This window comes from Opitutia bacterium ISCC 52 (assembly GCA_014529675.2).
Classification (GTDB): Bacteria; Verrucomicrobiota; Verrucomicrobiia; order Opitutales; family UBA2995; genus UBA2995.
In genome coordinates this window covers 3171932-3287274 of sequence record CP076040.1, presented here as the reverse complement: position 1 = coordinate 3287274, position 115343 = coordinate 3171932, and the positions used below count along the sequence as shown (strand labels likewise).

Below are 115343 nucleotides of genomic sequence, written 5' to 3'. Positions count from 1 at the left end.
ACTGCTTCAACTTTACTTGATAACCTGGCCAAAGCAGCTCCCATTTTGATCGGCAAGTCCGACCGATTAGGTCCCTTGCTTCCGATGCGTCCACTGGGCAAAACCGGTGAGCAGCTCACCATTTTTGGAATTGGAGGTGCTCACATTGGACGGATGGAGGATGCCGCTGCTCAACGGCAGATTGAGTATGCCCTCGAACAGGGCGTTCGATTTTTCGATAACGCCTACATATACTCTCGGGGAAAAGCGGAAGCGTATTATGGTAAATACCTGTGCCCGAAATACCGCGAAGATGTCTTCGTAATGACCAAGACCAATGGAAAAACTGCGGAGGAGGCCACAGATCAGATTACCACTTCGTTGAAGCGTCTGAATACGGATTATATCGACCTGCTGTACGTTCATATGGTTGCCGATATCGAGGATGTTGATACCCGTCATCAAAATGGTGTATTCGATGTGGTTCGACGATTCCAGGCCGAAGGAAAGGTCCGCCATCTCGGAGTTTCCTGTCATACCAATGTGAAGGCGGCTTTGCACTTTCTTGAGCTGACCAAAGACGATGATTTCGTTTGCTGTATGCAATCACCTATCAATGCGGTGGATGCTTCCGACCCCGAAAACAGTTTTACCCGCCAAGTGCTCCCAATTAATGTAGAGCGGGGTCATTCACACATTGCCATGAAGACTTTGGGTGGCGGTGGATTAGTTGGTGGAACGATGTCAGGCAACCGACCCATTCCTAAAAAACTGACCATTCAGGATCGGATCTCCTTGGAGGAAAACTTCCATTTTGTCCTCTCTCAACCCATTACATCCTGGGTGAGCGGAACAGACAATCTGGATCAGTTGAAGGAAAACCTCGCTATCTGCAATCGATTCAAATCTCTCTCCGCAGCGGATAAAAAAGCGATCGTGAAAAAAGTAGTGGGTATCCATACCGATAAGGCAGTGGAGAATTATAAGACCTTGTCTTAAATCTCTTCGGATTTCGGAGATTTTCGGCATCAAGTGTGATTCTTGAATTGTTTCAAGGAATACCTTGATGAAAGTGCTCGCGCAGTGTTCGAGGTGTGAGAAGAATAGAAACCACCTCAAATTTAAGGACCCATTTACCGATGACCCGTATATCCCTATTCATAATCTTCTTTCTTCTTCCTTTAATAGCCTCCGCTGCGGATCGGCCCAATGTGATTCTGATCCTGACTGATGATCAGGGATTTGGAGATGTAGGGTTTCATGGGAATTCGGAACTGCATACGCCGTACCTAGATCAGCTAGCCGAGGAAAGCACGGAGCTCACCAATTTCTACGTGCAGCCGCTTTGCACACCCACCCGGGCGGCATTGTTGACGGGACGATATCCTGAAAGAACGGGTGCGGTAGAGGTAAACTTCGGTCGGAGTATCATTCGTGAGGAGGAAGTAACGATTGCTGAGGAGCTCAAGGCCGCAGGATACCGAACAGGGATTTTTGGGAAGTGGCATTTGGGAGATAATTATCCGGTGCGTCCATCTGACATGGGTTTTGAAGAATGCCTTCATCACACGGCGGGTGGGGTCGGTCAGGCGGGCGATCCCCCAGGAAACACCTACTTCGATCCCATCCTGCAACACAACAACGTGCCCAAGAAATACGAAGGCTACTGCAACGACATCTTTTTTCAGGAGGCGATGGATTATGCGGAGAGCCATAAGGACGAGCCGTTCTTTATCTTTCTAGCGACTAACCTTCCGCACTTACCACTTCAGGTGGATGAGAAGTATGTGAAGCCGTACCGCAAATACGGAGTCAATGAGATCAATGCGAAGACCTACGGTATGATCGCCAATATCGACGAGAACGTAGGCTACGTCATGAAGCGGTTGAAGGAGCTCGAGTTGGAAGATGACACCATCGTGATTTTTCTTTCTGACAATGGTCCCCGGACATCGCGTCAAAAGAACGACCTTTATCCCGATCGCTATAACGCAGGTCTGCGCGGGACGAAGTCGAGTATGTATGAAGGCGGGATCCGCGTTCCTTTCCTTATTCGTTGGCCCAACAAAATTAAAGCGGGTGCAAAGCTCCCCGAGATAGCAGCGCACATCGATTTGCTGCCGACCTTGTTGGATGCTTGCGGAGCATTGATTTCCGATGAAGACCGAGCCATTGATGGACAAAGTCTGATCCCTCTTCTTACCAATCCTAAAAACGATTGGCCTGATCGCATGCTCTTTTTTCAGCACAACGCGAATCATGAGCCTCTTATGTATAGCCATTTTGCTGCACGGTCACAGCGCTACAAAATCGTTCAACCGCTACCCAATCCACGCGACACCGTCTTGGACATCGGTGAGTATGATATCAATGCGCAGCTTAAGAGCTTGGAGCTGTACGACATCGAAAATGATCCGAGCGAAATTACCAACATAGCCAATGTTCACCCGGAGCTAGTCGAGTCTATGATGGGGGCTTATGAGAACTGGTATCGCGATGTAACGGCCGAGCTGGACTATTGGGATCCGCAACGAATCTATCTGGGCGCACCCGAAGAAAACCCTGCTCAGCTCAGCACTTTCGACCTTCAAAAAATGACCCGACTCCCATTTTGGAGTGCACGGGTCACGCAGGCTGGAACCTATCGCTTTACGCTAAAATTCAATCGCGTCACTGAAGACTGTACCGCCTATGTGCGTTTCGGGACCGTGCAAGTGTCTCAACCGATTTCGGCTGGATCCACGAGCTGTGTCTTTGAGTCGGTGAACTTACCTAAGGGAGATGGGCGACTTGAGGCTTGGCTGAAAAAGGGACTGGAATCAAAGACCGTGCAGTTCTTGGTGGCTGAGCACTACTGAGGTTTTCTCAGGGTACACGCTAAGATAACATGTGATTATAGGCGTGTTCTAAGTTTCGAATGAGTTGAAATGGCATTGAAGCAGCCGTTTTGTAACCTGGATTTGAACTGTTTCAGATGATTTTGCCTTTTTAAAGAAAGGTGATTTGGCACTATGGGTTACGACTACGTTCTCCCCTGAGAATAGAACAAACTCCTAATCCGGCATTGCCGGTTTATACTCAACAAAAGAACAATGAAATCATTAAGAACCTATCTTATTCTATTATCCCTTGGATTGTTGATCCCGCCTCTGTTTGCGCAGCAGAAGGATGAAGAACCCGTCTACGACCTCAGTCCATTTACGATCTCTGAGGAAGAGACCATTGGTTACCAAGCTACCACCACCTTTAGTTTTTAAACGTTTGTAGTTCTATAAGTTAAAAGGGCACCCGCAAGTAGTCGTGGGTGCCCTTTTTGTTTGAGTGATTCACGTCACTCTATGGAAATGGGACTACTTGAAAGCAGCCGCTAAACCATCCAGCTTTTCATCGCTCATGTAAGCGTAGCGATTGATCCAAAGGTGTTCGTTGGAGGCCTTAAATACCGCTCTAGCTCTCTTCTCAACATCTTCAATGGGACCATACGCATGACCTAATGCCCAGACCGGCGTATCCCCGACCTGGCTATCGACCCACTGTTGTTTGCTGGCCAGTGAATCCAAGTCGACAGGATGGTTTTCCTCCGGTTGTGGATAATCAATAGCGTCCGAGGAGGTGGGGATCGGCGAATAGGCATCGAACCCTTTAGCCAGACATTCAGCCAATAGGGCTTTGTTGAGTGGCTGGTTCTTCTCGGTAAGAGAGTCGGCGTAGTTGCGTAGCATCATCGGCCAATGCATGGTGTAGTATTTGCAACTGATGGCATCCACGATCTCGCTCGCCTGGCTGAAGTTAAATCCACTCAGTCGATTCCATGGGGGTGGAAAGGAACTGGGGAATAGCTTATGGTTATCTCCAATAGCGGATTTGTAGCGTCTAAGAAGGTTGGATACGAGGGTGCTTTTGAAATCGAGCCACTCCGAGCAACCTGACCATCTGTCAAAAAATGATTCCGGAGAATCCAGGTATTCTTGGAGATCCTGATTCGTTAACTCTTCGGTAAGGTGCCTGTAAAGGGCCAATACCTTTCGTCGCATGTTTTCAAAATCTATTCCCAAACCTTCTGCGAAACTACGCGCAGGCTCTCCAAAATCGAGAAAGACCGTTTCCAGAAAGTAGGGTGGGTATTCCGGCCAATCGATCCGAATGCCATCAATGGTCGGGTAGCGGGCAGTAAGGTCTTTAATGAGTGCTTCGCCGTAACCCAGGATTTCTTCGCTGGCGAGGGATCCGTTTTTATCAAGCTTTCGGGTGGTAATCGATCCGTCTGGCAGACGAGGCATATCTTCCTCAATCGGTCCCCCAAATTGTACCCGGTAACCTGGAGGTATGGCTGACTGGACTTGAAGGTAAACCCCAATATTGCGCTCGCGACACGCCTCAATGAATCGATCAATGACTGGGCCTTCTCGTTGGGTCAGGTCAGTGGTCTCCTGTGGTTGGTATCGAAGTCCTTGATACAGGTCCAAATTGGGCTCGAAGCTTGGTGTGGCACTGACCCAAACTTCATTTTTTCCCCAGAGTGGTCTTTCGAGAAGTCGTGCTAGACCTTTGTCACCATCGGCTGGTGGCTCTCGTTCGCCTCCTTTTTCAGGGGGACATTCCTCCATAACATAGGGAGAAGTAGAAACGGCTGTGAGTGGTAGCTTCTCAAGCAAACGATCCAACAAGGCTTCGGGGCCTTCACTTTGGATGTATTCGGGAAAAATGGTGATTCCTAGCATGGTTAGAGAACTAAATTATAAATTTTGGAACAGAAGGTAACCAAGGAAACAAAGATTCTTGGGTTCCGTCTTCGTTTTCTTCGTTGGCTTCTGTTAAATTCATCGAATTTGGAGTGTGCCTTGCAGCTAAAGCAGTTCCTACACTGTGAGTGACATGTTTCATGTATTAGCCGATGAACTTGAAATAGAATCCCAGCAGTCCGGCAAAGAGAAGGAAGCAGCCAGATAGTATGAGTGGGAAAAAGAGGAGGGGTTTCATCCGATAGGAATGAGGCAAATTTCTACGGTCTGCCCACGCGACTCCCAGGCACCAGACTCCACACCCGGTCGTGCCTCCAAGGAGTGCCGGAACTGCTACAATGGTGATTGGGTTGGATAAAGTTTCAGAGATCAGGCCTAACCAGATTACACTGATGCCGATAATGGAGGTACTAAGAATAATCCATTTTTTTAACTGGGCGTTGGAGATTGGGTTTTCCTTTTTCTGAAATGGTAGAATGCCTTCGTAGATGCTTTTGGTCCACACATCGAAGGAAGCAAACAAGGTTCCACCGATGGCCGCGATAATACCTATGCGGTAGAGGATAAGGAGGGAACGGCTCAGAGCGGTGAGGAATTTTTCCTGGTGAGTGAGCAGTTCGAATTTGTCAGGGATTAGCTGTGCTTGGTGAAGAATGACGGCCCCCAAAACCATGAAAGCAGAAGAAAAGATAAAGATGGCCAGGAATGATCCACCTACATCGATTTTGATGGCTCTCAGCCAATTGCGGCAGTTCCGCTTATTGTCATCGGAAGCATCGATTTCCGGGAAACCTTCTGCAGTCGAGTGATTATAGATCTCTTGTTTTGCGAACAGACCCCATTGTTTATCTCTCAAGAAACCAAAGTAGCCAATATAGGCGGGGAGTCCTCCTCCAATGATTCCCATGTAAGTGACCAGCTCGATCCATTCAGCTTGTTTTGCGATGTTCGGATACGATTGGTGAATCCATTCTTTGTAGCTTGGAATGGCTGGAACCAGCATCCCTTTTATGAGTGCTCCCAGGTCAGGTTGACAGGCAATAGCGGCCACCAGGATACATGCCAGTAGGATGCCCACGACGAACATTTGTGTGGTCTCCAGGCGTTTGTAGGTCTGGCCCCAGCTTACCACCGCTGCTGCGATCACCAATCCGGTGGCCCAGAGTCTTACAGACAAGTCCGACATTTCTCCTGAACCGAGTGCCCAGGAGATGATAGATCCCACTGATATCGATAGGGCGGCGAGCAGAAAGGGAAGGCAAACGCCAGTCATCAGGAGCAGCGCAATCGGCATCCAGCCACGGGGCCCCGGTAGCATGATCCAGCTTTGCATGGGATGCTCACCCGATATCATCATATAGCGCGAAGAGGCGTAGATCTGGATCGCCTTCAGAATCAGTCCAATCGTGAAACACCAAAGTATGGCGTAACCAAAAATCGCTCCCCCTCGTGAGGCAAAAATCGTCTCACCGGTGCCAATGGAGATCGAGGCAATGATAATTCCGGGTCCTAGAAAACCGATCGATTTCCACCAACCCTTGCCCTTCAATTGCTCGGGAGGTTCGGGATATTTGATGGAAGACATAGATTTTGGGATAACTGGCGCTTTGCGAGGTATTTGGTCTGAGCGAAACGAAACGATTAAAACGGGAAAGAACTCAATTAAAATATGGGATATACCTCAATAATAGCGGGATTAAAGAGTATATATGTTCTATTTTTTTCTATCAGTTGTAAGACGCGACGGAATATTATTTGAAACAGTTCAAAAAACGGTTCATAAACCACCCTTTTAATCCCGTGTTTCCCCTGCTTCATGTCCTTCCATCCCCGAGTTCGTTTAAAAGACATTGCTGAGAAAGCCCATTTGAGTGTTTCCGCGGTTTCGATGGCCATGAAAAATGATCCCACCATCGCTCGAGCCACAGTGGAACGCGTGAAGCGTATTGCCGATGAGTTGGGCTACAGTCCGGATCCGGCTCTCTCTGCTTTGTCGGCTTATCGAAGCAAGCTTCGTGTCCAAAATCAGTTTTCAGTCATAGGCCTGGTGACCAATTGGAGCACTCGGAATGCCTGTTCAGGGAATCCGCTTCAAAAAGAAGTTATCCAGGGTGCCAAGGAAAGAGCCCTGAGGCTTGGGTATTCACTCCAGGAATTTTGGGCGCAGGATGAAGGCGTGAGTCCAAAGCGATTCAGTCACATTCTCCAATCGAGGGGGATACGAGGTTTGATACTTGCCCCTTTTGAGAACAACGATGACTTGCTCGATCTGGACTGGAAGCAATTCTCCGCAGTGACGATTAGCCGGCCCTCCAACTACACTCTGTTTCATCATGTTGTGCAGAATCATTACATGGATATGATGCTTTGTTGGGACAAACTAATGGAACGTGGATACAGCCGTGTTGGCCTGGTGGTTCAAAACGAGTTGGATGTGCGATGGAGTTACCAATGGGACGGCGCACATATTTTTTCGCAAACTCAACGGGTTAGCCCGGAAGACCATATACCTGTTTTGCGAGTGGAGGGAGAAAATGATCATGGAACCATCCGTAGTTGGTTAAGAGAACACCGACCTCAAGTCGTGATCAGCCGACCAGCATTGATTGTAATGAAGGCAGGTCTTTCTTCTTTGATAGGATCTACTCTAATACTTAGTAGCGTTTGATCCCTGTTCTCCTACTTACCTTGTTATCAAAGTCAGCCTGCCCGTTTATTATTCTTCTACAATTTCTAGAATTCCCCGCATGATCATCCAGTGTCACCGGATCGTGAATACGTGCTGACTGGCAAAGAACGCCATACTGTGGCTCAAATAGATCATATGGGGGGGACTCCCATGCGCGCTATTCGCACCGATAGTTTTTTATATATCCACAGTTTCAATCCTGAAAGATGGCCGGCCGGTCACCCCGACGGAAGTATTTATGGGCCGGCTTATTCGGAAGTCAACGAGGCCCCCACGAAGAGTTACATCCTTGAGCATAAGGACGAGCCGGATATGGAAATCTATTGGCAGCTATCCTTTGGACTTCGACCGGCGGATGAACTTTACGACCTTCGTCTGGATCCTTATCAGATGCATAATGTCGCCGACCGTACCGAATATGTAGATACCTTGAAGCGCTTGAAAGAAAAACTTTTTTACGAACTGGAGAAATACGAGGATCCGCGAATCATCGGTGGCGCGGATGCGTTTGATGAGTATGAGTATCTCGGGCGCTTGGAACACCGGCCTTGATTTATAAGTGCTCGAAGAGTAACCGAGGTATCCCCGATTCCTGCCAAAAACGGTGCAGAAATATGCAGTTCAGTGCATGGCTTGGACGAGATTGAAATTCGCTATCTCGCCACCTCGCCCGGTGTTTTTATATGAAAGTTGCCTCATGAATGACAGGTAGCGTATGGATAAAGAATGGGAGACTTCGATAAGGAATTCTTACTTAAAAACGGATCTTAGGTAATCGGCGTTATTCTGGTAGGCTCTCCTCACTTCCATGCCCTTGGGCACAGCGGATTCGATGACGAGCCAGCCTTTGTATTCGATCTGCTTCAGAATGCCTCGCACGCGTTCGAATGCGATGCGGCCACGTCCGAGTAGAAAGCCGTTTTCTTTGCAGTGAATCTCACAGATGTTCTCACTGCCCAGGCTTTTGATTTCTTTGTAGATATCGTAGCCCATCTTGTTGGCGTTGGCTGTGTCGTAGTAAACTTTCACGGCCGGGGAGTCGGCCTTATCCAGAATGTAGCGGTGGTCTGCTTCGTTGAGCCAGGTTTCGAGTCCGAGCGTAATGCCGTGCTTCTCGGCTTTGGGCGCGACCCGTTTCAATTTTTCGACGGTGGCATCAAGTAGGTGCTGATGTCCATCGATGTCACCTTGTCCAAAGAAGGCCAGAAGGACCAGATTGGGCGCAACCTTTTGCGCTAGATTCTGGTCGTCGAGCTGGGCAGCTTCCTTTTTTAATGTAGCCATGGTTTGGATACACTGATGAACCAGCTGTTCGCCTTCCTCGGTCTGGGCAAACGAGACCCTGTTGAGAAGACCGATTGCCAAGGAGGAGATACCAACTCCAGTTTCTTTGACAATCTTTCGAATGTCCTCGCGATTTTCTTTCGTTCGAAGGTCCCAGCCACGACCACGGGCGTCGAAGGAGTATTGGATACCATCCAGCCCAATTTCTTTACCTAAGCGAAATGCTTCCGGCTCAAGCATGCGTTTGATCGACCAATCGCAGGCTCCAATTTTAAAACTGTGTTGGTGGTTATCGGAAAAGAGTCTGGGTGATGCGAGTGTGCCGGCAGATAATAGTGCGCCAGTCTTGATGGCTTCGCGTCGGTTCATGCGGTCAACTCCAGATCGAGTTTCATGGACTTCTTTGACTTGAGAAGTTTCTTCCAAGTCACCGTCTTACCTGAGTAGGCAGCTTCACGTCCTAGAATGGTGACTAGATTGCTTTGCACGCTGGGGGCCACGGTGTCGTTGTTGGCATCGCCTGCTTTGATAGCCTTGTGGAAATCGACTATGTTGTTCACGGCTCCACTTTCGTAGAGACCGGATGAGTCGCCACCTCGGTAGAAGCTACCTTTGATGCCGCGTAGAAGCACAGGACCGGAGTATTGTGTTTCGAGGGTTCCGTTTTCTCCGAACATGCGGTTACGAATGCCATCGGGTTTAGTGCCGTGAGCCGCAAACTGTCGTGAAGTGAAACTGACGTCTACTCCATTCCCGTAATCGTAAATCACTGAGAAGTGATCGCTGCAGTTTCCCCAAGGGCGAACCTTTTGGTTAAACGTACCGGTGGCTTTGATCGGATCTTTGTTCATGATCCAACTCATCACGTCCAAGGTATGGATGTTTTGCTCGGTAATGATGTCGCCAGAGAGAACGCGATCCACGCCCCATACACGCAGGCGTGCCTCCGGGTTACTTGGATCTGGTCCCAAGACATCCGCAGCGGCCTTGAAAGGATCATTCGCATGATAGGAAGACTCACCAAAACTGAGAGTTCCGAGTGCGCCATCGTGAACGCGTTTAACAGCTTCTTTGAAAAATTCATTGGCCCGGGTCTGGAAATCCACCAGATAGGTCAGTCCCTTCTTGGTTGCCAGGGCTCCGTTCTCCTCAATGGATAAGGTTCCGGGCACATCGACTGCAATCGGTTTTGCCAGATAAACATGTTTGCCAGCTTTGACCGCAGCTTCCGCCTGTTCCGGATGAAAGTAGGGGGGCGTGATTATGGCGACCGCATCGACACCACCACTTTCGATCAGCTTCTTATATCCATTTAATCCGGAAAAGCATTTATCCTTTGCCACATTGAGCGTGGCCGAAAACGCATCCAGTTTGTCTTGGAAGTAATCCGCTCCGGCAACGACCTCGTACCCGCCGTGCTTAGCAAACAGTTTGGCGATCCATTGGCCGCGACCGCCTGTGCCGATGATGCCGAGTTTGATTTTCTTACCGTGATGGGCTGCGGATGTCATCGATGGTAACACGATTGGAGCGGCTCCTGCAGCGAGCATCGTCTTTAGAAATGTGCGACGCGTTTTGGAATCTAAGGTTTGACCTTGGGGTAGGGTGTTCATGGTGAAATGGGTAAATGTTATTGATGTTAGAATTTAATGCCAGGCACTCGTTTCTGTCCATCTTGTTTGATGGGCAATGCGCGGGCCGGTGTTTCCTTAAGGATGAATAGTCCTTGCGGGATATTTTACCTTTGTGAAGAATTGCCTTCATGAATGTGCAGCAGTTACGTGAAGAGGCTCACAAGTTAACAGCAACCGATAAATTCGAGCTGATATCTGGGGTATTGGATGATTTAGGCCGGTCAAATTACGACGTTAGTGATGATGGGGTTGTTCAAAGAGTTGAGGAAACGAGGTCCGGTACTATTGAGGATATCTCATTGGATAATCTTAAATCTGGTTTAAAATATCGCAAGTAGTGTGAAACCTCTCCGTTTTCATCATGCGGTTCATAGGGATATCAATGAGGCAATGGAGTTGGGTTTAAGGAGGTGTAACCTTAAGATTTATCCCTTTAATATACTATTCGAGAATCTCCCAGATCGTGTTCGGGTTCAAGTCGTTCGCCACAAATCACGAAGACCTGAATTCGGTATTAAGCGAAAGAAGAGTTAGTACTTGCCGAGCTGGGGCTCAGCGTTCCCAGGCGATCAATACTGTCCCTCGCTTACTGTCCATCCTCCATCGACAGTGAGCACTTGACCGGTAGTGAATTTGGAGCCGTCGCCGAGAAAGTAGAGGGCCGCTTGATCAAGATCGGAAGGGATGCTGATGCGGCCGCCGTCGAGCGGTTGTTTGGTTTTGATGAAGTTCTGGATGGTGTCGTCTTCTGCGGCTCGCTGAGCCATGGGAGTTTCAACCAGCGCTGGGGCGAGGACATTGAAACGGATATTTTTTTCCGCGTAGTAAGCGGCCACGGACTTTGTGAAGCCGATGATGGCTGCTTTGGTGGTGGCGTAGGCGTGGGTGGAGAAATATTTCGGGGAAGGGGAATAGCCGAGCACGGAGCCGAGGTTGAGCACACTGCCGCCATGACCCAGTTCAAGAAAGCGCTTGGCTGCGGCGCGATTGGATTGGAATAGAGAAGTGAGGTTCCAGTTCAGCGTCTTTTCCCAACCCTCGTCGGTGATTTCGTGGAGCGGTCCATCGCCAAATTTGCGACCGCTGCCTCCAGCGACGTGGTAGAGTCCGTGGAAACCGCCAAAGGATTCTAATGCAAGGTCGATGGCTTGGTCGGCGGTATCAATATGTGTGGCGTCCGCGGCCAGGGCCTTACCACTCGTTCCTAATTTTTCTGTGATCAGGTCACAACTTTCCTGCGAACGGCCCACTACGATGACCTTGGCGCCCGCCTTCACGCAAGCTTCGGCTGCGCTCCCACCTATACCGGTAGTTCCGCCAATGATAACGATGACTTTTCCTTTAAGTTCGATAGCCATCATGGTGAAAGACCTCGTGAGCAAAGCAAGAGTTAAGGGAACGGTTGACAGACAAACTGATATGTTAACGGTGGCTTTATGGCGCGTCCCCGTTCACAAAAAGTTTTAGAGCTTAAAGAAAAGCTCATACGCCGAATTGAGCATGGCTACTATCAGCCAGGTAGCCGGTTTCTATCGAACCGAGCCTTGGGTCAGCGCTTTGAAATTAGCTACCAAACCGCCGATACCTTGCTTCGTGAACTGGTCGCTGAAGGTTACTTGTTTCGGAAGCCGGGCAGTGGAACTTTTTTGCGTGGAGAAGCACCCCAATGGCAAGGTGTAGATTTAGTGCTCAACGAACGAGCCAAGCGGAAAGGCAGCTTCGGCGCGTTGCTTCGGGATCGATTGTTGGAGGAATTTTCCAAAGTGGGAATTGCCGTGCGAACGCGTTGGGATAGTCCTTCGCTTCGGTTCAGTGTGGGAAGCCTCCCTGTCTTTTGGGAGTGTGATCAATTGCCGCAGGTTTTGTTGGATGAAGGTCGTTACTGTATGTTGATCAATAAAACGCCTCCCAAGGGACTATCTGCGGCCTTTGTGGATGCAGTAAGCGTAGATGATCATTCTGGAGGCGTTGCAGCCGGAGAATTGGTAAAAGCGAGGACTCGAGCCAAACAGATTGTGATCTTGGGTGGTCCTCAAAGTGATCAACGCTGTGTCGATCGTGTGAGGGGTTTTCAGGAAGTGGTTCCGGAATCCAAAGCGGTGTTTGCTGACAGTTGGTTCTATGAGGATGGCATCAAAGCTGTGGAGTCCATTTTGGAGAAAAAGCCTCAAGTTGTATTTTGTGCGAATGACCGATTGGCTCAGGCGTTACTCGATACGGTGAAAAGGGAATGGGTATCACCACCCCGAGTAATTGGGTTTGATGATGCGCCGATCGCTGAGCAGATGAATTTGACCACGATTGCCATGCCTTGGCAGGAGATTGCGGACAATGTGGTCGAGGTGGTGCAGAAACGCATGAGTGGAGATACCTCGACTGCAATCACCCGGATTTTGGCACCCAGGCCTGTTCTCAGGGCGACGTTGTAGTCAGTGCTTTGGCTGACAACGATCGTCGAGCTGTCGGTGATCACCTGGTTTTACGGATTGGCCGGTGTCAGCTGATTTGATGATAGCGAAAACGGTTTCAAGTGTCTTGAGATTGTTTCGGGCCGAATTGAAAGGATCGCGGTCCTCGTCAATAGCGCAGAGTAACTCGCCCATGGTCCCCCGGAATCCATCATTGAACCACTCGCCTTCAAGTTGGGCGGTTGCAACGCCTTCTTTGGTTTCGAGCGTCACTTCGGTACCTTTGAGGAGAGGGCCTATGGCGTTGAGGACACCCTTCGATCCTGTAATGGTAAAACGTTCGAGGGAGCCCTGCTTGCTGTGGCCATCGAATCCCAGGTTCGCAAAACCGTTGGTAAACTGGATGGTGGCACCACCCATCATCGGTGGGGTTATAGCTTGCTCGGCTGCCTTACGAACAGAAGCGGTGGCCAGTTCAGGTTCCTGGCCTTGGAAATAATTCACTGCCATATCGATCCAGTGGACCGCGAAGTCGTAGAGGATGATATGGTGGATGGATTCGAATGCAGTTCCTTTAATCCAGGTGTGGTCCCAGTTGACAAACATATTGATCGTGTGAACATCACCGATGAGTCCTTCGTTAATGGCTTGTTGAATGTATCGCACGTAAGGTGCCCAACGGCCGTTCTGATTTACTGCCAGCTTGAGGTCTTTTTCGTCAGCCAGGTCAGCCAGTCGGGTTGCCACATCGATATCAAGGGCAAAAGGCTTTTGACTCAGCACATGTTTGCCAGCGTTCAACGCAGCTTCGATGGCATCTGCCCGTGGTGCCGGGTGTAGTGCAATATCCACTACTTCGATATTCTCATCGGCTAAGAGTTCGTTGTAATCGGTGTAGCAGGTGGCCTCTGGGTAAAAATCTTTGCGTCGTTCCTCGGTTGCCTCTTCGTTGAGGTCACACAAGCCGATGACATTAAATCCGTCTTCTTTGTAAGCGGTGAGGTGATTGACAGTGATACCGCCGCAGCCAATCAGTCCGATTCCCGGGCTGTAGTTTTCGGGGAAGCGTGGTTTGTATTCGAGGTTGGGGGCGGGGAGTTTTTTTGTAGAGACCTCTGCCTCTAGGCCGTAGTTGGTGTCGTCTGACATTTTTTAGAAGTTGAAGGATACTTTTTTAGCGGTAGGGCGATTGTTATTGTCGCTGCACTCGGGACGCCGAAACCGCCGATTTCAGAACGGCTCGCTCGGCGATCGAGCCCTACCATTTTGCAAGATTTATAATTTCACCGTTGATTTTGTCTCAGCGCTTTTGAAGGCGGCATCGACGACCAGTTGTCCAATACGGGAGGTTTCGGGGCTGAGTGGGCCGTCGATGGGAAGATTATTTTCCAGGCAGTGGAGGACATAGGGGATGGGGGCGTGGAATGGATGTTGAAGATCGTCGGTGGGAATTTCTTCTCCTTCAGGTTTGTCCCGTGTCTGAATCCGGATGGTTGGTTCCATGTCATAGGAAGCGATGGTGCCTTCGGAGCCAACGATATTGAACCCGCACTTCGGTTGTGGCTGGTGGGTCCAGGGATCCGAGAAGGTGCCCCATTTGGTTTCGAATTTGGAAAGGGTGCCATCTGCGTAGCGGCAAATGGTGATGCTGTGTTCGTCGACTTCCAGGCTGGGATCTCCGCCTGTGATGGTTGTGACTTCGTTGGGCACCATTCCACCGTTGTACCAAGCTGCAAGCGTCGTCCCATAGCCTAGGTAGTCGAGTAGGGATCCACCGCCTTCGCTTTTCTTATAGAACCAGCTTTCAGCTTTTCGTTCGGCAGTAACTTCGAGCTCAGTTTTATCGGCCCCGTGAGCCAGAGGACCGCGGTTGCCATCGTAGAAATGAACTTCTCGCACGGTTCCGATTTCCCCCTCGTTCACCAAACGGAAGGCGGTTGCGTGCGATGTATACCAACGAAGTGGCCAATTGATTATGAGCTGCTGTCCCTCCTGAATGGCAGCGAGCATGCGGTCCGCATTCTCTAGACTATCGGCGAAGGGTTTTTCGACAAAAAGATGTTTCCTATACGGAGCCAGCTTCTCGACATACTCAGCGTGCCTTGCCGTGGAGGCACAGATAATGACGAGATCTGGGTCCGCTGCTTTCATGCACTCGTCGATATCCGTGAAGACTCGCTCGGATGGGATAGAGAAATTTTCAATGGCTTCTTCCATGCGAGGCGGATCATCGTCGCAGACGCCGACAATTTCGGCGTTGGGATGGTCGAAGGTCTGCCGAAGCAGATCCCCGATGTGAAAGTGGTCAAAATTAATTCCGGTGATTTTCCAATGCTTGCTCATATCTTACTTTCCTAATTCAGAATAGTACTGGGCGATCAAACGTCCATGCTCATCGTAAGCGGACTGGAATAATTCGTTGGCGCGCTCCGATCCGATAACGGCTCCCGCGGTGAGGACTTTGGGCGGGTGTCCGGCATCCGTGAGGCGCTTGGCGACTTCTGCTTTGATCGAGTTGACCAGCAGACAACCGGCGACCGTTGAACCGGGAGAAACGGGTGTGTCTAGTCCGTCAATCTTGACCATGGCATCACCGACGGGTACGCCCGAGTCGAGGACTAGATCAGCGAAGTCAGACAGCTTTTTACCGCGGTCGTCCTTTGTGGAGGAAGCGGCTGAATGTTGCTTGCTGAGGATGGCGACTACTTTGATACCGGCTTTTTGAAAGCCTTCGGCTATTTCAATCGGTACGCGATTGCAGCCACTCGAGGATACGACGAGTGCGCTGTCATGTTCACTCAGATCGAAATTGCGCAGGATCTGTTCCGCCAGCCCGGAGACGTTTTCCAGATACATGGCCTGGCGTTGTCCATTAGCACCGACCACCAGGTTGTGGAATGTGAGGGACAATTCGACGATGGGATTGAACCCAGGGAACGAACCGTATCGCGGCCACATTTCTTCGGGCATGATGCGGCTGTGACCGGAGCCAAAGAGATGGACCATGCGACCGGCCAAGATGGTTTCGGCAAACCAATCAGCTGCTGTGCCGATGGCGTCTTCCTGGGCGGCAATGGTGTCAATGAGGCCGCGGGATTTTTCTAAGTAGTCTTGAGTTGGAGTCATGGTGAACGGGACGTGTGGCGAGGGGCGGGGGACGAGTGGTTTGTTGAAAGGCTGAAGGTGGAAGGATGAAGGCTGAATTTATTTAATGAGGGTGGCGCGTTCGCCGTTGCGGAGAATTTGGCAGGTGACGTTATGCTGAGCGCAGGCTGTGCCGAAGTCGATGGGGTCGGCAGTGTTAAATTCGAACAGGTCGTAGTGGTGGGGGATGCTGGTTCGTATATTACAGTCTGCGGCTAATTGAGCGGCCTCTTCGGAGTTCAGGTTGCCGGCCACTCGACGTTCAGGTTTGTAACCGTTAATGGGGAGGAAGGCTAGATCGATGCTGTGTTGGTTTAAGCGGTCTACGAGTCCTTCATAGAGTCGTGTATCTCCGCTATGATAAATCGTCCAAGGGCCGAGTTGAATTACAAACGCCATGAAGTGGTGTTCACCTTTGTCGTTGGTTTTTAGTTCGTCATGAGCTGAAGCCAGACCATGGAATGATACGTCATCTATCTCCATGGAGATGCCATCGTTCATGCCTATCGGCCAATCGGGATCGCATCCCATTCGGGTCGCAACAAAATCGCGATTGGCTTCCGGGATGATAAACTGAGTGTCAGGATTTGCCTCAAATAAAGCGGCCAGTGTTTCTTGGTCGAGATGATCAGTATGGTTGTGGCTCGAGGTGATAAAATCGATTCCTCTTAGTTGGAAAGGATCAACTACGAGTTCGGTGATGCGTGTGTGAGGCTTATCAGCCTCGGCATACTTTCTGGTAAGTGAGTCGGATAGGTAGGGATCGAAAAGCACGGTTTTGCCACCGCACATGACAAGGAAACCGCTTTGCCCAAGCCACCAGGTGTAGAGTGTATCGGAATTGTCTTTACGCGCCGCATCAATGTCCTCAAGCAGCGCTTCGTCTTTTTGAAAAGCTGGTTTCATCAAGCGTTGGGTAGGCCCAATTCTTTGCGAACTAACTTAGCACCTGCTGCCATGTTTTGTAGCTTTTGTTTGGCTGCCCAGCGGGCGGTTTGAGAAAGCCCACAATCCGGTGCAAATACGAGGCGCTCGGGTGGAGCGAATTCTAGGCAGCGTTTAATGATGGCTGCTACGTCTTCAGGAGTTTCGATGTAGTAACTCTTTACATCAATAATGCCGACCGCGGCATCGATCTTCTTGCTGATGGCTTCGATCAAATCGAGGAAGACAAAATTGGTGGTGCAGGTTTCGATGTGCATCTCGTCCACATGCATATCGAGGAAGGCCGGAAACATAGCTCGTGGTGTCCGTTTTCCTACTCCACGTGCTTTGTAATTCCCGAAACAGAGATGGGAGCATACGCGAATTTTTCCTGCAGCCGGTTCCACCGTGCGATTGAACAAATCTACGAACACCTCAGGATCCGCTTTGTAAGCATAGCAGCTCATGGAAGGTTCATCGACGCAGATCTCTTCACACCCAGCTTCAACCAATGCCTCGATTTCTTTTTGGACGATGGGAAGCAAAGCTTCGGTGATCTCGTAACGATTGGTGTACTGATCGTTAGGGAGTAGGCGACCGCTGAGTGTAAAAGGGCCTGGTATACTTGCTTTTAATGCCTGCCCCTCAGGTGCCAATCGTTTGAGCCGTTCAAATTCTTCTACCGCACCCAGACCATTGGGAGCTGCCAACTCACCCGATATGGCGTGCTTACCTCGCTGGTCGTGAGCAGGAGGACCGTAGATGCGTGGAGAGGCGCTCTCTAATTCGATCCCTTCCAGGTAACCATAGAAGGATAGATTAAAATCGAAACGCGTTTGTTCGCCATCGGTAATTACATCGAGCCCAGCTGTGGTCTGGTCGTGGATAGCTGCAATGACAGCATCGTCTTGCATTTCCTTGATGTCGTTTTCTCCAAACTGAGTGAGGTTCTGTGAGGCAAATTCTAACCATCCTGGGAATGGGTAGCTGCCGATTACCGAAGTGCGTAAAGGTGTGCTTTCCATGAGTCTCTGAATGATTTCAGAGTCAATGGATGAATCAAGGAGTTAAAGAACGGTTGTGGTATAAAGTGATATGGTAATGAAATCCTTCATCGTTTGCCCGATGTATTAGAGGAATGAAGTAGACAGGCATCGTGGGAGACACCTAGGCTTAAGTTTTCCTTAATATTCAAAAATGACCCCCGAATCTATTGCTGCAGAATTTGATGTGCACGGACAGGTAGTGACTGTGCTCAATATTGACACTGGAAATGTCAACGACACGTATCGAGTCATCACTAGAACGAGTTTCTCTGAGACACAATTTGTTCTCCAGCGTATTAATCACCATGTGTTTCCAAAGCCCGACCTGGTGATGTCGAATATGCGTGCCATTACTGATTATGCGCATAAGCGATTGGACGAGCAGGCCAGTAAGTCTAATCGAATTTGGCAATTGCCTCTCGTGATGAAGACCAAGGATGGAAAGGACTTCTTTGTCGATGCTGAGGGGAATTATTGGCGTGCTTTGTCGATGATTTCTTCAGCAACATCCCACGAACAAGTGCTTAATGTGGAACATGCGCATGAGGCAGGCTATGTGCTTGGACATTTTCAGAAGACCATTGCCGATTTTCCGGTGGATGAACTGGGCGATACCTTACCTGGGTTCCACATAACGCCCAGCTACCTGGCCTACCATGACGAGGTTGTTCAAACCGAGTATGCTCAGGATCGATTAAAGGGATCATCTGAAGCCCGACGTGTAGAGGCTTACATTCAGGAGAGACGCGAATTCGCTTCTGTTTTGGAAGATGCTCGTGAACGAGGTGAGTTGAAGGTCCGAGCGATTCATGGTGATCCCAAGATTACCAATATCATGATCGACGATATTACGGGGAAGGGAACGGCGATTATTGATCTGGATACGGTGAAGCCAGGATTGATTCACTACGATATAGGCGACAGTGTGCGTTCGTCCTGCAATCCTGCTGGAGAAGAAGAGAAAGACCTGAGTAAAGTATTTATCGATTTGGATTCGTTTGAAGCCTTGATGAAAGGCTACCAAAAGCAGGCTGGGGAATTTCTTACGGATGCAGATCAGCACTACATGTATGATTCCATACGGTTACTGACCTTTGAATTGGTGATTCGATTCTTCAGCGATTATCTGGCCGGAGATGTATATTTCAAAACCGATTATGAATCGCATAACCTCAATCGTGCACGGGTGCAGATGAAGTTGTGTGAAAGTATTGAGGCCCGCGAGTCTATGATTCGCAGGATTTTGGACAAAGTGTGAGGTATTCGCAATTGTTTCAAATGAATCAGCCCTGGTAGAAACTTATGGTCTTTGTTGAGGTCAAGACTCGCAGAGCATGCAATTGAATGACTGGTGAAGGGTTGGATTTGCTTAGTTACAGCTTGCCAACCAGTGAGGCGAATCCTCAGTAATGTAGACCGTGGAAATTATAGAAAATGTGCAGTTCGCTTTGGAAGCGAGCGAGATTCAGAAGTCTTTTCCTAATGGGACTGAAAAAGTAGAAGTTCTAAAGGGAGTAAACTTGCAGCTGCGCAGGGGAGAGACGGTTGCTATCCAAGGGGCATCTGGCAGTGGGAAAACAACCTTGCTAAATATTATTTCCGGACTCGAAGCCTTAGACACGGGAGAACTATATTGGAACGGTATCCGTATCCATGGCCAGTCGGGAGCTACTTTGGCTGCGCTGCGAGCAGAGCAAGTTGGTATGGTGTTTCAGGCTTACTATTTGTTGCCAGAACTCAATGTATTGGATAATGTGATACTTGCAGCTCGGTTGATGGGGAAAGCTACCCAGGATGATCAAGATCGTGCACATGATTTGCTGGTGCGCGTGGGATTGGAAGATCGTTTGCATTACTCTGTGGAAAAGTTGTCAGGGGGAGAGCGCCAACGGGTAGCTATTGCTCGTGCATTGCTGAATAGGCCAAAATTAATTTTGGCCGATGAGCCGACAGGAAATTTAGATGAAGAAACGGGTGACTCTGTAATCGAACTGTTGCTGGAAGTTGCTCGGGAAGCGGGCACTAGCCTGATTCTGGTCACTCACAACTCAGCCCATGCGAAGAAAACAGATGTTCGCTATCGGCTTCATTTTGGAAAACTTGAAATTGTAGAAGATGAATCCTGAGAAGCCCATTCGATGTGGTGTGGTAGGTGTTGGATATTTAGGTCAGCACCACGCGCGAATCTATTCTGAACTCGAACAGTGTGAGCTAGTAGGCATTTTTGAAGTCGATCCTGAGCGTGGTAAGGAGATCGGTGATAAATTTAACTGTCCTGTATTTACTGATCTGGATGCTTTGGCCGAAGCCTGCGATGCGATCAGTGTGGTGGTTCCTACAGACAAGCATTGTCAGGTTGCAGTGCCGTTGCTCGATAAGGGCTGCCACTTGCTCATTGAGAAGCCTCTCTGTGTAAGCAGTGCGGAGGCAGAAATAATATTGGAAGCCGCTAAACGAAAAAACTGCTTGATTCAGGTGGGGCACATTGAGCAATACAATCCCGTAACCAGTTACTTGGAGCAGGTAGTGGATCAGCCTTTATTTATCACTGCAGATCGTCTGGCTCCATTTACACCTAGAGGAACTGAGGTGGGAGTCGTATTGGACCTGATGATTCATGATTTGGGTGTGATCTTGCAACTCGTTGGAGCGCCGGTTGAGAAAGTTGAATCGGTGGGTGTAAACGTCCTTTCACCGACAGAAGACATTGCCAATTGCCGGATCACCTTTGCGAATGGTGCCGTAGCGAATGTGAACACCAGTCGCGTGAGTGAGAAAAAGGTGCGTGAGATTCGGGTTTTTCAAAATAACGCCTACCTGTCTTTAGACTTCATGAAGCAGGAGGGGCATTTCGTGAAACGGGAGGGCTTCGAACTTCAGAAAGAGGAAATCCCGATTGAAAAGGGTGAGCCTTTGAAAATCGAGTTAGCTTCCTTTCTCGATTGTGTTACTAATATGTCGAACCCGAAAGTGGATGCGACCTTAGGTAAACAGGCTTTGGAATTGGCGCTTAGGATTACAGAGCAGATCCACCAAAAAACGGCTCAATGAGTTATGTCCCTGTATTGCCCGATGAGCTGGCCTCACCGGCTCAAGGGACGGTTGATATTCTGGTCATAGCAGGGGAACACTCTGGGGATGAGCATGCAGCGGTAGTCATCCATAAGCTTTTGCAGGAACAGCCTGACTTAAAAATTGCGGCTGTAGGCGGTGAGCTCATGAAGGATGCCGGGGCGCAACTGCTATTTGACCTGACCCATCTTTCGGTCGTAGGATTTTTTGAAGTCCTCAAGCATTACAAGTATTTCAAACAGCTATTTGGCAAAGTGATTGATTGGGTGGATCAAAACCGGCCACGTGCCGTTCTTTTTGTCGACTATCCTGGATTCAATTTGCGTCTGGCAAAGGCGCTTTTTGAGAAGGGTATTGCTGCCAAGGCGGGTGGAGACACCAAGCTATTATATTACATCGGTCCCCAGATTTGGGCTTGGAAGGCCAAGCGTCGTTTTGAGATGGACCGGCTCTTGGATGGATTGTCCGTGATCTTTCCTTTTGAGGTCGAGTGTTATGCCGACACCCAGTTGGAAACGACCTTTGTGGGACATCCGTTTCTCCAGAGTAAGCAGGACTGTGATTTGGTTTATAATGCGGAGGGTAATTTACTGCTGCTGGCTGGTAGCCGAGTCAGTAATGTGAGGCGCGTGCTTCCAGTGCTACTGGAGGCTTATGAGCGGTTTCTTGCAAACTACGAAGGAAGGGATGCGACTCTCGTTTACCCCAGTGAAACTATCCTGAGTGAGATTGAGCAAGTGCTTGAGTCGTTTCCAAAAGCGAAGGAGCGAATCAGCCTGGTTAGAAATGAAGGGCGAATCGAAGCAGGTGCTGTCCTAACGACTTCCGGGACGATGTCCCTACGCTGTGGGTTGGCTGGTATCCCGGGACGTATTGTTCACCGCATTCAGGGATTATCCTACGTCCTGGGGCGGATGCTTGTGAGTATTCCCTATATTGGCATTGCGAACCTGCTTTTGGAAAAACCTTACTATCCGGAATATATTCAAGGGGATGCTAAGCCGTCTGTCTTGGCCAAAGAGATAGATCGATGCCTTACTGATCAGGAAGTCATTCAGCAGACCCAAGACGATTGCAAAGAATTACACCAGCGCTTGAAGCAAGAGAACGATGAGACGCCTTGGAACTGGCTGATTCGCTATCTCTAAAAATACTAGCTTCTTTATCCCTTAGGTAGGTTGAATGCCTCGCGACTCTCTTTCTTGTGAGTGACTTGAGGTATTCCCGTGAAGAATGTGTTGGATCTTCTTTTCGATGTAAGCGTGACACTTTCCTAACTCTTCTTTTCGTGCCTGAAGATTCGTTTCGGCGATTTCCGCTAAATCATCCAAGTTATACAAGAAGACATTCTGAGATCGGTCGATGCCAGGGTCGATGTCTCGGGGTAGAGCCAGATCAAGCAAGCACAGAGGGCGAATAGCCCGCTTCTTCAGAAAGTGATTCATGCGAGGTTCGGTCAGTATGAAATCTTTTGAAGAGGTGGAGCAAATGACTACGTCCGCTTTGGCTAGAAAACTATCTAAACTTTCGAAGGGTAGGGCGAGGCCGCCCGTAGATTCTGCGAGATCCTTCGCTTTCTCAAACGTACGGTTGGAAATAGCAAAATTGTTAGCTCCTCTACTTTTCAAAGCGGCTATGGTTTTCTCGGCAATATCGCCTGCGCCTATAATCAGCGTTTTGCAGTTTCGTAGATTTCCAAATACTTTTTGAGCCAAGTCTACGGCAACGGTGGCGACGTTAATTTGTCCTTTTCCAATGTTTGTATTGGAGCGAATCCACTTGGTGGTCTGAAAGCTCTTCTGAAAGGCTTTATTCAATATTTTGCCTACCGTGCGTTGGTTCCCTGCAGCGAGGAATGCCTGCTTTACCTGGCCTGTGATTTCAACTTCTCCCACTATTTGAGAATCCAAACTGGCTGTTACGGAGAAAAGATGCATCATGGCCTCCTTGTCTTTCCATAACCCGGATTTCTCGTTCAGCTCACCTTGGTCTACCTCGATGACTTTGGAGACCACGGAAGCAATTTTCTGGGAATGGGCCTCATACCCGGCTCCATAGATTTCGAGTCGATTACAGGTGCTTAGTACCGTGAGCTCGCTGATCCACTCTTCGGCGTTCAACAGTTCGTAAATTGAATCTAATTGCGACGGATCAGGACTTATTTGTTCCCGATACTCAATGGGGGCCGTGTGATGGCTGACACCCCAGCAAAAGAATGTACGCGAATCTTGGCTCATTCAGTCGGTAATTCTATGGAGGCGTTGGAGACGGTCTTAGTCTGGCGACTCGCATCGACCGGCCAGATGGAGAGGAGCGCGAATAGAAAAAGAACGATGCTGGTCCAGGCTAGCTTCTTGCCATAGAGCCGATTGGTCAGGCGGAGGAAGAGGACCACCAGATAGGCAAGCCATACGGCAACGGTCGCAGCTAATTTTGCGGTATCTATCTCGGCTGTGTTTTGAATAAAGTAGGAATAGCCAACGAGCAGGGAAACGGTGAGTACTCCGGATCCTGCGGCCAGCATGCGAAGGGTCATAGTTTCTGAATCTACCAGGGATGGAAGGAACTCATACATGCCTTTCCAGCGATGATGCTTCAGTGAGAAGTTCTGAAGAATATATAGAATAGAACTAACGGCCAGTAGGCCGAAAATGCCATAGGAGAATACCGCAAGCGAAGCATGGAACTCGATGGCCGGACTTATTTTATCGATGTTCAGTGGGTAGCTTGTGTCCCAGTTTTTGAAAATGAAGCTAAGGATGGATAGCATTACTGCTATGCCTGCAGTGAAGAATCCAAACAGGCTGAGGCGAAACGCGGGTCCAAGAACCAGAAAGCAAAAGGTGAGCGACCAGATGACAAACTGAACGATCTCAAAGGTATTCCCAATCGGGCACCCGCGGACTTCCATTCCTCGCAGATATAGACCATAGCTGTGAATGGCATAACCACCGGCAATGATCATATAGAGCAGCCATCGCGGATGATGTTTAGCCCGTATCAGGTAGAAGATCGCGGTGACAAAGCCCAGTGTGTAGAGCAGATTGCCAAGGCCGATCCAAAGTATGTCAGCACTCGAGCCCATGTCAGTAGAGGTAGATTAATCTTCGGATGTGTCCCAGTCCCGAATGCGATTGCTTAGCATCGTTATCCAGGCTGGATGTTCGTTTAAGCAAGGGATCATTTTGAAGGACTCTCCTCCTGCTGCAAGAAACTCTTCACGACCTTCCATCTCGATCTCTTCGAGTGTTTCCAGGCAATCGGTCACAAAAGAGGGGCAGATAACAGCAATGCGTTTGACGCCTTGTTCTGGGAATGCTTCCAAGACGTGATCGGTAAAAGGCCTTAGCCATGGCTCTTTGGTGAGCCGTGATTGAAAGGAAACAGCATGTTTGCCCAGAGGCAGGCCGAGTTTATGGATCATAGCCTTCGTGGTTTCAAAACATTGGTGCCGATAGCACGTGCTTTGAGCCGGATGGCAAACACTGCAACAATCTGGGGTGATCATGCAGTGGGCGTTGGATGTGTCTGCCTTGCGCATGTGGCGCTCAGGCACTCCGTGGTAGCTGAAAAGAATCTTATCCAGGTCGTCTGTGATGTAAGGTCGGGCGCTTTCGACCAGAGCATTGATATAATCCTTATCTTTATAGAAAGGTTGAAGCACGGTCCAAGTCACCTCAGGTGCTTGTATCTTAAGCTCTTCCTGCACACGCACGAGTACCGTCTCATAACTCGACATGGCGTAGTGCGGATACATGGGCATAATGAAAAGCTTTTCAATATTCTGGGCCTTCAACCTGGCAATAGCCTCGGGTATGGAAGGGGAGCCATAGCGCATGGCCAGTTCTACGGGCATATCGACCTGCTCTTGAACCTTTTCTTGGACATTCTTGCTAGTGAGAACCAAGGGACTTCCGTCTTCAGTCCAAACTTTCTTATAGGCCGCCGCAGTTTTTTTCGGGCGAGTAGGGAGGATAATGCCACGGACGAGCAGATTCCTTGCTACGGGGTTTGCGTCAATCACCCGCTCATCCAGGAGGAATTCCTTCAGATACTTGCGTACGTCAGCAGTGGAAGTGGAGTCGGGAGAACCCAGATTTAAGATTAGAACAGCTTTACGAGCCATGCGTATAAGCTTGGTAATGCAGGCAACCTGTCAATCTCTGGTGTTAGAAATGCGAAGATTCCTTGGGCAGTCTCAATTTTGAATCATTCTAATTCTAAAGAAAATGAGACTCGATATCAATAAAAGAGTTGACGCGGCTTAGTTGAGACTCAGTTTCATTAGCCATTCTTTTAATACCATAGCTGCTAATGAAATTTTTGAAGTTAAAACGATTTCTCTCCCTGATCACTACCTTGGGAATCGCCAACAGTGCATCAGCCCAAAATGTTGAGGGTTCTTTCATAGATATGGAGGAGTTTGAAGTCATCGGATCCAAGGAATCTGTCTTCGAGATTCCAGGTTCTGGATTCTATCTCTTTAAGGAAGAGATAAACAACTTCCAGTACGCCAACATTGACCAGATTCTTCGGCAAGTTCCTGGTGTCTATTTTCGGGGAGAAGATGGCTACGGATTGTTTCCCAACATCAGCCTTCGTGGAGTGGATTCCAATCGGAGTGGCAAGGTTACCATGATGGAGGACGGTGTCCTGACCGCGCCTGCACCTTATGCTGCTCCTTCGGCTTACTATTCGCCAACAGCGGGGCGTATGTCTTCACTTGAGGTCCTGAAAGGATCGAGCCAACTTCAGTATGGGCCACACACAACCGGAGGAGTTATCAATTACATATCCACCCCGATTCCGCATGAGAAGTCGTCGTATGTGAAATTACAATACGGTGAGAATGAGGATGCGAGGATTCATGTGTGGGCAGGGGGGAAGCAGGAGTCTGATGCCGGGACCTTTGGATATCTGGCCGAAGTCTACGCGCGGACTGCTGGCGGTTTTAAGACCATCCACAGTACCGCTGCTTATGAGGGATCCGACGACACGGGATTCGATAAAACGGACACGATGGTGAAGTTTGGATGGCAACCAGACACAAACCAGTTTCATTCCTTTGAGTTTAAGTTGGGTTACACAGATTTCCATGCCGATGAAACATACTTAGGGTTATCGACCCAGGACTTTCGGGGTGATCATTATAGACGTTATGCGGCGTCACGTTTTGATGAAATCAATACCCACCACACACGCACCTATCTCCGGCACCAAACGCGATGGGACAATGGCAATACGCTCTCAACCACGGCGTCTTACAATGACTTTCACAGGAACTGGTATAAGTTGAATAAGGTTGATGGGCAGGATCTGGCTACAGCCTTATTTAATGGGACTGAACTCTATGAAGTTTTAACCGGAACACGAGCGGGTGAACTTCGGGTGAAGGCCAACAATCGGAATTACTTCCTGGGTGGAATTCAGTCGGAGTTCAATGGAGCTTTTTATGCAGGTGAAGTGCTCCATGAAATTACAGCTGGATTGCGTTTACACCGTGATCAGATCCGTCGCTTTCAATGGGAAGATATCTACAATATGAATGACCAGGGAGGTGTGGACGAGTTTATCCTCTATGGAAAGTCCGAGCCTGGAGGATCAGCGGGAAACCGTCGTCAGCGTGTGGATAGTACTTCGCTTTATATCTCAGATCGGATCTCATCCGGCTCCTTTGCGATTACACCTGGTGTGCGTTACGAGGACATTGATTGGGAGTACTTTCGCGCAGATGGCCGTGAGGTGCCCAATGATGACACTGGAAGTTACGATGTATTTGCACCTGGAATTACCGCTGAGTATAGTTTGGATGAAAAGACTCGTCTATTCGCTGGCTTGAATCGCGGAATATCGCTTGTGAGTCCGGGCTCTGCAAGAAGCGGTCTTGAACCTGAGGAAACCGATAGCTTCGAAACCGGAGTCAAGGCCCAGGCAGGTCACTGGTATGGCGAGGCCGTTTACTTCAATACCAAGTTTAAGAACTTGATTGCTCGTGAAAGTGACGGGGGTGGTAATCCGGTTGGTGGAGATAAGAATATTGGCGAAATTTCCTCACAAGGCCTAGAGCTTCTGCTGTCCACCACACTCCACGAGGAAGTCGATTATAGGATTCCACTCACCCTGGCATTTACCTATACGGATGCTGAATTCCGGGATGGAACGGCCGGTGGCAATGCAGATTCGACGATCTTTGCCGGTGCGATTCCTGATAATGAACTTCCCTATATTCCGGAGGTGCAATGGAATGTAACCACTGGGGTGGAAACTGAGAAATGGAGCTTTCATGTGGGTGCCTCATACGTGGATGGGAGTCATGGAGATGCTACTAATTTTGGCTTAGAGCAAAATACCGGAGGTAGTGCTGATGCACGTTTCGGAAACGTGGACTCCTATTTTCTGATTGATTTGAATTATCGTTACGAATTGTCCGAGACCACCTCATTCTTCGTCAGCATGCAGAACGCATTTGATGAATCATGGTTGGCGTCGCGCATTCCACATGGGCCTCGGCCAGGTGCTCCGAGACAAAGTTCTTTCGGAGTTGATTGGACCTTCTAGAAGCCATTTAGTTTATACGGATGTAAGAGGGCGGGGCTTGGAGAGGTTCCGCCCTTTTGCTTTCCCATTGACGAGCAAGCTGGGAAAGTCAGTTTGTTAGCTTTCTAAGAAATCCATGGACCGTATCGCAGCAGAATTTGAAACGGCTAAGGCCGAAAATCGTAAAAGCTTCATTGCCTATGTATGTGCTGGAGATCCGAACTTGAGCACGTCAATAGAAGCCTGCAAGACACTCTTGGATTCCGGTGTCCACATCCTTGAATTGGGTGTTCCGTTTTCGGATCCTCTTGCGGATGGTTGGACTAATCAATGTGCCGCCAAACGGGCTTTGGATAACGAGTTTAGTAAGAAGGATTTGTTTAATTTGGTGCGTGAGATCCGGAAGGTAAACGATACGGTCCCGATCGTCTTCTACGTTTACTACAATCAGATTTTTTCTCAAGGAGTTGAAAATTACCTGCAAGAAGCATTGGATGCCGGAGTAGATGCCATGCTTACTTTGGATCTGCCTCCTTCGGAAGCAGATCAGTATCTTGCTATTTGTGACGGAGTAGGAATGAAGACGGTGTTCATCATTGCACCAACAACTCCCGAAAATCGGATAGACGAGATTGCAGGAGCCTCCACTGGGTTTGTTTATTATGTTTCTCGAGAAGGAGTAACGGGTGTTCGAGACTCACTCGATGCCAGTCTCCCGAGGAAATTGGAAATCATCAAGGGAGGGACTGATAAACCAGTGGTTGTTGGTTTCGGTATTTCCAAACAATCTCAAGTGCGTGAAGTTGCTGAGATCGCCGATGGAGTGGTTGTCGGGAGTGCCATCGTCAACGTAATCGCTGACCATTTGGATGACGAGGAAGCAATGTTATCGGGGCTGAAGAATTTCGTTAAGGAACTTTCAGCAGGCGTTCTTCTGTAAGAAGCGTTTCTGGTAGCTCCATTTTTTTGAATTCTGGATCTTCCTCAAGAGGAAGGATTATAGATTCAGAGTTTTCCTTCGCTGCTTCTTCCAGCTCTTTGAGGAATGTCGGGTAGTCAATGAGTTTCAATTCCCCCTCCTTGGTTTCGACAATCGCGGTCATCGATTCCACCCAATCTCCGGAATTCAAGTAATGAATGTCGTCGAGCATCTTGTCTTCCGCAGTGTGAATATGGCCGCAGATGACCCCGTCGCATTGATAGTGGCGGGCTAATCGGACCAGTGCGGTTTCAAACTTTGAGATGAAGTTCACGGCTTTCTTAACCCGAGCCTTCACCTGCTTACTGATAGAATAGTATTCTTTACCCCTCCAGGTTCGGTAGCGGTTGTAGAATCGATTAACTGCCAGGAGCAGATTGTAGCCGATATCTCCCAGATGGGCGATGATGGCGTAATTGGAGGTTATAGTGTCGAAAACGTCTCCATGAACGACCAGGTACTCTCGGCCGTTCATTTTCAGAACGTGATCCTCTACGATTTGAAATCCTTCGAAATGAATAGGCATGAACTTTCGAAGGATATCATCATGATTACCGCGAAGGTAGATGACCTGGGTCTTTTTATACTCAATTTTCTTCAAAACCATGCGGATGAAGCGTGAACAGTGCTTGTTCCAGGTGCCTTTTCGGCGTTTAAGACTCCAGGCGTCAATGATGTCGCCATTTAAAATGAGAGTTTTGCAGTGGGTATGCTTTAAGAAGTGAGAAACTTCCTTCGCTTTGCTGTCTCTCATGCCTAGGTGAATATCCGAAAGGATAATGGTTTTATACTCTAGCGCTATTTTTGACATGGCATTGTGAATAACTTGGTAACAAGCCTAAATTGCGCGTGTTTATGCGGCTTATCAACTCCAATGTACATTGGAAAAAGGCCTTTTAACCTCTCCGTAACATTTGAAATGCCGCTGTAACAAAAGAGGCCCTGATTTCGCCCTGTATGGGGATTTCTGTTACAAATAGGGGATCTAAGTGGAAGTTTTTAGATCAGGGATTCTCTCTGGCTTTACAGTACAATTCCTGCTTTTTGGGACCAGAAATAGGACTTGTGAATAAAACTCCCAAAATGAGTAGAAAAAAGAACTGAGTGCGGTATCAGTCCTTTTTGCCTTTGCCAAGAAGAAGTTATTCATAACGTGATTTTGCCTCTTCAACGTCTTCAAGGTAGCTTTCCAGGATGGCGTCCCAGCTAAGGCCTTCTGCTGTTTTTCGGGCCTCTTTTCTGGCTTCTGGCCACTGATCTCGATTGGAAAATATGAGCTCAGATTGCTCTAAAAAGGCTTCTGAGTCGTCAAAATTTGCCAGCCAGCCATTTTGTCCGTGAGAAATGTATTTTCCGGGTGCTGCGTAGTTGTAGCCCAATACAGCAAGGCCACTGGCTAGTGCTTCCGTGACGACATTCCCAAAGGTTTCAGTTGTACTTGGGAACAAGAACGCGTCTCCCGATGCGTAATATCTGGCAAGGTCCTCTCCGCGCTGCATTCCGGCAAAGATCAGCTCAGGGTGGGCTTTCTCAATCTTTGCTCTTTCAGGACCATCGCCCACGAGGACAAATTTCATATCCGGGCAAATAGGCAAAACTCTTTCGTAGGCCTTTACGGCAAGAGGGATATTCTTTTCCCCAGCCAAACGGCCTACATAAATCAAAACGGGTTGATCATTATTCACTCCCCAGGATTTGCGGAGTTCCTGATCGCGTCGAGCAGGGCTGAATAATTCCGTATCAACGCCGCGTCCCATGATCTTGAGGTTTTTAAATCCAGCCTTTTTGAGGTCTCCGCCTAAGTCTTCACTGGGTACGAGCGTCAGTCGTGTTTTGTTATGAAAAAAGCCGAGACCAGCGAGACCGATATTGGCAAGCCAACCCAAGCGGTAGTGTTTTCCGTAGGAGTGAAAATTGGTGTGGAAACTGGAAATAATAGGGATGCCGTTGCGCCTTGCGGAAAAAAGAGCCTGCCAGCCCAGGGGCCCTTCCGTTGCGATGTGGACCACATCGGGTTGGAACGCTTTCCACTGCCGCTTAAGCGAGTTGAAGCCGGCCACACCCATTTTGAGTATATCGTAGCCGGGGATGGGGATTCCGGTAACTAGTGATTCGGTATAACCTTCAGGTGTTTGGTCACCATCGCCCTTAAATTGTCGAGGGCGAATAACGTGAACCTGATGACCTTTTTTGCTCAGACCATTGACTAGTCTGTTTAAGGTCATGGAGACGCCATTTATCTCTGGCGGGAAGGTTTCAGTAACCAGGCAGATTTTCACGATGATAGGATGAAAAGAAAGAAGACTCCCAAGACATAGGGTAACCTTCCCCGATATCAAAGGGTTTTTTACTAAATGTTTGGTTAAGGAGTCGAAGGATTGACGATCGGGGGTGGGCTAGGAAGGATTCCTCACCGTGGATTCGACGCTTTACATCATAACTGGATACACGGCTGTCGGGAAAACTCGATTGTCGCTGGATTGGGCCAAGGCTCATAACGCGGAGATTATTTCGTGTGATTCTCTGCTCTTTTATCGAGGCATGGATGTTGGAACTGCGAAACCGTCGGCTGAAGAGATGGCAGAAGTTCCTCACCATCTGATAGATGTTGTATCGCCGTCTCTCCAGTATTCGATCCATGAATACTTGGGGGCTGTGAAAGCCGTTGTGGCTGGTATTCATGCTCGAGGTAAAAGAGTGTTAGTTGTTGGAGGGAGTGGGTTTTACCTTAATGCGTATTTTGCTCCTGTTGTGGATCATTTAAAGTTAGATCCAGCTCTGGAGGCTGAAATTGTTGACCGGTTCAACAGTCAATCTCTTGAGGACTCGGTGAAAGCGCTCGAATTGCTGAACCCCAACGGTCTTGGGAATTTGGATACTCAGAATCCACGTCGAGTATTGAAAGCGTGGTTACGTTGTCTTGCTGCAGGAAAACCCTTGGCCGAGGTCCTTCAAGATTTCAAAAAGCTACCTGGAGAATTTGATCATTTTGATAGAGAGCTCATTGTACTGTCCCGTCCTAAGGAGGATCTTGAAGCGCGCGTAGAGCTGCGAATTGATCAAATGATTTCGGATGGATTAGTGGAGGAAGTTGAGGGCTTGCTGGATGAGGGGATCAGGAATAATCCAAGTGCTGCCGGATCCATTGGCTATCGAGAAACTATCGCCTATTTAGCAGGGGAACTCCCCGAGGCAGAGCTTGCAGGGACGATTGCTCAGAATACCAGACGGCTACTCAAGAAGCAGCGGACATGGTTTAAGAAATTCCTACCACAGGAAGCTGTGAAAGATGTTTCGACCCTCGATTCTCTCCCCACTAACTGGCACCGAATCGGTGCACGTTGAGGACACTTAGATTTCGGCGTTCTCTTGTGCGAATTGAGTGCCTGAAAGCGCCTCAGCCATCATCTCCTGCATGATAAACTGCACGTTTGATGTACTCGCTTTCTGTCTTTCCAGGTAGGCTATCACTTCTTCAGATTCAGATGTAAGTTCCTGAACTGACTTTTTGACAGCAAATACAAGGACGCCTTCGGTTGCGGTGGAAACCCAATCGGAGACATCACTTTCATTCAGATTCTCCAGTTGCGGAACTAAGTCTGCACCAAAGCCAGTTGGAGGAGTGGCGTTTTTCTTGAACGCTTCAAAGGCCTGATGTGTCAAGTTCTGTGCTTTGGCTGCGTCTGCAAAGGATTGTCCATCTGCTAAGGCTTTTTGGACAGCCTCTTTAATAGTGGCTCCGTTTTCTGTGAATTTTGCCCGTTTTTGTTCCTCGATAAAATCGCTGGTTACCTTCGCCAAGATCTCTGGAAGTTCCGGTGTGTAAGCAGGTTCTTCACCTTGGTAGATAAGGATTACATACTCATTCCCATTTTGAATGGGATCTGAGAAATAGCGGCTATCATTTAAATTGAATACTTGTCCTAGCGTCTGATTGGTTAACCCGTCCTGCATGATTACAGCGGATTGTGGGTAGGGTACCAATTCCTTGAGCGCGAGGCTGGCTTCTGAGATTGCGGCATCGAACGCTTCGCTACCATTTTCAATCTCACTGTCGAATAGCTTATAAGCGAACGCTTCGGCCACTTCTTGTGCTTTCTTATTAGCTCGGTCATTTCGGATCTCTTCAATGACCTGATCCTCTACATCGGTTAAAGTAACTTCAGGAGCTTTTGGTGTTTCTGTGGTTCCGTCTTCCTTTTCAATTGGGGCTGGAGCCGGAATCGCTGCCTGATAGCGCGCTTTATTGGTGAAAAAGTGAATGCTCTTTTCACCTGCTTCGGGGATATACTCATTGTCGACATAGTCGGCTGGATCGAATTTCAGGTAGCTGGCCTTGGCTCGAGTATCGACCGCGTAACGGAAACTGTTGTTGGTGTAGAAGCTTTCGAGCTCTTCCTGGGTGGGTTCGATCTCTACCTGGAATTCGTTGTAGGCGAGCCTTGCTGTTTCCAAAGTCCACTCAGTGTTTTCGTCTTGAGTGGCGTGTATTGCTTCAACTGGAAGTATGTAGCCAGGGCCACCCAGTAGCTCCTGCAATTTCTGAACTCGATAGTCGTCCTTCAAGACACTGGTCAAATAAGCCTCTGTTAGTCCGGTAGTTTCTAAAGAAGAGACAAAGGCGGAGAACCGTGTTTGATCAAAGGCTTGAGTGCTAAAATCCATAAAGCCATTCAGGCTTTGGATGTGCTCCTTGAGCTGATCCTTGGTAGGACCGGGGAGGCCTATTTGATCTGCCATGTGCAGGAAACCCGCTCTTGAAAGTGAATAATCCACAACCATGGACTCGCTTGGGGGGCCGAAAAAAGACGGGTAAATCAGCGTGAGGCTGAGCTGGCCGCGTCCGAAGACTGCTTCGCTGCCCTGAGCGGTGGAAAGGTCATGGCTGAGGAACGGTTGGCTTCTAACCGTGGGGCCATTATTGCCCCAAGGACTAAAATTCCCGATCGTGAAGACGAAAGCGACGATCATTACGCCAAGAAGTAGCACCATAAACCATTTATAGTGCTTAATTAAAGAGGTCTGAATCCAGTTGAACATAGGTTTTTACGAAATCGCTCACGCTAGATAAGGCGAATACGTTGTCAATAGACTAAAGACGACTTCTGTGGTTCTCTTTTACCGTCCTGAATTACGAAATTTTGGAAGGAATGACCCTCCGTCCTCCTATTGGGATTGGAGTGCTTTTTCCATCCAAAGAACGTCCCAGTATTCTCCGTATTTTTGTCCAGCCTGGGAAAAGATGCCAATTTCAGTGAATCCAAACTTTTTATGGATGGCGACCGATCCTTCGTTTGGAAGGGTAATTCCTGCGAATGCGCGATTGAGGTCTTCTTTCTTCAGCCGATTAAAAAGCTCGCTGTATAGTTGTGATCCCAGGCCTTGTTGGCGTATTTCTGGCCGTAAATAGATCGTTGTGGCAACCGAGGTTTGATAGGCGCACCGTTCGTGAAATTCTGTTGAGCAAGCGTATCCCAGAACTGTTTCTCCTTCTACCCCCACGATCAGTTGATGGCGTCCGGTTTCTGAAAAGCCTTTCATCCACTCCAATCGCTCCTGAGTGTTGAGGACTTCTAGCTTAAAATTAGCGGGTGTGTGCTGAATGTAATAGTTGCCGACCTCATTGATCCCATCGACATCGATTGCTTGAGCTGAACGAATTTCCACAATTCTCAGTTTTGACCAGTTTCCAGTAATTTATCAAGTGAATGATGCTGCCAATCTTTCTGGAAATTGGATTCCGCTTTTTGGCTGAATTCACTTATCCAGGGATCCACTGAAAGTAACAATTCTTTGCCCTCAGAGTTCCCGTAGTTGTCGAGTGATTGTTTGAATTGAAACAAATCAATGTTGCCAAGCGGCTTCGCTGGCTGGAATCGTTTTGTTACTCCAGATTTTTAAGATTCGCTTGTAGTGAGCGTTATGAATCTCATCTCAATGAGTTTTGAAAGTGATTCGTTAAGAATCTGTCCTGGCACACGAAGGTGCCTGCTAAGCTCGGTCGCCGAATAGGCTGGATGGCAGTTTTTGAAGCGACGGGCAATGAGGATCAGCGCTGCTAAACTGAGAATTTCGCGAGTCGAATGACTGGTGTTTTGCCAGGCTTTCTGGTTGGCCAAGAAGTTTGCATTCTGAATCGCGTAGGTGATTTGACCACCTACAATAATGAATACCCAAAATATATAGAGGGCCAGCATCATGATTGGTACGATGCCTAGAGAGCCGTAAAGGCTTTGCTGGTTCACCACATAGGTTACGTAGAAGACGGAGAGTTTTTTATCGAGTAACAGTAATACGGATACGGTAAAGGCACCGCTCAGCGCTGGATAAAAGTAAACTTGGGTGTTGGGGATATATTGGTAGAACCACGCCAAGAGGCCGATCATTAAAAAGAATGAGAGTAGGGGAGCTAGCCACCTAACTAACTCGAGAATATGTTCTCCCAGTGGCAGGCCCTCTACTATTTGGACGTATTGACCAGCGGAGTAAAATGCCAAAATGGCTACCGCGATAACTCCACCTATGACGATAAAAAAGGAGTAAGAGCTGAATCGCTGTAACCAACTGCGTCCGCGACGAACACCCCAGATATCGTTAAATGCTTTTTCAACGGCCATGAATAGTTGGATCGCGATGAACGCTAAAAGCAGTATTCCCAAGATTCCAAATGCTCCAGATTTCGCGCTCTCAATAAATCCATTGAGGCTTGTCAGAAGGTTTTCGTTTACTAGGGAGTTATTGCCCTGGGCATCGAAATACTCTTTCAGGGGCGGAGCCAGAAAGATGATGAAATTGTTTATTAACTCCAAGACCTTTGCCTGATCTACAGATTCTATAATGAATCCTGCCGCGAGTAATAGTATGGCTGCGAGCGGGCCCAATGCTAAAAGCGAGCTGTAGCAGAGAGCAGCCGACCGTACGAATACGTTGTTTCGGGTTTTACCCTCTTAGCCTCGCTGAGAGATTGCAATTGCTCTAAATTATAGGGGCCTTTGGCCTCCTCTGAGTCAGGATAGCGAATGAAATATTCCGACATGATAGTGAGATAGCTTTGTTTGAGCTGTTTGGGTTGATAGTGAGTTTTGAGCCTAGTTTAAAAGAGGCGAGGGGCTCTGCGACAACCCGGGAATATTTTTTTACAATCTATTCAAGCCCTGAGGGCTTTAGATCCTTTCTTCCGTCGATTTTCTAGGGAAATTACTCTATTATCCCAATTCGATAGGAAGATCTAACCGTTATTCTTATGGCTTCCGCTCCACTTCAACTTTGTTCGCACGACTTCAAAGTGATTGAAATCGCTTTGGTGTATGATGGATAGCGATTTGGGGGAAAGTTCTAGCTCCAGTTGTTCTCCTGGTTCGATAGTCAGCCTGTTGGCTCCGTCCAGAATGACCTGAAGCCTCTTTGAATTTGAGGCATCTTTGACGGTGAGCTTTTCACTGCTATCAAAAATGATAGATCGGTTGCTCAAGGTGTGTGGGCAAATGGGGGTCATTGCTAACACCTTTGTGTCTGGACCAATCAGTGGTCCTCCGGCTGACAAATTGTAGGCTGTCGATCCTGTTGGAGTCGTGAAAATGATACCATCGCAAAGGTAGTCTGTGATAGTTCCTTTGGCGTTGGCGACATTCAGGTTAAGAATTGCACCAGACTTTAGTTCCTTTATTACCGCATCGTTCAAGGCAGTCGCTTGATCGCCTTTAGAAGATTTCGCCAATAGCATGCTACGTTCTGTTACGCAGTATTCTCCTTTTAGCACTCTAGGAAAGAGGTCTACGGCTTCTTCTGCAGAAAAAGTTGTTAGGAAGCCCAGTCCACCCCGGTTGACTCCTATTACTGGTACTGACTGGCGTGCGCATTCTTCGGCTACTCCCAGTAGAGTTCCATCCCCGCCTATAACGCAGCAAGCACTTACGTCTTTCAAGAAGTCTGGGTCGATGGGGAAGTTCGATGTGACTCTATGGGATTTGCACTCGCGCTCTGCAATTTTGATAAGTTCATCCGCCAACTCCGGAGCACCGGATTTAGTTTCGTTGATGAAGAAAACGATTGAATTCAGAGGCTGCATAAAGGCGATATTTGAAGAGGGAGCACTCTTGTTGGCAATGATGCTTTTCGCTGAAACAAAATATAGGGTACTATTAGCTGCGTTTGATGAGCCCCATGAGGTATTCACGGTTTCCATCCCCTCCGGAAATGGGTGACTCAATGGTGCCTTCAAGTTCAGCGGCCTCTAACTCATCCAGAGACCAGGAGAGAATATCGTCTAAGATCTTTTGGCGGACAGCATCATCTCTTATTACGCCACGTCCTTTATCGACCAGTTGTTTGTCTGCCTCAAACTGAGGTTTAATCAGAGAAATGAGCTTACCTCCGGATTTTAGTATTGGCCAAATGGCGGGCAATACCTTCTTAAGAGATATGAAAGACAGGTCCATGACTACCAAATCATAATCAGGGTAGGGTAATTGATCTGGAGTAAGGTACCGTGCGTTCAGTTTTTCGATATTAGTAACCCTCTGGTCTTGTCCTAACTTGTTGTGGAGTTGTGCTCGCCCCACGTCGATGCAAACGGCTGTTTCAATTCCCCTCTGCAGTAGACAGTCCGTAAATCCACCCGTCGAAGCTCCAACGTCTAAAGATCTTAATCCAGCTGTCTTGGTGGGAAACGCCTCCAGGTAAGCTTCGAGCTTCTCGCCACCTCGTCCTACAAATCGGGGAGGCTGGATCAGGGAGATCTCGGTATCTGGCGCATAGGTTTTTCCCGGTTTATCCAGGATTTCGGTCCCTCGACGGACTTTTCCAGCCAGAATGAGAGCCTTCGCTCGTGATCTTGAATCACAGAGGCCCCGCTCCACTAAAAGCTCGTCCAGTCGCCAGTTTTTATTCTCCACGTCGGCTAGTCACGGAAAACCCCAGTTAAAGGGCAAAAAAAATCTAAAAAGGGGACTGAATTCTTGACATGTGTCGCAAAGTGTCGCGAAATGTCATCTTATCCCGCGAGTAGACCGGTAAATGCTCTCTTCTAAGCACAGAAAATTTGCAGGGGGATATCTTCATTCCCTTGACTCCAAAAATCGTGTAACCGTCCCAAAAAAGTGGCGGTTCGACGGCGACGATGGAGATTCTGCGTACCTCGCGATCCCCCAGCCAGTCGGCTATATTTGGCTCTGTCCCCCTAATAAGGTGGAGCAATTGGAGGAGACCATGGAGTCCATCCTCCCTTCAGACTTAGAAGGCCAAAACTTCATCATGTATGTCATGGAGAAGTCCGAGATGGTCACCTGCGACAAAAGCGGTCGAGTGGTTTTGACCCCGGAATTGATCGAGCATGCTGGTTTGGATAAGCAAGCCCAGCTTATCGGAATGTTTGGTTCCTGGGCCATTTGGAACCCAGAGCGATATGCACAATTTAGAGAAGACCCATACTCCTTAAATATTGGAGCCAAGGGCCGTCGCCTCCTCGCCGTTATGGAGAAGATTTGGAAAACCGGAATAATGTAATCCCTAAAAGAGCAGCAAAAATAATGAGACTATCACAATCACTATATTCATCTGGCGTTTTAAATAACGGCAAGGTCCTCCATTGCAACGAATGGGACATTGGTGATTACAGGTCTACAGATAGTTCAGCTGCGCGTTGGGTGCGAAATGCACAAATCCGAAGAGACCCCCATTTAGAAACTACACTGAAAGAAGAACCCTCCCGCTGGAGGATACTCAAAAATGTTTTGCGGATCGGATAGCCCTGTCAGTGGGGACACTGGCAAAGGACACCTCCCGGTATTACTCCGGGAGGTGCTTGGGCTTTTTGCAGCCGGTGAAAATAAGACCTACTTGGACGCCACCTTTGGTGGAGGTGGGCATACCCGTGCACTGCTGGAATCAGGTTCAACTGTTTCTGTCGTAGCTATTGACTGCGATCCAGAAGCCGCTGAGAGAGCTCGCGCCATCAGTGATGCATTTCCCGGCCGATTTCGGTTTTACGATCTTAATTTCTCTCAAATGGATCGAGTAGAAGAAGAAGCCTTTGACGGTGTGCTGTTTGATTATGGCGTTTCTTCCTTCCATTTTGATCAAGCTGATCGAGGATTTTCCTTCAAAGCAGATGCGGATGCGGACATGCGGCTCAACCCGCGTGAAGGTCAAACCGCTGCCGAATTTTTAGAGACCGCCAGTCGCCATGAACTCATCCAGGCCATCAAGGTATATGGAGAGGAGCCTTCTTGGCGACGCATCGTAGAGGCTATTCTCAATGCTCGCGGTACCCAAGTTCTTCAAAATACGAAGAGCATTGCTTCACTTATTTCCACTACAATCCCAGCTCCCGTCCGGAGGCGCAGTAAATTGAATCCTGCTACCAAAACTTTCCAGGGTGTGCGGATCGCGGTCAACCGCGAACTCGATGTTATCGAGACTGCATTACCTAAGGCTTTTGATTTACTTGCTCCGGACGGGGTCCTTGCTGCCATAAGCTTCCACTCGTTGGAAGACCGGATAGTAAAACGTTATTTTCGTCAGCTCTGTGGGCAGCCAGTGGATCGATTAGATTCCACGCCTCAGCAGTTACGAACGGTCGTTGCGGAAGCGCTTACACGTAAACCCATTACGGCGACCCAGGAAGAGATGGCCCAAAACCCCAGGTCGCGATCCGCCAAGCTGCGGGCCGTCCGTAAGCTTGTAGGACTCACCTGAGGAATGAAATACGGATTTGTCTATACTCGTTGGTTACTGACCCTGACATTTTTCTGTCTCATGGGGCTACTCGCTGTAGGTATGCTCACGGTGCATTCCAAGAGGACTCTGCGTGCATTGGCTGTTGATATAAATAGAAGTGAAACCGTATTGGAGGAGCTTAGCCGTCGTCAGGACATTCTGGATACGGACTTGGCGAGTTCTTTGAATCCTGTTTATCTTAAGCAACTGGTTTCAATGTCTGGCCTTGAATTAGGTCCACCTCGGGAGGATCGAATTATCGTAGTGCCTCCCCCAAGCTCTGAGGTCTCTCGGCCCCTAAGAAATGAAGTAGTTGGTCAATCGCCGGTTTATAGAACTCGATTTCAGATCGCCAATAACCATCCAGGGGAAAGCGAATAGGCATGGCGCGAGGTGGCATTCGATTAACACGACTCCTTTGGGTCTTTGTGGTGTTTGTCCTTGGTTTTTCAGCCGTTCTTTATCGCTTGGTTGATCTCCAGGTCTTACATCCGGATGCGCTTGTCGAGGAAAGCGAACGCATTCGCATAAGGATTGAAGAGCAAGAAGCGCGTCGTGGTGATATCTATGACCGCAATCACAATTTATTGGCGACTACTCGAACGGTCCGACAGGTGGGGGTTGATCCGGAATCTCTGGATCCCGAAGACAAGGCGAATTGGCACAAGCTAGCGAAGCTACTAAATATCAGTTACACGGATATTTATAAGAAGATGAAGAGTGGAACCCGTCTGGTTGACGGCGAGGCTCGGAAGATTCGGTTCAAGGTGCTTGCGGATGCAGTTGAGGAAAAAACTTACCGTGAGATCTTAAAATTGGAGATTGATGGTGTTTATGGAAACCGCTACTTCAAGCGTGTCTATCCCAACAACACGCTCGCGGCTCACGTTCTTGGTTATGTAAATAAAGAAGACAAGGCTGTCACTGGTATCGAAAAGGAAATGAATTTCTACCTCGAAGGTCAGACGGGTTGGCTGGAGACCGAGTACGATGGCCGTCGAAGGGAAATGGCTCAATTCCGCAAACGGCAAGTGGATGCCAAAGATGGATTCCATGTCTCATTGACCATCGATATGATGGTGCAGCATGTGATCGAGTTGGAGTTGAAAGAGCTCACCAAGTTGAATCCCGATGGAGCTACTATCATTGTAAGCGATCCTTCTACTGGGAACATTCTAGGTATGGCCAATTGGCCAACTTACGACCCGAACGAATTTAATAACACTGAAAAGTACCAAGTAGCCTACCAGCGCAATTTGGCTGTGACGGATATTTACGAGCCGGGATCGACTTTTAAAATCGTACCGATTGGTGCCGCTCTCTCAGAAGAGATCATTAATCCGGCCATGACTTTCAATTGTTCACTCGATCGAGTTCCTTACAGAGGCCGCATCGTGAGACTTCCGCGAGATCATGGTAAAGATTATGGAGTCTTGAATGTGGAAGATGTTATTGCATATTCCAGTAACCGGGGTGCGGCACAGGTGGGCATCATGCTTGGAGAGCAACGACTCTACAATTATGCGAAAGCGTTTGGGTTTGGAACAGATACAGGGTTCTTGTTAGGCCCGGAGCGAGACGGCATTTTGCATGAACCAAAGAATTGGGATGGATTAACCATCTCTCGTTTACCCATGGGACATGCGATTGCGGTGACTCCGCTTCAGGCGCATTTCGCCATGTCGGTATTGGCAAATGACGGTGTGCTGATGAAGCCACAGATTATTAGTCGAGTGGAGGATCCAGACGGCAACTTGATTGATAGCTTTGAACCCAAAGCCATCCGGCGTGTTATTTCAGCATCAGCGTCCCGAACGTTATCTCGTATGCTGGTCAAGACGGTCAGTCCAGAAGGCACTGCACCGCAGGCTCAGATCCCAGGAATGGAAGTGGCCGGTAAAACAGGTACAGCACAAAGACTGAAAGAAACGGGCGGATATTCTGACACCGAAGTGGATGTTTCTTTCATCGGATATTTTCCGGCCAGCGACCCACGCTTGGTCATTACAGTAGTCATTTATAACCCACAGGAAGGAATCCGTTACGGCGGTCAGCTCGCTGGTCCGGTCTTCAAGCGGGTTGCTGAACAATTAATCCATTTACAAGGCATTTCGCCCAAAGCAGCCATCCGTGGTTTTTTAGCCATGGACGCCCCAGAGGAGTAACCCATTTATGATAGGATTTGCGGATCTTGAAGCACATACATTCAGTACTTTTTACCGGACTCACAGACGCTGGGGAACAGCCGAGCACGGATCCCAGTCTCAACCAAAGCGAATGCAACCAACCCTCCAGAAACTCTTTCCAGAATCACTGCGCGTAAAGCATGTTGGAAACTTGAATCGACCTGTATCGGCTCTGGTGACTGATAGCCGTCGCGTTATACCTGGAGCTGTTTTTTTTGCCATCCCAGGTCTGCGTACCAGCGGAACCTATTTCGTAGAGGAAGCTATCGATCGTGGGGCTGTAGCTGTTGTTTCAGAAAGTGATCGCCTTTATCCTCAGACGACAACCATTCAGGTTGACAATATACGCGAAGTAGTTGCGCGCGTTGCGCGTCACTTTTATGGCACTCCCGATAAAAAATTGGACCTGATTGGGATAACTGGAACGAATGGAAAGACCACGGTTTCGTATTTGGTGCAGAGTTTATTGAATAGCGCCTCCAAGACCCAAAAGACAGGATTGATCGGTACGGTCCAATATGATCTTGGAGAGCGCACCATCCCTTCCTTCAAAACAACACCTGAAGCGATTGATACGTTTGCTTTGCTTAAGCAAATAGCTGACGGGGGATGTCAACGAGGTGTGATGGAAGTGAGTAGTCATGGCATCGATCAACAACGTATTTTTGGGGCTGAATTCGACGTCGCCGTTTTTCTCAATCTAACTCGTGATCACCTCGACTATCACAAGGATTTTGAGACCTACTTTCAGGTCAAGCGTCGGCTTTTTACAGGCGAAGTAGGAAAGATCCCGAAGGTATCTGTTGTAAACCTCGACGATGAGTTTGGCAGACGACTGGTTACTGATCTTCCCGAAGATACGAAGGTGATTACCTTTTCGCTTAATAATTCGGATGCAGATATCTACTTAGGGGAATACACCTGTTATCACGAAGGATCGATGTTCACGCTTCATTGGAATGGGGAGAGCAAGAGCCTTTCAACGCCACTAGCTGGTCATTATAACTTAAGTAACATTCTGGCCGCATTGGCAGTTTGCCAGGGAGTTGGCTTGGACTTGCACAGTGTGTTTCCTGCGTTGAAAAAATTTGCCGGAGTGCCGGGGCGAATGGAACGTATCGAAGGTGCCGAAGGATTTGATGTGTTCGTCGACTATGCTCACACCGATGATGCTTTAGACAAAGCATTGGGCATGCTTCGTGAAATTACGCGAGGTAGGCTGATCGTAACCTTTGGTTGCGGTGGTAATCGTGACCGGGACAAGCGGAAATCTATGATGGAAGTGGCGCAAAAGCACGCAGATTTTGTGTGTGCAACTTCTGATAATCCACGTGGTGAATCCGTGGAGTCTATTTTGTCCGACATGCGAGAAGGGGTCACCAAACCGGACGAAGTAGAGTATATTGCAGATCGTCGTTCGGCCATTAGTCGAGCTTTGGACATGGCTGAACCCGGCGATACCGTGCTCATTGCAGGAAAAGGGCATGAGACCATGCAGGAATTTAAAGATCGAATTGTACCGTTCGATGATCGGGTGGTTGCACGCGATTTGCTTGAAATGAAACAACTGGTTAAGGGCAGAAAAAAGTGACGCCCCTGAGTACGCAGCATTTTTCAGATTGGACGGGAGGTCATTGGCTAGGTACTCCGCCAGAATCGGTGGATGATCTCATGATCGATACGCGGAAACTCCAGTCGGGTCAGATGTTTGTGGCTATCACATCAGACGCTCGAGACGGTCACGATTTTGTGGAACAAGCCAAAGAAAGGGGTGCGTCAGCAGCGCTTGTTTCGAAGGCCCAAGCGCATATCGATCTGCCTCAACTCATTGTTGCCGATGTTGAGAAGGCATTACAGGATTTGGCGATCCAACAGCGTATCGAATTTTCCGGAACGGCTATAGGTATTACGGGTAGTTGTGGTAAGACGTCGACCAAGGAGATGTTGGCCTTGCTGCTCGGTGAAGATACCCTAAAGACCTTTGCCAATTTCAATAACCACTTGGGAGTTCCTTTGACCTTACTTCGTCTGCGCCCGAACTACAAGCAGGCCGTTGTGGAGGTGGGAATGAATGCAACCGGTGAGATTGCATCCCTGTCGCGTATTCTCCAGCCGGATTATTCGATTATTACCACGGTCGCGCCGGTTCATCTTGAAGGGGTTCATTCGCTGCAAGGTGTGGCCGAAGAGAAAGCAGAATTAGTAAAGGCAACCAAAAAGCTATCTGTGCTTCCGGTTCAATGTTTCAGGTTTCCTGCTTTTGCATCCATAACTACACCCTGCCTAATCGTTGGAAAACCTGAACCGGGAAGAGAATATCCGAAGGCTTCCACTTTCATCGATTTCAGCCTGGACCAGCAGTTGGACAAAACAGACATCGTATTGCGTCCCAAGGGTGGAGCGGTACTGAGCTTCACAGTAGGTCGGACGAGTGATGGCATGGCTCGCAATATTGTACTTTCCCTCGCACTGGCTTTAGAACTCGGTCTGGACACATATACCCTGCAAAACCATTTGGAAAATTGGCAGCCGACTGACATGAGATGTGAGCGGGACCAATTGGGTGAATTGGATTTCTTTATCGATTGCTACAACGCCAATCCGGCGAGCATGCGTGATTCCATTGAGTTCTTTAATTCCACCACGCCTGAGGAGACGCCGCGTTATTATGTGATTGGTGGGATGAAGGAACTGGGTGAGTACACGGAGGAATATCATCGAGAGCTTGGACGGTCCTTTAAACTTCGTTCTGTTGACCGTCTTTATCTGACGGGGGATGAGGTGGATGGATTCCTTTCTGGATTCCGTGCCGCTGGTCGAGACGAAGAGCATGTGAAAGTATTTAAAGATCCGGCGGAAGTCGTTAAGGAGCTCCGTCACCTTGAAGGAGCTGTTTTCTTAAAAGGGAGTCGCAGCTATGCTTTGGAAACCATCTATCATAAACTGAAGGAAATTTTCCGGCCTGTTGAATCGACATGTTAAGCTATCTGGCAGATTTTGAGCAATACTGGGGCCCGCTACGGTTGTTTCGCTATATTACATTCCGTGCGCTTTTCGGTTCTGCCACCGCGTTGGTGTTGGGATTCATTATTGCTGGTCCGCTGTTTGAGCACTTGGGACGGTTTAAGTTGCATCAATCGCTTCGTGATAAATCAGAAGTGGGAAATCTTGCAGAATTGCATGCAGGTAAAAAAGGCACTCCAACCATGGGTGGATTGATGATCTACCTTTCGGTGACTTTTAGTACCTTCCTTTGGGCTGAGCCCAATGTGTATGTTCTGACTGCTTTGGTCGTGTATACCGGGCTTACCGTGTTAGGCTTTCTAGATGACCATGCAAAGGTAACGAAAAAGAATAGTGCGGGTCTTAGTAAGAAGCAGAAAATTATCTGGCAGACGCTCATTACGGTAGCTGCTTTGAGCATGCTGCTTATTCACCCTGACAGTGCGACTAAGGTAAAAGAATTGTGGGTTCCGTTCTTTAAAGACCCACTGGTCCTGGCCTTACCCCTTCCGTTCCTTTTTGTCTTCCTCTTTTTCATATTAGTTGGATCGTCCAATGCTATCAATCTAACCGATGGAATTGATGGTTTGGCGATTGGGTGCACTATCTCAGTGGCATTGGTTTATGCCATTATGGCTTATTCCACAGGTAATCTGATAATTGCTGATTATTTATTTATTAGTTACGTGCCTGGAGTAGGGGAGTTAAGTATTATCTGTGGGTGCCTGGTAGGATCAGGATTGGCATTTTTGTGGTACAACTCACATCCTGCAGAAGTCTTTATGGGAGATACGGGATCCTTAGCCTTGGGTGGTTTGATTGGAGTCATTGCATTCATGGTTCACCAGCCACTTACCTTGGTTATTGTTGGGGGAATTTTCGTGATGGAGGCCCTATCGGTGATCATTCAGGTATTCTCTTACAAAACCCGGAAAAAACGTGTTTTTAAAATGGCACCTATTCATCATCATTTTGAATTAAAAGGTTGGCCTGAGTCCAAAGTCGTAATACGTTTCTGGATACTTTCACTTGCATTTGCTCTTGCAGGCCTAGGGACGCTGAAATTGCGCTAAATTACCATGGAGATTTCTAAAGACATCCAAGCTTGGCTGAAGAAGCCCGTTGCCATTCTCGGCGCCGGAGTGAGTGGCAAAGCTGTGGTTGATTTAGTGGATCATCTGGGTGGTTCCAGTGTTGTATTCGATGAGCAGAATTCCGACTTCCCTGATTCATTTACAAAAACTCAAGCTTCTAAACATCACCTTGTGATTGTGAGTCCAGGCTTTGAGTTGGAGCATCCATGGTTGGTAGCTGCCGAAGCTGCCGGTTGTGAAATTATGGGAGAGTTAGACCTCGCCTCTATGCTTTGGCACGGTCGGGTGCTCGCTATCACCGGAACCAATGGAAAAACAACTCTGGTTGAGTTTATTACGCATTCCCTGAATTACGCAGGCCATAATGCTTTTGCGGTAGGGAATACTGGGTATCCATTTGCGAAGTTACTCACTAAGACAAACGATCCCGATGCTTGGGCCGTCGTTGAAGTCAGTTCTTTTCAGGCGGAGCTTATGAAACGCTTTCGAGCTGATTCGGTTGTCTGGTCGAATTTTTCTGAAGATCACTTGGATCGCTATGGGGATATGGAAAGTTACTTCCTGGCCAAGGCGAAGCTTCTGAATGTTGCCAAGGCCAAGTCGGTCTACATGGGCAAGGAAGTGCTGTCTGCTTACTGCGATTTTGGACATTCCCTACCTCGTGATACTTACGTGGTCGATAGTCCCTATATTCGAGTTCCAAAGCATTCCATTTTTAATCTTAAACCTCAGCGCGAAAATTTCCAGTTAGCGGCTGTTCTCTTTCGAGCTTGGGGATACGATCCTGAGATGTTGCACGATTCGGTTCGATCGTTCCGTCAAAGCCCACACCGCCTGGCCCCGGTCTCTGAGATTAATGGCATCGAATTTTGGAACGACTCAAAGGCAACCAATTTTTCATCGGCTGAAGCCGCATTAAAACACTTTCATCAACCTGTTTATTGGATCGGAGGAGGTCGGCATAAAGGGGGCCGCATCGATGCTTTCGCCCAACGAATCGGTCACCGCATTAAAAAAGCCTTTCTCTCAGGTGAAACTGCAGAGGAAGTCGCCAAGGTTTTTAAGGGCCTTGGAGTCCCGTGCGACACCTTCGAATCTTTAGAGAATTCGATCAAAGGAGCTTACGGTGAAGCTTCATCGGGAGGCGTCGTTCTGTTCAGTCCGGGATTCGCCAGCCAAAAACCTTTTCGACATTACAAAGAAAGAGGGAAATGTTTTGAGAAAGTGGTGTCCGAGCTTAAGGTCAACTTACAATTAACCCTCTAATATTTACTATGAAAGCCCACGTATTTATCTCCGTTCTCGCGTTTCACGTCGTTGTCATCGCCGGATTGTATTTATTATCCGCCTGTTCAAGCAGCGGACCATCAGCAGGCGATACCAGCCCGAGTTCCACCGGAGGCTCCATTTACGACAGCTATGCGCAACCGAATCGCCCAGTTGAGGACGACAACCTAGTGGTGACCGAGGTCAATACACCTGAGCAAAGCACCCCGCTCGATCCAGCCTTTAACACCGGTTCAGAGGCCTATAACGTTCCCAGCCCCAATCGTGGAGGTGAGCGTTCTGCACCGCGCCGTCCCAGCGACAGTGGGTATGCTAATCAAGCTACGCCTGAAATTAATCCAATGCTTAATGAGGAAATACTGACTCCGTTGGTCGATCCCACAGTGACTTCCCCTGCGATTGAGTATGTCGTGGCCAAAGGAGATAGTCTCTGGAAGATCTCTCGCGACTTTGGTGTTTCTCTCAACGACCTGCTTCAGGCGAATGGACTCATCCAAAACTCCACGATCAATGCGGGGCAGTCTTTGGTGATTCCTTCCGATACCGGTGGAGCTACCTCTGTTGCAGCGCCTACCTATTCGGCTGCGCCCACTACTACTTCCGAAAGCTACACGGTCGTGAAAGGAGATTCGCTCTCTAAAATTGCCAGAAATTTTAATACGACTGTGAGCGCTATCAAATCTGCGAATGGTCTCCGGTCTGATGTGATCCAACTCAATCAGAGTCTGACAATTCCAGTGAATAGTCGTTCTTCAACTGCGACGAGTTCTACGCCGCAGCCGACCGTTACGCCAACGACTACTTATTCGGCGCCAACACCTCAGCCGGCCGCCAGTGATTTTGATGGAATCTTTCATGTGGTCGCCGCAGGAGAAAATCCCAGCATTATCGCTCGGAAGTATGGCATAACGACTTCGCAACTGATGAAGGACAATGGCATCAGTGATGCACGCAAGATTCGCGTCGGCCAAAAACTGAAAATTTTCTTGGGTGTTGCTCAACCGGCCTCTACCCCAACGACACCTCCTCCATCTTCACAGCCTGCATCCCGACCCGTTTCCACCCCAACCTTGTTCGATGATTCCGTATTCAATAGCTTGGAGGACATTCCGGAAGTGGAGGTCGTCCCGCAAGATTGATACTGTTATAGCTCCCAACCATTCTGAATGAGCAAAGCTACCAAAGAAACTGCTAACACTGGTCATTCATTCTACCAACGCCTAGTCATTGTAATCAGCGTCTCTACGCTGGTTCTGATTGGTCTTATCTCTATCTTCAGCGCTACCCAATCGCTGGATGCAGATTCCTATCGATTCCTTGAGCGGCAAATCATGTGGCTCGGCATAGCTGTCGTAGCCGGTGTGGCTGCCTCTATGATCGATCTAGAACGACCCAAGAAACTTATACCTATTGGGGCAGTCCTTGGAATTGTCTTTTTAATAGCGGTACTCATCCCCGCCATTGCTGAACCGATTAATGGAAGTCGTCGCTGGATCACCATTGGGTCTATAGGTTTTCAACCCTCAGAATTTGCCAAGATACCCTTTGTTTTCCTCATGGCCTATTACTTGAGTGCAAACCAACGCTTTCTTAAAACCTTGATGAGAGGATTCATCATACCGTTGGCGATTATCGGGGTGTTTTGTATTCTCATCATTTTGGAGCCCGATTTCGGGACCTGCGCCTTGTATGGTGCCGTTGGCTTGATGCTACTCTATTTGGCTGGGGCCAGATTGACCTATTTGATTCCTACGGTGATTAGTTCTGGGACACTGTTCCTATATCTGATTTTTCAGAATCCAGTGCGTCTTCGCCGTTTGTTATCCTTCCTCGATGTGGAGGGAAATAAAGACGACGCAACCTATCAGCTCCACCAAGGGCAAATGGCTTTTGGTAATGGTGGGTTCAGTGGATTGGGAGCCGGCAATGGCCGATCTCAAAACAGTTTTCTTCCAGAGGCCCACACCGATTTCATCTTCTCCATTATTGGGGAAGAGTTTGGGTTCATGGTTACCTGTTTGGTGGTGGTGCTTTTCCTGGTCATATTCACCACGGTTATTTTATCCATGCGGAGGGCGCCCTCGATGTTTCAGGCGCTACTGGTGTTGGGGTCTCTTTTGATGATCATGCTACAGGCCCTAATCAACATGGGGGTGGTGACCGGGTTGTTGCCGACTAAGGGGATGTCCCTGCCTTTCATCAGTTACGGTGGATCCAATTTAGTAGTGATGTGTGTCTTTACGGGCGTACTCATCAATTGTCTTCGAAGTTGGGAAAGTCTTCCCATGCGAAGTGAACGAAGGAAACTAGTCGAAATAACGGGCTGATGGCAAAAGTGCTAATAGTTTGCGGCGGAACAGGGGGTCACCTGACGCCAGGTATCGCTATTGCTGAAGAGCTGCTCGAACGCGGTCACCATTGCTCTTTGGTAGTTTCGCGGAAGAAGGTCGATGCTCGATTGATTCAAAACTATCCGACTTTGGAGTTCGTCGATGCTCCTGGTGCTCCCTTTGCCTGGCATCCTGTAAAACTACTTAAGTTTATCTGGGTGCAGTTGACCGCATTTTTCTTTGCGCTGCGCTTGTTATCTAGAATCAAGCCGGACCTGATTTTAGGCTTTGGTGGATTCGTGACTGCGGGGATTGCGCTACCCGGGTATGTTAAGGGCATTCCATTCGCACTGCATGAAGCGAATCGTATTGTGGGAAGGTCTAACCGGTTCCTGAGTCGATTTGCGAAGCGGGTATTTCTTCCGGATGAAGTGACGATCCCAGGAACCGATTCCAGTAAAATTCAATTCGCTGGATTACCTCTGCGAAAAGAATTCGTATCGATGAGCCGGGATGATGCGAGGAAAACGCTAAATATCCAACCAGCCGAGAGACTCTTAGTGGTATTCGGAGGTAGCCAAGGAGCCTCTGCACTCAATAACTGGGCCAAGGAGTCCATGGACGACTTAGCCCAAAAAGGTGTGTCCCTGTATTGTTTGACAGGCATGCGGAGTGAACTTCCTGGTGAACAGGAAATCAAAACCACGACTCACGGCACGGTGCGTTCAAGGTTTGTTCCGTTTTCTGATTCGATGCCTGCTGTCTTGTCTGCGGCAGATGTGGTTGTGTCACGAGCCGGTGCTGGAAGTATCGGTGAAATCATCCGCTGTGGTGTACCGGCGATTCTGATACCCTATCCATTTGCGCGTGATGATCATCAAACGGCTAATGCTGAGTTTGTCGTGCAAAAGGATGCGGCTCGAATCGTGCAGGAAACTCAGCTGACTACCTTGATGGATGAGGTGAACGCACTCCTCTGGAATGACTCTAACAGCGATACTATGAGAAAGCAGTTGAAGTCGCTGGATCGGCCTGATGAAGCAAAGCGTATTGCAGAATCATTGGAAGAGATGATTTCTCATAGTTTAAATGGCCAAGCTCTGCCCATTCCGCACACGCAAGGATGATTACTCGCGAATCAGATTTTTCCAAAATACATTTCCACATGCTGGGTGTGGGGGGAATGGGAATGGCACCTCTGGCTATGTTCTTAAAACAGGCTGGCTGCAAAATCACGGGAGAGGATGATAACTTTCATCCGCGGGTTCACCAGATGCTTATCGATGCAGGTGTTGCACTTAGTAAGAAGTCTGACCTCGAGTCGGTAGACGGTATTATTTACTCCAATGCCATTGGTCCCGCTCATCCCGCCTTGAAATCAGCAGGTAAGGTGGGTGCACCTATCATGCGAAGGGGAGAATTTCTCGGAACGCTCAGTAAACGTTTTAAAACCATTGCGGTTGCGGGCTCTCATGGGAAAACGACGACTTGTGGATTGATGATCTATGCGTTAGGTCAAGCGGGCTTCCCCTGTAACTTTATTTTAGGAGGATTGTTCTCCGACGATTCTATTTTGCCCGGTCACTTCGAGGGGGATAGCCCCTGGCTGATTATCGAAGTCGATGAGAGTGACGGAAGTATTCATTCTTTCGAACCCTCCATTAGCCTCATTGTAAATGTCGATTGGGATCATGCCGACTTCTATAAGACAAAACGGAAGTGTGTGCATACCTTTCAGGGCTTAATTGATCGTACCCAGGAACAGGTTTTCATTAATGCTTCCTGCGAAATCTCCAAGGAGTTGCACTTGGAAGGACTCAAAGCGGATGTTCATACCTTTGGGGAGAGTGGGGATGCTCGAATCATTCATTTCGACAATCATACCTTACGCTTTGGAGGTCGGTTGCCAGATTGTTCTCTGCCCGTTCCTTTTGATGAGCTCTTTAACGCTCATAATGCATTGGCCGCCCTTACTGTGGTGAACGATTTTGCAGAAATTACTCCATCGATGTTCAAAGAGTTTCCAGGGCTTTGGCGTCGGCAGGAAGTTATCTATGAAACGGACGGGTTTTGCGTCATCGAAGACTATGGGCACCACCCGACTGAAATTCGCAGATTGTTTGAAGCGCTTAGTCGGCGTGCAGGTCCTCTTATTGTGGTTTTTCAACCTCACCGATACTCGCGCACGCTCCAGTTTAAACATGAGTTCGCTGAAGTGTTATCCAAAGCTCATCAGCTTATCGTGATGGAGGTCTATGGAGCAGGAGAGGAACCCATTCTCGGCGGATACGGGACTCATTTGTTTGAAACTTGTTCTGAGATGGCCCCTCACCGTGAATCCTTTTTCTGTCCGGATGAATCAGCTGTATTGGAGCGACTAGAGATTATCACACCTAAAAAAGGAGTCCTCTTATTTCTCGGGGCCGGTAACATTCAAGATGTGGCGGCAAAGTACGTAAACCAACTGGAAATTGCCAATCCGTTGCTACCCTTTGATTTTGCGACCGCAGCGCGCGAGGGTTTATCTGCTGAATCCGTTTTTAAGCAGGATGAGCCTTTGGCAAACAAAACGACATTGCGAGTGGGAGGAAATGCGGATTTCTACGCCGAACCAGCGAGTGAAACAGATCTACAACTACTTTTGCGGTATGCTTCCAAGGCATCCTTGCCTGTGTCGATATTAGGACGTGGATCCAACTTAATTGTACCGGATTCTGGAGTAAGGGGATTAGTCATACGTTTGACGCAGCCATTTTTTCAGCAAACCGAAGTTTTAGAGGATGGTCGTATTCGTGCCCGGGCCGGAGTTCGCTTGAAAGAGCTTTGTGGCTTCATGAGGAAGCACGAGCGCGCAGGATTTGAATTTCTGGAAGGTGTACCTGGCAATGTAGGCGGTGCACTGCGTATGAATGCAGGAGCGATGGGCGGATGGATTTCCGATGTCATCTCTGAAGTCGTGCTCATGGATTTCCATGGTAAGGTGTATTCCGTTCCGTTTGAGCAACTCCATTTTGGTTACCGGCATTGTCGAGAGCTTCATGATTCCATCGGATTAGCGGTTATTTTCAAAGCGGGAGATGCTTCGAGTCTCGAATCCATTCAGCATACCATGGATACCTACCAGAGTTCTCGAAAAGAATCCCAGCCTCGTCAGCCCAGTGCAGGTTGTACTTTTAAGAACCCCGAAGGTTCAGCTGCGGGTAAGCTTGTGGATGAAGCGGGATTAAAAGGTTTTGGCGTTGGAGCAGCTGAAGTGTCAGATATTCATGCCAATTTCGTAATCAACAAAGGCAACGCTACCGCCTCGGATGTCATTTCTTTAATCAATCAATTGCGCCAAAAAGTATACCGTGCAACAGGCTATCAACTTGAGCCTGAGGTTATTCTATTTGGAGACGATTGGAAGAACTACCTGGATGCTTTACCTGAAGATTCTTGTACCACGGAACCTGTATCGTCGGGGTAACATTATTTGCTCAACTGCTACCATCTCATGCCTAAAAAGAAAAAACCAACTCGTCCTAAAACCTCCTGGAAAAAAATACCCCAGCGTGCGGGTAAACAGGCGATTACTCGTGAATCTCAAATCGTACGTATGCGAAAACTGTTTCACTTTGCTACGATCAGCTTGGGAACTGGATGTGCTGTATTGGCATTGTCCTTACTCGGTTACTATATTGTGAACACTCCCAAGGCACCGACCATACATGCGGCTGCTGCTTCCTTTATAAACCTGGATATCGAGACAGATGGAGTTCTTCCCAAAGCCTGGATCGAATTTCGCATGGGTTTGGAGCAAAATTTGGGACTCATGCAAGTGGATATGAGTGATTTGAAAAAGTCCGTTGAGCGATTTCCTCAAATCAAAGACGTATCCATAGAGCGGAGATTTCCGAATACCCTGTGTGTTAAAGTGCACGAACGATTTCCTGTCTTTCGGATAAAGGCTAAGCAACCCAATGGAGTCTCCGAAATACTATTGGTTGATGATGAAGGCTTTGTTTTTAGAAACATTAAATTTCCGAACAGTGTAGTAGGTCGGTTGCCTTTCCTGGCTGGTGTAAATCTTCATAAGAGTGATATTGGATATCATTCCATCGATTCGGTTCCTTTTCTTTCAGAGCTATTGCAAGTTGCACGAACTGAATACCCAGATTTATCTCGTGGATGGGAGGTCATATTTGCCGATCAGCTGATCATGGCAGAGACCTTTACCGAGGGATACATTCGAGTGCGATCTACCGGCGTAAATGAGATTTTATTCAGTCCAGAAAACTTCCCTGAGCAGTTGGAAAAACTTGAATACATCCTCGACAGTGAAGGGGGGCCTACTGTATCGTCCGTTTTTCGTGTGAACCTCTCCCTCTTGGACCAACCAACGGTGGAGTTTGCTAACAACTCTTTTCCTAACTCCTTTTATTAATCCTACCTTATCCTTCCTATCGTGAACTCCAAAATCATCGGAGCTGTCGAGATCGGTACTAGTAAAGTCGTCGTCCTTGTTGGCGAGATTGTTAACGAAAAAACGCTGAATATTGTTGGCATGGGAGTCTCTTCCAGTCGCGGTGTTAAGAAAGGCGAAATTATCGATTTCAATGCGGCTAGTGACTGTACTCACGCAGCCATAATGGCAGCAGAAGAAAGCGCTGGTGTGCGGGTGGAGGCGGTTTACCTCGCCCAATCCGGAATGCACCTCGAGACCTTCTACAACGACGCGGAGGTTACCGTTAAATCCTCCGACAATTTAGTCCAACGAGCTGATATTCGGCGATTACTCACAGAAGCTAAGAGTAAGCAACTTCCTGAAGACCGGGCAATTATTCACCACATTCGAGCTGGATTCTTGCTCGATGGCGAATTGGTGGACGATCCCGAGCATTTGGAAGGCCACAAGTTAGGGGTGGGTTACTGGAATATTCACGGTTCGGTGAAGAAAATGAGTGATTCCATTCACATCATCAACGGATTTGGCCTCCAGGTGGAAGACCTGATTGTGAGTAGTCTTGCTTCGGGTAAAATGGTTACGACCGATGAGGAACGCCAAAGTGGTGTATTAGTAATCGATATCGGAAGCGGGAGCACTGATTACGTGTTATTTAAAAATGGATACGTGGTCCATACCGGGGTTATTGCCGTCGGGGGGGATCATATTACCAACGATTTAAGCATCGGCCTACGGACGAACGCAAAATTGGCCGAGATGCTGAAAGTCAAGAACGGCAAAGCCACTCTCGAGCCCAGATCGAAGAATGACAAGGTGATGCTTATAGGTGATTTGACTATCGGCGACCGTTCCATTTCTCGCGGCGGGGTCTGTCAGATCATTAATGCGCGGGTGGATGAGCTGTTTAAGCTAATCCGAGCTGACAAGCATGTTGCTGAGTATTGCTCCAGCCGCGAAATCTCGTCGGTTGTTTTGACGGGTGGAACCTCAAAACTAAAGGATATCGAAAAACTTGGCGAAAAGGTGTTCGGCCTTCCTGTGACTCAGGGGGAGAATCCTTCATGGGTCGCATCTGATCTTGCAGGACCGGATTTCAGCACGGCGCTCGGCCTCCTTTACTTTGGATTCAGTTACAAGGATGATTCGCGCTTCTCCGAGAAGAGTCGGAGTACGCGATTGATCAAAGGCTTTAAACAACTCTTAGGATTTGGCGCGTAATGGACTCTCAAAATCTATTTGAAAGCAGTATCCGGATAAAAGTTATCGGGGCCGGCGGTGCTGGTAACAATGCGGTTGATCGTATCCGGATGGATATGGAGAACCTGGAAGGTCTGAGCTTGGCTTGTGTTAATACGGACCTGAAAACCCTTTCTGATTCCCCGGTTGGAGAAACGCACTTGATTGGAAGAAACCTGACTCGGGGACTTGGCACAGGCGGTGATTCTGAGTTGGGCCGTAAGGCTGCCGACTCGGATCTTGAAATCATCACACGTATGGTCGATGGTTTTGAGCTCATCTTTATCGTCGCAAGTCTTGGTGGTGGAACAGGGGCCGGTATTTCTCCAGTCATCGCCGAAGTAGCCAAGGAACGAGGTGCATTGGTAATCGCTTTCGTAAACATGCCATTCACCTTCGAAGGAGAGCGTCGTTTTAAATCTGCTGAAAATGCTTTAAAAGAATTACGTGCAACCGCCGACGCGGTTATTCCGTTGCCCAATGATATGCTCTTACAGGAGGAGTCGGCTCAGGATTCAGTTCTGGGAGCCTTTTCGAAAGCGGATGAGTGGATTACCCGAGGAGTGAAGTCTATTTGGGCCATCTTGCTGAAGTCTGGCCTCATCAATGTAGATATTTCTTCCCTGCGTGAAGTCTTCAGCATTCGAGGTGCGAAGACCTTGTTTGGGTTTGGAGTCGGGCAGGGCCCCAACTTTATTCAGGATGCGCTCGACGACCTGGTCATTTGCCCCTTGTTACACGTTCCAGATTTCTCAAAACGGGCGGATAATCTGCTGGTGAATATCGTAGGGGGGACCGACCTCTCGATGTCTCAAGTGAATGAGATTATGAATTTTGTGACCGAGAAGTTTGGCAGTCGGGAAAATACCGTTCTTGGCGCAGTGATTGACGAAGGAAAAACCAACACGGTCGAAATCTGCGTCATGGGAACCACCGACATGGGTGGGAATTTTCGGGGAGTTCAACCAGCGGCTCACAAGGCGCCTGCTCCGCGGGAAAAGCCAGAGCCCGTTAGAAAGCCGGTTACGACTTCACGATCTCTCAGGAATCCAGTTTCAGCGGGGGATGCGCGGAAGAAGGGCCAATTGGAACTTATTCCAAATATCCAACAGGAGCTCATTTTCGAAGGCATGGAAGAGCACCGTGGTTTTTTCGAAGAGACGGGTCGTAATGAGCATGAGGGGTTCGACCTGGATGTGCCGACCTACCTGAGGCGGGGAATACGTGTGGTTTTGAACTAGTTCTGCTGCAGCCAAAATTTGCGATTTCTTCGCTTTGAGGGTTGCATTGGAAATGAAAGCCGCTACTTATCGGAATCTTAATAGTTGACCAGATGACTTAGCTTTTATGACTCCATTTCTAATGTACCTCGGGTTTGTGCTGGCTGCATATTCCGTTGTTGCAAATGATGTGATCCAGACTCTGGGCACATTCCTGACTTCCAACAGTAAAAGGAAGTGGTGGGTTTTGTGGATTTTTGCGGGGTCAATTATGGCTGTCTCCCTGATTTACGGATGGGTAATCAATGATGGGGATGTGTCTTACGCGCGTCTGATTGGAGATGCTGAAGATGGTTTTGGATTTGATAATCCGAAGTATCCTGTGGCGGATCCTTTTGAATGGTGGTATATTTTACCGCCGGTAGTGCTATTGGTCATTACCCGCTTGGGCATACCTGTCAGCACTACCTTCCTGATCCTTACTTTTTTTGCTCCCAGTAATTTGGGAGATATGCTGATCAAATCGCTTTCCGGATATGGAGTCGCGTTTGTTACGGCGCTGGTCTTCTACTTTATAGTCGCCAAAGCAATCGAGAAACGGTTTCTCAACAACAGCCTCGACGATTATCCCGATTCCAGGAAGTGGTGGACTTTGGCTCAGTGGTGCTCTACAGGATTTCTGTGGTCGCAATGGTTGGCTCAGGATTTTGCTAACATCTATGTTTACCTGCCACGAAAAATCTCGGCCTTGGAGCTCGGCGTTTCCCTTGTGGTCCTGTTAGGATTACTGGCCTACATCTTTTACCAGCGTGGTGGAAAAATCCAACACATCGTTCGTGCTAAAAGAAACACATCCGATATTCGTTCGGCCACGATCATTGACCTTATCTTCGGGATCGTTCTCTACTACTTTAAAGAAGTTAACAGTATTCCTATGAGTACTACCTGGGTATTTATTGGAATGCTGGCGGGCCGAGAGTATGCGCTGAACATTCGTCTCGACAGCAAAAAGCTGTCCAAAAAGCTCAACAAGATGGTCGTGATGGATCTGGGGAAAGTGACGATTGGTTTGGTGGCCAGTATCGCGCTTGTAGCGCTGATCCACTTTATTAAATCACTCTAATCCCGCTTAACCTCTTCGAGGTGACGAACGTCCCTTCCTGTCAGGTAGAAGATGACTTCCATGGTGATATTGACGGCATGGTCTCCCACGTGTTCCAGCGACTTTGCAATAAACATGAGGTCAATCAAAGCCGGAGCGTCTTTGGGATCCAGCGTCCCATCTGAGATCTTTTTACTGATCTGTTGGTCTATACGCTTGTATAACTTGTCCACCTCTCGATCCTTGGCCTTTAAACCCATGGCGATCTCGAGATCTGCTTTGAGAAAGCAACCCATGGCTTCGTTAATCAAGTTGCTGGCTTGGGTGCATAGGACGGGGATTTCAAACAAGTCTCCCGAATAACCAGTACGAATAATTTTAAGAGCGCGTTTGGCGATCGTTGTGGCTTCATCACCGGTACGTTCCAAATCGCGGGAACCTTTGATAGTTGTATAAAGCATTCTCACATCGGATGCCACCGGTGAGCAGAGGGAGATGTGTTCGACGACGTGATGATCAACCCACTTGTTCAATTCATCGATTTCTTCGTCGGCCTGAATTGTCTGTTGTGCCAACACCGTGTCGCGATCGATCAATGCTTGAACCGCCGTGTTTACGTTTGCATAAGCAAGCTCCGCCATGCGGTTCAAATTGACCCGCAAATCGTCTAGGTTCTTCTCAAAAAAACGTTCCATCTAGTAGGAGATGCACCTATCCAAAGCGACCGGTGACATACGCCTCAGTCTGCTCATTCTTTGGATTCAGAAAAATTTCCTTAGTATCATCCAATTCAATCAACTTTCCTTCAAAAAAGAAAGCTGTTTTGTCTGAAACTCGTGCTGCTTGTTGCATATTGTGCGTCACAATTACGATCGTGTACTTCGCTTTTAGAATGTTGATGAGTTCCTCTACTTTTGCCGTCGCGATGGGATCGAGCGCGGAGCAAGGTTCATCCATGAGGATAACTTCAGGTTCATTAGCTATTGCCCGCGCAATACAGAGTCTTTGCATCTGACCGCCTGACAAATTGAGCGCACTTTCACCCAGTCGATTTTTCACTTCACTCCACAAGGCTGCTGCTCTCAAACTGCGTTCGGCAACTTCGTCCAGGAGAGATTTCTTGTTCTTTCCGGCAACACGCAAGCTGTAGACCACATTCTCGTAGATCGATTTCGGAAACGGGTTGGATTGCTGAAACACCATGCCTATTCGTTTTCTCAGAGAGATGACTTCTACCAGTGGATCAAAAATGCTGTGACCATCGATGGTGATATCCCCTTTATGATGCGATTCCTTAACCAAATCGTTCATACGATTGAATGAACGAAGGAGAGTCGATTTCCCGCAACCTGAGGGGCCAATGAAGGCGGTGACCTTATTTTGCGGCATGGCGAAATTCAGGTTGTGCAGGACCTTATTCTTACCGTACCAGAAGTTGTATTTCTTCAGTGAAATATAGTCGGCCTGGATCGTTTGATTTTCCGCAGGCTTCTGAGAGGTTGATTTCGGTGAATCTGTTGTGGTTTGTGGTTCCATCAAGGCAAGGATCAGAAAGTCGAGGTCTTGTACTTTCTTCTTAAGCGATTCCTAAGAAGAATGGCTGCAAAGTTCAGGAAGACAATCAGAACAATTAGTAAAAGGGTGGTGGCAAATACCATGGGCAAGGCAGCTTCAGAATCGGGAGACTGGAACCCCAGGTCATAGATGTGAAAACCGAGGTGCATGAACTTTCGCTCCAGATGCACGAAAGGAAATTGGCCATCAATAGGCAGGCTCGGCGCCACCTTGACTACTCCGACCATCATTAAGGGGGCTACTTCTCCAGCTCCTCGAGCCATAGCCAGTATCATACCTGTCAGTATACCCGGTGCACTGGCCGGGAGAATGATACGCTGAATCGTTTGCCACTTGGATGCTCCGCAGGCTTGGGAGCTTTCGCGGACGCCTTGCGACACAGAAGAGAGCGCCTCTTCTGTAGCAACGATAACTACGGGGACCGTCATGATGGCCAGGGTCAATGAGGCCCAGAAAATTCCTCCTGTTCCGAAGGTTGGCGTCGGAAGTCGAAGAGAATAGAAAAGTTGATCGATGCTACCACCGACGAAGTAGACAAAGAAACCCAGGCCAAATACGCCAAATACGATGGATGGCACACCAGCCAGATTATTAATAGCAATCCTGACTGATCGCACAAAGAAACCATCACTTGCATACTCGCGTAGATAAATGGCTGCCAGAACACCGAATGGGACGACCGCCAAGCTCATAATTAGCGTCATTACAAAGGTTCCGAAAATAGCAGGAAAGACGCCGCCCTCCGTATTCGCTTCTCTGGGTTCGGTTGTGAGAAACTCCCGTATCTGTACAAAGAAGATCGAGCATTGGCCAAAGAAACCCAGGCGATTAGGAAAGTAGAGATGGAATATGTCTCCTCCGGAAATTTCACCTTCCTCACCTGAGGCCAGTCGGTATTTCAATCGGGACTTGTCCTGAATTGCACGTAGAGCCCGAGCTTCTCTTGCGATCACTTGAAATGAAGACTGCAGGGTCGCTCGCTCTTCTTTGATGTTGTCAAGAGCCCTTGAATCGCGTTCATCCATCTTTGATTTTAGGGTAATCTTGAGTTCCGATAAACGAAGCGCTTCCAGCTTGCGATTAATAGCGCCAATTTCGACTTGTTCCAGGTGCCTTATGTCGAGGCGCCGTTGCTTACATATCTCTACCACTTCCAAAAGCTTTTCATCGAACGCTTCCGCGTCCACTTCGATGGTTTCACCTTCCTCGGTCGTTATATGTTCGGGGTATACGATTGCATTGCCGTACTCCGACCTTTCCAGTACTGCGACATGTTCCGGATAGCTAACTGAATGTATTTCTGACCGATTAAAGAATTTGTATGAGAATCCGAATACATCTTTGTTTCCCAGAAAGAGCTGCCACTCTTCTCGCGGAGCGATGGCGGTATCCAGCGAGCGATCATTGGTCACTACTTGTTTGGATACGATGATACCCGCCGCTTTTTCTCGACCGGAAAAGTCCTCGACACTTTCGGACGATAGCTGAATTTCCGCCACGCGCTTCGGCCAGAATACAGTGATGCCGTTGTAAGCGATAACTGAAAGTAGCCCCAAAATCATTACAAGACCCAGGCAGAGACCAAGAGAAGAAAACCAGACGGCAATCTCGTCCGGGAAGCTTGATTTCTCTTTTTTTGCGAAGGTGTTCATGCCAGTGGTTGAGAGCGTTATTCGCCGGTTTTGTAGCGATCCTTGAGTTGATCGCGCAGCACTTCCGCTACGGTATTTACCACAAAGGTCATGACGAACAGGACTAGAGCGCCCAGGAAGAGTGTTCGGTAGAGGGTTCCGTGGTATGGGGCTTCGGGTAGTTCGACAGCAATGTTGGCAGATAGGGTGCGCATACCACTGAAAATATTAAAATCTTTCAGCGGAGTATTTCCCGTCGCCATTACAACGATCATTGTTTCTCCAACGGCTCGGCCGAAGCCGATCATGACAGAGGAAAAGATTCCCGGAGAAGCCGTCGGCAGCACGATGTTAATGGCCGTTTGCCAGCGACTCGCTCCCAAGGCAAGAGAACCGGATCGTATGGCTGGTGGCACGTTGCTCATCGCGTCTTCCGCGATCGTGAAAATAATAGGAATGACGGCAAAACCGATCATGAATCCCACGATCAGCGAATTGCGTTGCGTATAGGTGGCGCCAGTGAATTCAGGCCACCAGAGCCGGAAATCTGCGACCCGTTCTCCGGTGGTCGGATTGGTCACGATAAAGAAAATACGTTCGAAAACGGGCCCAAGATTCCAGCAGAAATAGCAGACTATCAGAAGGATCGGCGTGAGTATGATGAATTCCAGGCCAGATGGTATGCGGAGTCGAAACTGCTTTGGGAGCTTTGACCAAAACCAAGCAAATATAAGCGTCGCAGTTGGCACAACCAGGACGATAAGCATGAGCGACGGTATGCGAGTATCCACCAACGGAGCTAACCAAAGCGCCGCGACAAACCCAAGCACGACCGAAGGAAGCGACGCCATGATTTCCATCGTGGGTTTGACGAAGTCGCGTAATTTAGGGTCAAGGAATTGGGAGGTATAGAGTGCCGCCAGCAGAGCGATCGGTATCGCGAAAAGCATGGCGTAAAAGGTGCCTTTTAAAGTACCAATGATCAGGGGGATCAGTGAGAGCTTCGGTTCAAAGTCATCAGTGCCGCCCGTGGATTGCCATACATAGTCGGCCTGTGCCTGACCTTCGTAATGGATCTTTCCAAAGAAGGCGTTGAAACCGGCCTGAGGATGGGGGTCATCCAGTAGAAAAACATGAAGCATTCCAGCTGTGTCCAGCAGTGCGATACGATCGTATTTTTCGCCAATGATTCCTTCCGTTATTTCAAAATCAAAGTCCTCTTTCCAGCGGATGTCTTCTGTCGTGCTGTATCGGAGGGATGCATGGTGCTGGGTGGTCAGTAAAAAACTTTTGTTTCTGACACCAGGGTAGTAGTGGATTACCTCACCTGGAAGCGGTTTCATTTCCTTGGTCTTTGAAAACACCCGTTTGCCTAATCCTGAATCGAGTGAGAGGCTGTGAATCACATTTTCACCGTTGCTTCCCACGATACTCAGGGACGTGTCCCCGAGTAAGAATTCCGCTTTTGCTAGAGTGGTATCTTGGCCAGCTGAAAATGGGTGGAAACGCTGCCGCTGCTCAAGGCCACCATCTTCATAAACAAATAAAATCAATTCTCCGTCGTTGGCCGTTATTAAGAGGAGATCTCCATTGGGACTTACATCAATGGACTTTACCTCCGCTTGAATAGCTTCAGATAGCTCGAAAGTAAGGCCGATTGATATTTCTCCCCCTCCTCCAAAGAGTGACCTTCGTTGGTTGAGCGTGGCTACTCGTATCCGTTTGTTCCCCGATTCGTCTTCACAAATTGCTGCTGCCATTTTATTGGAATCCCCATCGCCGTAATCGATGGCCTGGATCGATTCCCCGTCAGCGGCCAACGGATACCAATCGGAGGCTTCAATTACGGGATGAATGGTTCGGTTGCCCTGCTCATCAAACTCTGATCGGTAGCCCAGGTTTGCAAATGCGAATTGGCCTGAATCGTTGGATGCGACCAGGATGCGTTTGAGGCTGTTGTAGCTAAGTGCAGCTATCGTTTGGTTTTCACCAAACACAGCTGCGTATTCGATGGTGCCCCGGTCACCGCTGATATCGACGTAGCGTAGGGTTCCATCCTTGTGAATGACGACCGGCAATTCAGCCCATTCGTCCATATCGAATGCGTGCAGGTCTTCAGTCTTCTCAGTCACTTTGTATTCTGCCAATGGACGGAGGTTGGCGCCCCGAAACAAAGGGAGGATCTGCATGAAGATAAAGACGAATATGCCCAATACCGCCGCAATGACGGCGGCTCCGCCTACTACAATGAAGTAGTTCATGAAGTGGTCGAACCAAAGCGTTTTGCTTTGTACGCGAAAGCGTTTTGGGACTTTGAAGGCTTGGTACTTATGTTTCATCCTGGTTTCCGGGAGGACTCAGGTCGTAGCTCACAGATACTGATAAAAAGATACAACTTGATTTTGACGGGCTGCTTAGACGAGCCTTAAATATTGGGAAGCTTCTAAGCTCAAATCCAGAAACCATGCTGATTTCTGGTTTTGAATTACTCTTCTACGATCGAAATCATATCATCCACAATTTCAGGTGGAAGAGGGAAGTAGCCGTCTTTTACCACGACTGTTTGTCCTTCTTTGGAGAGTATGAATTTGAGGAACTCTCGTGTCAGCATATCGACCGATTGATTCGGCTTTTTGTTAATGTAAATATACAGTAGGCGGGCGAGGGGATAGTCACCGCTGATACAGTTTTCAAAGGTAGGTTCAAACATCGAGAGTTCGGAGACTCCGAGTCTCAGAGGCTTTACTCCTGATGTGTGGTATCCAATTCCAGAATACCCGAGGCCATAAACGTCGGCCGATATACCCTGAACCACGGCCGAAGATCCCGGCTGCTCTTTTACGCTTTCCCGGTAGTCGCCTTTCCTGAGTGCCACCTGTTTGAAATAACCGTATGTTCCGGAAGCGCTATTTCTTCCATAAAGACTAACCGAGCGGTCATACCAATCTCCTTTCAGACCGACGTCTCCCCAGGTCCAGATGGGTGATCCTCCTGTCTTGAAGGTGTTGGAGAATATGCTGTCCACCTGTCTCATCGTCAGTCCATCGATGGGGTTGTCCTTGTGCACGAAAATTGCTAGTGCATCGATCGCTACACCGATCTTGGTGGGTTTGTACCCGTACTCCTTTTCGAATGCGTCGATTTCCCCCGACTTCATTGCCCGACTCATGGGCCCAAATTGAGCGGTGCCCTCAATTAATGCTGGCGGAACGGTAGAGGAGCCTTTGCCCTCTACCTGAATATTAACATTGGGGTAGTAGGCCCGAAAGGACTCTGCCCACAACGTCATCAAGTTGTTCAAGGTGTCAGAGCCCACCGTGGTCAGGTTGCCGGAAATACCTGAAATGGGTTCGTAGCTTTTGAGGGATGACTTTGGGGATGGCGCAGCGAAGGCACCCGTAGTTATTCCCACGAGTCCAAGTAGCACACCATATTTTTTTAATCTACGCACCGCACCTAAGATCACACTGCTGACCCTTTCTTTCCCTAATATGTTTCCTTCAGGGTGGGAGCCCTAAAACACCTTGAAGCGATCAATAAGAACACACAGCTTGTGCATTGTATAGTCATCTATCGTCAAATGTTTGTGTAGGGAGTGTTACGAATGTGTTACGGAAAACGGTGGCCACTCGTTCGATCAGTCGATCGCTTGGGCCCGTCTGAATGATTCTACATGGTAGTCGTAGAGGATGGGGGAGAGCAGTTCGATGAACTTCTTCCGGTTGTGGGCCAAGCCCTCCAGTTCCCAATACGTGTGATCTACACCCGCGTCTAGTAGTGCCTGATGAAAGTCCCGAATCGTGACGATGTGCGTGTCATCCTGCGTGCCACAAGCGATGAGAATACGTACTTGCTTTATTGCTTTGAGGTTCTTCTCCAGTAACAGGAAAGCATCGTTTTCAATGTAGGCCCGCTTTTCGGGTCCGAGGTAATACCTGGGGTAGGCGTCGGCTGTACTTTCGTGGTACCAATCGGCCAGGCGAGGAACGTTCCCAGCCTGGCAAAATAGCGAGCAGAACATCTCGGGGTACTTCATCACCAGCCGGGTAGAGCCTCTTCCTCCCATGGAAAACCCCTCGATGGCTCGACCTCCGCGGCGTGCAATCGTTCTGTAGGTCGAATCAATGTGGGGAATTAATTCTTTGATGAACATCGTCTCGATGGGGAGTTCGCCATCGTAAGAATCTTTATAGAAGGTCGTTTTGCCTCCGTTGGGAAAGACCATGATCATTGGCGGCCATTTCCCCGAAAGAATACCTTCGTGAAGTACGGTGCATTCCTGTCCGCGGTTCCATTCACTTCCGCCGTTACCATGAAGGTTGTATATGACGGGGTACTGTTTACCGGTGTTTGCGTCATAGTCGGGAGGCAGGTAAATGCAGTATCCAACTTCCTGACCAGCCGCTTTCGATTGGAAGGTCTTGTGAAGGTAGTAGTCCGGGACAGGCAGATCACGGTCTCTTGGCTCTTCGTGATTCCATTGGATAAATGAGCTCTCCCGACCGGATTGCGCGTGCGTGGAAGATAATAGAACGGTGGATGCGAACAGAAGAAGAAGGGCGTTTTTCATGGGGTAGCTGTGGTGTGGGGAAAGTGATTAAGATTATCGCAAGCCTTTGAGGTAGGCTTGGCGATCCTTTTCCGGGTATTTTTCGATCGCGTAACGAAGCATGGTCCGGGGCATTGTTTTGTAATGTTGATCCAGGAATGCAGTTTCTGCGGCGGGATGTCGTTTTCCCATTTCACGAAGCATCCAACCCACGGCCTTGTGCATCAGGTCGTGTTCGTCGTTCAGGTATATTTCGGCCAGCTTCAGGACATCCTCGGTCTCATCTTCCCGGATAAAGATCCAGGTCGTGATCATGGATATGCGGCGATCCCAGAGCAGGGAGGACTTGGCCAGTTTATAGAGCGGCTTTCGGCTCCGGTGGAGTAAGTACCGGCCTACGATGTAGTGTGCGGAACAATCAACCAGATCCCAGTTATTTACATATTGGGTGTTCGCCAAGTAGTGGTCGTAGATGACTTTGTGTTCTGCCGAATCGGGGGCTTTCTTGCATCGGTTGCCCATCATGATCAAGGCAAGCAGACGTTCCTCGTGATACATAGATTCGAGTAATTTGAAGACAACCTGGAGTTCAGCTTGAGCGAACTGCTTGGCGATTTGGCGAATGACAGGCACCCGAACGCCCAGACAAAGATCTCCTTCTGCGTATTCTCCGGGCCCGGATTTGAAGAAACGTGCCGAATGCTCGGCAATGGTTGGGTTGGCCAGTTCGCGAATGTAGGACTGAATGTCTTTAAGGGAGTTGTTCATTGTAAGTTTGTTGATTGAAACAAAATATTTCGGCACTGCGAGGACCAACCGCCGCCAGGAGGCTGTGGCAAGGCACGCGCAGTTGCCCTACCATATTATAGTCGAAAGGTAGGGCAAGAGCGTCCCCGCTCTGCCGTTCCACACGCCTCCACAAAAGGCGTGGAAGGGATGCCATCGGCCTAACCTAATAGCGCTCGTACGCTGCTTGACTGCACCCGTAAACTGCTCTCCATTAGGCCGCCATGTTTATAGATGAGGTAGAGGTAACCCTGATTGCTGGTGATGGTGGCCATGGCTGCATCAGTTTCCGAAGGGAAAAATATATTCCCCACGGAGGACCCAATGGGGGAGATGGCGGCAATGGTGGCCATGTTATTTTGCAGGCCGACGAAAACGTAGGTGACCTGACAGCTTATCGCTATACCCATACCTATAAAGGTAAATCCGGAGAGCCGGGTAGGGGATCCGACCAACATGGTAAAACGGGGGAGAATCGCTTATTGAAAGTTCCCTTGGGCACGATCGTTATCGACAAAAGCACAGGGCGGCCTGTCAAAGAGCTCCTCACCCACGAAGAAGAATTTATTATCTGTAAGGGCGGTTCAGGTGGCTGGGGAAATACCCACTTTAAAAGCTCGGTTAACCAAACGCCTCGCCGCGCTAATCCAGGAACCGAAGGAGAGCGGGGAGATTTTAAACTGGTCCTCAAAATCATTGCTGAAATCGGACTCGTGGGATTTCCCAACGCAGGGAAATCATCCCTGACCAATGAGATCACTCGTGCTCACCCCACGATCGCAGATTATCCCTTTACTACTCTGAATCCGCATATCGGTATCATTGAGTATCCCGACGATTACCGCCGTTTGATTCTAGCGGATATTCCTGGGCTCATCAAAGGGGCCAGTGAAAACCGTGGATTAGGCCACCGTTTTCTCCGTCACATCGAGCGCTGCAAACTCTTGTGCATCATTATCGACATGGCTGGGATGGAAGGCCGGGATCCGGCGGAGGACTACACGGATTTGTTAGCCGAGCTGGACAACTATGATGCGGGCTTGCTTCAAAAACCCATTCTGGTGGTTGCCAACAAAATGGATGAAGAAACGGCTCAGGAGAACTTAAAGGCCTTCAAGGAAAAACACGACGTCGCAATCTCTCCCATCTCCTGTTTGAGCGACGAAGGCATTCCAGAATTGTTGCGACGCTTCCTTGATGAGGTAACCAAAATTGAAGTGGCTGAAAAACAAGCGGCTGAAGCAGCAGGGGAGTAGCCTGACTGGAATGGGTAGGGCGACCTCGCCGAGGGCACCCTACGACATTGCAAACGGACGGTGGGTGATGTCGGCTTCGCCTCGGTACGGCGATCCGTCCCTACCAATCTGGGTCGCGAACTACCGAGGCGAACGCCGACAGCGAAGCGTAAACTACCGTTGAGGCTTCGATCGTTTAATTCTCTTTCGTAGGGCTCGATGCTTGCATCGATGCCAAATAGGTGTCGCGTCCAAGAGGCCGAGTTGCAAGCAACTGGCCCTACATTGAATTCACCGCAGTTGTGATACCGAGGATACCCTATCTTTACCCGACAATCTGACCGTCTTCAAAAACGGTCTTTCCAGCGACGATAGTTGCCACGGTCTTACTGGTTAGTTCATCACCCCACCAAGGTGAATTCTGCGACTTACTGAAAATGGTTTCTTCATTCACCGTCCAGGTTCCTTCCGGATCCAGGATTGCCACATCGGCTGGTGCTCCCGGGGTGAGTGTCCCCGCTGGAAGTTTCACGAGTTCAGCTGGTTTGTAGGTGAGCCAGGCGATGACCTCATTCAAAGGGATGCCCGCTTCTCCGCACAAGATTTGCTGGGAAACCGCAAAACAGGTTTCTGAACCCAGAATGCCAAAGGGTGCATAATCAAATTCCTTGTCCTTCTCGTAATTGGTATGAGGGGCATGGTCAGTGGCCAGGATATCCAAGGTGCCATCCCTGAGTCCCTCTATGAGCGCTTGTCGGTCTGCCTCTGTACGAAGCGGGGGATTCATTTTACAATTGGTATCGTAATCTTTGATACAGGCATCCGTCAGCGCGAGGTGATGGGGAGTTGCTTCCGCGGTCACATTGACATTGCGAAGCTTGGCGCGACGCATGACTTCCACGGCACCGGCAGAACTGATGTGTTGCATGTGCACATGTGCTCCGGTCATTTCCGAAAGTAAAGCATTTCGTGCGACAATAATGTCTTCCGCTGCTGCCGGCCAACCTTTGAGACCAAGCCGGATTGACCACTCGCCCTCATTCATGACGGCGTTTTCAGTGAGAGACATGTCCTGGCAATGGTCCATGATCGGCAGGTCGAACATCTTACAATATTCGAGGGCACGGCGCATGATCTCGTTGTTTTGTACGCAATCTCCATCGTCGGTAATCGCTACCACGCCCGCTTTTTTGAGACTGCCAATGGGAGCTAGCTTTTCGCCCAAACGGCCTTGGGTGATACACCCAGTTGGGTAGACATGCACGACGGCATCACGCTTTGCAGCATCGTTGATGTACTGAATCGTGCCTGCAGTGTCTGCAGCCGGATTTGTGTTCGGCATGCAAACGATCGTTGTAAATCCTCCCGCCGCTGCCGCCCAGGAACCGGTTTGAATGGTTTCCTTGTGGGTCTGTCCTGGCTCGCGCAAATGAACGTGTACGTCAACCAATCCGGGGCAGACGACTAAGCCTTTTGCGTCTGTGGTCTCAGCATTTTGAATCTCTTCATCGCTGAGTGATTCGGCAATCTTGCCGTCTTTGATGTATAGATCGGCGACTTCGTCTCGATCATTTTTCGGATCGATGATCCGACCATTTTTGATGATGCGTAGGCTGCTCATTCTGCAGAGTTCTCCAAAGCGGATATGGATCCGCCTGTGCAAAGGTAAAGGACTGCCATGCGAGTGGCGATTCCGTTGGTGACTTGTTCCAGGATGACTGAGCGATCTGAGTCAGCCAGCTCGGAGTCGATTTCCACGCCTCGGTTGATTGGCCCCGGGTGCATGATTAAGGCGTCTGGCTTGAGCCATTGGGCACGTTCCTTATTGATGCCGAACATACTCGTGTATTCACCGAGTGACGGAAAGTGGGTTGAGGACTGACGCTCGTGTTGTATCCGTAGCAACATGACCACATCTGCGTCTGCGAGTGCGGTCTTTAAGTCGTGAATGACTTTTACGCCCATCGATTCAAACGTTTTAGGAACCAGGGTGGCTGGTCCGGCGACGGTGACTTCGGAGCCCAACTTGGTAAGGGAAAAAATATTTGAGCGAGCTACTCTGCTAAAAAGAATGTCTCCCAAGATGGTGACCTTCTTGCCCTCTAGTGAGTCTAGATGCTCAAGCATCGTAAAGTTATCTAACAAAGCCTGAGTGGGGTGCTCGTGTGAACCATCCCCTGCATTGATCACGGGAACATCCACAATCTCGCTCAGGTATTTTGCTGACCCAGGAGCAGAATGGCGGAGCACAATCATGTCCGCATTCAACGCACAGATATTTCGTGCAGTATCCTTGAGTGTCTCACCTTTTACGAAGCTGCTGGCGTCGGCATTGACCGTGATCACATCTGCGCTGAGTCTGGATGCGGCCATTTCGAATGCGAGCTTGGTTCGGGTGCTCGGTTCCAGGAAGAGATTGACGATGGTCTTTCCCCTCAAGGCCGGGACCTTTTTTACTGAGCGCCCAAGGATGCGTTTAAATCCAGATGCGACGGTGAATATGGCTTCGAGTTCCTCCCGTGAGAGAGGTTCGATTCCGATGAGATCTTTGCGGGTCCATTCCATAGCAGCAGTTAGGTTTCAATCGAAATTGTATCGGGGGTGTCTGACTGATCACTGATGCTCACTTCTACTCGATGGCCATCTTCCACATCGAGGGATAGGCCTACGAAATCCGGTTGTATCGGTAGGCTCCGTCCTCCTCTATCGACCAGCACTGCGAGTTTGACAGAGTTGGGTCTCCCTTGGTCAAAGACTTCATTCAAGGCTGCTCGTACGGAACGGCCTGAGAAGACAACGTCATCGATTAGTACTACGTGTTTTCCTTCAACATTGAAGGGGAGGTTGGCAAAAGATTGAATGTTGGGAACGGGATTCGATGAAATGTCATCTCTATGGAATGAGATATCGACGACCCCATACGGAATGTCCCGGCTCAATTTCTCGGCCAATGCTTTCTGGATGCGTTTTCCTAATTCAACTCCTCCACGGGCGATACCAATGAGGGTCAATTTTGAGGGATCGGGATAAGCTTCAGATAATTCAACAGTCAACCGCTTGATCGCTTCAGCGATGTCCTCGTGGGATGGTGGTTGGGATGTCTGCATATTGTCCCTTAGAAAGAAGAGGATTTTTCCCAGGGGGCAATGACTTTTTGGGCGTTTTTAACTTTTTGAAGCGAGGGTGGACTCAATGCGGTGTTTTGAGAGTTTTCCAGAGTGGCCTGACCACACCACTTCTCCCTCTGCATTCACGATAACAGCGAAGGGAATATAGCTGACGTTCAGTGCCCGACCATAAAGATCCTTTATGTCCGAGGCTACAGGATACTTGAGCTGACGAACACGGGTGAACTCTTTGGTGAGGTTGAAGGCCTCGTTCGTGACCGCCACAAACTGAATATCGGTTCCCTTCAGTTCCTCAGTCATTTCGTTGAGATGGGGAAAGAGGCGATGACAGGGGCCGCACCACGTAGCCCAGAATTCAATGACCAAGGGTTTCCCTTTTACAGGTTTTGCTCCCTGGACCATCACAAAATCGTAGTCGAGTAGTCCGGCTTTCTTCAGCGCACCCGACTCGACATTGCCGCTGCATCCCATCAGTGCGCATAGGCAGGCGAGTAGGGTAGCGATCTGTAGCGTGATTCTCATGGTCTTGTTCTATGAAGGAGTCTTTTTAGAAAGCAAATATTCCTTACCGACTTCGAGCGCGCTGGTTTTGAGGTGTTAACCAGGACTTGAGTAACTCAAAGTTGTGTTGGCATTCTTCTGCTGGATCCCGATCAAATGGATGGTGCTCGACCGTGATGGATCCGTTGAACCGAATCTCCTGAAGCTTTTGAATGCACTGGTGGACGGGGATTACGCCCTTCTCATAAGTGCAGGTGGTGTTGCCCTCCATCGCGACTACATCCTTGAGGTGGACCAACTTTAGATTGGGCGATAATTCCTCAAAGGCATCGAAGAGACCCTCATTCAAAACTTGATACCAGCCGGTATCGATAGCGATACCCAGAATGTCGTGGTTGTCGTAGCCGACCTTTTTAAGCAATTGATCGGCGGATTCCTCCTTCTGATTCATTTGGGCAAATTCCAGGCTATAATCACGGAGGACCGTTACGGCTTCGTCTCGGTTGATGCGCAGGAAGGGGACGGATCCCGCTAGTAGACGGATTTCCATGGCATTCGCCATTTGGCATGCGGCCTCCAGCTCAAGACGAGTGGCTCCGAAATTCCCCACCATGCTGGCCACCCTGAGCCGATGCTTGTTTATCAGCGAATTGGCGATCTTGCTGTGCTCCTTCGTCGCCCAGGCCCAATGCAAGTGAGAGACCCATAGGTCGATCGACTGGAATCCCATGCGTTTGATCTCTTTCAGCAATGCATCAAATCGTTTGGGAAAGGTATCAATGGACCGAAAATAGTCGTTCGTCGCATTATTGCCCTGGTGCCAACCTTCGGTGAGCTCGTAGCCCAGTTCACGCGCCACAAAGTTGGCGGTGATGAAAGAGATCTTGTTCATCTTGGGCGCATTATGAAAGCGATGATTCTTTTGACCAGAAGGATTTTATGAGATTTGACTGGAGGACTCCTGATCAAGAGTAGTGAGACGCTCGCTGTGCTTATCAATATGAATGCGGCTTGTCGCGAAGATCCCAACAAAGCAGATACCTCCCATGACGTAAAACATCTGCGAGAAACTGATGACCTGGGAAAGCTGACCGAAGAGAATAGAGCCAGAGGAGAAACCAAAATTGGCAAAGATCATATACATGGCAAACTGGCTGGCGGCGATCTTCTTCCAGCACAAGGCCATGGCGATGGAAAAGAAGGTTATGATGGATAGTGTGCGCAGGGCAGTGTGTATGATAGCGATACTGACGATGGTGGATCGTGTTTCCCAGATAGGTGCCGCAAGCGCAGCGGCTGCGTTGGCTAAAAGGAGCATGGACAAGAAAAGTGTTACTGCCCGTTTGTAACCAAGTAGGTTGGCCAACCAACCGCCAAGGACCATGCCAATTAATCCGGAGATGAGTTGGGACAGCGCTCCGATGTTTGAGTAGTCATCTGCCTGCCATTGGAGCTCCTGCACAGTTAAGACAGGCAACATGGCGTCCAGAAATCCTTGTAGACTTCCGCCAGTGGCACCGAGCAGCGCCATCCAAAGGGTGGTAGGTAATAGAAAGACTTTGAGCAGTCCTTTGCCAATGAATAGCCAGCTTCCCTCGTGCAGCTTGAGTGTTTCCTCGGAAGCCTGGCCTGTGGTCCAGGGAAGTAGTCTCTCTCCGGATCGTTCCCGTATGAGCAACGGAAAGAGGGCAAACGCAAGAGTGAGAAGCCCTGCAGCATACAACGTTTCCGAGATGCCCACGTTTTTGTACATCCAACCGGATGCCCAGGCGGTGATCGCGGTTCCCAGAACCTTGCCTCCCCACATGAGTCCATTGGCCAGGGCCTGTTCCTTGGTGGGTAGAATATCCACTACCATGCCATCGACGGAAACGTCCATCAGTGCGCTGCATCCTACCGCGACCATTCCCATGGCTATCAAGAGGGGCAGGTTTTCAGTCGGATTCTGTATTGAGGCCATGCCAAAATACCCAATGGCGGAAACAATGATTCCAACGAGTATCCAGGGCCTGCGCCGACCCATAGCTATGACCGTGAATCGATCCATCAGGGGCGCGAACAATATCTTGAAGGACCAGGGAAGCATAACCAGTCCCACAAAGCTGCCTACCTGGGTCGCGGTGAGGCCCTCGGCGGCCAGAACAGCCGGAAGCGAAATGATGATCACCCCCATGACGATACCCTGCGCCATATAGAGTGCAGTCACAGTAAAAAACCTGAGGAAGCGATTTTCTGAAAGCGTAGGTAAGCCGGAACTCATAAGAGTAACTTCAAAGACAAATGAACTGAGGGTTTATATTATCAATACCGGGTTCGAGAGGTCGATATCGAAGAGCTTGTTCGAAAAATCATTCAGCGTTCCCAGCGTTTCGTCGGACAGCAGTTTTATCAGGTCATCGACCGCGAGATCGCTGAGGGCAAAGGGGAAAACATCGAAGACCATGTTTTCATCTAGAAAGTGGCCGTATATCTGATGCTCCTTAGCTTCCAAAAGGGGCGTATCTTTAATCAAACAGTTTCCGAGCCAATCATCGGTGGATAACTGGGCTTCCTGCTTGAGTTGCGCATTTCTCTTATCCGGGTCCACGTGCTGTTGGAAATAGTTTACTATGAGTTCCATACTCTTCTGGGAAAGATCTTTGGAGATCTCCTCCCGGCATTCCCAGCACATCGCATATTCAAAAATCACTTCCTCTTTCTTGAATGCTTTCTCGATGAAGTAGTGGGTGCCAGGCGCCCTCAGGTCTGTACCACAAACGGAACAGGCCTTGAACGGGGCTCCTGTTTCAAAAGACCAGAATACTTCCGGAACGGGTACGAAATTGTCAGGGTATTTCATGCAAATCTTTGAAGATGGCTTCCTTTGCCTTGTGATTCTTTGACGATGAGTCGTATAAGCAAGGTTCATTCTACCTGAACTTAAGATGAACCGACTACTTAGACACACACTTCTTTTAATCGCTTTTCTAGCTGCTGGGCCCTTTCTGTCCGCCGAAAAACCTAATGTGATCGTCATCATGGCGGATGACCTGGGCTATGGTGACATCTCGGCCTACGGCGCCACACGGGTCAAAACACCCCACATCGATAAGCTCGCTGAGGAGGGGATCCAATTTACCAGTGGCTATTGTTCTGCCTCAACCTGCACGCCGACCCGTTATTCATTTCTCACTGGCACCTATGCCTTTCGTTTTCCGAATACCGGGATCGCTCCACCCAACAGCCCGGCAGTTGTGAAGCCTGGGACGGAGACCATTGCCTCGCTTTTGCAGCAAGGTGGATATAAGACCGCGGTGATCGGAAAATGGCACCTTGGTCTGGGTGGCCCCGATGGACCGGATTGGAATGGTGAGCTAAAGCCAGGACCCCGCGAAATTGGTTTCGACTACAATTTCCTACTGCCCACCACCAACGACCGTGTTCCACAAGTGTATGTGGAAAACCATCGCGTGCTGAACCTCGATCCGGCGGATCCACTGTGGGTGGGAAGCAAAAAACCATCGGAAGATCACCCCACTGGAATCACCCACCGCGACACTTTGAAAATGGATTGGTCCCATGGACACAACTCCACCATCCATAACGGCATCAGTCGCATCGGCTTTTATACCGGTGGGCATGCAGCCCGATTCCGCGATGAAGACCTGGCCGATGCCTGGGTCAATCAATCCAACAAATGGATCGAAGAAAACAAAGACGGACCCTTCTTCCTGTTTTTTGCCTCCCATGACCTGCACGTGCCACGCATCCCTCACGAGCGTTTCCAGGGAAAGAGCGAGCTCAGCTTCCGTGGCGATGCCATCGTGCAACTTGACTGGTGTGTCGGCGAGCTGGTCAAGACGCTCAAGCGTCTGGAGATCGATGATAATACCATGATCGTCTTCTGTTCTGACAATGGACCCGTGGGTGACGATGGTTATGCGGATGAAGCGCTTGAAGCGAATGGCGACCACGCTCCCAACGGTCCTTTTACCGGTGGTAAATACTCCGTCTACGAAGGAGGTACACGCACTCCGTTCATTACCTGGTGGCCAGGAAAAATTAAGCCTGCTGTTTCCGAAGAAGTGGTTTGCACCATCGACCTGGCAGCAAGTCTGGCGTCGATGGCCGGAATCGATCTACCTTCCGATGGCATCCTCGATAGTTTTGACGTGCATGAAGCCTTGCTAGGTGAGCCCGGAGCCAAGGGCCGCGACCACCTGGTTCAGCAAGACAACGGCAAAGGTAACAACTATGGGTTTCGCGTGGGCAATTGGAAACTACAGCGCCACGACTCAGGTAAAGCCCGCAACATCGTGGTGACCAACAAACTGGCCAACACCGATGTCGCTCGCTACAGACTCTACGACCTTTCCACCGATCCCCGCGAAGAGAACAACCTCGCTACGGTCCATCCAGAAGTTTTCGAGGACATGAAGTCCAAGCTCGCCAAGATCATCGACGACGGAAGAAGCCGGTTTTAACTAATTTTCAATTACTAATAGTTAAGGACGAATGGACACTAATTGACACGAATTGTCTAAACGTCAGTTCAGCTCTGCCGTAATTGTTTATTCGTGTTCATTGGTGTCCGTTGGCGGGGTGTCATTCCATTTGGTAGTGGTTAATTCCTTAATAGTTTTCCTTTTGTCAGTCGTTCTCGGTCTATCGAGTTTAGCATTGAATATAAGGTTAAGACGCCGCCGTCCCAATCGCGGACTCTTTGAGGCTCATTGGAATCGTGGTTACAGCCTTTTTTATAGTTGATAGTATCATTCTTTGTGCTACCTACCTGATCATTTGGCTCTTTTTAGTATACAAAAAACTATTTGCGTGAATCTGAGTTCATCTGCGGTTTCAAAACTTTCCGCCCTCAGGGATAAATCCTCACAGGTACTTCACTGCCTCGATGAACAACCTATACTCGGCGAGGCCCAACCAGCTTAGAATAATGGCCCAGTACATCGACCGATTCGATCGTTGGTCGACTGCTTCGATAATATAAGTCGTCCCACTTTTCGGGTCTGGAAACTTAAGGGATAAAGATTTTAAGTTTACTCAGTGACTGTGTTCCAAATCCATTGAGTGCGATCCATATTTGGATTGGGCGTGGGCATTTTGGCATCGGTATCATTCCACCATGATTGGAGGTCGGCCATGAGCTCTTTTGTTATTTCCGGCAATGCACCTGCAAGGTCTCGTGTTTCACCCGGATCCTTTGCGAGGTCGAACAGTTCTGTGCGAGCACCTAGGATAAATCGGCCCGAGAGGCTATGCGCCTTGGGTTCGCACCCTTCCGGATCCAGATAATCGCCAAAGTAGTGGATGAGTTTGTAGTTTCTTTTCCGAATCATGGAGCAGGGTGTCTTGGCAAATGCGACTACATATTCCGGGTGGTGTGAGTAGATCGCTTCACGAGTTATTTTCTTTCCTTGCAGCAATGGTAGGAAGCTGACGCCGTCGAGGATTTGATCCGGTTGTGACTGTCCTCCTACAAGCTCCATGAACGTAGGAAACAGATCGACCACGTGCACGGGTGTGGAATTGGTAGTTCCCGCTTCGATATGGTTTGGCCAGCGAGCAATCAAAGGGACTCGAATACCACCTTCATAAAGTTGACCCTTCCCACCGCGAAGTGGGTCGTTGAACCAGACCCGGGTGAGCCCTCCATTGTCCGATAGAAAAAGAACGAGAGTGTTTTCAGTCAGTTCCAGTTCATCCAGTTTGTTGAGCACTCTACCTACGGAAGCATCCAGGTATTCAATCATCGCTATATAGTCTGCGGTGACACGTTCGTGAAAAAAACCATCCGAATCGCTGCTTCGCTTGAAGCCACGCTTGAGAACTTTCTGTATAGCTTCCTCGGGTACGTCGAATCTTGTGTGTGGGGAGCGATGGGCCAGGTAGGCGATGAAGGGCTTGTCTTTGTTCGATTCGGTAAATCCAAGCATGTCATCCGTTATGGCCGATACCTGTTTGTCATTTCGATTGGGTAGACCCGGTTTGACCCAATCGAGTCCGTAATCGTTAAAGAATTCGATCCCGTGTTTGTTCAAGAGTGAGTTGATGCCATTGGCTCCGCCGATATGCCATTTGCCGCTCATTCCCGTTGTGTAACCGGCATCGCGAAGCATTTCGAATAGGGTATAGGTTTCTGGTGAGAGTCCTTCAGGGCGACCAGGTGAGATGAGCGGCGTGTAGTCAGGAGACGATGTTTCTACTGAAGTGAGTCCGGTGCGTGCCCCATATTGTCCTGAGAAAATAGCAGCTCGAGTAGGGAGGCATTGTGAGAGTGCGTAAGCATCTGTGAAACGCATTCCTTCAGCGGCCAATTGATCCAGGTGAGGTGTTTCAATCAGCTCTGTCCCTTAGCAGGACAATCCATTCCAGCCGAGATCGTCGGCCATGATCATAACAATGTTAGGCAGTTTTCTTTCTGCTCCTGCAAATGTAGTTAGAATACTGCATCCGACTATCAAGAATAAGGAGTGGCGTAAGCGCATGGATTTAATGGCTTCTTCCTTTATTCAGCAGATCCAATAATCGTCCTTTCAGCTCTGCTACTTGCTCGGGGTATTTCGCAAATAGATCATTTGTTTCCGCGGGATCATCGGCAAGCTGGTAAAGCTCATACTCATCATTGGGCAGCTCTACCTTATCTCCATGCCAAGTGGGATTTTTCGTAAGACGAAGTTTCCAGTCATTATAACGAAAAGACAACAGTCCCCGGCCAGTTTGTAGAATCGTGGACCGGCGGATGGGCTTTTTGACCTGTTTACCTAAGAGCACCGGACTAAGGTCAAAGGAATCGCCTCCGGCGGATGGTGGTAGCTCTTCGTCCAGAACACCAGCTGTGGTCGCCAACATGTCGGTGAGTGCAATGACTTGATCGGACGTCGTTCCTTTGGCAATTTTTCCAGGCCAACGGGCAATAAAGGGTACGCGGAATCCGCCTTCGAAATTACTCCCTTTATAGCCATTGAAATCACCATTGGTGCGATGCCCAAACTCTACACGAGCGACTGTCTTTGAAGTCTTTGATTTTTCCGCAACATCCTGTGACTCGTCTCGTAAGTCCAGGTTGTTACCAGCAGTGTGATGGTCATTTTGCTGTCCACCGTTGTCGCTGGAAAAGAAGAGTAATGTGTTGTTCGTCAGATTAAGCTCTTCAAGTACCTCCATGATTTCACCAACATGATAATCCAGTTCACCGATATAGTCACCCAATTGCCCAATGTTACTCCTGCCACGAAACTGTTTATGGGGCGTAATGTGAGTGTGGGTGGCCACGAGTGCCAGGTAGACAAAAAAAGGTTCCTCTTGGTTGTCCTTTATGAATTCGATCGCTTTCGACGTTAGCGTAGAGTCGACCTCGTCATCGTAACGAATCTTGCTGAGTTGCTCCTTCGTCGGTTTCTCAGGTAGCTCAGTGATGCCTTGTTTGAGCCAGAGTAATCGATCATTCTCCACATAGGTTTTGAAATTGTCATTGTGGTTAGTCGGTAGTCCCAGGTGATAGTCAAAACCAATATCGTTGGGTCCCGGACTCAGCTTGCCCGCCCAATTTGTTATTCCGCTTTCACCTCCATAGCCTAAATGCCATTTGCCAATATGCGCCGTTCGGTAACCTTGCTTTTTTAAGAATGCGGGCAAGGTAAGCATGTCCTTAGCAAACGATATAGGACTTGATGCACTGGCTGGGCTCTCCCTTAAAGGCCCACGACTGGGATAAAATCCACTGAGCAATCCGTAGCGAGTTGGCGAGCAAACCGAACCCAATGCATAGGCCTGGGTGAATCGCATACCTTGAGTTGCCAGCTTGTCGATGTTGGGTGTCTCCACCTGCGAAGGCTCATAGAAGCACTTGATGTCTCCGATCCCCAGATCGTCCGCGAGGATGAATACAATATTTGGCCTGTCTTTACCGAATGACAGCAGGGAAAATGACAGAATAAGAAGAACTAGGGTAGGGAGTTTCATGAACGAGGTAGAACGAAGTACACTCGCTAAATCTGAGGACTCTCAGAGATATCGTCGAGCAGTTCTTTGTCTTCTTCATCGAAAGCCAAAACGGTGTAGTGCTTTTGACAGTGGGAAATGATCTCTACCACTCGCCGATCAATTAGATCTGATTCCCACATCGTTTTGAGTTGAGGAAGCCTCAGGAAAAAATAGTTGCCGATGAGCTTCAACTCCATCCCCTGCGAATCAGCCAGTACTAATGATTCTTCCGAATCATCATCCCAATCTATGCCTAACTCTTCGCTCTCCTCCTTGCCAAATGGATTAATGAATTCATTGAGATCGTCATATTTGTCTTCAAAGTATCGGGCAAGGTCGCGGTTTCTGTCTTTTTGCTCTGACGTCTCTTCGATTGCGTATTCGCCTTCGGACATCTGCTCTCCCAAGGACAGGGCTTGCTCGTTAACATCACGGTTATGATCTACAAAATAGATGAGGTAGGTTTTCATTCTATTAATAAAGTATGAGATGAGAACTTTAGAGGGTAGTGATTACAGTTTGTTGTAGGTATTGTTGGTAGAAGCAAGGTGGCAGACGTTTCTCTCTGAATTGCCTGAGAAGGATCCTTAATATTCGACGTCCATCTAGTTAGTCGATGTTTCTTCAGAGCTTTCAAGGGTGTCCAGGAAGGCATCAGAATTAATTTTCATGGCCCAGGCTTTAAGAGTTCCATCTTCTAGAGTTACTAAGGTCCATTGTAACGTTGCCTTATCATTCTCGTAATCTGCAGAAAATGCGTAGTTCACGTATGAGGAATAGGGAATGGAGGTGGTCGCTCCGACCTGCTGGAATTGTGGCGTATCGTAAATTAGTAAATGTCCCAACCTGGCGTGGGAGTGCCGAGTCCCTTGGATATGCTGAGAACTTGATCCTTGGGATGGAGTCATTCTAGCCCGACATTGTTGGCATGTCTGGGAGGTCGTACATGGCGATCATGTAGGGGTGGTCTTCCCGGTATTCGGTGAGGGGCTTGCCTTCAGGGAGTCGGCCGGCCGGGCGGATGTTTTGACCAACTACTCCGGTGGCATCGTCGCCGATGTCCAGGCGCATTGCATCGGCTTTGGCTGAGAGGGCTTCTACGATGTGTGGATTGTCTTCATAGACGTTGTTTTGTTCGCTGACATCTTCTCGCAAGTTATAGAGCTCCTTGATCGGGTTGCCTTCCTTTAAGAAGTGTAGTTTCCAATCCCCTACACGTACAGCATCCAGATTGTTTTGGGCATAGTAGAAGAAGGTTTCGCGAGGAGCTTCTCCGGCTTCATCGAACATGAGGCCTTGAATATCCACCCCGTCGAGTTTGCGTTCGGTGGAATTGGGGACGCCGACAAGATTGGATAGGGTAGGGAAGAAGTCTATCGAGCTGGTAATAGCTTCGGTAGTAGTGGCCGGCTGAATACGCTTGGGCCAACGCATGATACAGGGGACGCGCTGTCCACCTTCCCAGGTGGTCGCCTTGGTGCCTCGACAGGGTTGGTTGCTGCCGCCTTCGTCGCGGGCACGGGATCCATTGTCGCTGGTGAAGATGATCAAGGTATTGTCATCGAGTCCGAGTTGCTTGAGCTGGTCCAACAAGACGCCCATGCACCAATCGATACATTCGACGGCTCCACCGTAAGCTCCATTGCGTGAACTCTCAAGGAATTGCTTGGGCACAAAGAGGGGTACGTGCACATACATGTGTGCCAGGTAGAGAAAGAAGGGCTGGTCCTTGTTTTTATTTATAAACTGGAGCGCTTCGTCCGTGTAACGCTCGGTGATGCCACGTTGATCCGGCTGTTCCTGGATGACGGTTTCATTTCTCAGGAGGGGAAGCGGTGGACGCGTCGGCCGATCGGATTGTCGTCCCATATCATTGCTGTAAGGGAGGCCAAAATACTCGTCGAATCCATGATTGGTCGGAAGAAACTCGGGTTGGTCTCCACAGTGCCACTTGCCAATAATCTTGGTGGTGTAGCCGGCATCCTTTAGTTGGGAAGCTATGGTTGTCTCGTCGTTACTCAGACCAATTGGGTCCCCCGGAAAGAGCACGATCTCTCCATCGAATTCTCCAAAACCAATTCTCGGAGGATAACAGCCTGTCATCATGGCTCCTCGTGAAGGCGAACAAACCGGTGAGGCCATATAGAAATCAGTGAAACGCTTTCCCTCCGCTGCCAGTCGGTCCAGATGCGGAGTATTATTCTTGGTCGAGCCGTAACAACCGAGGTCCCCGTAGCCCAGGTCGTCGCAATTGATGAGAATGATATTGGGTTTGTCTTCCATAAGCTGGGTCAAATCTGGCCATTGGCTTCTTTTGGGTCAAGAGTGGTTGGAAGGAGTTAACCGCAGATGGACGCAGATGAACACAGATATTGATTCATATGGTTTCTGATAATTCAGTGCCAATTACAGTGGCTTAATAATTAAGTAGCAATTGATCCAGAGTAGAGTACTCTCATTTTTCAGTTGTTGTATTTAAATCTGCGTTCATCTGTGTCCATCCGCGATTAAGAAATACGTTGCTGTAAGCGAGCACCTCCTTGTTAGATCATGCCATGCTACCCCGTTTATTTACGCTACTTCTCATTATCAGTGGTTCGGTCCTCTTTGCGGAGGAAGTCCCTTACACGCTTAAGTCGGACCTCATTTACTCGGAGGCTGAAGGAAATCCCCAAGGGTTGGATCTCTATCTCCCAAAGGATACGAAAGGTCTATTGCCCGTGTTGGTTTGGGTTCATGGCGGGGGTTGGATGAATGGCAATAAGGACAACCCCAAAGCTAAATACCTGGTCGAGCATGGGTATGCCGTTGCCAGCATAGATTTTAGACAATCGCACGATGCCATGTGGCCTGCGCAAATTGATGACTGCCGCAACGCGATCCGTTGGCTCCGTTCCCATTCTAACGAGTATCAATTGAATCCGGATAAAATCGGTGTCTGGGGTAGTTCTTCAGGCGGGCATCTCGTTGCACTGATGGGTACCTTGCCCTATGATCCAAACGAAAAGGTCTCCAGTCGCGTCCAGGCAGTATGCGATTGGTATGGTCCAACGGATCTGCTTACGATGCCACCGAACAATGTAGGCAACGGCCGCACCGAAGAGGATGTGGCCAATTCCAATGGAGCCAAATTGCTCGGGTGCACGGTCAGGGAGTGTCCAGAATTAGCAAAGCAAGTGAGCGGGTATTACCAGGTGAGTTCCGATGATGCTCCCTTTCTCATCATGCATGGTGATGAAGATCCTGGAGTTCCTCTCTCCCAAAGTACACGCCTCTACCACGCACTTCAGGCTCAGGGCGTTTACTCCGAATTGGACATACTTGCCGGAGCCGGGCACGGCGGACCTCTGTTTGCTACCGAGAAAGTCCAATTGCGCGTGCGAGATTTCTTCGATCAGTTTTTAAAATAGTTTGAGGCGTGGTTAATCATTACGGCACTGCAGAGACCAGCCGTTCCATATAGCAGGCTGTGGCAATGCACGTGCGGTAGCCCTACCATCTTAACATGATGATTCTGTACCCATTATTCTGTAATAACTGAAAAAAGACAAAATCATTGATATCAAAATCATGGAATCCGGGTCTCCCAAGAGGTTTTTGAAAAGACCTCGCAGTTTCTGGCTAACGCCTGCTGCTCAGGGTTATAATTTTATCTACTTTTCCCAATATCTACGTTAATTAAATTGATAGATCTTATACTTCAATGCTTACCAAGCTAATACCCCACTTGCTTTTCGCTTTCTCGGTAGCTGCCAATCTGACGGCTCAACTACCTGAAGTCCACGAACCTGACCTCAAGCTCACGCTGTTTGCCGAAGATCCGGATATCGTCACGCCGGTTGGTATGGTTTTAGGAGCGGATGACAAGGTCTACGTGATCGAGTCGCATACGCATAACCGTCTCAAAATTTCGTAGAGCCATTTCAGCCTTTGCCAAGGAGAGTCGAGTTGGGTGTCGCTCGGGTCTCAGTTCTAAAGCACTCTGAAATTGAGCGCGGGCTTCCTCAGCTTTGCGGTTCTCCAGATAAAGGATTCCTTGGTTGTGATAAGCTTCGGAGTAATTAGGAATGATTTGGGTCGCTCGATGGTAGTGGTAGTGCGCTTTCTCAACCTCGTTTCTGTCGGAATAAATGACGCCTAGGTTGTTATGGGCGGATGCGAGATCCGGTTTGATGGAAAGTGCTTTCAGGTAGTGCTCGGACGCTTCCTGTTTCTTTCCTTGTTAGGCCAGAGCGTAGCCGAGTGAGTTATACGTATAGGGATTATTCGGTTCAGATCTGAGTTTGTATTTAAAATAGTCTGATTGAAGAACCATCAGATCATTTTTATTCTCAGTCATTACCTGTAAGGAGATTTCCCCCATTTCATCCGTTGAATTCCATCCATAGCGAACTCGTTTTGGGGGATGGTTTGGGTTCCTGAAGTTGTTCGCTGAATTGTCATATTGGTAGCGCATGACCAAAGTGCTCCCGGCTGAAAGTGATAATGGTTCAGCGAACCGATAGTCCCCTTGCCAGTTAAAGTCCCAGTCGCTGATTCGAATAATTTCTTTTTGTCCACCCTATGGTAGCTCCGCAAATATTTGAAGGTCTTTCCCGAGGTAGTGAGCATGCGGATACGCTCGCAGGATATCCACGGATACAGGGATCTCAAAGCGTTCTTCAATCTGGTAACTTGCTTCTCCGGCTGGGATGTCAATCGTTTGGCTTTTTAAAAGCAGAACGAAGGCCTGTTTTCCGGAGGTTCTTCTGAAAAGTAAAACCCGATCAATGGCTGTACTTCTTCCGTCTTACCGGATGGAATCATGTGTATTTGGACGACCAAGTAGGAGTTAGGGGCCATGTGCCATGCAGTCCCGGGAAAAGCTTCATACGGACGTTGGCCGGGAGTCCAGCCTAAGAAGTGTCCATCGGGGTTTGCTGCTTCATGACCGGCCATTCCATCGAATCCAACTCCTGGCTCGGCTCGGTCTTTTTGCAGCGAGCTAATGGTTTGATCAATCATCATAGACGCATGGTGTACGACTTTCAGGTTCTTCGCTTTGAATTCAACTGCTCGCACATAGCGGGTTGTGGTGACAGGGATGGGAATAACGAGGTTGCGAAAGACGTCGTTTCCTTCCGCTGGTAGAATGTAAGGCGATTCTGGAGCAATGACCAAGTCGGGCTCGCCCAGTTGCCATTCATTAGAGAATTCTGGGGGCTCAATCGATAAGCGTGTTTGTCCTTCTGGGGCTCCGTTTTTATGCCACTGTTGGATGTGTTCGATCTGTAGCTTACTTAATCGTCGTTCGCCCTCTAGGTGTGGGCCATAATCAGCGTCAGGTTTCCAGGGAGGCATGAACATACTCTCCGTAACTTTAGCTATCTGTTGTGATCGTTTGGAAACAGACAGTTAATCATTTAGGGAAAACGGAGCTGATCCTCCTGGATGATGACAGGCCGTACAATGATTGAAGATGATGGGAGCGATGTGTTCGTTGAAGGTGATGTCCTGAGCCGAAAGGGTCGAAACCCAAAGAATGGAGGTAATCAGTATTGTATTTTTGACCTTCACGGTTGCTCCCCACTTTTTCGCATAACTTCTCAAGCTTCAAGACCTGCCTGGCAGTTGTCTAAATAAAAGCGGCGCACTTTTCAGCACGCCGCTCCCATACGAATTAGAACAAACTACAACTAGAATCTAAATCTTGCTCTCAGGCGAATATCGCGTCCTGGAGTGTGGACATATTTGAATACATTGTATCCGCTACTGGGGTTAAGGGTATCGCCCAAACGTACGATTGAGAAATCTTCCTTATCAAAAAGGTTTCTCACATTGAGCTGAAGTTGAACAGGGATACCGAAAAGCTCGGTACTATAACCACCGACGAGATCGAAGATGGTCATGCCGTTAAATTCTTGCTGTCCCAGGGGGGAGTTTTGAATCCAGGTGGCACCACTACGGTAACGGGCACCACCACCAATAGAGAAATTCTCCAATGCACCTTCAGTGAACGAATAGTTCGTGAACAGATTGAATTTGTAGTGGCGTTGACCAGGGCTGACACCACCAATGCGTTCTTGTAGACTATCGGCCTCCGCTTCTGTCGCTGCTATGGCCTGACCGAGAGTAAGTAGGCCATCAGCATCACCATTAGGAACTACACTGCCCCATATGCCTGAGTCCGGTAGAATAAAGTTTTGATCAAACTGACTGAAGAATGGTTTTCCAGTCGAACCTTCCCACCAGGGGTAGAACTCCGAGAATATGTCGGAGATGGCAGAATCAATGTGAGAGGCATTAGCCGTGAATCTCCAATTGTCAGTGATGTTGGCTGTGACCGATAGTTCCCAACCTTCAGAGGAGTTGGAGGTAGTTCCTACTGCAGCAGAAGGGATTTGGGCTTCTCTAACGGCTTCGGAGATAAACGGAGCGATTGGGGGATCCGCATTCGGATCACCGGCTGCAAGATTCTCATAGATTTCTTTGGGTGCGTTGATGGCACTGAAATCATTAAACGAGATAAATGAAGCCTCTTTTTGCGCGGAGGTTTCGTATACAGTACCTTTGATGAAAAGGCGCCCGTCCATGAGATCGAACATGATAGAATAATCTTCGGATTCTCCTGCAGGAACCGGTACGGGTTGCCCAGCTTCTCCTGGTAGTCCCATGATATCTCGTTCAGCAAAGGCCGACAAACCAGCGTTGTTGGCCTTGTTGGCTGAGAATGAAATGACATCGGTGGCATGAAAAACCAATCCGTAGGTTTCGGTCCTTTCACCAGAAAGACTGGTAATTCGAGGATTGGCAAAATCGTTCTCCGTTCTTTGGCCGTTCGTGGAATTGTTGAAGTGGTTCGGTGAAGAATTGAAGAAATCATCTTCACGAATTCCCCAGGTGGCGATGATACGGTCGTCCCAGAAGTAACTTTGACCTGCGATCATGACGGAATCGATTTCGCGCGTATCTCTAAAACTTCGATTCTGGACCCAGTCAGAGGTGACCGTTCTTCCGTCCTCAAGCGTATGTGAATAGCCAACTCCAGATCGTGTAGGATCGTTGCCAACTCTCCAGTCATTCCAATTGGTAATATCCGTTAGGTAGTGGCGGTAGATGACTTGGTTGTTTCCGTTGTATGGATTGTTGTTGAACGGTCCGTTCCAAGTGGGATTGTTGGCGGGGCCTGGTCCGGTCCATGCATTGAGGAATGAATTCCGGTTAAATTTGCCGTCTTGGGTTTCCCAGAGTGCAGCAAGCCGGTGTTTACCGAGGAAGTTCTCAAAATCCTGTTCATGGGACAGCATGGCACGTAACCACTCATCTTCCCACTCGCGGTTGTCTTGTTCGATGCGAGCTTCAAAGTAGAGTTCGCCGAAATAGGGATTGGTGGAACCGTCGACCAAGGTTGGATTAGGATCCCCGAGAAGATTTGGAGGTCCACCCAGGCGGAAGCTAGGGCGAAAGTAATCGTACTTCGCGTAGGTTAATTCCAGGAAGGTATTCTCACCAAATTGCTGTTGGATATTGGCGGTCATCATGTCGATATCCCGTTCGCCGCGCATGTGCCAAGGCCCTGAAGTGGCTGCGAAAATAGGAACTTCTACGGTGCCGCCGTTTGCTGGGTCGCTGATACTGGCATTGTCGGGGGTGAAATGAAAACTCCTATTGTAGGAAAGATTGTTCGTAAGAGCTTGACCTCTCCAGTCCACAACGGAGCTGTTGTTATCAACTACGGTTAGTCTGTTTCCGGAACCAGATAAGCCAATGGCTGAACCTCCTTCAGTGCCAGCCGCAGGCCTTCCGCTCTCAATCCAGAGACTGGCTCTGTCTGCTGGGCCAAATGGCGTAGTTGGAGAATCAACAACATCTCCGTGCTCATATTCGATGTTGAAGGTTGTTGATTCCGCGATCCGCCATTGAAGGGCTAGGTGATAACGTTTGTCTTCACGATAGACGTGGTCGGATGGACGCGAAGGATCTCCGGCTTCATTGTATAGAGCATTAAACCGAATGGCCAATTTGTCTTCGATCAGGACCTTGTTGGTGTCGATGGATGTGCGAAAACGATCCGCGTCGCCAACCGTGACATCAAGCGTGGTAAAATCGATGTATCGTGGTTTTTTGGTAGAGGTGTTCAATACACCACCGGGAAGACCCAGACCAAAAAGAATGGAGTTAGGACCCCGTGATTCGTCGACCCGTTCAACGTTGTAAACATCTTGGTCGAGTCGGGTTTCAAAATAGTTTCTTGCCGATCCGGCATCCAAACCACGAATTCGATAGCGGGCGTCGAAAGCCGTCAGCTGATTCGCTCCGAAACCGCCGTCCACATCGGACAGCTCTGGTGTCATGTTAACGGAGTATTCAAGGACTTCCTCGAGCATATCGACCCCGATATCACTGATAAACTCTGCCGTGTATACAGAGATAGGAGCCGGAGTATCTTTGAGTGCGGTGTTCATACGGCTACCCGCCAGAGTGTTCTGTGCGGCGTAACCAACGTCTTGAGAGACATCGACCTGAAATGGGTTCAGATCATAGATCTCGTCTTCCTCGTTTTGAGCAACGAGCGGACTGGATCCGGCCAACACTAGGGTAGCAGGCAACCATCCAGTTAGGATTCGTTTTGTTAGTTTCATATGATAGTGTTTTAGGTTCACAAACAGGCCGATGCTGCGGCCTTAGTGGGAATGATAGAGTATCTTGTTGGGAGTAAAAAGGGTAATGAATTGGGGTACAATGGGGTCGAGAGTGTCTAAACTCTACAGTTATGAGCACTGTTTTAAACACCCTTGTAAGTTTAACAGTAAACTCACTATGTTTACTAGGGGAATTCGGGTATGCTTCGGGAGGCTCTTGGTGATTTTATTACGCAAAAACACAGTGCTAACTTTGAGCAGTCAAAGTGTTTCCCTCTGTCCAGGCTCCGTTGGTCTCAATAATCTGTTGATGATGGGGGATTCCCAGCTCGCGATTGCAAATAAGTTGGTCCAATAAGCGCACGCCTGTTTGAGAAATAGATTCGGTCTGCTGGTCAATGCCCGAAATATCACTTCCTTCCTTGGTTGATAGTGAGACGTAACCCAGATCGTGGGGGATGGAATAACCCAGTTCAATAAGCATAGGGTAAATAGCACGAAAGGTAGATATGACCACCTGAGGCTTCCACCTATCTACCCAGCATTTGAGCTCTGCTTTATCGCAGCGATCTTTCGATTCAAAGGTGAGGGGAGGGATGAAATTAGGTTGTCCTACGAATTTACGTTGGAAGTGATTATGGCCAGCTTCCCATTCTCCATAATTTTGATCCAGGCTATGGTCCGCCATAATCAACCCACCGTTTCTATACCCCAGTTGACTCAAGTGATTCCAGACCAGGTTCATCGATGAAAATCTATTCAAGCGCACACTGTGTAAGCTGGCACCTTTGGGACCGTCACCCAGCCAGACGGAAGAAAAGTTATTCAGTATAGATTCAAATTTTGAGACCGGGCAGTTGGCTTCATAAACGATGAGTCCGGATACTCCGCGTGAATTTAAAATGTTTTTCAGTCGTTCAGGATTGAGCGATGGATCACCGGCCCAAATGGTGTTCAAGCTGTAGCCTAGTTGTTGAGTCTGATAAAGGGCCCCTCGCCAGAAATCGCTCGCCACTTTGCCTGCCTCTTCCATTGCAGGAGAGGAGGATCCAAATTGCATGAAATTGATATTAGCGTTTTTGTTTCGTGGTCGAGTGGAGTCACGGTAGGAACAAAGCGCACTCATCATGGGGTCGCGTACATAGCCCATCTCTTCGGCAAGTTCTTGAATCTCTTTCGTCTTATCCGGGCTGACGCGTCTGCTGCCTCGCATAGCGAGTGATACCGAAGTGACCGATACGCCTGACTTTTGGGCAATATCGCGTAGTGTAACTTTCCTCATTAGGTTTAACAGTAAATGCCAAGAAGCTGACTTATCAAGTCTGTTACCTGTGGATGAGATCTGGGGAGCTATTCTTCAGAGCTTGGCAGCTCGCTTATCCATGCAATGATGGCTTTCAAGTCCTCCTCGTTCAATGCTTCCTGCTTCTCTTCGTGGTGCACCCGTTTCTCCTCAGAGAAGTTGGCCATTTGCTTTAATAAGTACTAATCCTGCTGTCTGGTCAGAGTTGGAATGCGAAGGGATCGATTGCCCTCTGCGGATTCTCCATGGCAACTGGCGCAGTTTTGTAGATAGGATTTCTCCGCCTGGCTGCTTAGCTCTATGCCCGCCGTATTGCGCGCTTGGTTTCCTTCGAGATTTTCAATAAATGGACCGTTCGTCTAAGGCCACCGCGTTTACCTGCATCAGGTGACCAGATAAGTCGTCTTCGTGAAAACCGCGTTGGTCTCGCCTGAATTTTCGTAATTGATCTGCTACGTACCACCTGGGGAGTCCCGCGATTGAAGGGGCGTTCATTTCGCGAATACCCATGCCCGTTGTTATGTGGCAGGCCATACAGCGTTCGCGGAATACAACCAACCCTGGATCTTCCTTCTCCTCACCCGAGAGAAAGGGGGATAATCCGAGAAGCATGACGCTGAAAATTCTCAAAAACATGAGGCTATGATACTGGCTTTTAAGGGGATAAACAATGAGCTGGGTCAATATCCAGTGCAATTTCTGAGTTCAATGGGGGAATAATCTGAGAATCAGTGGATCTAAATCCATTGACCCTAATGTTAAGAATATAGATATATCACTCATGAAACGTATCCTAAGTTTATTGTCACTTCTCTTTCTCATCAGCGGATTGACCGCTTCAGCTGGTTTAGAGGTGGGATCCAATGTAGATCCCTTTATTGCAAACGCAGATTCCGGAGATCTTTGGCAGCTTTCTGAACACATCGGTAAAAAGAACATTGTCGTCTATTTTTATCCTGCTGCCATGACCGGTGGCTGTACCAAGCAAGCTTGTGCTTACCGCGATCAATCTTCCGCCCTCAATGATGTGGATGCGGTTGTAGTCGGCGTGAGCGGAGACTCCGTAAATAACCTAAAGCTTTTCAAGCAAGCGAATGATTTGAACTTCCCGCTTCTTTCCGATGCAGACGGAAGTATTGCTGAGCTTTTTGGTGTAGATACAAAAGGTGGAGGCTCAATCGAGCGTCAGTTGGAAGGCATTACCCATGTGCTTACCCGTGGGCTCACCACCATGCGTTGGACATTCATCATAAGCAAAGATGGCAAAGTCGTTTACAAGAACGACAAAGTGAAAGCCACTGAGGATACCTCTACGGTCATAGCCCAACTCAAGAAGCTCGGCTAATTTGAGGTGCTGAGCGGATGGGCCTGAGGAGGTAATAAGTTCTTCGAATTTATGGGCTCCTTGTAACTGTGCAAATGATTTTCAAAGCGCTCCCTTGTGGAGCGCTTTTTTTTATGATGGTGGTTAGGCAGCCCTCCATTAAGGCGTACAATCAACTGTTGAAGTCGATGTGAAAGCCCGGAAGAAAACCTATTGGGAAACCACCAGCAGTGGGTGAGGGAAGTGAAGATAGGGATGCCTAAGGCAATTGAACCGGTTCCCAGACGTGGGAGCCTGCTACAAGATCATTGTAGGCTTTCGTCAGTTTGTTGGTGAGCTCTTCTTTCAGCTGCTGGTGCTCGTCCGACAAGTTTGAAACTTCTCCTATGTCATCCTCGATATTGTAAATTTGTATATCGCTCAACTGGGCCGCTCTCACTTCGTCTATATTTCCAGTGTGAACATTCTGGAGCTTGGGAAGATTCATTTTGGCCAAGACTTTCCATTGATCACTTCGCATTGCGACCCGGTGCTCATTGATGGCGTTGTAGTAGGCCCAGATTAACGGCTTATCTCTCTTGATAGGACGGTTATCCAGCGCTGGTAGAAAACTCGCTCCATCGAGTTCCAAGTCTTCTGGTATGTCGGCCTCGGCTAATTCGCAGAAGGTGGGTAGGAAATCGAGAGCCGACACAGGATGTTCGACTGTTTGGTTGCTTTTGATTCTTGCGGGCCAGCGCATGATTCCTGCCACGCGAAAGCCTGCTTCCGTGGTCCAGAGTTTCATTCCGCGTAATGGATCTGGTCGACCCCAAGAATAGCTGGCATTGGGATATCGGTTCAAGGTCTCAGGACCATTGTCAGATGTGAAGATGACCAAGGTGTTTTTATCGATCGATAGATCTTTCAGTGAAGTCAGTAATTTGCCCACGGCGCGGTCCACGTTTTCGACGTTTGCAAAGTAGGTAGCCTCTTTTTCTGATACTGCCACCTTTCGATATGTGCCTGTTAGTTCCTCGGGGGATGCAATCGGTTCATGGGGTTCATGGAACGCCATATAGAAAAAGAACGGGTGGTCGGGATCTGTTCTGTGATGATTGCTAATCCACTCAATTCCTTCGTCAGCCACCAACTGACAGCTGTATCCTTCCATGGGGCCAACTGGTTCCCCGTTGCGCACGAAGTTTGTCGGGTTGGCATGTGAGGGCGCTGCATTATTCTGTGTGGCCAGCCAATGGTCGAAGCCGGCATCTCCAGGTTGTGGTTGTTCGGGTGAATTGAAAAGGGAGTTGCAGTGCCACTTGCCTGCCATGGCAGTTGCATAGCCTGCTTCCTTTAGCAGCTTCGGAATCGTGATTTCCGAATTGCGCATGTGTACCTGTTCTCTTGCATCTGGCCTAACTGCACGGCCTTCTGGAATCCAATCAAACACGCCCGCCCGGTTGGGGCTTCTACCAGTCATGAGTCCTACTCTCGAAGGCGAGCACACCGGTGCGGTAGAGTAGAAGTCCGTAAACCGGATTCCGTCCGCCGCCATTTTGTCGAGGTTGGGTGTCTTGATGTAAGGATGACCGTAGCTGGCCAGGTCCCCATAACCGAGGTCATCGCAGATGATGACAATGATGTTGGGTCTCTCTGCGTCGGCGGTTTTCTGGATTAGGGAGATGAATGTAAGAAGAGCAAAAGCTAATCTTATAATGGACCGAGTGGTTGGTGGCATATAACTGGGATCAGGGTAGTGTGATGGATCGAATACGTAAGTGGACTTTTTCACTGAAGGTGACACAGAAGTCCAGGAATAGGGCCCGGATTTTGCAATTTCTGCGATGTGGTTTAAGGTAGGTTTCGATTTCTCCTTCTTGGAAGTCGTTTTTGAGAGAGGTGTCCAAATACTCCTTTGAAAGTTCGTAAAGTTTTAGGTCTATGTTTTCTAAGTTTGCGATTCTGGCTCTTAGAACTTCTGGGGTAGTGTCTGGCTTCGATTTATTGACGTTTCGTCGCTTATAGGAGACATCACGGAAATCAAGTGGGTACCGTTTCTTTAGTACCATCAACGAATGGTCGTACTTATCCACAGGAAAGAGATGAAGCTGTCCCGTTTGCAACTTCTCAGCCAACGAATCATAGGAGAGTTTGAGTGTTTTGCTTTGAAGATTTTGATCATTATAGGTGTTTGGGTTCGCTTCTATTAAGGCGACAAATTGCTCGAGTGATTGGCTGGTGGTAATCTTATTTTTGATCGGTAATTTTTTTACGCAATAATAGTTAGAAATAAACCGATCTACCGGATTTCGAAGAAAGGAGATTCCGACGATGTTTAGGTTCTCTAAGTCGTAGGGCAGATCAGCAGTAAACCGGTGACTCGATGCGGCTCGTAATCCGCTTCCTTGCTTTAAAGCGAAGGAATAGTTTCTGCTGAAATGGAGTCCTCGTATAAGTGCCCTGGAAAGTCTTTATGCTGACGTCGGAAGTTGCGCTTCATAATTGCGCTGAACGTGATACCGGCCGCTTTGGGCACATGAATAAAAAAGAAAAAGTTATCCATTTATTTTTCAGTTATTTGAGGAATGAGGAGTATTTTTAAACAATCCTCTCCCGACGTTTGTCCCAACGAACTTGCCGCTTCTTTTTATAGGATTCAACCGACATAAGAAGTGTGACCGCTTCTATGAAAGCTTCGTCCTCATTGCACCAAGTCTTTTCGCGCGATCGTACACAAGTTAGAAAATTTTCCATATGGCTGGGTTTCCTATGCTCTCGTCCAGCGGCAAACTTAAAGGTTGGTTCGGGTTGTGGGTATTGAGAGGGGACATAGGCTCGTCCATCGGCGTAAACCTCGAATCGGGATGCAGCCTGCCCGATATCATTAAAAATCATGCGTGCGTCCCGACCGACAAATTCTGGAGGCTGAAGACGTTTGGAATTTTGGATACCTTCAAATTGCATGGTACAGTTTTTATCCTCCCATTGATATGTGCTCATCCAGGTGTCTGGAACTTCACGATCATCCTTCCAGAATGCGTTTAATCCTGAGCAGTTGCAGCTGCTGGGTATACCATGATTGGTAATGGATTGGATAAAATCCGTTTCGTGTGAAAGGAGGTCGCCTGCTTGACCGGTGCCATACTCCCAGTAACAGCGCCAATGCCAGAAATGCCGTTCATTAAAATCGATCCGTTTGGAGGAGCCCAGCCAGCGTTTCCAATCGAGGTCTCTGATGACGTCTTTTGGATCGGGCTTATTGTAGTTGGAATAAGCTCCATACCAGCGCCAGGGTGGTCGATCGGACGTACCGTTAAAGTAGCGGCCGATTTTGATGAGTGTCACGTCACCGAGTGCTCCATCATCGATCATTTTCTTGGCTACGTCGGCAGCCGCGTGTTGACGACCCTGGTGACCGAGCTGCATGACTCGGTCGTATTTCTTGACCGCGGCGCGCATGCGCTTTGCTGCAGAAACAGAAGTAGTCCAACCCTTCTCGCAATAGACATCCTTGCCTGCTTTCATGGCATCGATCAGCATCTTTTCGTGCCAGTGATCGGGGCAGGCTATGACCACGGCTTCAATTGTGGGATCATCCAGAAGGTCTCTATAGTCGTGATAAGTCTTCACATTCTCGTTGTTGGCTCCATTAAACCCTTTTTGTAGATGAGGTTTATAAACATCGCAGACGGCTACTACTTTTGCTGCTGGAATGGAGGAAGTATATTGAAGAAGGCGACCACCGCGAACACCGAGGCCGATGTGGCCAACTTTGACTGGGTTGCTTCCCGGATCGACTCCTAAGGACAGGCTGGGAAAGGCAACGGATGTGAGAGCTGCAGCAGCAGCGGCTTTCCCACTGACTTCCACAAATTTACGACGGCTAAGAGAGTTACGAGGTATAAGATTAGACACATAAATAGTGTAACCCATGAACCAGCGCCTTTCAAGTATTTTAAGCCAGGTATCTAGGAAAAGTATGGTCGAGCTCTGAAGAACGCTTATGGTTGGCTTTTTATCTCTACAAAAAGTGTACCCTAACTTGGATTTACTATGAGCCACTTCCGCTTTCTGACTGTCATAATTTCTCTTGTATGTTTCGTGCATGCCCATGCCGATTGGCAGACCGTTGATGACTTCGATCGTGAAGATTCACGTTATCATGGGCATGGTTGGGAGACGCTGAGCCCTGGCTATTGGAAATTGGAAGATCAGTCATTGCGGCGCCGTTTGAAGAACCTTGGAAATAGAAACCCCATCACCAACTATCCCTGGCATTGGTCTCATGGTGGTAAGGAGATCGAGAATCGAATGGAGAGTGGGTTGCCGGATTTGCCTATGGGGATGATCTGGCGAAGAGATTGGAGTCTGACCGGGAATTATTCCATTCGAGCCGCCATTACCCTTCGTGAAATCAACCCAGAAGGACGTGGTGAAAAGGGGGGCTACTTTGGACTGGCTTTTGGAGGAGAATCATTGTTTGAGTCGCGTGAGTATCGAGGAGCTCCCAAGGGCGCTTCTTCCTGGATGGCGATCTGGGAAAAGGACGGTGCATACAAATTAACTGAGCACGGACAAAAGGAACGTCCCTTGGAAGGAACTCAAGAAGTAGGCACGCCCATTTTCAATGAAGGCGATGAGCTGCTTCTTACTGTTAAGGTTCACGGAGACGATCGTGAAACCTCTGACCTCACCGCCACCTTAGAGCATGATGGACGATCTTATGAAATTACCAAGGAGGGAGTGAATCGTGCCATGTATACGGATGGCTATCTCGGACTTGCGGCCTATGGAGCTCTGGACTTTGAAGTAAACAAGGTCGAAATAGATCCAGGTGAAAATGCTGCTTCTCCATTGTTGGTGAACGACCTTCATGTGGCCTATCCGCTAGGGGACAGTTTAAAGAAAGTGGGTGAAGACTGGACCGCAAAGTTTATCGCACTCTTCCGTAGTGATGGAAAGAAGGTGAGTATTCGAATCGCCGATACGGAGAATCCTCGTGGAGGTTGGGAACAAGTACCGGTCGCGGGCGAAGCAGCGATTGTGGATAATGAATGGCGACGGTTTACCTCCGTGGTGGATGTGATCTTGCCGTCCAATCCAGCAGAAAAGGAGCTTTATTATACGATCTGGAAGGATGGAGTTGATGTTACTCAGGACCCTCGGAAGGCTCCCAGGGAAGATGGCTATTTTGGCAGGCAAGACTATGTCGGGCGATTGCCTCAGCTTACGGCTCCCTATAAGTTGGCGACTTTAAGCTGTCATGCCCTGCATCACAACGGATCGACTCTGCCTGAGAATGGGACCTATCAAAGAAATTGGATTCATGGTCAGCCAATCGAAGGAGCCTACGAGCATTTTGAAGACTTCGGATTGCAGGTCCTTAATTGGGAAGATGATGTGTGGTATCTTGAACTTATTCAGGCTCCACCAAGTACGGATGATGCGTATAAAGTGATCACCCTTTCGATCGCAAATCCCACCAGTCGCTGGCAGATGATGCGGCATTGGAATGTGATCAATCCTGGAGACCACGACTATGGTATGGATGATGTGAAGGGCCCTGAGCAAATCATGGTTCGTAAACACGATGACCTGGGGCAGGACCCGCTCTATATGCAGCGAAATTTTTCTATTAATCATCACTTGATTCAGGGAACGGAGCATTGGATCGGTACGGAGAACCCGAAGGATTGGCGACAGTGGAAAATGCCTAATGGTGATTTTTCCCTCGTTGTTCTTGAGTCAAGGCTCTGGCGTTCGTCTCAGGATACGAATGTTTGGACCAAACAAGGGTGGGGGCACAAGAAATCGCTCTACGATCGGCGTGATGTAACTAGGACTTTACTGGGAGAAGAACAGTTTGGCTGGTTCCAGGAACTGGTTCGTACGGACACTTCACCTTTGATCATGGTGAGTGGAGTGAACTGCATGTTTCCCATATTCAAAGGAGGCATCATGGATCCCGAGCTGCTAGATAAATTCGGCCAGGAAGACCGTATTGCGGCTGATTACTCTGGTTGGGTGACAGCTGGTATAGATCGCATTGTCGAAGTTATGGGAGCCCGTCCCGGTATGCTCAGTGTCTATGGCGATATTCATTTGGGTAGCGTTGTGGAAAATAAAGCACACCGCATTATCGAAGCTTCCTGTGGGCCGATTGGTCGGAACTACGGCGGTCGTGCATTCAAAAACGGATTTGGTCGGGAGATGGTCGACTACGATGGTCGCGAAGTAACTTTGCATGCTCTTTATTGCGGCAAGGCCATTAATCCAGATTTGGAACTTCCTGCAGCTGATGATCCCCAGACTTGGAATTTTCTGGAGACGATCTTTGACCCACGTCCAGCCGATCCAGTGATGACGGTTAACATTCGCAACATCATTGATGCTCCCGGCGATGCTGTAAGGGGTGGTGGTCCGTTTTCAAGGGTTGCTTCTTCGACGGGTCGTTTCCCCCAGTCTTCACTTCCTTCAGTAAAAACACTGTCTCATGCTGACGTGCATATTCGCCACGCTGATGGTCGACCCATCTTGGGAACGCGTAGTCTGAAGAACGGAAGACTACCCGTCGCAGGCTTGCCCGACATTCCGGTTGGTACTCAGTTACTACTTACGGCAGTCGCCGGTTCCAAAGTGGACTCTCAGTTGATCAAGACCGTGGCGGTAGAGTAGTGCGGGCATGGTCCGGTATTCCTTCGAAATCCGGTCATGTCGTCACATTCGTTCCTCGGAAGTGCCTGTGTTTTCTTCTAGAGGTTCAATTACATCCAAGACGCGTGATGAACCGTGATTCTCGCTCTTTCCGGATTTCTTTCAATATACTCCTTGATTCGGTAACCATGCTCTTCACTTCTCACGATTTGATCAAACGATTCATCCTGCCACAACTTGCCCTGCCGACCTAAGCTCTTGTTTATTTCTTTCGCCGAATAGGACTTCCAGCTTTGTAGTATCTTTTTGAGTTCAAAGCCTGGTTTCGGAACTATGGTGAGGTGAACATTATTAGGCATAATCACCCAATCTCCCAGTTTATAGCGGCTTCCATCAAAGTGACTTATCGTCTGAGCTAATAGCCGCGAGGTGGTTTTTTATGTAAAGATACAAGATCCCATTCCTGCATCCAGGTAATCTTCCATCTTCTGCGTAAATTGTTGATGGAATTTCTGCTTATCTTGTTCGGTCAGCGGTTGGGGATGAGCTTCGAGAAACTCATCTCTCTTCAATTTCCAAAGTTGGAGTTTTGCTTGTGGGACAGAGTCCGTTAATCTGAATGTGACGAAGTAGGTAACACCTTGTTGACTCCAATGAGGTAGTTGGCGCTTTGTTATTTCAACTTTGGCGTGTGAGTTGAAATACATTGGCAGTGGAGTTCACCTGAACGGTTAGTTGAACCTTTTCGATCCAAACACAGGCAAGATGCCTGTGCTACTTTTTGCCGAAACCTTTTACAGCTTCCGCACAATCGAGCGGGCAATGCCTTGTATCACGAGTTCGGATACGGGATGTAGATCTGGGTAGTTGGCGTTTTCCGCTTTGAGGTAAGGTGGTTGGTTGCTTGGCTTGATAAAGCGTTTGAGGGTGGTGGCGCCGTCGATGAGGGCGGCCACGATATCACCGTCGTTGGGTAGGGCGGGTTCGATGATGACCATGTCGCCGTCGTAGATGCCTGCATCGATCATGCTCTCGCCTCGTACTTTGAGTGCGAAGGAGCGTCGAGATCGACGGATGCCAGCGGTATTGATATCAACCTGGATGCGGTCAATGGCGTCGCCTTGTTCGATCCCGTCGGGATAGCCAGCGGCGATATTGCCGTAGACGGGCATGTCGATCACTTCGAGGGATTCGGCAGGTGGTTCTTCTGAGTTTTCGTAAGTGATGCGATAGGTACGGGCCTGCCCGGCGATCCGGGTGATGTAGCCTTTATTTTCGAGGGCACGGAGGTGGCCGACAACGGCGTTGGTGCTGTTAAAACCAAAGTGATCGCGGATCTCGCGAATGCTGGGCCAAAAGCCCTTTTCCTGGGAGAATATTTGAAGGAATCCCAGGATTTCCTGCTGGCGTAAAGTTAAGTCATCCATAGTGATAAAATAATCACTGTTAATATGTTCAGTGTCAAGTGTGCGTAGTGAACTTTTTTTCAGGTGAGGCTGATTAAGCTGTCAGAAATTCGTGAAGTGAAGGGGCTGGCGTTCTTGAAGCTTCTGAAGAAAGTAGGAGGACGAGTAAGAGGAAGAAGACGAATAGAGAATTAATATGCCTGTCTGGATCGTAGAGATGTTTGGGGAAGCCCGATTGAATCTGTTGTTTTGGATTATCACCGGATCAACGGCCCCCTTTTGGATTCTGATGCTTTTCTTCGGTCGGCATGGTTGGGCCAAGGCGCTTTGTCATCCGTGGCTGATACCGCCCTTATTGGGGTGTTTGCATATCTATACCGTGTATCTCCTATTCACGATCACGAGTGCACCGGAAGTGCCGGATCCATCGATGAAAGGGGTGCGGGAGTTTTGGAGCCAGCCGTTTTTGTTTCTTTCGCTGTGGGCGCACCGGATGATCCTCGATCTTTTTTGCGGAATGATGTTGAACCGAACGAAGGAGGGTGAAGGGACAGCTGGGAAATTCTCTCTGGTACTGGTATGGTTGCTGGGCCCGATCGGGCTGATGATTTTTGCGGTGAGGTATTGGGCGAATTATCGGGAGAGGAGGTAGGGTAGGTGTCAGTGTGGGGGATCGTCCTCCTACTCGTCGGCTTACTTAAATTTTGATCCTTTGTCTTTTCGGGGTAGTCGTTGTCTCGGCTCGCTCGGCGATCGAGCCCTACCTATTTCTGCAAATTTTGGTAGGGCGCTATCGCCGAGAGCGCCGCTTTGAATACGGTATCAGAGGAAGAGGAGCACAGCGACGAAAAGACCGGGCACGTAGTGAACCGGAACAAGAGGAGGTGTCAGTGTTCAGGTTTCAGACTGATAAATCGTCCTCTTCCTCCTACTCCTCGTCGTCCCCGAAATAGAGTTTTTTACTATAAGCGATAAGTAGTGGAAGCATTCAGACTGATTTCTAAATGTCCCAGTAACTGAAATTTCAAAAGTAGGACTCCTGCGAAGCGGAAAGTAAGAGGACGAGTAAGAGTAAGAGGAGGAAGTTTACCCGATCGAAGACAGGCGCTGTTCGAGTTGCCAGTCGGAGATATTGGCCTGGCTGATGGGCTTTCGGAGAGGTTGACCGTAGAGCTTGTTGAGCTTGCGGTTGCGTCGTGGGCCAGCGGCAAAAAATCGAAAGGCATATTTCCAGTCCTGCAAGCAAAGGCGTCGTAAGGACCGATCCATGCGAATCAGGTTAAGAAGCAGAGGTAAGGAGAGTGCCCATAGTGCCAGCCGGTGTTTTCCTTCGAGGTAGGAAAGAAATTTTTTTTGCACCCAATAGTTGAAGCGACCGCGCCCGAATGAAAGGGTCAGCTGCTTGTAATACTGGTTTTCCATGACGTTCTCCGGTAGAGTGAATCCGCTTCTGGAGCGTGATTGCAGGATCAGTAGCAGGCGTTGCCAGGCACGTAGCGCTCGTGGGGTGAGACCAGCCGGAAAGGATCCGAAGAGCATTTCGTCGCTGCTGATTTCGGGAACCGTTTCGCCCGATTGTCTTCGGATGGCGAAGCGATCTCCCTCATAGCGACAAATGACGTAGGGATTTTTGTAGGGATACACCTGGGCTCGATTATAGCGAGGATTGTGCTTACGGATCAGGCGGTTCTCCAATCGAAGGGCAGCCTTTTCAGATTTACAGGTTTTAAAAATGATGGTTCGCGTGGCGTTGACCAGGCGTAAGTGTCGCTTGTCGGCCTTTTCTGCCTTGATGCTGCGATAGGAGTTGAGTCGCTGCTTGAGGTTCTTGGATTTACCGATGTAGAGGATCTTATCCTCATACCCGAGAAATTGGTAAACTCCGGGCCTTTCGGGTAGAGACAAAAAGAAATCGCGCCCCATGATCTTCGTCAGAGGGTTTGGTAAATCAAACAGGAGGAGTTGTTCAGTGTTGGGATCCAATTGGCAGTTTAGAGACTTTTAATAGCCTCACTCAGCACATCGCAAGCCAGATTAATAGCTTTTCCTTCATGGGCTGAGCAAATGAAGCAGGTCTCAAAGGGGGATGGGGGAAGGTAGACACCCTTTTCCAGGGCCTTATGGAATATAGTTTTGAAGTGAGCTGTGTCATTCGCCACCGCTTCGTCGTAGTTGGTCACTGGTGTATCGGAAAAATACATGCAGAACATACTGCCGGTTTGTGGGACCTGCAAGGGGAGCCCTTTCTCCTTGGCTGCTCCCAGGAGCACGTCGCGTATTTGTTCACCGAAAGCTTGTAATTGAGGGTAGGGGTTTTCGCTGGTCAGCTTATCGAGGGCTGCGATTCCAGCGGCCATGGCGAGTGGATTACCACTGAGTGTGCCGGCCTGATATACGGGTCCGAGAGGGGCAATAAAATTCATAATCTCCGCTTTACCGCCAAAGGCGCCTACGGGAAGCCCACCGCCGATGATTTTACCAAGCGCTGTGAGATCAGGTTTAATTCCGGTTTTTTCCTGAACCCCACCGGCTGCGACACGGAAGCCGGTCATGACTTCATCGAAGATGAGTACGGTTCCATGCTGCGTGCAAAGATTTCGCATTCCTTCCAGATAGCCATCCTGAGGGAAGATCAGGCCCACATTGGCGGGATACGGTTCAACGATGACGGCAGCCAGTTCTTCACCGTATTCCTTAAAAGCTTGGTTCAATGCTTCGAGATCGTTGTAGGGAAGAACGATGGTTTCGGCAGCGAAGCTGGGTGGAATGCCTGCGCTGTCTGGATTGCCCAGGGTGAGGGCTCCGGATCCTGCTTGAACCAAAAGCGAATCGACGTGCCCATGGTAACAGCCGGCAAATTTGATGATCTTATTTCGCTGGGTGTATCCGCGTGCGAGGCGGATCGCTGACATGGTTGCTTCGGTTCCGCTATTGACCATGCGCACTTTTTCGACGGATGGCACCATGGCCACAATCCGTTCCGCCATATCGACTTCGTAAGGATTGGGAGTTCCGAAACTGGTACCGGAATCCAACGCCTTGGAGATGGCTTGCTTTATGGTGGGATCATTGTGCCCGTGAATGGACGGTCCCCACGTGCAGACAAAATCAACCAGAGCCTGGTCGTCGGCCGTATACAGTGCAGCTCCTTCAGCTCGTTTGGTAAAGAAAGGGGTTCCTCCAACTGAGCGGAAAGCCCTTACCGGGGAATTTACTCCGCCTGGAATAATTTTCTGGGCGCGTTCGAAAAGGTCGTTTGATTGATTCATAGGTAATTGGGGATTGTAGGAGCGGTTTTATACCGCGATATTGCGTAAGGCCTCAATGCAATCGGGGGATAAACCCCCTCCTACAGCTTTGAATATTATTAAATATAACATTTGGAAATCTCAATGCACGTAGCGCTGTACGATAGGGATGCGGCGGCCGACACCGAAGGCAAGCGGTGTGACTTTTAATCCTGGGGCGGCTTGTTTCCGTTTGTATTCGTTGAGATCGACTTTGCGGACCATGTCATTGACTACTTCCGGATCGAATCCTTTTGCGGCGATGTCGTCGCGGGACAAACCTTCCTCGACGTAGGCTTTGAGTATGGCATCCAGGACATCGTAAGGAGGGAGGCTATCTTCGTCCTTTTGGTCGAGGCGCAATTCTGCGGAAGGAGGTTTGGTAATCGTGGAGTCTGGAACGACTTCGCCTTTCCGGTTCATGAAGCGAGCCAGCTCAAACACCTTGGTTTTGGGAAGATCCGAAATGATCGCCAGACCTCCACACATATCTCCGTAAAGCGTGCAGTAGCCCACTGCCAATTCACTTTTGTTACCGGTAGTTAGAAGCAGTGCTCCATACTTATTGGACAATGCCATGAGAAGGAGTCCACGGGCACGGGCCTGGATATTCTCTTCAGTAACATCTTTTTCTGCTCCTGCAAAAAGCGTCTGCAATGTATCTTCGGAAGCTGCAACCACCTCACCGATTGGCAGGTAGTGAAACTCGATGCCGAGATTCTTAGCCAAATCTTCTGCGTCGTCTTTACTATGTTGACTGGAAATTTCTGAGGGCAGGCTGATGCCGATGACATTCTCAGCGCCCAGGGCTTCTTTTGCGATGACAGCAGTGACTGCAGAATCAATACCGCCACTGAGTCCAATCAAGGCTTTCTTAAAGTGGGTCTTTTGAGCGTAATCCCGTAATCCGAGTACCAGCGCATCGTGAATGTCGCTCATCTCGGATTGAATGTAAGTCCCAGAAATCTGGTAGTGCGAATCCTCGAGATCGACCACCTTGAAATCTTCCTTGAATGCCTCCATGGCGCAAATGACGTCCCCCTGTTCATTCGCGACCAAGCTGCGCCCATCAAAGATGAGCTCGTCGTTACCGCCGACCATATTGCAATAAATGATGGGGCATTTACACTGGCTGGCCGCATCGGTGATCAGAGTGGAACGGATTTCGTTCTTTTCATTGTGCCAAGGACTCGCGGAGAGATTAACGATCAAGTCCACCTTTTCTTCCGCCAGAGTTTTCAGCGGGTCTTTCCCATAGCGGTGTCGGGTTTCAACGATGGGATGAGTCCAGATATCCTCGCAAATGGTGACTCCGATTTTGCAGCCCTTGTACTCAATACACTCGGGGGCATTTGAAGGTTCGAAATAACGATCCTCGTCGAATACATCATAGGATGGTAGCAGGGTTTTTCGAAAAACCTTATAAACCTGACCACCGCGGCACCAGGCAGCCGCATTGAAGAAATTCCTTCCGCTCTTGGCTGAATTGGTTTCCACAAACCCAAGGAGGATCGGGATGTTTTCCGTATGGCGGGCAATTTCCAGCAGAGCGGCTTCATTACCCGGCACAAATCGACGCTTAAAGAGCAGATCACGGGGTGGATACCCAGTAATTACCAATTCGGGAAACACCACCAACTCAGCTCCATCCTGACAGAGCTGTTGGTAGGCTTCAAGTATCCGATCTGTATTGCCGGGAATGTCACCAACGGTGGTGTTAATCTGTGCGATTCCTATCCGCATGGTTTGCATTAGAAGGATACTTTAAGGGGAGGAAAGGAAAATTGTTCAGATATCGGGTTTACCTTCCCGCTAATTTTCTTCTTATCTGCCACTATGCTTATCCTTGCTTCTGGATCTCCGCGTCGCAAACACCTGCTCGAATCGATCGGTGCCAGCTTTCAAATAGTCTCAGCCGATGTGGAAGAGATGAATGATCTTCCCCAACCGAAAGAGCTGGTAGAAACGAATGCGCGATTGAAGACGGATTGGGTCGCGGCTCAGCATTCGTCAGAATGGGTGCTGGGATCCGACACCACGGTTGCACTCGGAAATGAGATCCTGAATAAGCCAGTCGATCTTGAGGATGCCCGGGGCATGCTTCGGCGCATGAGCGGAAATACCCATACGGTTTACACCGCGGTGTGCCTGATGAAAAAAGACCTTAACCTGGAAGAGCTTTTCACTGTGACCAGCGAAGTGAGCTTCAAGCCGTTTGATGATGAGGTGATCACTGAGTATTTTAAGGTGGTGAATCCTTTGGACAAAGCAGGTGCCTATGGCATTCAGGAAGGCAAGGAGATGATAATCGAAGGGTGGAAGGGTTCCTTCTCGAACATTATGGGCTTTCCGGTGGATGAAGTAAGAGCGCTATTGGAAAAGCATGGCTTGCTGTGATGCCTTGTGAGACTGAAATCGGCGCTTGTTGGTGTCGCTTTGCTCGAAACGGCGATAGCGCCCTGCCTCTGAAAAGAAAAAGGGTAGGGACCGATCGACGAGCGGTCCTAAGTCAATGGCTCTTGGGAATCTCGTTTTTATTGAATGGTACTTTGAGATTCGAGTTCACAGATAGTTGATCCGATTTAAGCAATGCTTGCCTGTCTTGAGAAAGTGAATACTTTGAAGGCGTTCTCTAATTATCCGGCATGAAACTTCCCGCTTTGAACTTCAAACAATGGCCGACTTTGGTTGGCTCGTATTTGAAGGTCGATATGAAAGCGGATGTGCTGGCTGTATTGACAGTGGCTGTAATGGGGGTGCCGCAAGCGATGGCCTATGCGGTGATCGCCGAGCTGCCGCCGGTGTATGGACTCTATACGGCGATGATCACCTGTGTGATTGCTGCTGTTTTCGGAAGTTCCAACCATCTCGTTACGGGACCCACGAATGCGCTTTGTATGGTCATACTCAGTCTTACGGCACATTTGCCGGCCAAGTATGGGTATGGAGCTATTGAAATCGTATTGCTCTCACCTTTCTGGTCGGGGCGATTCAGCTGACCTTTGGTTTACTGAGGATGGGAGGAGTCATTCGCTATGTCTCTCACTCGGTCGTCATTGGATTTACCGCAGGTGCGGGTATCCTTATTGCCTTCAATCAGGTTAAGAATCTGATTGGTGTCACCTTTGAGGAGCGACCGGAACGATTTTACGAAGTGGTGATTCAAACCATTTCACACCTACCGCAGACGAAACCTTTTCCTTTGATTGTAGGCATTCTGACCATTGCTCTGGTGATTCTTATTCCTAAGATCAATGAACGGCTGCCGGGGGCTTTTATTGCGGTGGTCCTGACGGGAGCCATTTCGTATCTTATGGGCTGGCATCTCCCTGGTTTGGGTGACGGGAAAGTAGAGATCGTGAAGGATATCGAACCGATCAAAGCGTCCTTCTCCGGGATCTTCCATGTTCCTGAGCTATTGAAGCCGCCACCTTTCGAACTGACTCGAGAATTGGGGCTTGGGGCTGCTGCCTTGGCGGTCTTGGGTTTGATCGAGGCTGCATCCATCGCCCGTGCCGTGGCAGGGCAGTCCGGACAGCGCTTGGATTTTAATCGTGAGTTCGTCGGGCAGGGCGCTGGTAATATGGTTGGGTCCTTTTTCTCCAGCTTTGCCGGATCCGGTTCTTTTACCAGAACGGCCGTATGTTTTAAGTCAGGAGGGCGCACCCGAATGGCGGCGATTTTTTCAGCGATCTGGACGGCGCTGACGATTTTGATTCTAGCCGATGTAGCCAACTACATTCCGAAGGCTAGCCTGGCAGGCATCTTAGTGGTGATTGCTTACACCATGATTGACAAACGGCGCTTGGCGGTAACCTGGAAATCGAGCCGACACTCAAGGTTGGTTCTCTTCGGTACCCTGGGCTCCACCTAGGTTCTCCCTCTCGAATACGCGATCTTTGTCGGTGTAACTTTATCTTTGGTATTACTACTTCGTGTAACCGGTGAAACCGATCTGACTCAACTGGTTCCTCGAATGGATTCTGGTTTTGATGAAGTTCCTTTCGAGCGGGCTGCCCCCTCTGCGGTGGTGACGGTGAATATGGAAGGAGATCTCTACTTTGCAGCTGCTGAGGACCTGGATTACAAAATGCTCGGTTGTATAACGTCGAAGACGCGGGTGGTGATTCTGAGGATGAAGCGGCTTCGAGCTGTGGGTAGTACTGCCATGGCTATCCTCGATCATTTCTGGGAGATCCTTTCCAAACGCGATATTCATTTGGTCGTCTGTGGCATTGAAGATGACCTGAAACGTGTGATGACCAAGTCGGGTCTGCGAAATCAGATTGGTGAGCAAAATATATTTTATGCGGACAGCAAACTGTTTCAGTCCACGGAACTGGCCTTAGCCCGGGCGTGGAGCATTGTGGAAATGGAAAAGGTCCGGCTCGCCAGTGAAGGAGCCGAGAGCTCCGAGCACTCTGGTGATCTGGTGACTGCAGAATCGATCCTCGACCCGAAGTTGCTGCGCTTTGGAAATCAGCATGCATTGCGTGAAGCTGTCTGGCTGATGTCTGAAATGATGAAGCGCTCAGAGGCCAAAACAGCCACTCCACTCTTTCTCCAAAATAAGGATGGCAAACTGGATGGAGGATTGAGCATCTGGACGATGTTGTCGGTTATGGGCAAAGATCTTCCGGAAGATAAAGCACTTTCTCAGGAGGAGTTGGGGGACTATTTACGAAAATCATTTGACCAATCGATCTCCGAAGTCTGTCGTAAGGACCTGCCCCGTTTGCAGCTCGAGACTCCTTTGCATCTGCTCACTCAAACAGCCGTGGATGCGGACCTCGCGGTTTTGCCTATATGCGATGAAGAGGGGCGGCTTACCGGACTCGTCCGATCAGTCGATTTGCTCAAAGGTATTGGTAAATCAATTGGCTTTAACCCGAAGGAGGAGTTGCCGAAAGTATGAGTGTCACAGCGGACAGTATTATGACTAATCGTTTCCTGCGTATCAGCACTGCGCATACGCTACGTGAAGCGATGGGCCTGATTCTCTATGGTGAAGAACGTGACATGGATACAGGAGCGATTGTCGTAATTGATCAGGAAGGAAATTACGCAGGTATACTCACTCCCCGTTACGTGATTCGGGGATTAAGCAAATCAGCTGCCGAGGAGAAACATCTACATGCTGAAGGATTTGTTGAGAGTGTAGAGCATCATTTGTCGGATAAGATTGATACCGTTATGGATCGAGAGCTTCCGAAATTGGATAAGGACTCAAGCTTTTCGACAATCGTTCGACTAATCTCTTCGCAAAAATATGAGTGCCTCCCGGTGTTGGATGAGAACCGAGTGGTGGGCCTGGTCTACGCGAGCGATGTGTTTAAGACTGCAGCGAACCTGGCGCTTACTCCTGGACAAAAGGGTATATCCTTGGATCGCTGAATTGGGATTCTCAGGATTCTAAAGCTTGCGCGAGCCCCTCTATTTGCGATCTCCTTGTCTTTCAAGTATGGCTAATGAATTTGAAATGACCCGGGAGATTGAATTCTCCGAAACTGATATGGCAGGGATTGTGCACTTCTCCAATTTTTTCAAATGGATGGAAACGGTGGAGAATCATTTTCTGCGATCTATTGGGCTACCGGTAGTAAAGCAGGAAGGTGATATCTTCTACGGGTGGCCTCGCAGAAGTGCATCCTTCGATTTTAAGGTCCCGGTTCGATTTGGGGATACTATTCGCCTCAAGTTGGTCGTTAAGGAAATAAGGATCAGGTCTGTTCGTTATGGGGTAACCGTTCGCTTGGAAGACGAGAAGGCTACGTTGGTCGCCCGAGGCGAAATGACAACTGTGTGGACTCGGATTAACCCAAATACGGGTGAAATCGAATCGGTTCCTTTCCCAGACGGAATGGTCGAAAAGTTGGGGGAGTAAGCTTACTCGATCTCGGAACCAACAGTCTGGTCAGGAACGCCAACTTCGATGGGAACATCGATAGGTCTGATTTCTAGTTCCTGGGTCGAATTCTCGAGGATTATTTCTTCTGAGATAACAAGCTCCTCTTCTTCCGGCTCTTCTGGAAAGAGGAGATCATAATTGGGAGGTGGCTCCCGGGGGACTTCTTTTTCAGGTGCCTCGACGAGCCAACCAGATCGCTTGGTTTCCGGCGTAGGAGGTTTTAAGGATTCTTCCGCGTTTTTGATGTTCATGCGAACACTCATGAGGGCGAAGAAAATGGCTACAAAAATAACGGCCATCCACAATGACGTGGTTGGATTGGAGAGGGCCCTGCCTTTTCCGCCTGTTTCCCGTTTTGTAAAACCAGTCAACAGGGGTGGATTCTTATCGTTCTTTGCCATTTCTATAATCCTCTTATTAGGGGAGTCGCTTGATCTGTCAAACTCGGTAGAACCATTCTTTGCTCAAGAGATGGGTTTTAGAAGCCAAACGATATTCCGGTCTGGTTTCTTAATCATGCACCCAAAAATCATCTTCGGGGAGATCTTCTGGCCTTATTTTAATCAATTGAGCGGTATCAATGTCGGTGAGTTCACCCAATCGATTCGCCTGGCGTGTTATAGTGAGTTCGAAGTAGTTACGAACACCACGTCCATTGCCATAGAGGCCCACTTCTTCTGGTTTCAAGGCCTCAAAGGCTTTGTGAGCAATTTGTTTAGTTTCTTCTACCAGTTCGTAGGCATGCTCTCGGCACATCTTTTCAAAGATAGCCATGAGTTCTGCGGCTGAATAATCGTCGAATCGGATGACTTTGCTGAAGCGGGATTTGATGCCGGGGTTTGCTTTGAGAAACTGACGCATCTTTTCGGGATAGCCGGCTACGATGAGGACCAGGTCACTGCGTTTATCTTCCATACCCTTTATCAAGGTATCAATGGCTTCCAGGCCAAAGTCTTTTTCATCGCCCCGGGAAGTCAGAGAGTAGGCTTCATCAATAAAGAGGACACCACCCATGGACTGGTTAAGGACTTCGTGCACTTTAAGCGCGGTCTGTCCCACATAACCCGCTACCAATCCTGCTCGATCAACTTCAACGAGGTGACCTTTACTAAGTACACCTAATACGTGGTAGATAAGGGAAATGAGACGTGCGATGGTCGTCTTACCCGTACCTGGGTTTCCTGTGAAAACCAGGTGGAGTGACATGGGGACGGGTGGCAGCTTAGACGCTTTGCGCAATTGGCGGACTTTTACCAAATTGATCAGTGAGCGAACCTCGTCCTTTACCGTTTCGAGCCCGATAAGCGCACTCAGTTTTTCCAGTAATTTGTCCAACAGCACCTCAGGGTTGTCCAAGTAATCAAGTTGCACGTTGGGGTTAAGCTCCTTGGCGTGAATAAAGTCAGCGATACCATTTTCCAGATCATCATTGGCACAGCGAATGATTCCTCGAACTCGGTAGGCTTCCGCTTCTTCCGGATCCAGTTCCAGAGATCGAGCAATAGTCTGTTCTGCTAGATCCTGTTCTTTTGTGCCCAAGTAAACATGGGCGAGCACTGCGTAGGCTGCAGCGCCTTCCGGTGCAATGGCTAACGCTGTCTCGCAGTCAGACTGGGCTGCCTTCCAATTCTCTTTCAGTATGTGAGCCGTGGCGCGGTTTTGATAGACGAGTGGATTTTCTGAATCACCTTCTTCGGCTGTATTGAATGATTCCAGGGCCAGATCGACTTGCCCTGCGTCGCGTTGCACGCAACCAAGGTTTAAGAATCCCACTCGGTGATTAGGATCGATACGAACCACTTCCTTCAGGTCTTTCAACGCAGCTTCGAAATTCTTGAGTTCACGATGAGACAGCCCACGGAAGGTGTGCGCATTGGCATCATGAGGATCCCATTCGATTACTTTGTTGAAGGCGTGAATGGCCTTCTCGAACTGACCTGCTTCAAACGCTAGACGGCCGCGTTTGAAGAAATCGTTTCGTTTCCGGAAGTTGCCTGACATGTATTAGATCAATCTGGAATTCTGACAGGAAGACAATGATTTCCTTTGGCTTTGTACAGCTCATGGTAGGTAGCAAGGGTCGCTGCCTGCTATGGTTAGGCGCCGCTAATAAATTGTAAAATCTGAATCAAGTGTGCCGATCCCTTATCAGGTCATTCATATAAAATGGTATTTTAAGGAGTGCCTTCTCAATAAGGAGGGCTCATTCCGACGCAAATTATGAAAACCAGTATACAAAAGCGGTTTGAATACCTGACGACTCGCTTGATCAGCAAAAATAAAGGAATTCCAAAATACACCTTCCAGCGTCATACGAAGCCTTTCTCGTCTGAAACGAGGGGCACGCAGTTGGAGTCCTATCTAAAATACGCGGTCAACGTGGAGCGGAAGCTATAGTTTAGATCTTAGATAGCATTTACTCCTAGACCACAATCCAGCTGAAGTCGCACTTGGATTCCATGATCAACGTCGCTTAAGCGGTGATCTCATTATTATTTAGCCTAATTCTCGTGCCAAAAAAATACCCGGCACGAATGCCGGGTATAAGCTTAAGCAAATAGAGTAAAACTCAGGGTAGAACCTAAAACTTCTTCGGTGCCAAGGTCGACCAAATTTGTCGGTAAGAGAAAATCTTTTCTCGTTGATCAGGTGTTTTGGAAATAGCGTCCCGGAAATTTGGGTAGTTGATGTTGTCAATCGTGGCAGCCAGGAGACGGCGAGCGGACCCTTTTTTCAATCGAATCGCATAGCGATAATCTGCCTCATTTGTGTCTTCAACCGCGGCCTTAAATGTGACCAGGTTGGAGAGGTTTTCCAGGTCCCCTTTTCGACGAGCCCGAATCAATAGATACGCGGGATCTTCGTCTTCAATTACCGAAAAAAGCCATGTTGAGTCATTAACCACATAGATGGATACTGTAGGTGGGGTTAAGGTCATAACAACCTTTTTCTTGTTTAGAACCTGTATTAGAAAATCTTGGACATTTATTGCGGTGTCAAAGTTTGGCTTAGCAGTTAGCTACCCAGTTATTTACCTCTTCAATCGACTCTCGAACTTCGAAGAGTTTTCGGTGTTCGTTACGCATGAACTGATCCGAAATTGCTTTTTCAAATTGAGCGACAAAGGGATCGTAGTATCCCCAAAGGTTTGCGATGCAGATGGGTTTCTCGTGGAGATCGAGGCGCTTCCAGGTGATGATTTCCCAGGCTTCCTCAAAGGTACCACAGCCACCTGGAAGAATGATGAATGCGTCCGACTCTTTTTCCATGCGAGATTTTCTTTCATGCATAGAATCAACATTGATGAGCTCCGTTACACCTTGGTGAGCCCACTCTCTATCGATCATGAACTCTGGAATGATACCCACGACTTTGCCGCCATGGTCCAGGGCTCCATCGGCGACTTTGCCCATAAGACCTGTTCCACCGCATCCATAGACGGTGGTAAACTCTCTTTGGGCAAGAAATTGACCTAGGGCGTAGGCGCTATCCAGGAAGCAATCCTCCAAATCGGGTGAAGAGGCGCAATATACGCAGACTCGTTTACTCATAGCTTGTTTAAACGGAGCCTGCTCTTTCATGGCAATCCAAGATCAGGTAGCAAAATAAACTTTCCATTTTCGTAATTAATAAATTGCAGAGGTCGTTTGATCCCGGGCACGTTTCCTGAGTGCCCATACTATACGTCATTGGAAGAATTACGCTTTCTCTTACACTGGTTACTTGCGCCTTAACGTCAGGTGCTTGGGGCTATCACCTTGGTATGCTGGGTAAAGAACCGGATTGGGACTCTCTTGATCCTTACCAACGAACCATGACTCGTGAAGAATTCGTTGAATCCCTGGAAACGATTTATCTGCCCTATGGTTTTGATGAGGAGTTGATCCAGGTATTCCCTGGCTACGCTCAGGTCCGTAAAGACAGTCATCGTCCAGATGATATGTACCGTGTCGATTTTCTGGCTTGGCGAGATCTGGTTGAAGAATCGACACTTGAGCAACGCCCTGACAGCTCACCGCTGGATGGGCTCGTGATTGCTATAGATCCTGGTCATATTGGTGGAGACTTCTCGGAGATTGAGGGTCGTCACTTTCAAATGGGTTCGGATGCGCCGGTGAAGGAAGGTGATTTGACACTAGCCGTTGCGAAAAAATTAGAATCTCGACTTAAGTCCATGGGAGTCAATCCGTTATTACTTCGACAGGAAAATTAGCCGGTCACGGATTCTCGCCCTGAGGATTTCTACCATGAAGCGGTGGCGATTGAGCAACAATTCTGGATGGAGAAAAATGGGTTTTCATCTCAAGTGACCCCCTGGGAAACTGAATGGTTCAAACAACGGGTTCAGGAGCGTATGGAGATGTTGTTTTACCGAGTAAGCGAAATCCAGGCTCGTGCAGACCTTATAAACGATAAGATCCGTCCCGATCTCACCTTAGCGGTGCATTTCAATGTCTCTCCTTGGAAGGAATCTACTCGGCAGGTCCATCCTGAAGATAACCATGTGCATGTCCTTGTAAATGGGACCTATATGGCCGCTGAGCTTGCTCTGGATGATGTGAGATTCCAGCTCTTTAAGAAGCTCCTGACCCGCAATCACGAGCAGGAGATTCCTTTAAGCGATGCGATTGCAGCCTCATTGCTCAAGAAAACAGGGCTTCCTGCATTCAGTTATGGTGGTAAAAATGCCTCCAAGCAGGGTCATAATCCTGCGGTTTGGGCCAGGAATTTGTTAGCAAACCGTCTTTATGATGGCCCGGTCGTTTTTTTGGAGGCTTATTGCACCAATTCCAGGGTCGCATATGATCGTGTTCAACTCGATGATTATAAAGGAGTAAGAGATATTGGCGGGGAGATGAGAATGAGCCTTACCAGCGAATACGCTGAGGGAATCCTAGAAGGCTTGATTGACTATTATAGATAGAAGCGGTAGTTTTTCATCCAAGTTTGAAACATTTCAGCACTGAAAGGGTTTAAATTCATATCTTCCAAGTAACCCGCACCCCACATGTCATGAGCATTCGATCACAGCTGATTCGCGCCTCCTCCTACGCTTGCTTGGTTTTAATAGCAGTCGGCCCCATCAATGGAGAGGATAAAACTCCGCCGAAAACCAAGCCCATTTCTCAAAACAACCGCTCCAGTCAATCGAGCCGCTATGGCGACCGGTTGCAGCAGATGAAATCGAGAAGCAACACGTCTTCCTCCACGTCCAGAAGTTCAAGTGTGACTCGCACTTCGCCTTCCCGAAGCCAAAGTCCAACTGCTTCGTCTCGCAGCAGTAGTTCTGTCCGTCCGACGACCAGGAGCAGTAGTAATTCAAGTGCTGTGAGTCGAAGTCGATCCAGTAGCCCCAGTTCTTATGATCGGAGTTCCAGTAGTTCATCAAGCTCCTATCGTCGCAACACCAGCCCTAGTTCTTCCAGTTCCAGCCGTAATTCGACCGTGACTCGGCCGAGTACTTCCAATCGTAGTCCAAGTTCTTCGAATTCTTATAGGCGGACTCAAAATCCGACTAGCTCAAGCGCATTGAACCGAAGTCGAAGTTCCAGCACGCCAAGTACGAGTAGTCGAACGCGTAGCACGGTTCCCTCCACCACATACAATCGGAGTAGTTCGAGTACTGGATCTAATAGTTTCGACCGTAGCCGCAGTTCAAACAGCTCTAACCCGTATGTCCGAAGCAATGACAGGCGTTCGAGCTCAAGTTACAGTAGTCGGACACGTACTAACTCTGTTGTTACTCCGAACATCTACGATCGGAGTCGAACTAGTTCCAATGCTCTTGATCGCAATGATCGAAGGGACGCGACCACCTCTACTCGCGGTGATCTAAATAGAAGTTCTTCATCCGTAAACCGTAACCGAGATCAGAGCACTTCAGGAAGAAGTTACAGTCGCGATGGTAATAATCACACGACTCATAATCGGAATTATGGAAATAATTCAAATGATCGATATACCCATAGTCGCAACAATAACCATGACCGTAATAAGGTCATTCATAGCGGGTATCACAGTCGCTACGTATTTGATTTCCATCGTTATAAAGGCTCTCGGCATTATAATCACGATCGCTTTCTGCGTGGTGCATATTGTCCCTTCTACGACCGGCTTTACCACGACAGCTACTACAAGCGCCGGTATTATTCACCTGGATTATTCTCAACCATCATTCTGAGCGCTGGAGTCACCAACACTGTTTACGACAATTACGCTTACGGAAACTACACGACCTACAAAAGTTCCGAGCCCTATGTAGAGTTGTATGAACATTCTGGTTTTCGAGGTGAGTCCCTGCAGGTGTATGCGGGTGAAGCGATTTACAATCTGAAGGACATACGGTTTGGGAATTATAAATCGTTCAATGACCGCTTCTCTTCGATCAAAATTTATGGAGAAGTTACGGTGATTCTCTATATAGATTCAGACTTTGGGGGAGATTACATTTATCTGCACGGAAGTCATATAGACTTTAATCGCGATGGGTACTTGAGGGAGTTCAACGATGAGATTTCATCCATTGAAGTTCTGCCAGGAATCATCCATGAGGTAGATCACAGACCTGGCTCTAGGGATTACTTATTAAACAGTCACCTTTTGGAGTCTTCGCCTTATCAGGAGCCTCCTTCCACATCCGCTTATTTAGCTCCAGGAACCGAAAGCGCACCTTTAGCCCCTGCAAATGCTCCTGTGAATACTGGGATGCATGCTCCGCAGGCAAGAGTGATTCTATACGATCAACCCAACTATAAAGGGAATCAAATCATTCTCACACCTGGAGATGTTCATGTGGATCTATTGAGTTTGTCCAAAGGATTGGCTGGAACCTGGAATGATTGTGTCGCCTCCATTCTGATCGAGGGAAACACTGAGGTCTTTGTCTATTGTGATCGGGAGTTTAGAGGAGATGGAATTGCGATCCGCAATAGTGTTCCAAACATGACTGTAGATACCAGTCTTGTCCCTTTCGTGAATCGCGTGAGCTCAGTAGTCGTCAACCCTGGGTATTGAAGCAGGCTCATATATCGTTTTCGAGAAACGACCCTGAGCACCTTTGTGGAAGGCATCGAAACGCATGGCAATGTTGCGTATGAGTAGGCGGCCCGTATCAGTGATCTCAATACTGTTATTTGTCACCTGAACGAGACCGTCTTGCTCCATGGAGGATAGGGCGTTCAGCTCGTCTGCGAAGTAATCGTTGAACTCGATGGAAAACAATTCGTTTACTTGGTCTAGATCCAGGAATAAGTTACACATTAACTCCAGGATAACGTAGCGTCGGATCTCGTCATCCTTGGTAAGGACATAGGCCTTTGCGGTTGGAGTGTCTCCTTTGTCTAAACGTTCCTTCCAGACATTGATGTCTTTCTCATTTTGAAAATAGGCCGTTTTGTTCTGTGAGATAGAGCTTACACCATATGCCTGAATGTCTACGCCCGCATAGGTGCTATAACCTTGGAAGTTTCGCTGAAGGGTACGTCTTTTCTGTGCAACAGAAAGTTCATCTTCCTCCCGGGCGAAGTGATCCAAACCAATGTAATGATAAGACTCCCTGGTAAGTGTTTCAGTGATGAGCTTCAGCATGGCCAGTTTGGTGGCAGGTGCTGGAAGGGTATCTTCTTTGATAATTCGTTGTGCCGGTACTATCCAGGGCACATGGGCATAGTTGAAAATTGCGAAACGATCAGGATTGAGAGCAAGAGCCCGGCTCAAAGTTTCTTCAAAGCTCTTGGCCGTTTGGTAGGGCAGCCCATAAATGAGATCGACGTTGATAGAGGTGAATCCCGCATCTCTTAGCTGATCCACCGTAGAGCGAGTCATCTCCTCGGGTTGAATTCTGTGAACGGCTTTTTGGACTTGTGGATTAAAATCCTGGATGCCAAGTGAAGCACGGCGAAAGCCCTGTTTGAATAGGAGCTCTGGTTGACTGGCCTGCATCGTTCTCGGGTCAATCTCGATGCTGAGTTCTGCATCGTCCGAGAAGTTAAAATTGCTTTCAATGAGTGACCAAAGCCTTGCGAGTTGATCACCATTGAAAAAGGTGGGGGTGCCACCGCCGTAGTGCAGTTGAACGACTTTTCTTTCTTGAGAGATCTCCTCAGAGCGGAGTTTGATTTCCTTCTCAAGGTAATCGAGATACTCGTCTGCTGCTTCTGGATTATGGGTTATGATTTTGTTACATCCACAAAACCAGCAAAGACTATGGCAGAAGGGGAGGTGAAAGTAGAGCGAGAGTGGACGATCTTCGGTATTGGATGCTTCAATACTGCTTTTCAGATCATTCCTGTCGAATGAGTCAGAAAAAATATTTGCAGGAGGGTAGGAGGTATATCTTGGCCCGGCTTCGTTGTATTGTTGGATGAGGTCGAGATTTACTTCCAGAGTGTTCATGATGGATTTCGAATCGTGTCCAG

General features: G+C 48.7%; 103 protein-coding genes and 1 pseudogene (2 of these 104 running past the window's edge). 46 read left to right on the top strand and 58 right to left on the bottom strand.

The genetic code is table 11. The annotated features are described in order from the left end of the window. From GA003_14030 to GA003_14020, 3 genes are all read left to right on the top strand, one after another. Positions 1 to 978 carry the 3' portion of an aldo/keto reductase gene (locus tag GA003_14030; GenBank protein QXD27136.1) on the top strand. Its footprint begins 42 nt before the window's first position, so only the last 978 of its 1020 coding nucleotides appear in the window; its start codon lies beyond the left edge, outside the window; its stop codon occupies positions 976 to 978. Positions 979 to 1118: 140 nt separating this feature from the next. Then, positions 1119 to 2837: an arylsulfatase gene (locus GA003_14025; GenBank protein QXD27135.1), complete on the top strand. Its 1719-nt coding sequence runs from the start codon at positions 1119 to 1121 to the stop codon at positions 2835 to 2837. Between the two features lie 234 nt (positions 2838 to 3071). Further along, positions 3072 to 3236 carry a hypothetical protein gene (locus GA003_14020; protein QXD27134.1) on the top strand — a complete coding sequence of 55 codons (165 nt, stop codon included), beginning with the start codon at positions 3072 to 3074 and terminating at the stop codon, positions 3234 to 3236. Positions 3237 to 3329: 93 nt separating this feature from the next. Here GA003_14020 and GA003_14015 read toward each other — a convergent pair whose 3' ends face one another. After that, complete coding sequence (locus tag GA003_14015; protein ID QXD27133.1) at positions 3330 to 4700, bottom strand: hypothetical protein; 1371 nt, start codon at positions 4698 to 4700, stop codon at positions 3330 to 3332. Positions 4701 to 4866: 166 nt separating this feature from the next. Beyond that, entirely contained in the window at positions 4867 to 6306 is a 1440-nt protein-coding gene (locus GA003_14010) for an Nramp family divalent metal transporter (protein QXD27132.1), read from the bottom strand. 231 nt (positions 6307 to 6537) lie between these two features. Here GA003_14010 and GA003_14005 point away from each other — a divergent pair, with 231 nt between their 5' ends. Then, entirely contained in the window at positions 6538 to 7389 is an 852-nt protein-coding gene (locus tag GA003_14005) for a LacI family transcriptional regulator (GenBank protein QXD27131.1), read from the top strand. A 90-nt stretch (positions 7390 to 7479) separates the two neighbouring features. After that, positions 7480 to 7962, top strand: a complete 483-nt coding sequence (locus tag GA003_14000; GenBank protein ID QXD27130.1) for a hypothetical protein — start codon at positions 7480 to 7482, stop codon at positions 7960 to 7962. A gap of 198 nt (positions 7963 to 8160) precedes the next feature. Here GA003_14000 and GA003_13995 read toward each other — a convergent pair whose 3' ends face one another. From GA003_13995 to GA003_13985, 3 genes are all read right to left on the bottom strand, one after another. Continuing rightward, positions 8161 to 9063 (bottom strand): sugar phosphate isomerase/epimerase, encoded by a 903-nt coding sequence (locus GA003_13995; protein ID QXD27129.1) that lies wholly within the window; start codon positions 9061 to 9063, stop codon positions 8161 to 8163. Further along, positions 9060 to 10307 (bottom strand): Gfo/Idh/MocA family oxidoreductase, encoded by a 1248-nt coding sequence (locus GA003_13990; GenBank protein QXD27128.1) that lies wholly within the window; start codon positions 10305 to 10307, stop codon positions 9060 to 9062. Before GA003_13990 ends, GA003_13995 begins: the two co-directional genes overlap by 4 nt. A 590-nt stretch (positions 10308 to 10897) precedes the next feature. Next, complete coding sequence (locus tag GA003_13985) at positions 10898 to 11686, bottom strand: SDR family oxidoreductase (protein QXD30441.1); 789 nt, start codon at positions 11684 to 11686, stop codon at positions 10898 to 10900. 78 nt (positions 11687 to 11764) lie between these two features. Here GA003_13985 and GA003_13980 point away from each other — a divergent pair, with 78 nt between their 5' ends. Continuing rightward, complete coding sequence (locus GA003_13980) at positions 11765 to 12757, top strand: substrate-binding domain-containing protein (GenBank protein QXD27127.1); 993 nt, start codon at positions 11765 to 11767, stop codon at positions 12755 to 12757. Here GA003_13980 and GA003_13975 read toward each other — a convergent pair whose 3' ends face one another. The 5 genes from GA003_13975 to GA003_13955 form a co-directional block, all read right to left on the bottom strand. Next, complete coding sequence (locus GA003_13975; protein QXD27126.1) at positions 12758 to 13885, bottom strand: Gfo/Idh/MocA family oxidoreductase; 1128 nt, start codon at positions 13883 to 13885, stop codon at positions 12758 to 12760. A 126-nt stretch (positions 13886 to 14011) separates the two neighbouring features. Next, positions 14012 to 15079 (bottom strand): Gfo/Idh/MocA family oxidoreductase, encoded by a 1068-nt coding sequence (locus GA003_13970; GenBank protein QXD27125.1) that lies wholly within the window; start codon positions 15077 to 15079, stop codon positions 14012 to 14014. Between the two features lie 3 nt (positions 15080 to 15082). Beyond that, a complete protein-coding gene (locus GA003_13965; GenBank protein ID QXD27124.1) occupies positions 15083 to 15862 on the bottom strand; it encodes an SIS domain-containing protein in 780 nt (259 codons plus the stop codon). A 78-nt stretch (positions 15863 to 15940) separates the two neighbouring features. Continuing rightward, positions 15941 to 16786 (bottom strand): MBL fold metallo-hydrolase, encoded by an 846-nt coding sequence (locus GA003_13960; protein ID QXD27123.1) that lies wholly within the window; start codon positions 16784 to 16786, stop codon positions 15941 to 15943. Further along, positions 16786 to 17829 carry a methionine synthase gene (locus GA003_13955; protein ID QXD27122.1) on the bottom strand — a complete coding sequence of 348 codons (1044 nt, stop codon included), beginning with the start codon at positions 17827 to 17829 and terminating at the stop codon, positions 16786 to 16788. Before GA003_13955 ends, GA003_13960 begins: the two co-directional genes overlap by 1 nt. 172 nt (positions 17830 to 18001) lie before the next feature. On the opposite strand from GA003_13955, the gene GA003_13950 reads away from it, so the two are divergent. The 4 genes from GA003_13950 to lpxB all read left to right on the top strand — a co-directional run bounded on the left by GA003_13950 (position 18002) and on the right by lpxB (position 22070). Continuing rightward, positions 18002 to 19108, top strand: coding sequence for an aminoglycoside phosphotransferase family protein (locus GA003_13950; GenBank protein ID QXD27121.1), 1107 nt, complete (start codon positions 18002 to 18004; stop codon positions 19106 to 19108). 178 nt (positions 19109 to 19286) lie between these two features. Continuing rightward, positions 19287 to 19976 carry an ABC transporter ATP-binding protein gene (locus GA003_13945; protein QXD30440.1) on the top strand — a complete coding sequence of 230 codons (690 nt, stop codon included), beginning with the start codon at positions 19287 to 19289 and terminating at the stop codon, positions 19974 to 19976. Continuing rightward, on the top strand, positions 19966 to 20901 hold the full coding sequence (locus GA003_13940; protein ID QXD27120.1) for a Gfo/Idh/MocA family oxidoreductase: 936 nt from the start codon (positions 19966 to 19968) through the stop codon (positions 20899 to 20901). Before GA003_13945 ends, GA003_13940 begins: the two co-directional genes overlap by 11 nt. Continuing rightward, positions 20898 to 22070 carry a lipid-A-disaccharide synthase gene (lpxB, locus tag GA003_13935; protein QXD27119.1) on the top strand — a complete coding sequence of 391 codons (1173 nt, stop codon included), beginning with the start codon at positions 20898 to 20900 and terminating at the stop codon, positions 22068 to 22070. The genes GA003_13940 and lpxB overlap by 4 nt, the downstream gene beginning before the upstream one ends. Positions 22071 to 22091: 21 nt before the next feature. On the opposite strand, the gene hemA is transcribed toward lpxB, so the two are convergent. The 3 genes from hemA to hemH are packed head-to-tail and all read right to left on the bottom strand — an operon-like array spanning position 22092 to position 25048. After that, positions 22092 to 23159, bottom strand: coding sequence for a glutamyl-tRNA reductase (hemA, locus tag GA003_13930; GenBank protein ID QXD27118.1), 1068 nt, complete (start codon positions 23157 to 23159; stop codon positions 22092 to 22094). Further along, positions 23156 to 24007 (bottom strand): cytochrome c biogenesis protein, encoded by an 852-nt coding sequence (locus GA003_13925; GenBank protein ID QXD27117.1) that lies wholly within the window; start codon positions 24005 to 24007, stop codon positions 23156 to 23158. The genes hemA and GA003_13925 overlap by 4 nt, the downstream gene beginning before the upstream one ends. 15 nt (positions 24008 to 24022) lie before the next feature. After that, positions 24023 to 25048, bottom strand: coding sequence for a ferrochelatase (gene hemH / locus GA003_13920; GenBank protein QXD27116.1), 1026 nt, complete (start codon positions 25046 to 25048; stop codon positions 24023 to 24025). Positions 25049 to 25236: 188 nt separating this feature from the next. Here hemH and GA003_13915 point away from each other — a divergent pair, with 188 nt between their 5' ends. Then, on the top strand, positions 25237 to 27480 hold the full coding sequence (locus tag GA003_13915; GenBank protein ID QXD27115.1) for a TonB-dependent receptor: 2244 nt from the start codon (positions 25237 to 25239) through the stop codon (positions 27478 to 27480). 115 nt (positions 27481 to 27595) lie between these two features. Continuing rightward, positions 27596 to 28399, top strand: coding sequence for a tryptophan synthase subunit alpha (gene trpA / locus GA003_13910; GenBank protein QXD27114.1), 804 nt, complete (start codon positions 27596 to 27598; stop codon positions 28397 to 28399). Here trpA and GA003_13905 read toward each other — a convergent pair. Both GA003_13905 and GA003_13900 read right to left on the bottom strand, forming a co-directional pair. Next, positions 28368 to 29249 (bottom strand): UDP-2,3-diacylglucosamine diphosphatase, encoded by an 882-nt coding sequence (locus GA003_13905; GenBank protein ID QXD27113.1) that lies wholly within the window; start codon positions 29247 to 29249, stop codon positions 28368 to 28370. The genes trpA and GA003_13905 overlap by 32 nt on opposite strands. A gap of 331 nt (positions 29250 to 29580) precedes the next feature. Beyond that, positions 29581 to 30717 carry a glycosyltransferase family 1 protein gene (locus GA003_13900; GenBank protein ID QXD27112.1) on the bottom strand — a complete coding sequence of 379 codons (1137 nt, stop codon included), beginning with the start codon at positions 30715 to 30717 and terminating at the stop codon, positions 29581 to 29583. Positions 30718 to 30853: 136 nt separating this feature from the next. On the opposite strand from GA003_13900, the gene miaA reads away from it, so the two are divergent. Continuing rightward, a complete protein-coding gene (miaA, locus tag GA003_13895; protein ID QXD27111.1) occupies positions 30854 to 31783 on the top strand; it encodes a tRNA (adenosine(37)-N6)-dimethylallyltransferase MiaA in 930 nt (309 codons plus the stop codon). 6 nt (positions 31784 to 31789) lie between these two features. Here the strand turns inward: miaA and GA003_13890 are convergent, their stop codons facing one another. The 5 genes and pseudogenes from GA003_13890 to GA003_13870 all read right to left on the bottom strand — a co-directional run bounded on the left by GA003_13890 (position 31790) and on the right by GA003_13870 (position 37332). Then, complete coding sequence (locus tag GA003_13890; GenBank protein ID QXD27110.1) at positions 31790 to 33478, bottom strand: hypothetical protein; 1689 nt, start codon at positions 33476 to 33478, stop codon at positions 31790 to 31792. Positions 33479 to 33604: 126 nt separating this feature from the next. Further along, entirely contained in the window at positions 33605 to 34105 is a 501-nt protein-coding gene (locus tag GA003_13885; GenBank protein ID QXD27109.1) for a GNAT family N-acetyltransferase, read from the bottom strand. A 230-nt stretch (positions 34106 to 34335) separates the two neighbouring features. After that, positions 34336 to 35373 (bottom strand): annotated as a pseudogene (locus tag GA003_13880) (YihY/virulence factor BrkB family protein). A gap of 293 nt (positions 35374 to 35666) precedes the next feature. Further along, entirely contained in the window at positions 35667 to 36506 is an 840-nt protein-coding gene (locus GA003_13875) for an NAD(+)/NADH kinase (protein QXD27108.1), read from the bottom strand. A gap of 73 nt (positions 36507 to 36579) precedes the next feature. Continuing rightward, positions 36580 to 37332: a TlyA family RNA methyltransferase gene (locus GA003_13870; GenBank protein ID QXD27107.1), complete on the bottom strand. Its 753-nt coding sequence runs from the start codon at positions 37330 to 37332 to the stop codon at positions 36580 to 36582. A gap of 313 nt (positions 37333 to 37645) precedes the next feature. Between GA003_13870 and GA003_13865 the strand changes: the two genes are divergently transcribed. From GA003_13865 to GA003_13790, 16 genes are all read left to right on the top strand, one after another. Then, a complete protein-coding gene (locus GA003_13865) occupies positions 37646 to 37942 on the top strand; it encodes a division/cell wall cluster transcriptional repressor MraZ (protein QXD27106.1) in 297 nt (98 codons plus the stop codon). A gap of 222 nt (positions 37943 to 38164) precedes the next feature. After that, complete coding sequence (gene rsmH / locus GA003_13860) at positions 38165 to 39133, top strand: 16S rRNA (cytosine(1402)-N(4))-methyltransferase RsmH (protein QXD27105.1); 969 nt, start codon at positions 38165 to 38167, stop codon at positions 39131 to 39133. Between the two features lie 3 nt (positions 39134 to 39136). Further along, positions 39137 to 39535, top strand: coding sequence for a hypothetical protein (locus GA003_13855; protein QXD27104.1), 399 nt, complete (start codon positions 39137 to 39139; stop codon positions 39533 to 39535). A gap of 2 nt (positions 39536 to 39537) precedes the next feature. Next, a complete protein-coding gene (locus tag GA003_13850) occupies positions 39538 to 41319 on the top strand; it encodes a penicillin-binding protein 2 (GenBank protein QXD27103.1) in 1782 nt (593 codons plus the stop codon). A 112-nt stretch (positions 41320 to 41431) separates the two neighbouring features. Next, positions 41432 to 42931 carry a UDP-N-acetylmuramoyl-L-alanyl-D-glutamate--2,6-diaminopimelate ligase gene (locus tag GA003_13845; GenBank protein QXD27102.1) on the top strand — a complete coding sequence of 500 codons (1500 nt, stop codon included), beginning with the start codon at positions 41432 to 41434 and terminating at the stop codon, positions 42929 to 42931. After that, positions 42928 to 44322, top strand: coding sequence for a UDP-N-acetylmuramoyl-tripeptide--D-alanyl-D-alanine ligase (locus GA003_13840; protein ID QXD27101.1), 1395 nt, complete (start codon positions 42928 to 42930; stop codon positions 44320 to 44322). Before GA003_13845 ends, GA003_13840 begins: the two co-directional genes overlap by 4 nt. Next, complete coding sequence (gene mraY, locus GA003_13835; GenBank protein QXD27100.1) at positions 44316 to 45416, top strand: phospho-N-acetylmuramoyl-pentapeptide-transferase; 1101 nt, start codon at positions 44316 to 44318, stop codon at positions 45414 to 45416. The genes GA003_13840 and mraY overlap by 7 nt, the downstream gene beginning before the upstream one ends. Positions 45417 to 45422: 6 nt before the next feature. Beyond that, positions 45423 to 46703 (top strand): UDP-N-acetylmuramoyl-L-alanine--D-glutamate ligase, encoded by a 1281-nt coding sequence (gene murD / locus GA003_13830; protein QXD27099.1) that lies wholly within the window; start codon positions 45423 to 45425, stop codon positions 46701 to 46703. Positions 46704 to 46711: 8 nt separating this feature from the next. Next, complete coding sequence (locus GA003_13825) at positions 46712 to 47863, top strand: LysM peptidoglycan-binding domain-containing protein (protein ID QXD27098.1); 1152 nt, start codon at positions 46712 to 46714, stop codon at positions 47861 to 47863. Between the two features lie 27 nt (positions 47864 to 47890). Then, positions 47891 to 49051 carry a putative lipid II flippase FtsW gene (locus tag GA003_13820; protein QXD27097.1) on the top strand — a complete coding sequence of 387 codons (1161 nt, stop codon included), beginning with the start codon at positions 47891 to 47893 and terminating at the stop codon, positions 49049 to 49051. Next, a complete protein-coding gene (locus tag GA003_13815; GenBank protein ID QXD27096.1) occupies positions 49051 to 50181 on the top strand; it encodes a UDP-N-acetylglucosamine--N-acetylmuramyl-(pentapeptide) pyrophosphoryl-undecaprenol N-acetylglucosamine transferase in 1131 nt (376 codons plus the stop codon). The genes GA003_13820 and GA003_13815 overlap by 1 nt, the downstream gene beginning before the upstream one ends. Beyond that, positions 50178 to 52520 carry a UDP-N-acetylmuramate dehydrogenase gene (gene murB / locus GA003_13810; GenBank protein QXD27095.1) on the top strand — a complete coding sequence of 781 codons (2343 nt, stop codon included), beginning with the start codon at positions 50178 to 50180 and terminating at the stop codon, positions 52518 to 52520. The genes GA003_13815 and murB overlap by 4 nt, the downstream gene beginning before the upstream one ends. A gap of 27 nt (positions 52521 to 52547) precedes the next feature. Further along, on the top strand, positions 52548 to 53477 hold the full coding sequence (locus GA003_13805; protein ID QXD27094.1) for an FtsQ-type POTRA domain-containing protein: 930 nt from the start codon (positions 52548 to 52550) through the stop codon (positions 53475 to 53477). Positions 53478 to 53498: 21 nt separating this feature from the next. Continuing rightward, positions 53499 to 54716 carry a cell division protein FtsA gene (gene ftsA / locus GA003_13800; GenBank protein QXD27093.1) on the top strand — a complete coding sequence of 406 codons (1218 nt, stop codon included), beginning with the start codon at positions 53499 to 53501 and terminating at the stop codon, positions 54714 to 54716. Beyond that, positions 54716 to 55975 (top strand): cell division FtsZ family protein, encoded by a 1260-nt coding sequence (locus tag GA003_13795; protein ID QXD27092.1) that lies wholly within the window; start codon positions 54716 to 54718, stop codon positions 55973 to 55975. Before ftsA ends, GA003_13795 begins: the two co-directional genes overlap by 1 nt. A 106-nt stretch (positions 55976 to 56081) precedes the next feature. Continuing rightward, positions 56082 to 57077 (top strand): hypothetical protein, encoded by a 996-nt coding sequence (locus GA003_13790; protein ID QXD27091.1) that lies wholly within the window; start codon positions 56082 to 56084, stop codon positions 57075 to 57077. On the opposite strand, the gene phoU is transcribed toward GA003_13790, so the two are convergent. The 7 genes from phoU to GA003_13755 form a co-directional block, all read right to left on the bottom strand. Next, positions 57074 to 57751: a phosphate signaling complex protein PhoU gene (gene phoU, locus GA003_13785; protein ID QXD27090.1), complete on the bottom strand. Its 678-nt coding sequence runs from the start codon at positions 57749 to 57751 to the stop codon at positions 57074 to 57076. The two genes, GA003_13790 and phoU, sit on opposite strands and share 4 nt — an antisense overlap. 16 nt (positions 57752 to 57767) lie before the next feature. After that, a complete protein-coding gene (pstB, locus tag GA003_13780; protein QXD27089.1) occupies positions 57768 to 58592 on the bottom strand; it encodes a phosphate ABC transporter ATP-binding protein in 825 nt (274 codons plus the stop codon). A gap of 11 nt (positions 58593 to 58603) precedes the next feature. Continuing rightward, positions 58604 to 60283 (bottom strand): phosphate ABC transporter permease PstA, encoded by a 1680-nt coding sequence (pstA, locus tag GA003_13775; protein QXD27088.1) that lies wholly within the window; start codon positions 60281 to 60283, stop codon positions 58604 to 58606. A gap of 17 nt (positions 60284 to 60300) precedes the next feature. Further along, a complete protein-coding gene (locus tag GA003_13770) occupies positions 60301 to 62601 on the bottom strand; it encodes an ABC transporter permease subunit (GenBank protein QXD27087.1) in 2301 nt (766 codons plus the stop codon). Positions 62602 to 62747: 146 nt separating this feature from the next. Then, on the bottom strand, positions 62748 to 63713 hold the full coding sequence (locus GA003_13765) for a phosphate ABC transporter substrate-binding protein (protein ID QXD27086.1): 966 nt from the start codon (positions 63711 to 63713) through the stop codon (positions 62748 to 62750). 186 nt (positions 63714 to 63899) lie between these two features. Further along, positions 63900 to 64832: an esterase family protein gene (locus tag GA003_13760; protein ID QXD27085.1), complete on the bottom strand. Its 933-nt coding sequence runs from the start codon at positions 64830 to 64832 to the stop codon at positions 63900 to 63902. 33 nt (positions 64833 to 64865) lie between these two features. Next, on the bottom strand, positions 64866 to 65579 hold the full coding sequence (locus GA003_13755; GenBank protein ID QXD27084.1) for a DNA alkylation repair protein: 714 nt from the start codon (positions 65577 to 65579) through the stop codon (positions 64866 to 64868). Between the two features lie 242 nt (positions 65580 to 65821). On the opposite strand from GA003_13755, the gene obgE reads away from it, so the two are divergent. After that, the gene (gene obgE, locus GA003_13750) at positions 65822 to 66853 is read left to right on the top strand and encodes a GTPase ObgE (GenBank protein QXD27083.1); all 1032 of its coding nucleotides are present in this window, start codon (positions 65822 to 65824) and stop codon (positions 66851 to 66853) included. A 304-nt stretch (positions 66854 to 67157) separates the two neighbouring features. Here the strand turns inward: obgE and GA003_13745 are convergent, their stop codons facing one another. From GA003_13745 to GA003_13715, 7 genes are read right to left on the bottom strand one after another with little or no spacing between them, the layout of a single operon-like run. Continuing rightward, positions 67158 to 68453, bottom strand: a complete 1296-nt coding sequence (locus tag GA003_13745; GenBank protein QXD27082.1) for a dihydroorotase — start codon at positions 68451 to 68453, stop codon at positions 67158 to 67160. Then, positions 68450 to 69397: an aspartate carbamoyltransferase catalytic subunit gene (locus GA003_13740; protein ID QXD27081.1), complete on the bottom strand. Its 948-nt coding sequence runs from the start codon at positions 69395 to 69397 to the stop codon at positions 68450 to 68452. Before GA003_13740 ends, GA003_13745 begins: the two co-directional genes overlap by 4 nt. 8 nt (positions 69398 to 69405) lie before the next feature. Then, complete coding sequence (gene pyrR / locus GA003_13735) at positions 69406 to 69939, bottom strand: bifunctional pyr operon transcriptional regulator/uracil phosphoribosyltransferase PyrR (protein QXD27080.1); 534 nt, start codon at positions 69937 to 69939, stop codon at positions 69406 to 69408. A gap of 57 nt (positions 69940 to 69996) precedes the next feature. Beyond that, positions 69997 to 70482 (bottom strand): TlpA family protein disulfide reductase, encoded by a 486-nt coding sequence (locus GA003_13730; protein QXD27079.1) that lies wholly within the window; start codon positions 70480 to 70482, stop codon positions 69997 to 69999. 43 nt (positions 70483 to 70525) lie between these two features. Next, positions 70526 to 71353, bottom strand: a complete 828-nt coding sequence (locus GA003_13725; GenBank protein QXD27078.1) for a sugar phosphate isomerase/epimerase — start codon at positions 71351 to 71353, stop codon at positions 70526 to 70528. Positions 71354 to 71398: 45 nt separating this feature from the next. Further along, positions 71399 to 72721, bottom strand: coding sequence for an MFS transporter (locus tag GA003_13720; protein ID QXD27077.1), 1323 nt, complete (start codon positions 72719 to 72721; stop codon positions 71399 to 71401). A 33-nt stretch (positions 72722 to 72754) separates the two neighbouring features. Beyond that, on the bottom strand, positions 72755 to 73300 hold the full coding sequence (locus GA003_13715; GenBank protein QXD27076.1) for a hypothetical protein: 546 nt from the start codon (positions 73298 to 73300) through the stop codon (positions 72755 to 72757). An 85-nt stretch (positions 73301 to 73385) separates the two neighbouring features. Here GA003_13715 and GA003_13710 point away from each other — a divergent pair, with 85 nt between their 5' ends. Further along, entirely contained in the window at positions 73386 to 74924 is a 1539-nt protein-coding gene (locus tag GA003_13710) for an arylsulfatase (GenBank protein QXD27075.1), read from the top strand. Positions 74925 to 75494: 570 nt separating this feature from the next. Here the strand turns inward: GA003_13710 and GA003_13705 are convergent. The 5 genes from GA003_13705 to GA003_13685 all read right to left on the bottom strand — a co-directional run bounded on the left by GA003_13705 (position 75495) and on the right by GA003_13685 (position 80724). After that, on the bottom strand, positions 75495 to 76757 hold the full coding sequence (locus GA003_13705) for a sulfatase-like hydrolase/transferase (protein QXD27074.1): 1263 nt from the start codon (positions 76755 to 76757) through the stop codon (positions 75495 to 75497). 190 nt (positions 76758 to 76947) lie between these two features. Continuing rightward, positions 76948 to 78420 carry a sulfatase-like hydrolase/transferase gene (locus tag GA003_13700; GenBank protein ID QXD27073.1) on the bottom strand — a complete coding sequence of 491 codons (1473 nt, stop codon included), beginning with the start codon at positions 78418 to 78420 and terminating at the stop codon, positions 76948 to 76950. A 26-nt stretch (positions 78421 to 78446) separates the two neighbouring features. After that, positions 78447 to 78911 carry a hypothetical protein gene (locus GA003_13695; protein ID QXD27072.1) on the bottom strand — a complete coding sequence of 155 codons (465 nt, stop codon included), beginning with the start codon at positions 78909 to 78911 and terminating at the stop codon, positions 78447 to 78449. Positions 78912 to 79046: 135 nt separating this feature from the next. Continuing rightward, positions 79047 to 79349 (bottom strand): hypothetical protein, encoded by a 303-nt coding sequence (locus GA003_13690; GenBank protein QXD27071.1) that lies wholly within the window; start codon positions 79347 to 79349, stop codon positions 79047 to 79049. Position 79350: 1 nt separating this feature from the next. Continuing rightward, the gene (locus GA003_13685) at positions 79351 to 80724 is read right to left on the bottom strand and encodes a sulfatase (protein ID QXD27070.1); all 1374 of its coding nucleotides are present in this window, start codon (positions 80722 to 80724) and stop codon (positions 79351 to 79353) included. A gap of 272 nt (positions 80725 to 80996) precedes the next feature. On the opposite strand from GA003_13685, the gene GA003_13680 reads away from it, so the two are divergent. Continuing rightward, on the top strand, positions 80997 to 81851 hold the full coding sequence (locus tag GA003_13680; protein ID QXD27069.1) for an alpha/beta hydrolase: 855 nt from the start codon (positions 80997 to 80999) through the stop codon (positions 81849 to 81851). Positions 81852 to 82144: 293 nt separating this feature from the next. Beyond that, complete coding sequence (locus GA003_13675; protein QXD27068.1) at positions 82145 to 82357, top strand: hypothetical protein; 213 nt, start codon at positions 82145 to 82147, stop codon at positions 82355 to 82357. Here the strand turns inward: GA003_13675 and GA003_13670 are convergent. The 5 genes from GA003_13670 to GA003_13650 form a co-directional block, all read right to left on the bottom strand. After that, on the bottom strand, positions 82292 to 82630 hold the full coding sequence (locus GA003_13670; GenBank protein QXD30439.1) for a tetratricopeptide repeat protein: 339 nt from the start codon (positions 82628 to 82630) through the stop codon (positions 82292 to 82294). The two genes, GA003_13675 and GA003_13670, sit on opposite strands and share 66 nt — an antisense overlap. Positions 82631 to 83151: 521 nt before the next feature. Beyond that, on the bottom strand, positions 83152 to 83781 hold the full coding sequence (locus GA003_13665) for a hypothetical protein (protein QXD27067.1): 630 nt from the start codon (positions 83779 to 83781) through the stop codon (positions 83152 to 83154). Between the two features lie 335 nt (positions 83782 to 84116). Continuing rightward, complete coding sequence (locus GA003_13660; protein ID QXD27066.1) at positions 84117 to 87062, bottom strand: hypothetical protein; 2946 nt, start codon at positions 87060 to 87062, stop codon at positions 84117 to 84119. A gap of 247 nt (positions 87063 to 87309) precedes the next feature. After that, on the bottom strand, positions 87310 to 88344 hold the full coding sequence (locus GA003_13655) for a LacI family DNA-binding transcriptional regulator (protein ID QXD27065.1): 1035 nt from the start codon (positions 88342 to 88344) through the stop codon (positions 87310 to 87312). 360 nt (positions 88345 to 88704) lie between these two features. Beyond that, on the bottom strand, positions 88705 to 89001 hold the full coding sequence (locus tag GA003_13650) for a c-type cytochrome (protein ID QXD27064.1): 297 nt from the start codon (positions 88999 to 89001) through the stop codon (positions 88705 to 88707). A 145-nt stretch (positions 89002 to 89146) separates the two neighbouring features. Between GA003_13650 and GA003_13645 the strand changes: the two genes are divergently transcribed. Then, positions 89147 to 89710 (top strand): redoxin domain-containing protein, encoded by a 564-nt coding sequence (locus tag GA003_13645; GenBank protein ID QXD27063.1) that lies wholly within the window; start codon positions 89147 to 89149, stop codon positions 89708 to 89710. A 238-nt stretch (positions 89711 to 89948) separates the two neighbouring features. Here GA003_13645 and GA003_13640 read toward each other — a convergent pair whose 3' ends face one another. The 3 genes from GA003_13640 to GA003_13630 all read right to left on the bottom strand — a co-directional run bounded on the left by GA003_13640 (position 89949) and on the right by GA003_13630 (position 93586). Further along, positions 89949 to 91409, bottom strand: a complete 1461-nt coding sequence (locus GA003_13640) for a sulfatase-like hydrolase/transferase (protein QXD30438.1) — start codon at positions 91407 to 91409, stop codon at positions 89949 to 89951. Positions 91410 to 91419: 10 nt separating this feature from the next. Beyond that, positions 91420 to 92124, bottom strand: coding sequence for a sulfotransferase domain-containing protein (locus GA003_13635; protein ID QXD30437.1), 705 nt, complete (start codon positions 92122 to 92124; stop codon positions 91420 to 91422). 145 nt (positions 92125 to 92269) lie between these two features. Then, positions 92270 to 93586 carry a Gfo/Idh/MocA family oxidoreductase gene (locus GA003_13630; GenBank protein ID QXD27062.1) on the bottom strand — a complete coding sequence of 439 codons (1317 nt, stop codon included), beginning with the start codon at positions 93584 to 93586 and terminating at the stop codon, positions 92270 to 92272. 138 nt (positions 93587 to 93724) lie between these two features. Here GA003_13630 and GA003_13625 point away from each other — a divergent pair, with 138 nt between their 5' ends. Further along, a complete protein-coding gene (locus GA003_13625) occupies positions 93725 to 96346 on the top strand; it encodes a hypothetical protein (protein QXD27061.1) in 2622 nt (873 codons plus the stop codon). 89 nt (positions 96347 to 96435) lie between these two features. On the opposite strand, the gene GA003_13620 is transcribed toward GA003_13625, so the two are convergent. Both GA003_13620 and lexA read right to left on the bottom strand, forming a co-directional pair. Continuing rightward, positions 96436 to 96684, bottom strand: a complete 249-nt coding sequence (locus tag GA003_13620; protein ID QXD27060.1) for a transposase — start codon at positions 96682 to 96684, stop codon at positions 96436 to 96438. Between the two features lie 435 nt (positions 96685 to 97119). Continuing rightward, the gene (gene lexA / locus GA003_13615; GenBank protein QXD27059.1) at positions 97120 to 97752 is read right to left on the bottom strand and encodes a transcriptional repressor LexA; all 633 of its coding nucleotides are present in this window, start codon (positions 97750 to 97752) and stop codon (positions 97120 to 97122) included. 175 nt (positions 97753 to 97927) lie between these two features. On the opposite strand from lexA, the gene GA003_13610 reads away from it, so the two are divergent. Continuing rightward, positions 97928 to 98383, top strand: a complete 456-nt coding sequence (locus tag GA003_13610) for a DUF4281 domain-containing protein (protein ID QXD27058.1) — start codon at positions 97928 to 97930, stop codon at positions 98381 to 98383. 434 nt (positions 98384 to 98817) lie between these two features. Here the strand turns inward: GA003_13610 and GA003_13605 are convergent, their stop codons facing one another. From GA003_13605 to GA003_13595, 3 genes are all read right to left on the bottom strand, one after another. Beyond that, positions 98818 to 99714: a nucleotide excision repair endonuclease gene (locus tag GA003_13605; GenBank protein ID QXD27057.1), complete on the bottom strand. Its 897-nt coding sequence runs from the start codon at positions 99712 to 99714 to the stop codon at positions 98818 to 98820. A gap of 8 nt (positions 99715 to 99722) precedes the next feature. Continuing rightward, positions 99723 to 101000, bottom strand: a complete 1278-nt coding sequence (gene hemL / locus GA003_13600; protein QXD27056.1) for a glutamate-1-semialdehyde 2,1-aminomutase — start codon at positions 100998 to 101000, stop codon at positions 99723 to 99725. 120 nt (positions 101001 to 101120) lie between these two features. Beyond that, positions 101121 to 102761 (bottom strand): NAD+ synthase, encoded by a 1641-nt coding sequence (locus tag GA003_13595; GenBank protein ID QXD27055.1) that lies wholly within the window; start codon positions 102759 to 102761, stop codon positions 101121 to 101123. Between the two features lie 93 nt (positions 102762 to 102854). Between GA003_13595 and maf the strand changes: the two genes are divergently transcribed. The 6 genes from maf (at position 102855) to GA003_13565 (ending at position 106902) form a co-directional block, all read left to right on the top strand. After that, positions 102855 to 103415, top strand: coding sequence for a septum formation protein Maf (gene maf, locus GA003_13590; GenBank protein ID QXD27054.1), 561 nt, complete (start codon positions 102855 to 102857; stop codon positions 103413 to 103415). 248 nt (positions 103416 to 103663) lie between these two features. Continuing rightward, a complete protein-coding gene (locus tag GA003_13585) occupies positions 103664 to 104017 on the top strand; it encodes a hypothetical protein (GenBank protein ID QXD27053.1) in 354 nt (117 codons plus the stop codon). After that, entirely contained in the window at positions 103981 to 104892 is a 912-nt protein-coding gene (locus GA003_13580) for a hypothetical protein (GenBank protein ID QXD30436.1), read from the top strand. Before GA003_13585 ends, GA003_13580 begins: the two co-directional genes overlap by 37 nt. Before the next feature lie 45 nt (positions 104893 to 104937). Next, entirely contained in the window at positions 104938 to 105933 is a 996-nt protein-coding gene (locus GA003_13575) for an STAS domain-containing protein (GenBank protein ID QXD27052.1), read from the top strand. Then, complete coding sequence (locus tag GA003_13570; protein QXD27051.1) at positions 105930 to 106412, top strand: CBS domain-containing protein; 483 nt, start codon at positions 105930 to 105932, stop codon at positions 106410 to 106412. Before GA003_13575 ends, GA003_13570 begins: the two co-directional genes overlap by 4 nt. Before the next feature lie 67 nt (positions 106413 to 106479). Continuing rightward, positions 106480 to 106902: an acyl-CoA thioesterase gene (locus GA003_13565; GenBank protein QXD27050.1), complete on the top strand. Its 423-nt coding sequence runs from the start codon at positions 106480 to 106482 to the stop codon at positions 106900 to 106902. 2 nt (positions 106903 to 106904) lie between these two features. Here GA003_13565 and GA003_13560 read toward each other — a convergent pair whose 3' ends face one another. Both GA003_13560 and GA003_13555 read right to left on the bottom strand, forming a co-directional pair. Next, positions 106905 to 107327, bottom strand: coding sequence for a hypothetical protein (locus tag GA003_13560; protein ID QXD27049.1), 423 nt, complete (start codon positions 107325 to 107327; stop codon positions 106905 to 106907). A 109-nt stretch (positions 107328 to 107436) separates the two neighbouring features. Further along, on the bottom strand, positions 107437 to 108927 hold the full coding sequence (locus GA003_13555; GenBank protein QXD27048.1) for a tetratricopeptide repeat protein: 1491 nt from the start codon (positions 108925 to 108927) through the stop codon (positions 107437 to 107439). Positions 108928 to 109146: 219 nt separating this feature from the next. On the opposite strand from GA003_13555, the gene GA003_13550 reads away from it, so the two are divergent. Beyond that, the gene (locus GA003_13550; protein ID QXD27047.1) at positions 109147 to 109323 is read left to right on the top strand and encodes a hypothetical protein; all 177 of its coding nucleotides are present in this window, start codon (positions 109147 to 109149) and stop codon (positions 109321 to 109323) included. A gap of 184 nt (positions 109324 to 109507) precedes the next feature. On the opposite strand, the gene GA003_13545 is transcribed toward GA003_13550, so the two are convergent. Both GA003_13545 and GA003_13540 read right to left on the bottom strand, forming a co-directional pair. Then, on the bottom strand, positions 109508 to 109864 hold the full coding sequence (locus GA003_13545; GenBank protein QXD27046.1) for a hypothetical protein: 357 nt from the start codon (positions 109862 to 109864) through the stop codon (positions 109508 to 109510). Positions 109865 to 109934: 70 nt separating this feature from the next. Next, the gene (locus GA003_13540) at positions 109935 to 110477 is read right to left on the bottom strand and encodes a TIGR00730 family Rossman fold protein (protein QXD27045.1); all 543 of its coding nucleotides are present in this window, start codon (positions 110475 to 110477) and stop codon (positions 109935 to 109937) included. A 119-nt stretch (positions 110478 to 110596) separates the two neighbouring features. On the opposite strand from GA003_13540, the gene GA003_13535 reads away from it, so the two are divergent. From GA003_13535 to GA003_13525, 3 genes are all read left to right on the top strand, one after another. Further along, positions 110597 to 111139 (top strand): N-acetylmuramoyl-L-alanine amidase, encoded by a 543-nt coding sequence (locus GA003_13535; GenBank protein QXD27044.1) that lies wholly within the window; start codon positions 110597 to 110599, stop codon positions 111137 to 111139. Positions 111140 to 111181: 42 nt separating this feature from the next. After that, on the top strand, positions 111182 to 111850 hold the full coding sequence (locus GA003_13530; GenBank protein ID QXD27043.1) for a hypothetical protein: 669 nt from the start codon (positions 111182 to 111184) through the stop codon (positions 111848 to 111850). Positions 111851 to 112455: 605 nt separating this feature from the next. Continuing rightward, positions 112456 to 113940, top strand: coding sequence for a hypothetical protein (locus GA003_13525; protein QXD27042.1), 1485 nt, complete (start codon positions 112456 to 112458; stop codon positions 113938 to 113940). Here the strand turns inward: GA003_13525 and hemN are convergent. Both hemN and hemE read right to left on the bottom strand, forming a co-directional pair. Beyond that, on the bottom strand, positions 113914 to 115311 hold the full coding sequence (gene hemN / locus GA003_13520; protein ID QXD30435.1) for an oxygen-independent coproporphyrinogen III oxidase: 1398 nt from the start codon (positions 115309 to 115311) through the stop codon (positions 113914 to 113916). The genes GA003_13525 and hemN overlap by 27 nt on opposite strands. A gap of 5 nt (positions 115312 to 115316) precedes the next feature. After that, positions 115317 to 115343 carry the final stretch of a uroporphyrinogen decarboxylase gene (hemE, locus tag GA003_13515; protein ID QXD30434.1) on the bottom strand. The gene runs 999 nt beyond the window's last position, so the window shows 27 of its 1026 coding nt (coding positions 1000-1026); its start codon lies off the right edge, out of view; its stop codon occupies positions 115317 to 115319.

What these genes read in the sequence shown, in the direction of transcription:
- GA003_13675 (QXD27068.1), top strand. Translation starts at nt 82,145, where the DNA reads ATGCTTACCAAGCTAATACCCCACTTGCTTTTCGCTTTCTCGGTAGCT.
- GA003_13595 (QXD27055.1), bottom strand. Translation starts at nt 102,761, where the DNA reads ATGCGGATAGGAATCGCACAGATTAACACCACCGTTGGTGACATTCCC.
- GA003_13745 (QXD27082.1), bottom strand. Translation starts at nt 68,453, where the DNA reads ATGAGCAGCCTACGCATCATCAAAAATGGTCGGATCATCGATCCGAAA.
- GA003_13730 (QXD27079.1), bottom strand. Translation starts at nt 70,482, where the DNA reads ATGAGAATCACGCTACAGATCGCTACCCTACTCGCCTGCCTATGCGCA.
- GA003_13975 (QXD27126.1), bottom strand. Translation starts at nt 13,885, where the DNA reads ATGTCAGACGACACCAACTACGGCCTAGAGGCAGAGGTCTCTACAAAA.
- GA003_13960 (QXD27123.1), bottom strand. Translation starts at nt 16,786, where the DNA reads ATGAAACCAGCTTTTCAAAAAGACGAAGCGCTGCTTGAGGACATTGAT.
- GA003_13980 (QXD27127.1), top strand. Translation starts at nt 11,765, where the DNA reads ATGGCGCGTCCCCGTTCACAAAAAGTTTTAGAGCTTAAAGAAAAGCTC.
- GA003_13680 (QXD27069.1), top strand. Translation starts at nt 80,997, where the DNA reads ATGCTACCCCGTTTATTTACGCTACTTCTCATTATCAGTGGTTCGGTC.
- GA003_13790 (QXD27091.1), top strand. Translation starts at nt 56,082, where the DNA reads ATGACTCCATTTCTAATGTACCTCGGGTTTGTGCTGGCTGCATATTCC.
- GA003_13640 (QXD30438.1), bottom strand. Translation starts at nt 91,409, where the DNA reads ATGCCACCAACCACTCGGTCCATTATAAGATTAGCTTTTGCTCTTCTT.
- phoU (QXD27090.1), bottom strand. Translation starts at nt 57,751, where the DNA reads ATGGAACGTTTTTTTGAGAAGAACCTAGACGATTTGCGGGTCAATTTG.
- GA003_13655 (QXD27065.1), bottom strand. Translation starts at nt 88,344, where the DNA reads ATGAGGAAAGTTACACTACGCGATATTGCCCAAAAGTCAGGCGTATCG.
- GA003_13815 (QXD27096.1), top strand. Translation starts at nt 49,051, where the DNA reads ATGGCAAAAGTGCTAATAGTTTGCGGCGGAACAGGGGGTCACCTGACG.
- mraY (QXD27100.1), top strand. Translation starts at nt 44,316, where the DNA reads ATGTTAAGCTATCTGGCAGATTTTGAGCAATACTGGGGCCCGCTACGG.
- GA003_13950 (QXD27121.1), top strand. Translation starts at nt 18,002, where the DNA reads ATGACCCCCGAATCTATTGCTGCAGAATTTGATGTGCACGGACAGGTA.
- GA003_13555 (QXD27048.1), bottom strand. Translation starts at nt 108,927, where the DNA reads ATGTCAGGCAACTTCCGGAAACGAAACGATTTCTTCAAACGCGGCCGT.
- GA003_13645 (QXD27063.1), top strand. Translation starts at nt 89,147, where the DNA reads ATGAAACGTATCCTAAGTTTATTGTCACTTCTCTTTCTCATCAGCGGA.
- hemH (QXD27116.1), bottom strand. Translation starts at nt 25,048, where the DNA reads ATGGCTCGTAAAGCTGTTCTAATCTTAAATCTGGGTTCTCCCGACTCC.
- GA003_13710 (QXD27075.1), top strand. Translation starts at nt 73,386, where the DNA reads ATGAACCGACTACTTAGACACACACTTCTTTTAATCGCTTTTCTAGCT.
- GA003_13585 (QXD27053.1), top strand. Translation starts at nt 103,664, where the DNA reads ATGAAACTTCCCGCTTTGAACTTCAAACAATGGCCGACTTTGGTTGGC.
- GA003_14015 (QXD27133.1), bottom strand. Translation starts at nt 4,700, where the DNA reads ATGCTAGGAATCACCATTTTTCCCGAATACATCCAAAGTGAAGGCCCC.
- GA003_13915 (QXD27115.1), top strand. Translation starts at nt 25,237, where the DNA reads ATGAAATTTTTGAAGTTAAAACGATTTCTCTCCCTGATCACTACCTTG.
- GA003_13610 (QXD27058.1), top strand. Translation starts at nt 97,928, where the DNA reads ATGCCTGTCTGGATCGTAGAGATGTTTGGGGAAGCCCGATTGAATCTG.
- GA003_13770 (QXD27087.1), bottom strand. Translation starts at nt 62,601, where the DNA reads ATGAAACATAAGTACCAAGCCTTCAAAGTCCCAAAACGCTTTCGCGTA.
- GA003_13875 (QXD27108.1), bottom strand. Translation starts at nt 36,506, where the DNA reads ATGCAGCCTCTGAATTCAATCGTTTTCTTCATCAACGAAACTAAATCC.
- GA003_13985 (QXD30441.1), bottom strand. Translation starts at nt 11,686, where the DNA reads ATGGCTATCGAACTTAAAGGAAAAGTCATCGTTATCATTGGCGGAACT.
- GA003_13685 (QXD27070.1), bottom strand. Translation starts at nt 80,724, where the DNA reads ATGGAAGACAAACCCAATATCATTCTCATCAATTGCGACGACCTGGGC.
- GA003_13550 (QXD27047.1), top strand. Translation starts at nt 109,147, where the DNA reads ATGAAAACCAGTATACAAAAGCGGTTTGAATACCTGACGACTCGCTTG.
- GA003_13720 (QXD27077.1), bottom strand. Translation starts at nt 72,721, where the DNA reads ATGAGTTCCGGCTTACCTACGCTTTCAGAAAATCGCTTCCTCAGGTTT.
- GA003_13725 (QXD27078.1), bottom strand. Translation starts at nt 71,353, where the DNA reads ATGAACAAGATCTCTTTCATCACCGCCAACTTTGTGGCGCGTGAACTG.
- GA003_13695 (QXD27072.1), bottom strand. Translation starts at nt 78,911, where the DNA reads ATGAAAACCTACCTCATCTATTTTGTAGATCATAACCGTGATGTTAAC.
- GA003_14010 (QXD27132.1), bottom strand. Translation starts at nt 6,306, where the DNA reads ATGTCTTCCATCAAATATCCCGAACCTCCCGAGCAATTGAAGGGCAAG.
- GA003_13970 (QXD27125.1), bottom strand. Translation starts at nt 15,079, where the DNA reads ATGAGCAAGCATTGGAAAATCACCGGAATTAATTTTGACCACTTTCAC.
- pyrR (QXD27080.1), bottom strand. Translation starts at nt 69,939, where the DNA reads ATGCAGACATCCCAACCACCATCCCACGAGGACATCGCTGAAGCGATC.
- GA003_13890 (QXD27110.1), bottom strand. Translation starts at nt 33,478, where the DNA reads ATGTTCAACTGGATTCAGACCTCTTTAATTAAGCACTATAAATGGTTT.
- murD (QXD27099.1), top strand. Translation starts at nt 45,423, where the DNA reads ATGGAGATTTCTAAAGACATCCAAGCTTGGCTGAAGAAGCCCGTTGCC.
- hemL (QXD27056.1), bottom strand. Translation starts at nt 101,000, where the DNA reads ATGAATCAATCAAACGACCTTTTCGAACGCGCCCAGAAAATTATTCCA.
- GA003_14005 (QXD27131.1), top strand. Translation starts at nt 6,538, where the DNA reads ATGTCCTTCCATCCCCGAGTTCGTTTAAAAGACATTGCTGAGAAAGCC.
- hemA (QXD27118.1), bottom strand. Translation starts at nt 23,159, where the DNA reads ATGAGCCAAGATTCGCGTACATTCTTTTGCTGGGGTGTCAGCCATCAC.
- pstB (QXD27089.1), bottom strand. Translation starts at nt 58,592, where the DNA reads ATGGAACCACAAACCACAACAGATTCACCGAAATCAACCTCTCAGAAG.
- GA003_13925 (QXD27117.1), bottom strand. Translation starts at nt 24,007, where the DNA reads ATGGGCTCGAGTGCTGACATACTTTGGATCGGCCTTGGCAATCTGCTC.
- GA003_13665 (QXD27067.1), bottom strand. Translation starts at nt 83,781, where the DNA reads ATGCCTCCCTGGAAACCTGACGCTGATTATGGCCCACACCTAGAGGGC.
- obgE (QXD27083.1), top strand. Translation starts at nt 65,822, where the DNA reads ATGTTTATAGATGAGGTAGAGGTAACCCTGATTGCTGGTGATGGTGGC.
- GA003_13995 (QXD27129.1), bottom strand. Translation starts at nt 9,063, where the DNA reads ATGAACCGACGCGAAGCCATCAAGACTGGCGCACTATTATCTGCCGGC.
- GA003_13825 (QXD27098.1), top strand. Translation starts at nt 46,712, where the DNA reads ATGAAAGCCCACGTATTTATCTCCGTTCTCGCGTTTCACGTCGTTGTC.
- GA003_13820 (QXD27097.1), top strand. Translation starts at nt 47,891, where the DNA reads ATGAGCAAAGCTACCAAAGAAACTGCTAACACTGGTCATTCATTCTAC.
- GA003_13565 (QXD27050.1), top strand. Translation starts at nt 106,480, where the DNA reads ATGGCTAATGAATTTGAAATGACCCGGGAGATTGAATTCTCCGAAACT.
- GA003_13865 (QXD27106.1), top strand. Translation starts at nt 37,646, where the DNA reads ATGGAGTCCATCCTCCCTTCAGACTTAGAAGGCCAAAACTTCATCATG.
- GA003_13940 (QXD27120.1), top strand. Translation starts at nt 19,966, where the DNA reads ATGAATCCTGAGAAGCCCATTCGATGTGGTGTGGTAGGTGTTGGATAT.
- GA003_13740 (QXD27081.1), bottom strand. Translation starts at nt 69,397, where the DNA reads ATGGAATGGACCCGCAAAGATCTCATCGGAATCGAACCTCTCTCACGG.
- lexA (QXD27059.1), bottom strand. Translation starts at nt 97,752, where the DNA reads ATGGATGACTTAACTTTACGCCAGCAGGAAATCCTGGGATTCCTTCAA.
- GA003_13955 (QXD27122.1), bottom strand. Translation starts at nt 17,829, where the DNA reads ATGGAAAGCACACCTTTACGCACTTCGGTAATCGGCAGCTACCCATTC.
- GA003_13965 (QXD27124.1), bottom strand. Translation starts at nt 15,862, where the DNA reads ATGACTCCAACTCAAGACTACTTAGAAAAATCCCGCGGCCTCATTGAC.
- GA003_13625 (QXD27061.1), top strand. Translation starts at nt 93,725, where the DNA reads ATGAGCCACTTCCGCTTTCTGACTGTCATAATTTCTCTTGTATGTTTC.
- GA003_14020 (QXD27134.1), top strand. Translation starts at nt 3,072, where the DNA reads ATGAAATCATTAAGAACCTATCTTATTCTATTATCCCTTGGATTGTTG.
- GA003_13705 (QXD27074.1), bottom strand. Translation starts at nt 76,757, where the DNA reads ATGCGTTTCACAGATGCTTACGCACTCTCACAATGCCTCCCTACTCGA.
- GA003_13650 (QXD27064.1), bottom strand. Translation starts at nt 89,001, where the DNA reads ATGTTTTTGAGAATTTTCAGCGTCATGCTTCTCGGATTATCCCCCTTT.
- GA003_13755 (QXD27084.1), bottom strand. Translation starts at nt 65,579, where the DNA reads ATGAACAACTCCCTTAAAGACATTCAGTCCTACATTCGCGAACTGGCC.
- GA003_13855 (QXD27104.1), top strand. Translation starts at nt 39,137, where the DNA reads ATGAAATACGGATTTGTCTATACTCGTTGGTTACTGACCCTGACATTT.
- rsmH (QXD27105.1), top strand. Translation starts at nt 38,165, where the DNA reads ATGTTTTGCGGATCGGATAGCCCTGTCAGTGGGGACACTGGCAAAGGA.
- GA003_13760 (QXD27085.1), bottom strand. Translation starts at nt 64,832, where the DNA reads ATGAAAAACGCCCTTCTTCTTCTGTTCGCATCCACCGTTCTATTATCT.
- GA003_13700 (QXD27073.1), bottom strand. Translation starts at nt 78,420, where the DNA reads ATGAAACTCCCTACCCTAGTTCTTCTTATTCTGTCATTTTCCCTGCTG.
- GA003_14025 (QXD27135.1), top strand. Translation starts at nt 1,119, where the DNA reads ATGACCCGTATATCCCTATTCATAATCTTCTTTCTTCTTCCTTTAATA.
- GA003_13540 (QXD27045.1), bottom strand. Translation starts at nt 110,477, where the DNA reads ATGAGTAAACGAGTCTGCGTATATTGCGCCTCTTCACCCGATTTGGAG.
- maf (QXD27054.1), top strand. Translation starts at nt 102,855, where the DNA reads ATGCTTATCCTTGCTTCTGGATCTCCGCGTCGCAAACACCTGCTCGAA.
- GA003_13805 (QXD27094.1), top strand. Translation starts at nt 52,548, where the DNA reads ATGCCTAAAAAGAAAAAACCAACTCGTCCTAAAACCTCCTGGAAAAAA.
- GA003_13690 (QXD27071.1), bottom strand. Translation starts at nt 79,349, where the DNA reads ATGACTCCATCCCAAGGATCAAGTTCTCAGCATATCCAAGGGACTCGG.
- GA003_13990 (QXD27128.1), bottom strand. Translation starts at nt 10,307, where the DNA reads ATGAACACCCTACCCCAAGGTCAAACCTTAGATTCCAAAACGCGTCGC.
- GA003_13795 (QXD27092.1), top strand. Translation starts at nt 54,716, where the DNA reads ATGGACTCTCAAAATCTATTTGAAAGCAGTATCCGGATAAAAGTTATC.
- GA003_13620 (QXD27060.1), bottom strand. Translation starts at nt 96,684, where the DNA reads ATGCCTAATAATGTTCACCTCACCATAGTTCCGAAACCAGGCTTTGAA.
- GA003_13905 (QXD27113.1), bottom strand. Translation starts at nt 29,249, where the DNA reads ATGTCAAAAATAGCGCTAGAGTATAAAACCATTATCCTTTCGGATATT.
- GA003_13660 (QXD27066.1), bottom strand. Translation starts at nt 87,062, where the DNA reads ATGAAACTAACAAAACGAATCCTAACTGGATGGTTGCCTGCTACCCTA.
- GA003_13570 (QXD27051.1), top strand. Translation starts at nt 105,930, where the DNA reads ATGAGTGTCACAGCGGACAGTATTATGACTAATCGTTTCCTGCGTATC.
- GA003_13715 (QXD27076.1), bottom strand. Translation starts at nt 73,300, where the DNA reads ATGAAATACCCTGACAATTTCGTACCCGTTCCGGAAGTATTCTGGTCT.
- murB (QXD27095.1), top strand. Translation starts at nt 50,178, where the DNA reads ATGATTACTCGCGAATCAGATTTTTCCAAAATACATTTCCACATGCTG.
- pstA (QXD27088.1), bottom strand. Translation starts at nt 60,283, where the DNA reads ATGAACACCTTCGCAAAAAAAGAGAAATCAAGCTTCCCGGACGAGATT.
- GA003_13850 (QXD27103.1), top strand. Translation starts at nt 39,538, where the DNA reads ATGGCGCGAGGTGGCATTCGATTAACACGACTCCTTTGGGTCTTTGTG.
- GA003_13560 (QXD27049.1), bottom strand. Translation starts at nt 107,327, where the DNA reads ATGGCAAAGAACGATAAGAATCCACCCCTGTTGACTGGTTTTACAAAA.
- GA003_13545 (QXD27046.1), bottom strand. Translation starts at nt 109,864, where the DNA reads ATGACCTTAACCCCACCTACAGTATCCATCTATGTGGTTAATGACTCA.
- trpA (QXD27114.1), top strand. Translation starts at nt 27,596, where the DNA reads ATGGACCGTATCGCAGCAGAATTTGAAACGGCTAAGGCCGAAAATCGT.
- GA003_13845 (QXD27102.1), top strand. Translation starts at nt 41,432, where the DNA reads ATGCAACCAACCCTCCAGAAACTCTTTCCAGAATCACTGCGCGTAAAG.
- lpxB (QXD27119.1), top strand. Translation starts at nt 20,898, where the DNA reads ATGAGTTATGTCCCTGTATTGCCCGATGAGCTGGCCTCACCGGCTCAA.